103 protein-coding genes and 3 tRNA genes (2 of these 106 cut by a window edge) are annotated in these 115,343 nt (G+C 41.6%); 52 read left to right on the top strand and 54 right to left on the bottom strand.

What is annotated here, in order from left to right; translation table 11 throughout:
- Positions 1–662, bottom strand: partial view of an ABC transporter ATP-binding protein/permease gene (locus HNW13_RS20710; RefSeq protein ID WP_101085311.1) — the 5' portion only. The gene continues 1,132 nt to the left of window position 1, outside the view; 662 of the gene's 1,794 nt are visible here — the first part of the coding sequence; its start codon is at positions 660–662; the stop codon falls past the left edge of the window.
- A gap of 351 nt (positions 663–1,013) precedes the next feature.
- Here HNW13_RS20710 and HNW13_RS20705 point away from each other — a divergent pair, with 351 nt between their 5' ends.
- On the top strand, positions 1,014–1,190 hold the full coding sequence (locus tag HNW13_RS20705) for a hypothetical protein (protein ID WP_011636116.1): 177 nt from the start codon (positions 1,014–1,016) through the stop codon (positions 1,188–1,190).
- Positions 1,191–1,234: 44 nt separating this feature from the next.
- Here HNW13_RS20705 and aroG read toward each other — a convergent pair whose 3' ends face one another.
- Both aroG and HNW13_RS20695 read right to left on the bottom strand, forming a co-directional pair.
- A complete protein-coding gene (gene aroG, locus HNW13_RS20700; protein WP_182743207.1) occupies positions 1,235–2,290 on the bottom strand; it encodes a 3-deoxy-7-phosphoheptulonate synthase AroG in 1,056 nt (351 codons plus the stop codon).
- A gap of 310 nt (positions 2,291–2,600) precedes the next feature.
- Positions 2,601–3,350, bottom strand: coding sequence for an IS5 family transposase (locus HNW13_RS20695; protein WP_124011573.1), 750 nt, complete (start codon positions 3,348–3,350; stop codon positions 2,601–2,603).
- Between the two features lie 222 nt (positions 3,351–3,572).
- Between HNW13_RS20695 and HNW13_RS20690 the strand changes: the two genes are divergently transcribed.
- Entirely contained in the window at positions 3,573–4,415 is an 843-nt protein-coding gene (locus HNW13_RS20690) for a transporter substrate-binding domain-containing protein (protein WP_162023834.1), read from the top strand.
- Positions 4,416–4,420: 5 nt separating this feature from the next.
- On the opposite strand, the gene HNW13_RS20685 is transcribed toward HNW13_RS20690, so the two are convergent.
- The 5 genes from HNW13_RS20685 to nrfA form a co-directional block, all read right to left on the bottom strand.
- Entirely contained in the window at positions 4,421–5,641 is a 1,221-nt protein-coding gene (locus HNW13_RS20685) for a hypothetical protein (RefSeq protein ID WP_162023835.1), read from the bottom strand.
- Between the two features lie 97 nt (positions 5,642–5,738).
- A complete protein-coding gene (locus HNW13_RS20680) occupies positions 5,739–6,068 on the bottom strand; it encodes a hypothetical protein (RefSeq protein ID WP_101085307.1) in 330 nt (109 codons plus the stop codon).
- A gap of 155 nt (positions 6,069–6,223) precedes the next feature.
- A complete protein-coding gene (locus tag HNW13_RS20675) occupies positions 6,224–7,474 on the bottom strand; it encodes an ammonium transporter (RefSeq protein ID WP_192114232.1) in 1,251 nt (416 codons plus the stop codon).
- A 10-nt stretch (positions 7,475–7,484) separates the two neighbouring features.
- Entirely contained in the window at positions 7,485–7,823 is a 339-nt protein-coding gene (glnK, locus tag HNW13_RS20670; RefSeq protein ID WP_011636110.1) for a P-II family nitrogen regulator, read from the bottom strand.
- Between the two features lie 332 nt (positions 7,824–8,155).
- Entirely contained in the window at positions 8,156–9,547 is a 1,392-nt protein-coding gene (nrfA, locus tag HNW13_RS20665; protein WP_192114231.1) for an ammonia-forming nitrite reductase cytochrome c552 subunit, read from the bottom strand.
- Between the two features lie 283 nt (positions 9,548–9,830).
- On the opposite strand from nrfA, the gene narQ reads away from it, so the two are divergent.
- Entirely contained in the window at positions 9,831–11,546 is a 1,716-nt protein-coding gene (gene narQ / locus HNW13_RS20660; RefSeq protein WP_101085304.1) for a nitrate/nitrite two-component system sensor histidine kinase NarQ, read from the top strand.
- Positions 11,539–12,168, top strand: a complete 630-nt coding sequence (locus tag HNW13_RS20655; protein ID WP_101085303.1) for a response regulator — start codon at positions 11,539–11,541, stop codon at positions 12,166–12,168. The genes narQ and HNW13_RS20655 overlap by 8 nt, the downstream gene beginning before the upstream one ends.
- Positions 12,169–12,258: 90 nt before the next feature.
- On the opposite strand, the gene HNW13_RS20650 is transcribed toward HNW13_RS20655, so the two are convergent.
- A complete protein-coding gene (locus HNW13_RS20650) occupies positions 12,259–12,630 on the bottom strand; it encodes a YacL family protein (protein ID WP_101085302.1) in 372 nt (123 codons plus the stop codon).
- A 185-nt stretch (positions 12,631–12,815) separates the two neighbouring features.
- Between HNW13_RS20650 and HNW13_RS20645 the strand changes: the two genes are divergently transcribed.
- The gene (locus tag HNW13_RS20645) at positions 12,816–13,796 is read left to right on the top strand and encodes a zinc transporter ZntB (RefSeq protein ID WP_101085301.1); all 981 of its coding nucleotides are present in this window, start codon (positions 12,816–12,818) and stop codon (positions 13,794–13,796) included.
- 277 nt (positions 13,797–14,073) lie between these two features.
- Here HNW13_RS20645 and fkpA read toward each other — a convergent pair whose 3' ends face one another.
- The gene (fkpA, locus tag HNW13_RS20640; RefSeq protein WP_101085300.1) at positions 14,074–14,826 is read right to left on the bottom strand and encodes an FKBP-type peptidyl-prolyl cis-trans isomerase; all 753 of its coding nucleotides are present in this window, start codon (positions 14,824–14,826) and stop codon (positions 14,074–14,076) included.
- A 168-nt stretch (positions 14,827–14,994) separates the two neighbouring features.
- On the opposite strand from fkpA, the gene HNW13_RS20635 reads away from it, so the two are divergent.
- The 6 genes from HNW13_RS20635 (at position 14,995) to pepN (ending at position 21,704) form a co-directional block, all read left to right on the top strand.
- Positions 14,995–15,963, top strand: a complete 969-nt coding sequence (locus HNW13_RS20635) for a hypothetical protein (protein WP_192114230.1) — start codon at positions 14,995–14,997, stop codon at positions 15,961–15,963.
- 35 nt (positions 15,964–15,998) lie between these two features.
- Positions 15,999–16,211, top strand: coding sequence for a SlyX family protein (locus HNW13_RS20630; protein WP_011638679.1), 213 nt, complete (start codon positions 15,999–16,001; stop codon positions 16,209–16,211).
- A 233-nt stretch (positions 16,212–16,444) separates the two neighbouring features.
- The gene (def, locus tag HNW13_RS20625) at positions 16,445–16,957 is read left to right on the top strand and encodes a peptide deformylase (RefSeq protein ID WP_192114229.1); all 513 of its coding nucleotides are present in this window, start codon (positions 16,445–16,447) and stop codon (positions 16,955–16,957) included.
- Positions 16,951–18,321 (top strand): hypothetical protein, encoded by a 1,371-nt coding sequence (locus HNW13_RS20620; RefSeq protein WP_192114228.1) that lies wholly within the window; start codon positions 16,951–16,953, stop codon positions 18,319–18,321. The genes def and HNW13_RS20620 overlap by 7 nt, the downstream gene beginning before the upstream one ends.
- A 49-nt stretch (positions 18,322–18,370) precedes the next feature.
- Positions 18,371–18,964: a penicillin-binding protein activator LpoB gene (gene lpoB / locus HNW13_RS20615; protein ID WP_174839654.1), complete on the top strand. Its 594-nt coding sequence runs from the start codon at positions 18,371–18,373 to the stop codon at positions 18,962–18,964.
- Between the two features lie 76 nt (positions 18,965–19,040).
- The gene (gene pepN / locus HNW13_RS20610) at positions 19,041–21,704 is read left to right on the top strand and encodes an aminopeptidase N (RefSeq protein ID WP_192114227.1); all 2,664 of its coding nucleotides are present in this window, start codon (positions 19,041–19,043) and stop codon (positions 21,702–21,704) included.
- 159 nt (positions 21,705–21,863) lie between these two features.
- Here the strand turns inward: pepN and HNW13_RS20605 are convergent, their stop codons facing one another.
- Positions 21,864–22,997, bottom strand: coding sequence for an endonuclease/exonuclease/phosphatase family protein (locus HNW13_RS20605; protein WP_192114226.1), 1,134 nt, complete (start codon positions 22,995–22,997; stop codon positions 21,864–21,866).
- A gap of 354 nt (positions 22,998–23,351) precedes the next feature.
- On the opposite strand from HNW13_RS20605, the gene HNW13_RS20600 reads away from it, so the two are divergent.
- From HNW13_RS20600 to HNW13_RS20590, 3 genes are read left to right on the top strand one after another with little or no spacing between them, the layout of a single operon-like run.
- On the top strand, positions 23,352–23,960 hold the full coding sequence (locus tag HNW13_RS20600) for a CIA30 family protein (protein WP_208062949.1): 609 nt from the start codon (positions 23,352–23,354) through the stop codon (positions 23,958–23,960).
- A gap of 25 nt (positions 23,961–23,985) precedes the next feature.
- Positions 23,986–24,591, top strand: a complete 606-nt coding sequence (locus HNW13_RS20595; RefSeq protein WP_162023844.1) for an HAD family hydrolase — start codon at positions 23,986–23,988, stop codon at positions 24,589–24,591.
- A gap of 44 nt (positions 24,592–24,635) precedes the next feature.
- A complete protein-coding gene (locus HNW13_RS20590; protein WP_162024394.1) occupies positions 24,636–24,851 on the top strand; it encodes a TIGR02450 family Trp-rich protein in 216 nt (71 codons plus the stop codon).
- 258 nt (positions 24,852–25,109) lie between these two features.
- On the opposite strand, the gene HNW13_RS20585 is transcribed toward HNW13_RS20590, so the two are convergent.
- The 4 genes from HNW13_RS20585 to slyA form a co-directional block, all read right to left on the bottom strand.
- Positions 25,110–25,997, bottom strand: a complete 888-nt coding sequence (locus tag HNW13_RS20585) for a tetratricopeptide repeat protein (protein WP_192114225.1) — start codon at positions 25,995–25,997, stop codon at positions 25,110–25,112.
- Positions 25,998–26,247: 250 nt separating this feature from the next.
- Positions 26,248–27,273 carry a DUF2955 domain-containing protein gene (locus tag HNW13_RS20580; protein ID WP_192114224.1) on the bottom strand — a complete coding sequence of 342 codons (1,026 nt, stop codon included), beginning with the start codon at positions 27,271–27,273 and terminating at the stop codon, positions 26,248–26,250.
- A gap of 120 nt (positions 27,274–27,393) precedes the next feature.
- Positions 27,394–28,452, bottom strand: coding sequence for an HlyD family secretion protein (locus HNW13_RS20575; protein WP_192114223.1), 1,059 nt, complete (start codon positions 28,450–28,452; stop codon positions 27,394–27,396).
- 8 nt (positions 28,453–28,460) lie between these two features.
- Positions 28,461–28,946, bottom strand: a complete 486-nt coding sequence (slyA, locus tag HNW13_RS20570) for a transcriptional regulator SlyA (protein ID WP_101085289.1) — start codon at positions 28,944–28,946, stop codon at positions 28,461–28,463.
- Between the two features lie 426 nt (positions 28,947–29,372).
- Here slyA and HNW13_RS20565 point away from each other — a divergent pair, with 426 nt between their 5' ends.
- The 3 genes from HNW13_RS20565 (at position 29,373) to HNW13_RS20555 (ending at position 34,442) form a co-directional block, all read left to right on the top strand.
- Positions 29,373–31,661 (top strand): nitric-oxide reductase large subunit, encoded by a 2,289-nt coding sequence (locus HNW13_RS20565; RefSeq protein ID WP_192114222.1) that lies wholly within the window; start codon positions 29,373–29,375, stop codon positions 31,659–31,661.
- Positions 31,662–31,803: 142 nt separating this feature from the next.
- Positions 31,804–33,360: a nitric oxide reductase transcriptional regulator NorR gene (gene norR, locus HNW13_RS20560; protein ID WP_192114221.1), complete on the top strand. Its 1,557-nt coding sequence runs from the start codon at positions 31,804–31,806 to the stop codon at positions 33,358–33,360.
- A gap of 167 nt (positions 33,361–33,527) precedes the next feature.
- Entirely contained in the window at positions 33,528–34,442 is a 915-nt protein-coding gene (locus HNW13_RS20555; protein WP_162024395.1) for a L,D-transpeptidase family protein, read from the top strand.
- Between the two features lie 141 nt (positions 34,443–34,583).
- Here the strand turns inward: HNW13_RS20555 and HNW13_RS20550 are convergent, their stop codons facing one another.
- Both HNW13_RS20550 and HNW13_RS20545 read right to left on the bottom strand, forming a co-directional pair.
- Positions 34,584–35,381: a polymer-forming cytoskeletal protein gene (locus HNW13_RS20550; protein WP_192114220.1), complete on the bottom strand. Its 798-nt coding sequence runs from the start codon at positions 35,379–35,381 to the stop codon at positions 34,584–34,586.
- A 158-nt stretch (positions 35,382–35,539) separates the two neighbouring features.
- Positions 35,540–36,571, bottom strand: coding sequence for an IS630 family transposase (locus HNW13_RS20545; RefSeq protein ID WP_124013279.1), 1,032 nt, complete (start codon positions 36,569–36,571; stop codon positions 35,540–35,542).
- A gap of 89 nt (positions 36,572–36,660) precedes the next feature.
- On the opposite strand from HNW13_RS20545, the gene zapE reads away from it, so the two are divergent.
- On the top strand, positions 36,661–37,830 hold the full coding sequence (zapE, locus tag HNW13_RS20540) for a cell division protein ZapE (RefSeq protein WP_192114219.1): 1,170 nt from the start codon (positions 36,661–36,663) through the stop codon (positions 37,828–37,830).
- A 53-nt stretch (positions 37,831–37,883) separates the two neighbouring features.
- Here zapE and HNW13_RS20535 read toward each other — a convergent pair whose 3' ends face one another.
- Positions 37,884–38,168, bottom strand: a complete 285-nt coding sequence (locus tag HNW13_RS20535; protein ID WP_101085284.1) for a DUF3081 domain-containing protein — start codon at positions 38,166–38,168, stop codon at positions 37,884–37,886.
- A 250-nt stretch (positions 38,169–38,418) separates the two neighbouring features.
- Here HNW13_RS20535 and HNW13_RS20530 point away from each other — a divergent pair, with 250 nt between their 5' ends.
- A complete protein-coding gene (locus HNW13_RS20530; RefSeq protein WP_101085283.1) occupies positions 38,419–39,372 on the top strand; it encodes a sodium-dependent bicarbonate transport family permease in 954 nt (317 codons plus the stop codon).
- 222 nt (positions 39,373–39,594) lie between these two features.
- Here the strand turns inward: HNW13_RS20530 and HNW13_RS20525 are convergent, their stop codons facing one another.
- Both HNW13_RS20525 and glnE read right to left on the bottom strand, forming a co-directional pair.
- A complete protein-coding gene (locus HNW13_RS20525; protein WP_182743187.1) occupies positions 39,595–40,578 on the bottom strand; it encodes a sensor domain-containing diguanylate cyclase in 984 nt (327 codons plus the stop codon).
- 86 nt (positions 40,579–40,664) lie between these two features.
- On the bottom strand, positions 40,665–43,514 hold the full coding sequence (glnE, locus tag HNW13_RS20520) for a bifunctional [glutamate--ammonia ligase]-adenylyl-L-tyrosine phosphorylase/[glutamate--ammonia-ligase] adenylyltransferase (protein WP_194956035.1): 2,850 nt from the start codon (positions 43,512–43,514) through the stop codon (positions 40,665–40,667).
- 163 nt (positions 43,515–43,677) lie between these two features.
- On the opposite strand from glnE, the gene HNW13_RS20515 reads away from it, so the two are divergent.
- The 8 genes from HNW13_RS20515 to HNW13_RS20480 all read left to right on the top strand — a co-directional run bounded on the left by HNW13_RS20515 (position 43,678) and on the right by HNW13_RS20480 (position 50,468).
- Positions 43,678–44,640, top strand: coding sequence for a hypothetical protein (locus HNW13_RS20515; protein ID WP_101085280.1), 963 nt, complete (start codon positions 43,678–43,680; stop codon positions 44,638–44,640).
- A 13-nt stretch (positions 44,641–44,653) separates the two neighbouring features.
- Positions 44,654–45,553, top strand: coding sequence for a DUF350 domain-containing protein (locus tag HNW13_RS20510; protein WP_101085279.1), 900 nt, complete (start codon positions 44,654–44,656; stop codon positions 45,551–45,553).
- Between the two features lie 3 nt (positions 45,554–45,556).
- Positions 45,557–47,317 carry a polyamine aminopropyltransferase gene (locus tag HNW13_RS20505; protein ID WP_243756355.1) on the top strand — a complete coding sequence of 587 codons (1,761 nt, stop codon included), beginning with the start codon at positions 45,557–45,559 and terminating at the stop codon, positions 47,315–47,317.
- A 79-nt stretch (positions 47,318–47,396) separates the two neighbouring features.
- Entirely contained in the window at positions 47,397–47,810 is a 414-nt protein-coding gene (locus HNW13_RS20500; RefSeq protein WP_101085277.1) for a DUF2170 family protein, read from the top strand.
- A 10-nt stretch (positions 47,811–47,820) separates the two neighbouring features.
- Complete coding sequence (locus HNW13_RS20495; RefSeq protein ID WP_192114218.1) at positions 47,821–48,510, top strand: PspA/IM30 family protein; 690 nt, start codon at positions 47,821–47,823, stop codon at positions 48,508–48,510.
- Positions 48,511–48,516: 6 nt separating this feature from the next.
- Entirely contained in the window at positions 48,517–49,170 is a 654-nt protein-coding gene (locus tag HNW13_RS20490; RefSeq protein WP_162023855.1) for a hypothetical protein, read from the top strand.
- A 23-nt stretch (positions 49,171–49,193) separates the two neighbouring features.
- Positions 49,194–49,529 carry a hypothetical protein gene (locus HNW13_RS20485; protein WP_101085274.1) on the top strand — a complete coding sequence of 112 codons (336 nt, stop codon included), beginning with the start codon at positions 49,194–49,196 and terminating at the stop codon, positions 49,527–49,529.
- Between the two features lie 129 nt (positions 49,530–49,658).
- On the top strand, positions 49,659–50,468 hold the full coding sequence (locus HNW13_RS20480) for an ion transporter (protein ID WP_162023856.1): 810 nt from the start codon (positions 49,659–49,661) through the stop codon (positions 50,466–50,468).
- Between the two features lie 142 nt (positions 50,469–50,610).
- On the opposite strand, the gene mrcB is transcribed toward HNW13_RS20480, so the two are convergent.
- From mrcB to HNW13_RS20465, 3 genes are all read right to left on the bottom strand, one after another.
- Positions 50,611–52,911, bottom strand: coding sequence for a penicillin-binding protein 1B (mrcB, locus tag HNW13_RS20475; RefSeq protein ID WP_192114217.1), 2,301 nt, complete (start codon positions 52,909–52,911; stop codon positions 50,611–50,613).
- Between the two features lie 68 nt (positions 52,912–52,979).
- The gene (gene hrpB, locus HNW13_RS20470) at positions 52,980–55,526 is read right to left on the bottom strand and encodes an ATP-dependent helicase HrpB (RefSeq protein WP_192114242.1); all 2,547 of its coding nucleotides are present in this window, start codon (positions 55,524–55,526) and stop codon (positions 52,980–52,982) included.
- Positions 55,527–55,710: 184 nt separating this feature from the next.
- Positions 55,711–57,972, bottom strand: a complete 2,262-nt coding sequence (locus HNW13_RS20465) for an EAL domain-containing protein (RefSeq protein ID WP_192114216.1) — start codon at positions 57,970–57,972, stop codon at positions 55,711–55,713.
- Positions 57,973–58,206: 234 nt separating this feature from the next.
- On the opposite strand from HNW13_RS20465, the gene thpR reads away from it, so the two are divergent.
- Positions 58,207–58,752, top strand: coding sequence for an RNA 2',3'-cyclic phosphodiesterase (gene thpR, locus HNW13_RS20460; protein ID WP_157822766.1), 546 nt, complete (start codon positions 58,207–58,209; stop codon positions 58,750–58,752).
- A gap of 53 nt (positions 58,753–58,805) precedes the next feature.
- Here thpR and pepB read toward each other — a convergent pair whose 3' ends face one another.
- A complete protein-coding gene (gene pepB, locus HNW13_RS20455) occupies positions 58,806–60,080 on the bottom strand; it encodes an aminopeptidase PepB (protein ID WP_011638713.1) in 1,275 nt (424 codons plus the stop codon).
- Positions 60,081–60,224: 144 nt separating this feature from the next.
- Here pepB and sfsA point away from each other — a divergent pair, with 144 nt between their 5' ends.
- The 8 genes from sfsA (at position 60,225) to HNW13_RS20415 (ending at position 67,514) form a co-directional block, all read left to right on the top strand.
- Positions 60,225–60,929: a DNA/RNA nuclease SfsA gene (gene sfsA / locus HNW13_RS20450; protein ID WP_101085268.1), complete on the top strand. Its 705-nt coding sequence runs from the start codon at positions 60,225–60,227 to the stop codon at positions 60,927–60,929.
- A gap of 118 nt (positions 60,930–61,047) precedes the next feature.
- The gene (gene dksA / locus HNW13_RS20445) at positions 61,048–61,488 is read left to right on the top strand and encodes an RNA polymerase-binding protein DksA (RefSeq protein ID WP_192114215.1); all 441 of its coding nucleotides are present in this window, start codon (positions 61,048–61,050) and stop codon (positions 61,486–61,488) included.
- Positions 61,489–61,627: 139 nt separating this feature from the next.
- Positions 61,628–62,509 (top strand): tRNA glutamyl-Q(34) synthetase GluQRS, encoded by an 882-nt coding sequence (gluQRS, locus tag HNW13_RS20440; RefSeq protein ID WP_101085267.1) that lies wholly within the window; start codon positions 61,628–61,630, stop codon positions 62,507–62,509.
- 241 nt (positions 62,510–62,750) lie between these two features.
- Positions 62,751–64,052 carry a polynucleotide adenylyltransferase PcnB gene (gene pcnB, locus HNW13_RS20435; RefSeq protein ID WP_162024398.1) on the top strand — a complete coding sequence of 434 codons (1,302 nt, stop codon included), beginning with the start codon at positions 62,751–62,753 and terminating at the stop codon, positions 64,050–64,052.
- 5 nt (positions 64,053–64,057) lie between these two features.
- Positions 64,058–64,543 carry a 2-amino-4-hydroxy-6-hydroxymethyldihydropteridine diphosphokinase gene (gene folK / locus HNW13_RS20430; RefSeq protein WP_101085265.1) on the top strand — a complete coding sequence of 162 codons (486 nt, stop codon included), beginning with the start codon at positions 64,058–64,060 and terminating at the stop codon, positions 64,541–64,543.
- Positions 64,544–64,611: 68 nt separating this feature from the next.
- Positions 64,612–65,406 (top strand): 3-methyl-2-oxobutanoate hydroxymethyltransferase, encoded by a 795-nt coding sequence (panB, locus tag HNW13_RS20425; RefSeq protein ID WP_101085264.1) that lies wholly within the window; start codon positions 64,612–64,614, stop codon positions 65,404–65,406.
- A gap of 243 nt (positions 65,407–65,649) precedes the next feature.
- Entirely contained in the window at positions 65,650–66,504 is an 855-nt protein-coding gene (gene panC / locus HNW13_RS20420; RefSeq protein WP_192114214.1) for a pantoate--beta-alanine ligase, read from the top strand.
- A gap of 491 nt (positions 66,505–66,995) precedes the next feature.
- Positions 66,996–67,514, top strand: coding sequence for a DUF4124 domain-containing protein (locus tag HNW13_RS20415; RefSeq protein ID WP_192114213.1), 519 nt, complete (start codon positions 66,996–66,998; stop codon positions 67,512–67,514).
- 36 nt (positions 67,515–67,550) lie between these two features.
- Here the strand turns inward: HNW13_RS20415 and HNW13_RS20410 are convergent, their stop codons facing one another.
- Positions 67,551–67,748 carry a YheV family putative zinc ribbon protein gene (locus HNW13_RS20410; protein ID WP_162023862.1) on the bottom strand — a complete coding sequence of 66 codons (198 nt, stop codon included), beginning with the start codon at positions 67,746–67,748 and terminating at the stop codon, positions 67,551–67,553.
- A 176-nt stretch (positions 67,749–67,924) separates the two neighbouring features.
- Between HNW13_RS20410 and HNW13_RS20405 the strand changes: the two genes are divergently transcribed.
- Complete coding sequence (locus HNW13_RS20405; protein ID WP_192114212.1) at positions 67,925–69,835, top strand: ABC transporter ATP-binding protein; 1,911 nt, start codon at positions 67,925–67,927, stop codon at positions 69,833–69,835.
- Positions 69,836–69,907: 72 nt separating this feature from the next.
- On the top strand, positions 69,908–70,399 hold the full coding sequence (locus tag HNW13_RS20400) for a TIGR02444 family protein (RefSeq protein ID WP_192114211.1): 492 nt from the start codon (positions 69,908–69,910) through the stop codon (positions 70,397–70,399).
- A 70-nt stretch (positions 70,400–70,469) separates the two neighbouring features.
- On the opposite strand, the gene HNW13_RS20395 is transcribed toward HNW13_RS20400, so the two are convergent.
- Both HNW13_RS20395 and HNW13_RS20390 read right to left on the bottom strand, forming a co-directional pair.
- Complete coding sequence (locus HNW13_RS20395; RefSeq protein WP_101085258.1) at positions 70,470–72,059, bottom strand: GMC family oxidoreductase; 1,590 nt, start codon at positions 72,057–72,059, stop codon at positions 70,470–70,472.
- 23 nt (positions 72,060–72,082) lie between these two features.
- Positions 72,083–72,595: a TAT leader-containing periplasmic protein gene (locus HNW13_RS20390; protein WP_101085257.1), complete on the bottom strand. Its 513-nt coding sequence runs from the start codon at positions 72,593–72,595 to the stop codon at positions 72,083–72,085.
- Positions 72,596–72,707: 112 nt separating this feature from the next.
- Here HNW13_RS20390 and HNW13_RS20385 point away from each other — a divergent pair, with 112 nt between their 5' ends.
- The 3 genes from HNW13_RS20385 to HNW13_RS20375 all read left to right on the top strand — a co-directional run bounded on the left by HNW13_RS20385 (position 72,708) and on the right by HNW13_RS20375 (position 75,013).
- On the top strand, positions 72,708–73,721 hold the full coding sequence (locus tag HNW13_RS20385; RefSeq protein ID WP_192114210.1) for a hydrolase: 1,014 nt from the start codon (positions 72,708–72,710) through the stop codon (positions 73,719–73,721).
- Between the two features lie 13 nt (positions 73,722–73,734).
- Positions 73,735–73,983, top strand: a complete 249-nt coding sequence (locus HNW13_RS20380) for a YheU family protein (RefSeq protein ID WP_192114209.1) — start codon at positions 73,735–73,737, stop codon at positions 73,981–73,983.
- Between the two features lie 133 nt (positions 73,984–74,116).
- On the top strand, positions 74,117–75,013 hold the full coding sequence (locus HNW13_RS20375; RefSeq protein WP_059744602.1) for a phosphoribulokinase: 897 nt from the start codon (positions 74,117–74,119) through the stop codon (positions 75,011–75,013).
- A 240-nt stretch (positions 75,014–75,253) separates the two neighbouring features.
- Here HNW13_RS20375 and HNW13_RS20370 read toward each other — a convergent pair whose 3' ends face one another.
- On the bottom strand, positions 75,254–75,952 hold the full coding sequence (locus tag HNW13_RS20370; protein WP_254439941.1) for a sel1 repeat family protein: 699 nt from the start codon (positions 75,950–75,952) through the stop codon (positions 75,254–75,256).
- Positions 75,953–76,330: 378 nt separating this feature from the next.
- Here HNW13_RS20370 and crp point away from each other — a divergent pair, with 378 nt between their 5' ends.
- The 4 genes from crp to HNW13_RS20350 all read left to right on the top strand — a co-directional run bounded on the left by crp (position 76,331) and on the right by HNW13_RS20350 (position 79,434).
- Positions 76,331–76,966, top strand: a complete 636-nt coding sequence (gene crp, locus HNW13_RS20365) for a cAMP-activated global transcriptional regulator CRP (protein WP_101085253.1) — start codon at positions 76,331–76,333, stop codon at positions 76,964–76,966.
- 131 nt (positions 76,967–77,097) lie between these two features.
- Positions 77,098–77,448: a hypothetical protein gene (locus HNW13_RS20360; RefSeq protein WP_242445083.1), complete on the top strand. Its 351-nt coding sequence runs from the start codon at positions 77,098–77,100 to the stop codon at positions 77,446–77,448.
- On the top strand, positions 77,429–78,103 hold the full coding sequence (locus HNW13_RS20355; protein ID WP_101085252.1) for a response regulator transcription factor: 675 nt from the start codon (positions 77,429–77,431) through the stop codon (positions 78,101–78,103). Before HNW13_RS20360 ends, HNW13_RS20355 begins: the two co-directional genes overlap by 20 nt.
- Positions 78,100–79,434 (top strand): ATP-binding protein, encoded by a 1,335-nt coding sequence (locus HNW13_RS20350; protein WP_192114208.1) that lies wholly within the window; start codon positions 78,100–78,102, stop codon positions 79,432–79,434. Before HNW13_RS20355 ends, HNW13_RS20350 begins: the two co-directional genes overlap by 4 nt.
- Before the next feature lie 78 nt (positions 79,435–79,512).
- Here HNW13_RS20350 and HNW13_RS20345 read toward each other — a convergent pair whose 3' ends face one another.
- The 25 genes from HNW13_RS20345 to orn form a co-directional block, all read right to left on the bottom strand.
- A complete protein-coding gene (locus HNW13_RS20345; protein ID WP_162023868.1) occupies positions 79,513–80,313 on the bottom strand; it encodes a DUF1338 domain-containing protein in 801 nt (266 codons plus the stop codon).
- Positions 80,314–80,382: 69 nt separating this feature from the next.
- The gene (gene astD, locus HNW13_RS20340) at positions 80,383–81,843 is read right to left on the bottom strand and encodes a succinylglutamate-semialdehyde dehydrogenase (RefSeq protein ID WP_192114207.1); all 1,461 of its coding nucleotides are present in this window, start codon (positions 81,841–81,843) and stop codon (positions 80,383–80,385) included.
- A gap of 9 nt (positions 81,844–81,852) precedes the next feature.
- Positions 81,853–82,872, bottom strand: a complete 1,020-nt coding sequence (gene astA, locus HNW13_RS20335) for an arginine N-succinyltransferase (protein ID WP_101085248.1) — start codon at positions 82,870–82,872, stop codon at positions 81,853–81,855.
- 116 nt (positions 82,873–82,988) lie between these two features.
- On the bottom strand, positions 82,989–84,206 hold the full coding sequence (locus HNW13_RS20330; RefSeq protein ID WP_101085247.1) for an aspartate aminotransferase family protein: 1,218 nt from the start codon (positions 84,204–84,206) through the stop codon (positions 82,989–82,991).
- Positions 84,207–84,543: 337 nt separating this feature from the next.
- A complete protein-coding gene (locus HNW13_RS20325) occupies positions 84,544–85,686 on the bottom strand; it encodes an HDOD domain-containing protein (RefSeq protein WP_101085246.1) in 1,143 nt (380 codons plus the stop codon).
- A gap of 102 nt (positions 85,687–85,788) precedes the next feature.
- Positions 85,789–88,278, bottom strand: coding sequence for a prolyl oligopeptidase family serine peptidase (locus HNW13_RS20320; protein WP_192114206.1), 2,490 nt, complete (start codon positions 88,276–88,278; stop codon positions 85,789–85,791).
- Positions 88,279–88,406: 128 nt separating this feature from the next.
- Complete coding sequence (locus HNW13_RS20315) at positions 88,407–88,976, bottom strand: aminodeoxychorismate/anthranilate synthase component II (protein ID WP_101085244.1); 570 nt, start codon at positions 88,974–88,976, stop codon at positions 88,407–88,409.
- A gap of 97 nt (positions 88,977–89,073) precedes the next feature.
- Entirely contained in the window at positions 89,074–89,544 is a 471-nt protein-coding gene (locus HNW13_RS20310) for a ClpXP protease specificity-enhancing factor (RefSeq protein WP_101085243.1), read from the bottom strand.
- The gene (gene sspA / locus HNW13_RS20305; RefSeq protein ID WP_011638743.1) at positions 89,544–90,173 is read right to left on the bottom strand and encodes a stringent starvation protein SspA; all 630 of its coding nucleotides are present in this window, start codon (positions 90,171–90,173) and stop codon (positions 89,544–89,546) included. Before sspA ends, HNW13_RS20310 begins: the two co-directional genes overlap by 1 nt.
- Positions 90,174–90,267: 94 nt before the next feature.
- The gene (locus HNW13_RS20300; RefSeq protein ID WP_101085242.1) at positions 90,268–91,002 is read right to left on the bottom strand and encodes a cytochrome c1; all 735 of its coding nucleotides are present in this window, start codon (positions 91,000–91,002) and stop codon (positions 90,268–90,270) included.
- The gene (locus tag HNW13_RS20295; protein WP_101085241.1) at positions 91,002–92,216 is read right to left on the bottom strand and encodes a cytochrome bc complex cytochrome b subunit; all 1,215 of its coding nucleotides are present in this window, start codon (positions 92,214–92,216) and stop codon (positions 91,002–91,004) included. Before HNW13_RS20295 ends, HNW13_RS20300 begins: the two co-directional genes overlap by 1 nt.
- On the bottom strand, positions 92,216–92,806 hold the full coding sequence (petA, locus tag HNW13_RS20290; RefSeq protein WP_101085240.1) for a ubiquinol-cytochrome c reductase iron-sulfur subunit: 591 nt from the start codon (positions 92,804–92,806) through the stop codon (positions 92,216–92,218). The genes HNW13_RS20295 and petA overlap by 1 nt, the downstream gene beginning before the upstream one ends.
- Positions 92,807–93,510: 704 nt before the next feature.
- Positions 93,511–94,389 (bottom strand): protease modulator HflC, encoded by an 879-nt coding sequence (gene hflC / locus HNW13_RS20285; protein ID WP_101085239.1) that lies wholly within the window; start codon positions 94,387–94,389, stop codon positions 93,511–93,513.
- A 2-nt stretch (positions 94,390–94,391) separates the two neighbouring features.
- Positions 94,392–95,552: an FtsH protease activity modulator HflK gene (hflK, locus tag HNW13_RS20280; protein ID WP_101085238.1), complete on the bottom strand. Its 1,161-nt coding sequence runs from the start codon at positions 95,550–95,552 to the stop codon at positions 94,392–94,394.
- A 33-nt stretch (positions 95,553–95,585) separates the two neighbouring features.
- Positions 95,586–96,893, bottom strand: coding sequence for a ribosome rescue GTPase HflX (gene hflX, locus HNW13_RS20275; RefSeq protein ID WP_101085237.1), 1,308 nt, complete (start codon positions 96,891–96,893; stop codon positions 95,586–95,588).
- 20 nt (positions 96,894–96,913) lie between these two features.
- Entirely contained in the window at positions 96,914–97,171 is a 258-nt protein-coding gene (gene hfq / locus HNW13_RS20270; protein ID WP_011638750.1) for an RNA chaperone Hfq, read from the bottom strand.
- Between the two features lie 83 nt (positions 97,172–97,254).
- Positions 97,255–98,181 carry a tRNA (adenosine(37)-N6)-dimethylallyltransferase MiaA gene (gene miaA, locus HNW13_RS20265; protein ID WP_101085236.1) on the bottom strand — a complete coding sequence of 309 codons (927 nt, stop codon included), beginning with the start codon at positions 98,179–98,181 and terminating at the stop codon, positions 97,255–97,257.
- A gap of 1 nt (position 98,182) precedes the next feature.
- The gene (gene mutL / locus HNW13_RS20260) at positions 98,183–100,045 is read right to left on the bottom strand and encodes a DNA mismatch repair endonuclease MutL (protein ID WP_162023871.1); all 1,863 of its coding nucleotides are present in this window, start codon (positions 100,043–100,045) and stop codon (positions 98,183–98,185) included.
- Position 100,046: 1 nt separating this feature from the next.
- The gene (locus tag HNW13_RS20255) at positions 100,047–101,351 is read right to left on the bottom strand and encodes an N-acetylmuramoyl-L-alanine amidase (RefSeq protein WP_242445088.1); all 1,305 of its coding nucleotides are present in this window, start codon (positions 101,349–101,351) and stop codon (positions 100,047–100,049) included.
- A 41-nt stretch (positions 101,352–101,392) separates the two neighbouring features.
- Positions 101,393–101,851, bottom strand: coding sequence for a tRNA (adenosine(37)-N6)-threonylcarbamoyltransferase complex ATPase subunit type 1 TsaE (tsaE, locus tag HNW13_RS20250; protein WP_101085233.1), 459 nt, complete (start codon positions 101,849–101,851; stop codon positions 101,393–101,395).
- Positions 101,852–102,023: 172 nt separating this feature from the next.
- Positions 102,024–102,479, bottom strand: coding sequence for a hypothetical protein (locus HNW13_RS20245; protein ID WP_101085232.1), 456 nt, complete (start codon positions 102,477–102,479; stop codon positions 102,024–102,026).
- Positions 102,480–103,497: 1,018 nt separating this feature from the next.
- Positions 103,498–103,573, bottom strand: a tRNA-Gly gene (locus HNW13_RS20240).
- A 93-nt stretch (positions 103,574–103,666) separates the two neighbouring features.
- Positions 103,667–103,742: transfer RNA gene (locus HNW13_RS20235), tRNA-Gly, on the bottom strand.
- A gap of 36 nt (positions 103,743–103,778) precedes the next feature.
- Positions 103,779–103,854: transfer RNA gene (locus tag HNW13_RS20230), tRNA-Gly, on the bottom strand.
- Positions 103,855–104,051: 197 nt separating this feature from the next.
- Complete coding sequence (orn, locus tag HNW13_RS20225; protein ID WP_011638756.1) at positions 104,052–104,597, bottom strand: oligoribonuclease; 546 nt, start codon at positions 104,595–104,597, stop codon at positions 104,052–104,054.
- 112 nt (positions 104,598–104,709) lie between these two features.
- Between orn and rsgA the strand changes: the two genes are divergently transcribed.
- The 7 genes from rsgA to HNW13_RS20190 all read left to right on the top strand — a co-directional run bounded on the left by rsgA (position 104,710) and on the right by HNW13_RS20190 (position 113,118).
- A complete protein-coding gene (rsgA, locus tag HNW13_RS20220; RefSeq protein WP_101085231.1) occupies positions 104,710–105,771 on the top strand; it encodes a small ribosomal subunit biogenesis GTPase RsgA in 1,062 nt (353 codons plus the stop codon).
- Positions 105,772–105,826: 55 nt separating this feature from the next.
- Entirely contained in the window at positions 105,827–106,693 is an 867-nt protein-coding gene (gene asd / locus HNW13_RS20215) for an archaetidylserine decarboxylase (protein ID WP_192114205.1), read from the top strand.
- A gap of 5 nt (positions 106,694–106,698) precedes the next feature.
- A complete protein-coding gene (locus tag HNW13_RS20210) occupies positions 106,699–107,571 on the top strand; it encodes a DMT family transporter (RefSeq protein ID WP_192114204.1) in 873 nt (290 codons plus the stop codon).
- Positions 107,572–107,619: 48 nt separating this feature from the next.
- Complete coding sequence (locus HNW13_RS20205) at positions 107,620–110,826, top strand: mechanosensitive ion channel domain-containing protein (RefSeq protein ID WP_192114241.1); 3,207 nt, start codon at positions 107,620–107,622, stop codon at positions 110,824–110,826.
- A gap of 24 nt (positions 110,827–110,850) precedes the next feature.
- Positions 110,851–111,585 (top strand): glycerophosphodiester phosphodiesterase, encoded by a 735-nt coding sequence (locus tag HNW13_RS20200; protein ID WP_101085227.1) that lies wholly within the window; start codon positions 110,851–110,853, stop codon positions 111,583–111,585.
- 33 nt (positions 111,586–111,618) lie between these two features.
- The gene (locus tag HNW13_RS20195; protein WP_192114203.1) at positions 111,619–112,572 is read left to right on the top strand and encodes a D-2-hydroxyacid dehydrogenase; all 954 of its coding nucleotides are present in this window, start codon (positions 111,619–111,621) and stop codon (positions 112,570–112,572) included.
- A 354-nt stretch (positions 112,573–112,926) separates the two neighbouring features.
- Positions 112,927–113,118 (top strand): bacterioferritin-associated ferredoxin, encoded by a 192-nt coding sequence (locus tag HNW13_RS20190; RefSeq protein ID WP_011638763.1) that lies wholly within the window; start codon positions 112,927–112,929, stop codon positions 113,116–113,118.
- Between the two features lie 93 nt (positions 113,119–113,211).
- Here HNW13_RS20190 and parC read toward each other — a convergent pair whose 3' ends face one another.
- Positions 113,212–115,343, bottom strand: partial view of a DNA topoisomerase IV subunit A gene (parC, locus tag HNW13_RS20185; RefSeq protein ID WP_192114202.1) — the 3' portion only. 172 nt of this gene lie beyond the right edge of the window; 2,132 of the gene's 2,304 nt are visible here — the last part of the coding sequence; its start codon lies off the right edge, out of view; its stop codon occupies positions 113,212–113,214.

Here is a 115,343-nt window from a genome sequence, read left to right as displayed (position 1 = left end):
AAGCTATCGATTGAACGCGTATTAGCCAGCGAGTCAGCTCTCGCAGCATCGCGCACATAACCGGTGCGCCACTCTGTCGCCACAATTGAATAACCAATATAGGCCACCACAGAAAATAAAGTGATCAGTGCAAAACTGGCGCCATAGTTATAAAAGAAAATACCGATCACTAAGGCAATCTCAAGCAGGGTTGGCACAATATTAAATACCATAAAGCGCATTAAAAAACTGACGCCACTTGTGCCGCGTTCAATATCACGAGACAGGCCGCCAGTACGGCGATCTAAATGAAAATCAAGATCGAGCCGATGTAAATGTTCAAAAACGGCTCTTCCAAGGCGGCGAATAGCGCGTTCGGTAACACGGCCAAATAACGTATCTCGTATCTCGCCAATTATAACATTCAGCAAACGTACCATGCCGTAAGCTAGCACCAATCCAACAGGAACTGCGATGAGCTGGGCTGAAGATTGCTTATCAAGCGTATCGACTAATTCTTTCAGAATAAATGGCAGTGCAACACTCGCAATTTTAGCAACGATTAAGCAAATCATTGCTAACAACACTCGTGCTTTAAATTCTAATAAATATGGCCATAATAATCTTAAAACATGCCAATTTAACTTCCCTACTGGGCCTTCGAAATACGCAGAAGGTCTCATTTATGCTCCAATTAATTACCACTGCTATAGGCAGTTCGCCACGACCTAATATTGATTGTCTTATTATATGTCATTTTCTAATCAGACATCGGTCACATTACTATGGATTAAGTCCACACTCATGTTTATCATAAAAGGGCTATTTGAGCGTCAGGTAAATAGTACTTTAGAACTATCAATGAATGAAATCACACAGACTAAAATACTACTTTTTAAATTTTTTTAGTCATTTTATGCTTTTTTAAGCTAAATAGAGTTATTTCTGTCAGCAGAATTTGTTACTCTTCAAGAACAGATAAACGCCTGTTTGATAATAAACAAACAACGATTTACTAGTTTAAAGGATGCTTTATGTTGGATAGCTCGAAAATTCAATACCCACCATTACAACTAATACAAACATGGGTATGGATGATGATTGAATCAGGTAACCCTGAACTGCAAGATAAAGGGCGTGATAATCTTATTTCAGCGTTTGGCAGTTTAGCTAAGGCCAATGAATACTTAGTACAACATATAAAAAAATAAGGCGCATTGTGCGCCTTATTTTTTTAGGTGTAACTAATCAAATATCAAGCTTTACGACGGTCAAGTACACTCTTATTTAGTGTTGCTAAAAGTGACTCTGTATCATCCCAGCCGATACAAGCATCTGTTACGCTCTGTCCATAACACAATGCATTACCTTCAATAAGGTCTTGGCGTCCTTCAACTAAATGACTTTCAACCATCACACCAAAAATAGCATGATTACCTTGAGATATTTGCCCTGCAACATCATCGGCAACCATCATCTGCTTCTTGTAATCTTTACTACTATTAGCATGGCTAAAATCGATCATAATATTATCTGTCAAACCAGATTTAGCCAGCTGCTTGGCAATGTCGGACACGTGTTCGGCACTATAATTAGGCGCCCGACCTCCACGTAAAATAATATGACAATCTGGATTCCCTTTGGTTGACACTATGGCTGAATGACCAAACTTAGTGACCGACAAGAAATGATGTGGAGCACTCGCAGCTCCAATGGCATCAATAGCCACTTTAATGGTTCCATCGGTACCATTTTTAAATCCTACTGGACAAGATAGCCCCGATGATAGTTCACGGTGTACTTGAGATTCGGTAGTACGTGCACCAATAGCGCCCCAACACATCATGTCAGCAACATATTGAGGCGTGATCATATCTAAAAACTCACCTGCTGTTGGTATACCAGAGTCATTTAAATCAACGAGTAATTTACGAGCGGTCCGTAAACCATCATTTAATTGAAAACTGTTATCCATATACGGATCATTAATTAACCCTTTCCAACCTACTGTCGTTCTCGGCTTTTCAAAATACACTCGCATGACAATTTCAAGCTGATTTTTATACTGTTCCCGCAATTTAACTAAGCGTTGACCATACTCTAAGGCGGCAACAGGATCATGAATTGAACAAGGGCCAATCACCACTAATAAGCGATCATCTTTACGGGCTAGAATTTGATGAATACTGTTACGCGCATTGAAAACAGTTGATGATGCATGTTCGGTTGCCGGAAATCGTTCTAGAATCGCAATGGGTGGAAGCAATTCTTTTATTTCATCGATACGAATATCGTCATTTTGATAATGCATAGTGGTTACAACTCCGGCAAAACGTCTTATGAGTCTGATTCAATAAATAAATCAGCTGATACGATTCATTAAAAATGATAAAAAACCATCGAAAAAATGAACATGAATCATCAATTTAACCAGTATCTATCGACAAATCAATCAAGTATTATTCATCAGTGCCGATAGTAGTGACTATCAGTATGTGATTGGGAATACGTAATAGGAAGCAATAGCAACTGAGCTCACTTGGCTACCCCGTAAACCGAGTATGAAATACACTTATACATTGATTTTTTAGCACCAAATATCACTAGGGGCTGTTGATCTTTCACATTGGCAGCCAAATTATAGAGCAAGCTAGAGCCAGCAGGCTTTCAAAATTAATTTTCAATTTATCATAGCGGGTAGCTATCGCTCTAAAATGCTTGAGCCGAGCAAAAGCATTTTCAACTAAATGCCGATATTTGTATAAACACCAATCGATATCGCCATTTCCTTGCTTCGAATTTTGTCTTCTAGGGATCACTGGCTTTGAACCACATTCACGCACTTTATCTCTAATCGCTTCACTGTCGTAGCCTTTGTCTGCAATAATAAAATGACTTTGTGGCAATAATTCAATAAGGGCATTAGCTGCTTTGCTATCATGAACTTCTCCACCTGTAACAATGAATTCTATCGGTAAACCATAGCTATCTACCGCGAGATGGATTTTGCTTGTATTACCACCACGACTTAACCCAATTGCTTGATTTTCATCAGATGATGCACCTGAACTGTGTTGATGGGCTTTTACATAACTTCCATCAATAAATTCCCATTCAGTATCACTATTAGTCGATAATGTTTTGAACAGCCTAAGTAAAATACCTTTTCTTGACCACAGTAAAAATCGACGGTAAATGGTATTCCATAAGCCAAAATATTCAGGTAAATCTCGCCAAGGGCAGCCAACACGCAATCGGTAAAGGATACCTTCCATCGTAAATCGATGCTCTTGCTTGTTATAAACTCTATCATCAAGCAGAATAGCTTTTAGCTTCGACCACATCTCATCAGTGAGCATTAATCGGGGCATGGTAATCTCGTTGTATTTGTTTTTGGCGAAGTGAATTATACGAGATTACCTTCTTCGCACAAAATTCAAACAAAGATCAACAGCCCCTAACATAAACTGTCTCATAAAAAAGACACTCTGATGATATTAATATGCTTTACTTTAATGATTAACATCATTAATTCAACACAAGGAAGATGAGCAACTTAATACTTGGCAAGCTATCCAGAGGAGGATAACAGATTGAAATATTTTAATATTTATTTATTAGGTTCATTGTTAACTCTTTGCAATCCTGCGATTGCCACGTCAGTAGATCCCATCGATGATACGCACGAATTAGTCGAACTCCACTCGCAAAATTACCATACAACGTTGATTCCGATCATTAATAGCATCAGTTTCTCTACCAGTAACAGTATTGCACCCTACTTCTTTACCGATGAAAACACTGGTGTGCAGTATGACCTTCTGAAGGCTGCTCTGGACAGTGAAAATATAGACATAAAAGAGATTGTGCATGCGCCTAATTTGCGTGCGCAGCGCCTAGTCAAAACCAATAAAATAGACTGCATGATCAATGCACCCGATAACGTGGCAGGACTATTTTATACACAGAGCTTGCTTGAATATCAAAATAGCGTGTTTTACTTATCTAGAAATAACCTTAAGATTGAACAAATTACCGATCTTAGCGCATTGTCTATTTTAGGATTCCAAAATTCAAAACAATACTTAGGTGATGAGTTTAAAGACATCGCGAATGCCAACCCTAACTACAGTGAAATCACCAATCAGAAAAGCCAAGTGGTGATGTTATTTAATGGATATGTGGAGGTCATTGTTTTAGAAAGACGAATATTTGAATATTATCGTCATTTACTCAAATCAAAACTCGATACCAGCATACCAGTAACAGAAGTGGCACTCTTTGACCCTGCTCAACGTAAAATTGCCTGTTATGATCAAAAAACGACTAACCGAGTAGATAGTGCCATTACTACACTCAAACAGTCATATCGCTACCAAGAGATACTCGATCTAGCTGAACAAAACAATTATCAACCGCAGTATCAAATACCTTAAAGGTACTAATTTTGTTTAAACGCTTGCAGCTTAATTTGGTAACGTTGCTTATTATTGCTATCACTTAAGGCTAACGCACGTTTAAGGTTTTTCTCAGCCAGACGCTCTTCACCTGTTGCCCAATAAGCCCTAGACAACCCAAAATAAAATTCATGACGATAATCCGCTTTATCAACTGCTCGTTTATACCATATGAGTGCATCTTGATATTGCTTATCAAAATACGCTTGTTGAGCCATGTCAAAATAGTAAAACGGATTATTTATTCTCGCGAGTTCAAGCACTTTATGTATTTGCGCCCATTCATCTAAACGCCCTTGTTCACCTAAAATCAACGCCAAATTGTATAATGTGGTTAAATCTTGCGAGTCAATTTGTAACGCTAAACGATATGCATATTCAGCCTCAACTTCGTAGCCCTTATGTCGATAAATAACCGCTAGAGTATTGATGGCCGCCACATATTGCGGATCCAATTGAATGCTTTTTTTAACCAGTGCATAAGCCGCATCAAAATCAGTTTTAATTAACGCTTCTGCTGCAATATTATTATAAAACATCGCGGTTAGCTGGCGCTTATTAACTGTTTTTTTATGATACGCACGCACAGAGCGTTCAGGCAAAAAGTCCACTAGAACATCAGTACCTCTAAATAACACAGTGTTATTAGCCCTTGGAGGTAACAAACGTAAATTAACGTGACCATTAACTAAATAAAAACCACCTCGCCTATCCCAAACGGGTTCTACATCTATGTCATTAAACTCCACGGGCACATTTAACGCATCAGCCAACGCCGCCGATAACACAACCAAAGACATACAATTACCTTGACGATTAAGCACCGTTTCACTGGCTGAGCGGGTAACATTATCACGATACTCAAAACCACCATCTTGTGCGCCTATATATTGAGCCAACCATTCATTAGCCAGAATATTTTGACTGCGAAGAGTACTATCTGCTTGAAACTGTCGCCTAAATTGTGCGACAAACTTATCAGGTAAACGATAAATATCATCAATAGCCACAGTCTCAACAGGCATGAACATTTCATCATGAAATAGGTCAGTAATCTTGATTGCTTTGTTTTGGGGCTGAGTTGATTGACAAGCGCTCATGCTGAAAAGTAAAACAATAAGCAGTAGATGGGTCCATTGAAGTCGTAAGTGGTCATCCTTGGCAAAGGAATTAACCTCTGTCTTTTTTGGGTGATGAGTAAACATTATTCAGCCCTCAGATAGGAATACGCTATCTAAAAGCATAGTCAATAGATGCCCATTAGGCCAAAACAACCACTACAAGTTTGTAATGGCTTATTAGCTACTGAGGAGGATTTACACTAACAGGAGGATCTATTTGGATAAAAAGTTGTGTGTCTTGATATTCGTAGGGACGATAAAATTGATTGCCACAGCTAAAATAATGAAATGGTGACGTCACGGCTAAACAACCAATAGGCAGTGATTGCAAAATCATTATCTGCTGTTGCTGTCTTAACAACTCTTGCCATTCGTGCTGTTGTAATACACTGTCGCGAACAGCAAAAGCATCAAAAGGCGTTGATGACTGGCGCACCACAACGGTGCCAGCATAGCTTGCTGCGCTTAATAACAAAGATCCCATTAATAAATTTATCAGTATTGGTTTCATCATCAACTCATCACAGATTTCATCATCTAATAGTGTATACGTTAAGCTGGCACATGGCCCTTTATTTACCTCAATTGAGTCAGTAATAACGTTATTAATCTACAAAAAAAAACAGAACCCTAAGGTTCTGTTTTCTATGTTAACTAATTAACTCATTAGCCAGCGGTTTTCACACTCACAAACTCAGGGTAAGCATCTACTCCACAGTCAGAAGCATCCATACCGTTGTACTCTTCTTCTTCTGTCACACGGATACCCATAGTCATTTTTAATACAAACCATACCAGTAACGATGTGGTAAATACCCAAATGAAGATAACCGCAGCACCGTATAGCTGACTGCCAAAACTAGCATCGGCATTTGATAATGGTACTAACATTAGTCCAAGGAATCCCGCAACACCGTGCACCGAAATGGCACCGACTGGATCATCAATTTTAATTCGGTCAAATGCAATCACTGAGAAGATAACAACTGCACCAGCAACCAAACCAATTACACCAGCCATTAACAACGAAGGTGATAAAGGATCAGCAGTAATTGCCACTAAACCCGCTAACGCACCGTTTAAAATCATGGTTAAATCAGCTTTACCCCAAACAACTTTACACACAATAAGAGCTGAGATTGCACCAAATGCGGCGGCAGAGTTAGTGTTTACAAAGATTTTAGCGACAGCACTGGCGTTTTCAGCATCTGAAACCAACAGCTGTGAACCACCGTTGAAACCAAACCAACCCATCCATAAAATGAACATACCTAAAGTAGCCATTGGTAAGTTAGAGCCTGGAATAGGATGAACTTGGCCATTTTCACTATATTTACCTTTACGAGCACCAAGAAGCAGCACACCAGATACTGCAGCTGCAGCACCAGCCATGTGCACAATGCCACTACCAGCAAAGTCAACAAAACCAGCTTCAGAGAGGAATCCACCACCCCATGTCCAGTAACCTTCAATAGGGTAAATAACAGCGGTCATGACGACCGAAAAAGCTAAGAAAGACCATAACTTCATCCGTTCAGCCACAGCACCAGATACTATCGACATTGCCGTAGCAACAAACACGACTTGGAAGAAAAAGTCTGATTCTAAAGCATGGTCTGCACCATCGGCTTGCGAACCGATTAACGAACCAAAAGAAGGAATGAAACCACCTTCTACATTGTCGACATACATGATGTTGTATCCGACGAATAAAAACATCACACATGCAATTGAATATAAACACACGTTTTTAGTTAATATTTCAGTGGTGTTTTTTGAGCGAACTAAGCCGGCTTCTAACATGGCAAAACCCGCTGCCATCCACATAACTAACGCACCTGAAATGAGGAAATAGAACGTGTCTAATGCAAAACGTAGTTCAGTTACCGTCAGGCCTAATTGAGTTAATTCTTCCATAGCAGCCTCCTTATAATGCTTCGTTATCAAGTTCACCCGTACGAATACGGATCGCTTGTTCTAAATCAGTCACAAAAATTTTTCCATCACCTATTTTGCCGGTATGTGCAGCACTGGTAATGGCTTCAATAAGCATGTCCAAATTTTCATCTTTGGTGGCAATTTCTAATTTTACTTTAGGAAGAAAGTCCACTTGATACTCTGCCCCACGATAAAGTTCAGTGTGACCTTTTTGGCGTCCAAAGCCTTTTACTTCAGTAACAGTCATACCTTCAATGCCCATGCCTGCAATGGCTTCACGGACATCATCCAATTTAAATGGCTTGATGATAGCGCTGACGAGTTTCATCTCGACCTCCAAAAGTGTGAAAAAATGTAATTGTTATTAATTTGTTGGATGAGTTAATTCAATCATTAGGCCACTTTTTCAAAATACTGTTATATATAGCTTTTATTTTATTTACTCTTTTATTTATTAACATTAAGGCACCAATCAAGTGCACAAGAAACATCGACGCATCGTTTTGGTGCAGCAAATCATCCACCTTTCATGCTACCTAGCAGCAAGAAACCGGTGAACTATCTCTACATAACACAGATAAAAAAACAGCCCTCAAATGAGGGCTGTTTGTTAGATTTTTCAGGCTTACACCTGAGGAGATTTTTTATGCTAAGTACAACTTATTTATAAGTCGCTTCGCGCTTTTTAGCTTCTTCTTTCCACTTAGGCACCAGTGTTTTCTTAAACTCAGCTTTTTCAGCATTCATGGTTTTCATGTCCATGCCTAATGCTGCTTGTGCTTTTGCTTTCGTTGAAGTGTCAGGGTAAGCAATTGGTTGCTTAACACCTTTTGCACCGAGTAACTGAGCAAGTTTAACGCGAGCATCAGCCGCTTTATCCAATGAAGTACCTAGAATACGTAATACTTCAGCAGGAGCATGTGATGATGCACCATGAGATGCAGTCGCAAAATCCCAACGCCACTGTGAATGACGAATATCCATTAGGATTGGCTTCATTTCAACTTCAGTTGCACCAGCATCCCACGCAGCTTTAGCTTCAAAGTGAGCTTTAACCAATTGAGTTTCAACACGTGCTTTTAAGTCTTGTGCTTTCTGTTTGCTTTCATTAACTTGCTTAACCATAAACTCTTTGCTTTGACTGTGACAAGTTGCACATGTTTCTTCAAAGCGATCAAATGGGTTACCCACTTTATGGTCTGTAAATTTGCGGCCTTTGTCATTAGTCACTTTAGGCATATGACAATCAACACAACTCACGTTATTTTGACCGTGAACACCCATTTTCCAAGTTTCATAACCAGGGTGTTGTGCTTTTAGCATAGGAGTTTTAGACACAGCATGAGTCCAATCAGAGAACTCCATGTTGTCGTAATACACTTCCATTTGCTCAACAGTGGTACCCATATCCCAAGGGAATTTAACGAAACCAGGACGTTCAGCCGTTTTCTCGAAATAATATTCTACGTGACATTGAGCACACACCATTGACTGCTTGTCTTTACGAGAAGCTTTATCAAATGGAGTATTCAATGTTGTCATTGCGCGTTCTGCAAACGGACGAGACATACGTAACTTAGATGAGCCTTTTTCATGACAATCGCCACAACCAAGAACATTGACAATTTCTGGACCGCCTTTAGCCCACTTGCCACTGAAATAGCCATCTTCGCCCTGCTCTTCAATCACACGAGGCACATCAGGACTTTTACAGCTCCAACACGCCATTGGCATTGGACCATCTTCAGCATTTTTTGGCGCACCGGTACGCAATGAATTCGTTACGTCAGTAACCGCATACATATGACCTCGTGGTGCATTGTAATCTTTAGCAAAGCCGTAGCCTGCCCACAATACGACTAGACTAGGTACTTTTTCCAACATATCGACAACTTCTTTGCTTTCATCAGTTGCATGCCAGCTGTCATATTGCTTAGAAAATTTATCTTTATAAACCTCATTTCGAGGCTCCGTTTTATCACTCGCCATTGCGCCAGCAGCTAAAAAACTGGCTGCCATCACTGCACTCAGTGCAATTGATTTCATATTCATCTTCATCACCCTTTATCTCCGTGTTACATTATATTTAATTTAATAATCACGACATCTCCAAAGTCAAAGTTAGCGATTTAACACCGCTTTAAATATACCCCTTATGGGGTATAGCGATGAAAGTTTGCGCCAGATCAACATGTAAACAGGATGTATTTCACAGTTTTGTAAACTTGTTAATGTTATCAACCCATACCTAATGTAGAACACACTATTGGACATCATATAAAACAGTACTTTTGACTTATTTTTAATCACTAATCGCTATCAACAGCAGGATTTTATGTTTACTCGTGGCAGCCTTACTTCCACCATTTTAAGTTTAATGCTCATTTTAATTTTGTTGTCATCAAGCTTAGCGGTGTTTTCTATCGTCAATTTAACCTTCAGCTTAGGCGATGCCAAAGGCATCAACGCCTCAGGCTCACTGCGAATGCAAAGTTATAGGCTGTTGTTGTATACCAATGCCGGCAGTAGTAATACCGATGAAAAAATTACTGCATTCGAAAATACACTTAGTTCAGAAGCACTTAAACGCTCTCTTCAATGGTATAGCCCCAAAGAGCTGCGAGACCAATATTTATTGGTTATCGATAAATGGCAAGTGATGAGAGTGTATATTGAAGAAGGGAATACGCGACTTTACTCAGCCTCATTAACCGACTTTGTCGACACCATTGATACCTTGGTATTAAAGATGGAATTGTTCGCGGCCTTTAAATTAAAGTTATTGGTTATTGGGCAGATTATCGGCTTATTTATTTTACTTGTTATCGCTTTCTTTGCCGTAGTATTCACACGTAAACGGGTTGTTAAACCATTGCAATTGTTGATGGATAGCGCAGCAACTATTTCGAAAGGTAACTTCAAAGTTGAGATGCCTAAAACGGGTTATATAGAACTGACGGCTCTAGGTAATGCACTGCAAAAGACGGCAGCGGAATTAGCCCATTTATATGAAGATTTAGAAAACCAAGTGAACGAAAAAACCTTGGCATTAACCCGAGCAAACAATGAGCTAAAGTTTTTATACGACAATCTACTCATGTTACATGCTGATAAACTCGACTATAAAGCATTACAATCTGCAATCAATCAGCTGAAATATTATGAAGACTTAACCTTTCTTCGCTTAGTCGTTGAGCATGATGATGGCTCTAAAGACGTTATTAAAGCTGAAGGCGGCTGGCCTGATGAGTTAGCCACTGAATCGGTACAGTTTCCGCTATTAATAGAAAAGACCCAAATGGGCTATTTAGATGTAATATCTAATAAGCCATTGAATAAATTATTGTTTGAAAACTTCGCCATGATGTTAACCCGTTCAATTACTATCCATAATGCTACTGAACAACGGCAGCAACTGGCGCTACTGGAAGAACGTGCGGTCATCGCTAGAGAATTACATGATTCAATTGGGCAATTATTATCTTTTCTGAAAATCCAGGTGAGTTTATTACGTAAAAGTCTTGCTCACAGTTGTCGTAGCCCTGAAGTAGAAGGTCAATTGACAGAGATTAATGAAGGTGTCAGTACTGCTTATGTACAATTACGTGAACTGTTATCAACCTTTAGATTAACCATTAAAGAGCCTAATTTAAGTCAAGCTATTGAAGTTATGTTGGATCAATTACGTCATCAAACGAATATCAATATCCAATTGAATTACAAGATATCAGCACATTTACTTGAAGCTAAACAACACATTCATATTTTACAATTAATTCGCGAAGCGACATTAAATGCAATTAAACACGCTAACCCTGCTCATATAGTGGTAGATTGTCAGTTAACAAATAATGGCATGATTACTATTACAATATGTGATGATGGCATTGGCGTGACACATTTAGCTGAACGAGATCAGCATTTTGGTATTGGCATCATGCATGAACGCGCCAACAAACTGAATGGTATCGTTTCGTTCAATAGTAACCAGCTCGGCGGTACTACTGTTACGCTGAGTTTTCCACCTCAACAGGAGCCTTTAAATGGGTAAGCCGTATTCCGTACTTGTTGTCGATGATCATCCATTATTACGCCGTGGTATTTGCCAATTAATCACCTCCGACGGTGACTTTTCGCTTTTTGGTGAAACGGGCACGGGACTAGAAGCTCTTACCGCCGTAGCCGAAGATGAACCCGATATTATTTTGCTCGATTTGAATATGAAAGGCATGTCTGGGCTTGATACTCTCAATGCTATGCGTCAAGAAGGTGTAACAGCAAGAATTGTGATTTTAACCGTCTCAGACGCTAAACAAGATGTCATTAGACTACTGCGAGCGGGTGCTGACGGCTATTTACTCAAAGACACTGAGCCTGATTTACTGTTAGAGCAACTCAAAAAAGCCATGCTGGGTCACCGAGTCATTAGTGATGAAGTAGAAGCTTATCTTTATGAGTTGAAAAATACGATTGACGACAACAGCTGGATAGAGAATTTAACCCCGCGTGAATTACAAATATTGCAGGAGCTGGCGGAAGGTAAAAGTAATCGAATGATCGCCGAAGACTTACACATCAGCGAAGGCACTGTTAAAGTTCATGTGAAGAATTTACTGCGTAAAGCAAATGCTAAATCTCGCACTGAAATGGCGGTACGCTACCTTAACAATTAGCCCCACGCAAAAGTTCAAACCACACTTAACAACAAGGCCACATAAACGTGGTTTTGTTGTTATTTAACTCCCGCTAGAAATAAGAAATGGCTATTTATCGTTAATAAATGCTAACCAGCTTTGCAGCACCGACTCAAAGTCTTCCAGACCACAATAACACTCAGATTCCGCATTATACAGGTTCATGGAGTCTTCTAATAAGTGCTCTTCCTCAAAATCAATCACACTGGCAAACACTCTCACTTGCTCAGAGTCAATGTCGATAGTTAACTCTCCACCAACATCTAGCAAATGGCCAAGCGCCCCAGATTTGATTAACACTATCTGGGTGAGAATATGATTAGCTTTGCTCTTGTCGTCACCAAGCTCTTCAGCAAACCATCTGCCTAACACTTCATGACCCATGCTAAATTCAGCAAAGACCGTGCCTTCTAGGCGATTTCGACGAAATTGATATTCCATACTAGTACTCTTTTATTAGCATTTTTTCTATTTTAACCGATGAACGGCCACTCTGCTGCTCGTTAGTTCAGCAAATATTGCGCTTGATGGTTAAATGCACGATAAATAAAGGATTTCATTTTATAAGGTGGTTTTAAACTTGGGCTAGATAAAAAAATAGCGTAAATTATTGCGATAGTGATCACATGGAATCTCTAATAATGAATAATGGTTTTATATACAGTTTATTGCTTACCGGCCCCAATGTTGGCCAGTCACTTACCGCGGAACAAATAGCACAATGGCAGCCTGCTGATGGGCTGTTGTGGTTACATCTGCGATATCGTGAACCTAAAGCTCGTAAATGGATCCTCAACTCCGGCTTACAGAGGGTTGAGATGGATACTCTGTTGGCCACTGATACTCGTCCACGAGTATTAAGTTCCGACAAAGGAATTTTACTGGCGTTACGAGGAGTTAATTTAAACCCAAACTCCGATCCAGAAGACATGGTCGCAGTGCGGATCTACGCTGAAGAGCACAAGATCATCTCAACCTGCGAGCGCCAGTTACAATCGGTGATTGATGTTGCCGATGCGATAACACAAGGCAAAGGTCCGGTTGATAGTGCAGCGTTTATCATGGCCATTTGTGAGCGTCTGACGCAACGTAAAGTGGAGTTTATTGGCAAACTGGAAGAGCAGCTCGATGAATTAGAAGAACGCGTTGTCACTCAAGTAAACAAAACCTTACGTACTGACATTGCCGAGCTGCGCAGACAAACCGTGGTATTGCGTCGCTACCTCGCGCCCCAACGAGAAGCATTTTCTCGTATGCTACAAGAAGCCAGCGAACTATTTGACGACAATGATAAAGTCCGCTTACGTGAAATACACGAAACCCTTATTCGAGTAATAGAAGATCTTGATGCAATACGCGATCGAGCCAGCGTTACGCAGGAAGAGCTTCAATCACAACAGTCAGAACAAGTGAATCAGAGACTGTATTTCTTATCATTGATTTCGGCGGTATTTTTACCATTAGGTTTTTTAACAGGCTTATTGGGCGTCAATATTGGCGGAATACCTGGCGCTGAATCAAATTGGGCTTTTGCCGCATTCTGTGGCGGATTGTTTGCGCTGATAGGTTTGCAAATGTACTTATTCTACCGTTTGAAATGGCTATAATCCGTCTCTAATATACATGATGGACATTGATCTGCTGAGGGTTAACTACTCGTCAGGAGCGGCTAATTTGCACGTAATGATTAGCGGAGTTAACTTGGTATTACCTAACGTTAAACGACTAACGAGATACGACTAACGTTGAGCAATATAAAGCGACGGAGTTAATCACTTATCCAAGGCCATTCTAAGCAAATTTAACTGTAAACAAAAAAGGACACCGAAGCGTCCTTTTTAATTTATATTTATCAGTCTTTTAACGACTGAAACAATGTTGATATTACTTAGTTTCTACTGCAGCAGGTGTTTTCTCTACTGACATTAATTCAACTTCAAAAACCAATGTTGAGTTAGCAGGAATAGTGCCAGTATCACGTTCGCCATAAGCTAATTCTGATGGGATAACAAACTTATACTTAGCGCCTACAGGCATTAACTGTACGCCTTCAGTCCAACCAGGAATAACACGGTTTAGTGGGAACTTAGCCGTTTCACCACGAGCATATGAACTGTCAAATTCGGTGCCATCAATTAACGTGCCACGGTAATGAACTTCAACAGTATCTTCAGCAGCAGGCTTTTCACCACTACCGGCCTCTAATACTTCGTACTGCAAACCAGACTCAGTCGTGGTTACGCCTTCTTTGGCTTTATTGTCTTCTAAGAATTTTTTGCCATCTGCAATTGATTTAGCAGCTAACGTTTCAGCTTGCTCTAAGCGCTTGTCGTTTAGTTTTTTATCTAGGTTTTGTAATACAGTCTGCATTTCTTCTTCAGTTAACTGCATTTCTTCGCCTAAGCCATCGCTAAAGCCTTTAATCACCATAGCGCGGTCAACAGCAAAGCCTAATTCTTCTTGCTCTTTAATGTGACCAGACATGTACTTACCAATTGAACCACCAACACTATATGCTTCTTTTTGAACGTCAGTTGTCAATTCAACTTTCTTTTGAGCAACGTCTTGTTCCTGATTACACGCAGTAAGGCCAACAACGGCTAATGCAACTAACGATAATTTGTAAATAGATTTCATTAAAGCTTCCTCAGCATCCTATAGTGGTTACAATAACCTCAATACATTCAATCAATGAGATGTTTAATTGGTCATGTTCTCTTGCCACTTTATACTAGTTAAAACGGTTATACCATTGGGTAAACCTTATATGACAAGGTTTAGGACAATAATTCAAGGAGCAAGTTCATGATACGCGTTCCAATGCTGTTTTTTTGGCCAACTCTAGTCTTAGTAAGCCTATTATCTGCATGCCAACCAACAGCGACGAAAGTTAAGGTCATCACTACTGATGCCAGTTATAGTGCAAGTTTGTCAAATGATGCAACCATCGCCTTGGTTAGCACGGCTCATAATGGCGTACAGGTATGGGATCTTACTGACTCAACGTTGTCTTACCAGTGGCTCCAAGGCCAACAACAAAATACCAGTAACGTCATTGATACTGCGATATCAGCAAATAGCCTTTATGCTGCAACAATTAGCAGCCACTCACTTGCAATATGGCGATTAACCGATGGTTCATCTGTCGGATGGTGGTCTTTGCCTTCTTATGCGCAAAGTGTCGCCATCGCTAATACAGGGCAAACCCTTGTGGGTTTAGTCGATGGCTCTGTGATGTCATTGTCACCTGAAAAATCACGCTTAATTCAATTTTTGGGCCATCAAGAAAAAGTGAATAGCGTGTCTATTAGTGCCGATGGCAATACAGCATTAAGCGGCGGGAATGATGGTAAAGTATTACTTTGGCAAGCCCAAACGGGTCAACCATTACAACAATGGCAGTTAACATCCCGCATCACTAAAGTGGCGATTAACGATTCAGCGACTCTCAGCTTTGCAAGCGATATCACCGGTAATGCCACCCTGTGGCAGTCGGATACCGGTAAACCAATAAGTCATCTCGATATTAATCGACGCCAAATGAATTTTTCAAGTGCTCGCTTTGTTAATAATGACCAGCAATTACTCACAGGTACGCCATCAAGAGAAATCTTTTTATGGCAAATAGACTCAGGTAAACGACTTTCTCGCTGGCAATTTCAATTGAGTAAAAACACCCAAAACAAAGGCGCTGTAGTATACTCTGCCGCAATGGTAGCACCTGGCTCGATAGTCAGTATTAGCAGCCAAGGTTTAGTTGAATATTGGCAGTAATAACTAATGTAATAATTCAGTAATAAGAGGTCGACATGGAAAGCGTTTTACAAAAGATTGATGATCTTGAAATGAAATTATCATTTCAAGATATCTCCATTGAAGAGTTAAACCAAGAAGTGATAAAACTCAATGCATTAGTTGCCAGACAGCAACAGCAAATGCTATTAATGGTTAATAAACTGCATTCTATTGAGCCTAGTAACATGGCGTCTTCTGCCGAAGAGACTCCACCACCACATTACTAAAGCCTTGCGACCATACAAGATATTTTAGGATACTTTGACTGCTATCATAGTCAGCTTATAGTCAGCTGATATTCAGCAAATATGATATAGACTGTATTGAAATCGAGTGAATGGTCAGTACCATAGAATGAGACTATGCAAGTAATAACCTTGCTTACTCATAACAATTTAAACCATAAATAAGATTAACCTAGGTCGTCATCTAACGCGAATAACAAGGACAGCCGTCACCTATGCAGCTAAAGCCACTACTCAGCATTGCTACCACAGGCGAACAGATACTGACTCAAATTGCTGAGCCAGTGACGGTGTTTGACGACGCATTACATACCTTATCTGATAACATGCTCAGCACTATGCTGAATGCAAATGGCGTCGGTATTGCGGCAACGCAAGTGTTCAGCAACGTAGCAATGTTTATCATGGCGTCAAATCCTAACGAACGTTATCCCCATGCGCCATCAATGCGTCCAACGGTAGTCATAAACCCACAGATTCTATCGGCATCTGCCGCAACAGAAACAGATGTAGAAGGTTGCTTATCCATTCCAGGTCAGCGGCTATCTATTGCGCGACACAGTGAAATAGAAGTTCAGTATCAGTCGCTTGATGGCCAGTTACATCAACAAACATTAACGGGATTTGTTGCGCGTATTTTTCAACATGAATATGACCACCTGCAGGGTATTACTTTACTTGAACGGGTCAACCTCATGACACCTCAGATACTGGTGCCACAATGTTAAGAACATTCTGTATTGGGTTGAGTCTCATTATTGGCCTATCCGGTTGTGCCTTTAATAGTGTATTTGTTAACTATCCATCGCAAATAGCGCCATACAAGCAACAACTCAATAGCGATTCACCAACAGCAAGAATCACTGATTTGGCCGACAATATTAGCGGCAATGATGGCTTACTTTACGCCCAAGAGTCTGGGCGTATTATGCAAATTGCGGGTGACTTTAGCGGCAGTAAAACCTATTACCAACAAGCCATTGACGATTATCAAGTTTTTGATGATAAAGCCATCGTGAGTGCCAGTAAATTAGGTGCAGGGGCGAGCAGTCTTTTACTCAATGATAATGCCATTCCTTATCGAGGTCCGGGTTATGAGCGTATTATGTTGCATCAATATCAGGCACTTAATTATTTATTTAGTGGCGACGCTCAAGGGGCGTTAGTAGAAGTTCGCCGCAGTAATGAATTGCAAAGTATGGAACAAGCACGCTATCAGAAATCACAAAAATCAGTGCAAGACATGGCCAATGGCACCATTGACGCGCAAGTAGCCCAATTAAGCAAAGAAGCGGGCAATGTCACCAGCTCGTTTCTAAACGCTTACAGCTATTACACTACTGGCTTGTTGCACGAGCTCGCCAACGAGCCTAATGATGCGTTTATTGATTATCGCAAAGCAGCACAAATTACCCCAGACAATGTGTATTTACAGCAAGATTTAGTTCGTTTAGCTAAACAACTGGGGATGCCTCAATACGACGAATTTAAACGTCGCTGGGGAGAGGCGGTAATGCCTACACCCGACCAAGGCCAAGTTGTGTTTATTATTGAACGTGATTTTGTACCAGAAAAACAGAGTATTACGGTACCTTTTCCACTTAACGGTAATATCCAATCCGCGTCATTAGCGACCTATCAACCACAACGTCAGTTAGTCAATAACAGCCAAATCCAAGGGTTAGACGCGCCACTCACAGCACAAACTATTGCTAACATTGATGCGTTAGCCATTAATGCCTTAAAAGAAGATTTACCCGCTGCGTTGTTTCGACAAGCCGCAAGAGTTTATGCTAAATACCAAATGAATCGCAGTGTACAAAACAGTAGTCAACGAGCCAATAATCAAGTTGATGCTGCTGCGATGGTAATGCAAATATTTAATGTTATCACCGAGCAAGCCGACCGTAGAAGTTGGTTAACCCTGCCACGTCAGGCTCAAATTGCTCGACAATTTATCGATGCCGGCAGCTATAATGTTCGCTTAAATAGCAGCCAAAATGTAAATATTGACGTAAAACCAAACCGTACAACATTAATTTGGGCAATAGAGACTGGAAATCGTACCCGTTTTTATTCGATAATCATCTGATAGACGATAATTGCTTATCAACTGTCACTCATCACCAATGGAATTTACTATGAAAAATTTGAAACTAATATTTGTATTAGCTGCAGTAATGGGGCTGAGCGCCTGTCAATCTAAAGTAGAGTATGGTGACGCGACGGAAGTCGAAACCGTTAACGAAAACTTCGGTTCAACTGATCTGCAAGTCATCGCAGCAAAAATGGTCGACAGCATGATGGCATTCCCACCTGTTGTGGTAATGACACAGAGCAACCGCCCGATTGTATTTGTGGATAAAATTAAAAATAAAACTTCTGAACATATCGATACAGAATCAGTGACCGACACCATTAGCAATAAACTATTACGCTCTGGTAAGTTCCGTTTTATTGATATGACTAAGGTTGATACTGTACGCAAACAACTTGATTATCAAAACAATGCTGGCATGGTAGACCCATCTACGGCAATTAAATTTGGCCGTCAAATTGGCGCGCAATATATGCTTTATGGCAACTTATCAAGCATCGTTAAACAAGATGGCAGCACCAAAGATGTTTACTACAAAATGACCATGCGGTTAATGGATCTTGAAACGGGCTTAATTGAATGGTCAGATGAAAAAGAAATCCGTAAAATGAAATCAAAGTCTTTTTTAGGCTTATAAATCACTACTCATAGCACTAAAGCCGACATTGTTGTCGGCTTTTTCATACATCAAATAAAAAGTTAGGAACACTAACGTGAAATTGTTATCCACTGAATTGTTTAGTCCTCGGGTCATCAAAACCAGTCTCATCGCATTATGTTGTGCTAGCCTTGTCAGCTGCAGCAGCTCACTTTCAACATCATCCTTGCAACGGGATGGCTCTGCCTACATAAGCCAAGTACAAGCACAAGCAAGATCCAACGTGGTATCAAATGCACAATATGAGCTAACTTTCTTTTTAAGTGAGCACAGCCAATTCAGTGCAAAATCGATTGTTCACTTTGACTTAAGCAGCGTGCCAAAATCACTGACGCTTGATCTTAACAAAGCCAATATTAAGCAATTTATTGTTAACGGAACCAAGGTATATCCTAATTACAATGGCGCTTATATTGTGTTAAATCAAAGTCTATTAGTTGATGGTCACAACACTGTAGAGGTTGAATTTACTCGAGAACACAGTACCAATGGCGAAGGCTTACATCGTTTTGTCGACCCAGTAGACAGTAAAGTTTATTTGTATTCACATTTTGAACCTGCAGCCGCCCAGCAAATGTTTGCAGTATTTGATCAACCGGATCTTAAAGCCAGTTATCAGATTAACGTCCATGCACCCAAAGATTGGCAAGTGATCAGTGCCATGCGTGAAACCAATGTGGTTGACCAAGGCGATACTAACTTATGGACCTTCCCTGCTACCCCAAAATTAAGCCCATATAACTTTTCTATGCACGCAGGTCCGTACCATGTTTGGGAAGATAATTCAGGCCGTTATCCGATGCGTTTATTTTCGCGTCAGTCTGTGGCCAACCAAGTTACCCCTCAAGATTGGTTCACTTATACCAAGCAAGGTTTAGACTTTTTTGATAGCTACTTTGGTATTGCTTATCCGTTTAAAAAATACGACCAAGTATTAGTGCCTGACTTTCTTTATGGCGCAATGGAAAACGCAGGAGCGATCACTTTTTCTGAAGACCGTTTCTTATTTAATGCCAAGATGACTGCCGAACAAAAAGAACGTTTAGCAGGCGTTATCATGCACGAAATGGCGCACCAATGGTTTGGCGACTTAGTCACCATGAAGTGGTGGAATGGCTTATGGTTAAATGAAAGCTTTGCCTCATTTATGGGCACCCTTGCTACCAGTGAAGCCACTGAATTTAGTCATGCATGGCGCACTTTTTATGCCTCTGGTAAACAAGCTGCTTACCATCAAGACAGTTTAGTCACGACTCACCCAATTGAAGTGCCCGTGGCCACCAGCCAAAATGCCTTTGATAATATCGACGCCATTACTTATCAAAAAGGCGCATCGACCATCAAGCAATTACGTCATTTACTCGGTGAAGAAACCTTCCGCCGTGGAGTGAGCCAATATTTACAACAATACAGTTATCAAAATGCTGAGCTTAATGACTTTATCAACAGTCTAGCCAAGGCCAGTGGTCGTGATTTGTCTTTGTGGACTAAAGAATGGTTGTACGCGGCGGGTGTAAATACCATCAAAGCTCAGTACACTTGTCAGCGAGGTCAAATTGACTCGTTTGGGTTAGTGCAAACATCTGATGATGAACAACATCCAACGCTACGTGAACAACGAGTACAACTAGGGTTGTTCAACAAAACTCGATATGGCCTAGAAAAACAACAAGTGATTGCAGTGACATACAAAGGCGCTTATACCGAAGTTGATCAGTTAATTGGCGAGGTTTGTCCTGATTTAGTGTACCCAAACTATGATGACTGGGGATTTGTGAAAGTAACGCTAGACTCTAGCTCATTTAACACCGCCAAACAGTCTCTAGGTCAAGTAACCGATCCGCTATTACGCTCTATGCTGTGGCAAAGCATGTGGGACAGTGTGATTGATGGTAATACATCATTGGATCAGTTTTTAAATATCGCGTTAATTAATGCGCCACTCGAAAAAGACTACACCATTCTAGGCCAAGTACTTGGTAATCTGCAGCGTGCTAAGAACTATCTTGATTTAATGGCGCCAGCTAATGCGGCTTACAACAGTAAAATATCTAAGGCACTTAGCCAAATGAGCCTGCGGATGAGTATGGAAAGCTACCGGAATAGTGATTTTCAACGCCGTTGGTTCGATGCTTATATTAGTTTATCTAGCCATGGCGATGCGTTAAAACATATCCAATCATTACTGCAAAGTAAGAGCCATATTAAAGGGTTAAGCATAGATCAAGATTTACGCTGGGCGATGATCCGCCAATTAAACCGTTATGATTACGGTGATGCTCAGGCGCTACTCGCCCAAGAAAAACACCTTGATCAATCTGACTCTGGTGAAAAAGCCGCGATTGCAGCCGAGGTTATCCGCCCACAGTCATCGCTTAAGCGTCAGTGGTTAAATACCATTGAAAACAATGACAGCATGGCGTTCTCAAAAATTCGCGTCGCAATGTACAATATTTATCCGGCTGAACAAAAACTGTTAAGTGCCGCAACGGCAGAACAACGCTTTGCCAACTTGCCGCTAATGGACGATAAAGGTCCGGTATTTATGCGCAGTTTTGCGGCGCAATTAATTCCGACCGATTGTAGTGCAACAAACATAGATGCTATTAGCCATGTTTTAGATACACAAACGGGTTTATCACCATTGGTGAGACGCGCCCTACTCGAAACCCGTCAACAAGAACAACGCTGCGTAAAAATCAAACAAACATTACAGTAAGCTTACCCATTACAACGGTAAATCAATTACGTTAAATCTAAAAAAGCGCTGATATTTATCAGCGCTTTTTATTATCTTGACCAAATGGAGCCGACACTTAGCAAGTTATGTGGCGATCACTTTCAATAGTCCATCTATAAACATCATCATTGCCACTCACTAAGTGCGCACGCAAAAGCTCATCATCACTGGTGCATGATCGGTACTGTCGCTGTCGCGTTCATAGTCAGGCCGAACTAGATGACGATCAAACGTTTTATAATCAATTATATGAGCGAGGTTTTGCTGCTGAGTCGGATTAAACTCACTTGAGACTAATATGTAATCAAGTACTGAGCCACTGTTGCCATAGTAATGTGTCGGCTGCCTAGCAGGATGCGGTTGCTCATCCACTAGTGAGCTTGACTCAAATTCATCCAGGGCCAATGTCGCGTTACACTTAGTCGCGGCGATAAACAGCTCATAGCTGTCAAACAAACTACTTTGCTGTAACTCTGCCATTAATGAGGTTTCACCTAGTTTAGCCAGCCCAGGGTCTTCAATATCACTGCGATACACGCGTAATTGATTATTAAATGCCGCTAAGAGTTCACTGCCCATGGTGTCATTAAAGTCACCCATCAACATAAAGGGCTGCTGAGTTTGCTGTCTTCTCATCAGCATTTGATGGCACAATAGAGCTGATTCACTGCCGCGCTGTAAACTGGATGCCCAACGCCCAAGCACTTGCCGTGCAACAAAATCAGCACCGCCATGTAAGCCACTTTCACTGATATCGTCACGACTCACGCCACTGCGTTTAGACTTAAGGTGAATGACATAACAATCACATGGACCAAATACTGGTAACTGTATCGTAGCCCGTAACGGTTTACGGCTAAAACTAAATGACTCCGCTAAACCTAACTGGCTGACCCATTGCGGATCTGGGCTGACATTAGCTGAATCAATAATAGGATACTTTGATGCTATCGCGACCACAGGGCTGCGGTACACATAATCACTTACTACCTCGGGTAAATCTAGCGCCACAAAATATTCATAACCCAACGACTCAGTCAACTTAGCTAAGGCATCAGGACTAAACACTTCCTGAAAAGCAATAATGTCAGGTTGATTGTGGCTAATAAACTCACCTAACCATGCACATTTTTTTTGCCATTGCTTATCACTATAGATGTTTTCAAAGTCATAGTAGGCGTGAGGCGGTTCAATAAAGTTAAATAAATTAATGCTTACGACACTAAATGTAAGCTCGGGTGATGGAGCGGTTGATACATCGTTTACGTCCAAAATATTTTGCTCTCTGTAAAACTTATATTAAGGGTACTGACAACATTGTTATTTGTCGAATTTAACTCCCCTCAACCAGGAATAATGCAACATAAACAAAATAACCTAAAAAAACCTAAAAAAACTGAACCTACATTCACAAATACGCGTAATGCATAATAGTTAGACGTTAAGTGATATCTGATTGACTATCCCCCGATACAGCTGATCCGATAAAGTAACACCCGATGTTCTAAGACAATCATCCTCCGTAAGACCCTTTATGGCTTATCCCTCACCCTGATAAGCCATTTTTTTACGGCATTGTTTCTATAGCACATGTGCTTATCGAACTAAAATGAATAGGAGTATATGATGGGATCACTCAATGCAAATAATCGGCATGTCTGCCAAACAATACAAATAGGCATTGCTACTGCCGTTGGGGTTTTATTATTAATTGGCCAACCCGTCTGGAGTGCCAGTGAGGACAACATGCTATTTCACTTTACTGACCCAAGCCACTTCACAGCGTGGAACATCAATAATGACACTGTGATGGGCGGTATTTCGCAAAGCCAAATTAAGCTTAATGAGCAACAAGCGTTATTATTCTCTGGACAGGTTTCCTTGGCAAATAATGGCGGATTTGCATCGACAGAATCCAGCTTTATCCATCAAATTGCCGATGCATCATTACTCACTATCACGGCCAAAGGTGACGGAAAAATATATCAAATCCGCCTAAAAACACCGAATTTATCTTATGGTGAAGCCTATGTGGCTAACGTTAATACTCAAGCTGATACACTCACTCAACATACTTTTACCCCGGCAGATTTTACTGTCAGCTTTAGAGGGCGAGCGGTCACGAATGCCCCTACATTAAACTTTGAAGATATTGATCGTGTTGGTTTTCTCGTGGCACAAAAACAACAAGGTCCATTTATAATTGAGTTACACTCAATACAGTTTGACCGATAAATATGTTAATACATAAGGGTATTCATTGAATTTACCAATACACATAAAAGGCATTATTTTTGATTTAGACGGCACCTTAGTTGAGTCCAGTTTAGATTTTGACTTAATTCGCCAACAAATTGGTTGCCCTAATGGCGTAGACCTTCTTAAATACGTCGACGAGTTAAGTTGCAAAGCCACTCAAGCCAACGCAAACAAAATTATTCTTGAGCATGAATATCAAGATGCTATGAGTGCCAAACCAATCAAAGGCATGACCGAACTGATTAACGCTATTGAAGCGGCCAAATTACCCACAGCCATAGTGACTCGTAATAGCCTTGCAGCCAGTGCCATGAAGGTAACACAAAATAATATCGCCATAGACCATGTGTTAACCCGAGAGCACTTCCCTGCAAAGCCGGCACCCGATGCGTTACTGGCCATTGCAACACAATGGCAAATACATCCACAGCATATTATCTATGTTGGTGATTACTTATACGATATTCAAGCAGCTAATAACGCGGGAATGATAGCCTGTTTAATTAATCATGGCATCGAACGTGATTATCAACATTTAGCCGATATTGTTATCGAAGAGTTGAGTCAACTCCAGCAATTAATAATCAATAACTCACCGAGCGATTAACGCCAGTACTAACGTTAATAATAAATAAGAACTACCACATGAATATGAATCAAATTCACCCAAAAAAATTACTGAATAGTAAATGGACCAAAGTTAACGTGGTTCAAAAGTTGAAGCATTTTACAGTGACTAAAGTTGAGTATGACGAGCAACAAAACGTGGTTGAATGTCTTATCCGTGCAGAAATGAATGCAGAAGAATGCTCTATTAATTGGCGCGTTCTTAAGGATCCGCAACAGTGGAAAATTGGTTGGCAATAATCTACTGCAAAACACATTTATTATGCCGTTTGATAATAAAAAAAGTGACTCTTGTTTAAATACAATGAGTCACTTTTTTATACTAGCATTAGCATAACCTTAGCTAACGAGTTTCAAGATAATAAACGGTTATCAAACTGCTTGTTGATCTGTTTACTATTGCATTGACTACAACAACTGACTATAGCTTCGTTATTAGCCTTGCAACAAAAATAACCAGTTTGTCATTGAAACCCATTATTCTATTTAACTCGGCTATTATTTTATGATAAATATTGAACCTTCGAGCCTAAATTGAAGGGTTTCTAAACCCCAATCAGATAACATGACGTCCTGGATACGTTGGCCATCACCTTCACTACTACATCCCCACATTTTTGCACATGTTTGTCCCGCTATATTGGATCCAGTGCCTTTTGAAGTGTCAGGGATCATGTGGTTCAATTGGGTAATATGCGAGCCAAACATGTCTTCAAATGTATCCATTTGTACGTCAATGGTTTCCATTTCACCTTGAGGAAAATTGATCGCTGCAGTTTGCTGGTTTGAAACAGTTTTCTCAGGGATTAACGTGACAACATCTTTTGAAATTAAAGCGTAAAGTTTGCTCAGCGGTAAATCTTTAGTTGATTCATGTAAGTAAAGTATTTGCCCATAATTTCTGGCTGCAAAATTATTTTCTTCATAAGCTATAGCAAGGTATTGATCTGCAAGTGCCAAATCTTGTTCTACCATGCCACCACCTAAATACATTTTACCCAATAAATACGATGACTGAGAGTGGCCCATTTTTGATGCGAACTGTAAAAACTCAACACCTTCGTCGACATCTTTCAGAGGAGTATCTTGTAAATACAAAACACCCGCTTTATATTTTGCATCCAGTACACCATATTTACCTGCACGTCGGTACCATTTTAACGCCATGTCTAAATCTTTATCGGTGCCATACCCGGTGTAATAGAATTCAGCTAACATGGCCATTGCTGAGGAGTGGCCTCGTTTCGTTAAAATGCGATAGGCTTTAAAGTATTCAATACATTCAGACGTGTTGCACTCAGGCAATTGGTTTGCTTGGCTTTTAAATGGAGCGAAAGCGAGAAAGCTTAATATTAAGCTCAAAATAATAGCATTTTGTTTCATCATGTTAAGTCCTTTTTATATACGATTCATTACTATTAGCATTTATATGCAAAATGTCTATAGTAATTATGTCTATAAAACTAACCGTACGTTATATCTAATATTATCAATCGATTACCTAATTATTCTTCAAAAGTAATCTAATACTCTAACAATAGCCACTTCCCTACTGCCATTAAAATCAATCCACAACTGACGAATATTAGTAAACTCATATACTCCAATGAGATTTATTTACCGCACACACCAATGTTCAACCAAATCGAGTAGCTTCAAATCGATTCAATATCCGATGCACCACATAACACAGTAATAATGTTGCCACGATAGCGACTAATATACTGCTTATTCGGTACAAAGCACTAAAAACTAAGTCATTATCTGGGGTTAAGTATTGACCGAATAATATCCCTAAGGTGGTCATAGCACCGAATCCCACTCCAGAGCCACTCGCTTCTCTCACGTGTACTTGGCTAAACAACATTAAGCCTATCCACAATAGTGGTATCACAAAAATCAATAATCCAGACCAATCATAGAGTAACCCTTGTCCCACCAAGCCGAAAGTCACGCCAAACAAGGTACCGATAGCTCGTTTGCGGGCATAACCGAGCGCACCATTCCAATGCATTGGGAATAACAATAACAAGGTGGTGGCTTGAGCAGACATAGAATCACGTAAGTTAAATACCTGAAAAACCACAAATGATGCAGTTGCAATAGATGCACCGAGTAACGCTTCGTGTCGCATGCGGTTAGGCACTTTAACCACGGCAGCAACTGGCGCTCTTGGTTCAACATCGGGCCATAAAGCAGTCATAGCATAAGCGATTACAACAGAGGCCGCTGTCGCCCAAAAATTACTGAAAATGAGATTATTAATATCGACACTCGGATAACTGGCAAAGTGCAGCATAATGCTTAAGCTGATAACCCCGTTAGCGCCAAATAAAAACAAACTACCGCGTGACATTGCCGCAAAACGATACAAAAATAGCACAAACACGATGGGTAATATTACCCCAGCGTGAGAGCCAAATAAGCCACCTAAAATACCTACTTCAATCCCAGACATTACAGATGATGCCAACAATTGCCTCATCGCATGGGCATTCATCACAGGGACTAAACCGAGCAATAACATTGGAGTGACGGTAAAAAACACACCATAACTGAGATCGAAAAACTTGCATATCGCAAACCCTAGCGTGGCGCCTGTTGCAATGCGTAAACATTGGCGTAAATCGTTTTGAGTCAAAGGACTATGGCGTAATAACATATGAACAACCTACGACATTGATACAAGATACTGCACGCAAATAAATTAACCTGCAGCATTGCCTTGAGTGTGAATTGGTGTAATGAGTATTAACAATCAATATTGGGCTTAACTGCGGCGTTAATAGATATAATGCAGCGTGCTGATAACCTTAATTTGAACCTTGGCTAGAAAGCCAAGTAAACCGCTATTAGGTAATAATTGCACCGTTGCACGTGCTCCAGCGGGTAATGCATTAACGCCTTGGTGGTCAAGTTCAAGGTGTAATCGTAAGCGTTGAGCATCACGTACCCAACGTACCGATTCTTGCGGATCAGCTAAACGGCCATTGGCATCAAATTGCCCGGCACTCACTCCGGCATCTACGGTACTCACTTTGGCATGATATAAACGTCCAGGTTGACCATCAAATGCAATAAGCGCAGTTGATTGTGGCTCAATACCGCGTAAACTTTTTTCTCTAAAATCAGCAATAATATCGACGTTTTCTGACACTACAGCTAATAGCGGCTGTCCAACAGTGGCAAAGCTGCCGACTTCTAACTGTAAGTTAGTCACCACGCCATTTTGGTCTGCGCGAATTTGAGTGTATGACAGGTTTAATTCTGCTTGAGCTAAACGATTTTGAGCTTGACGGACTTTTAAATTATCTTCGCCATTGCGTCCACGACTTACCACTAGCTTAGTTAAGCGAGCTTTAGCGGCAAGTAAATTGGCCTGCGCCGTGACGGCCTCACTTTGAGCTTGATCAGTTAACTGCTGCGATACACCTCGGGAGGCATACAGAGCATCAAGGCGTTTTGCTTCACTATTTCTCTGCTGTGCACTACTTTGATTTGCCTGAACATCTGCTTTGGCTGCTAGTATCGATGCATCAAGTTCAGCGTTATCTTGTTTTGCTTGCTCTAACGCCAATGTAGCTTGCTCAGCCGCTAACTCGTAAGGGGCTGAGTCGATGCTAAATAACACATCACCTTTAGCCACAAGTTGGTTATTTTCGACGGCAATAGATGCAATTTTACCACTGACTTGTGGCGTCACTTTAGTGACCATTCGTGTGGCCATGGCTTGCGGCGTCATAGGCATTACTGCATCGGCAAACATAAAGTAACCAAACACCATTACAAACATAAAAATAGCGATTTTAACGAGTCGAGCAAATTGTTGATCTGGGGTCATGTTATTTCTCATTCAGGAATTTTGTTGTCTTGTTCAGTGTTCTTATGCAGCGCAGCAAGAGCATTATCACTAATAAGACTAATGACACGTTCAAATTCACTTAATTCTTGGCTGCTAATACCTGCAAGTAAATCGCGACGAACCAACATAATGCGGCTTTCCATCTGCTTAAGCATGTCGATGCCTTCAGGAGTTAAGCTGACTATTCGTGCTCGCTTATCGTTCTCGCAGCAGCGGCGCTGTATATATCCTTGCTGTTCTAACTGGCTCAAAGTGCGCATTAAAGAGGGCAATTCTATCTCTAAAGCATCGGCAAGCACCTTTTGGCTCACGTTATCGCCCAAGCGCAGTAACTTCCACAGCGCAGTCCAGCGAGGGTGAGTTAACCCTAATGGTACGAGCTCCGCGTCTGCAGCGGTGCGCCATAAACGATGTAATCGCCCTAAGTGCTCAGCAAGTGAAAGTTCTTTTAATCGCTCTAATTCTTTATACATAATAAATTGCCATTTAGTTAGCGTGCTAAGCATTATAACAACTTAGCATGCTAAGTAAATGACTGATGTTAATTAATCCATAAAACCTCTATAGCGTTGAAACTAATTTATTGATAACTGTGACTAAAAATGACTAGCGTTGATTACACGAACAAGAAAGATTAGGCCTTTAGTCACATGACATTACCTGGAAAAGAGAACATGAGTGTTATTTAGACAAAGATGATCAGTATCACCAAAAAAAAGTGTCACTTTGACATTAACAGTCTTTTTGACACTCATTAAATATGTCACTTTGACAACATATTAACGACAGGTAAAAACAAAATTCATTAATAACAGTAACTTAATAACAATAAAAAGTTGGCACGACTTGTGTAATGCTCTGGTCATCTGTATCAAAATGACTTTGCGCTAAGAGGACTTATGAGCAAAAATAAACTCACCGGCATTGCACTGCTAATCGTGCTAGTGGCTTCCTTCACGGTATTACTCAGTTTAGGCAGCGGCATATATCGAGAAAAACCGCCGATTCCAACGGCTTTCACTGACACCAGTGGCCAACCCATATTTACCAAAAATGATATTGAGCAAGGCCAACTTGTATGGCGTTCAATGGGCGGGCATCAGTTAGGATCAATTTGGGGCCATGGTTCTTATGTGGCACCAGATTGGACTGCAGATTGGTTACATCGTGAAGCCCAAGCTTGGTTGTCTATCACCGCAAACGAGCGCTATAACCGCGATTTCACTGAACTCGATTCAGAACAGCAAGCCGGTTTAGAAAAAGGCTTAAGAGATGATATTCGCCATAACACAGTGATCAAAGGTACTGGGGGTGAAACTCACGTCGCGCTGTCAAATACCCGAATTGCGGCAATTAATGAAGTGACTAAGCACTATTTATCGTTATTTGGTGATGATCCTGCATTAAGTTCATTACGTGAACAATATGCCATGAAAGAAGGCACTATCACTGATGCTGAACATCGTGAATTGTTAAATGCCTTCCTCTTTTGGGGAGCGTGGGCTGCGGTAACTGAGCGCCCTGGTTATGATTATACTTATACCAATAACTGGCCATACGATCCACAAATTGGCAACGTCCCCACTTCAGACAACATTGTTTGGTCAGTACTAAGCTTAGTGACATTGCTTCTTGGTATTGGCATGCTGGCTTGGCATCACGCCACCTGCAAAGAGGAACCATTGCCAGAACCAGCCAAAGGTGATCCATTATTTTTTACTAAACCTACTCCATCGCAAAAAGCCGTCGGAAAGTATTTTGTTACTGCTATTGGACTGTTTTTACTGCAAATATTAGTTGGCGGAATTACCGCGCATTACGCAGTTGAAGGCCAAGAATTTTATGGTTTCCCAATATCTGAAATTCTGCCTTATTCTGTTACCCGTACTTGGCATACTCAACTCGCAGTATTTTGGATTGCCACTGCATGGTTAGGCACAGGGCTATATATTGCCCCTGCACTATCAGGATACGAGCCGAAGTATCAACGCTTAGGGGTAAACGTTCTTTGGGTCGCGTTGGTCGTTATCGTATTGGGATCTATGGCTGGTGAATGGATTGGCGTACAACAATACTTTGACCTAGACATGAACTATTTATTCGGACATCAAGGATATGAGTACATTGATTTAGGACGCGTATGGCAAATATTATTGTTTGTGGGCTTATTAATTTGGACCGTGTTAATCACTGCAGCTATGCGCCCTGCATTAAAAGTTGACAGCGACATACTGCCGGCAATTTGGATTCTATACGCCTCTTGTGTCGCCATCGGTTTGTTTTATGGTGCCGGCCTGTTTATGGGCAAACACTCAAACCTTGCCATCGCTGAATACTGGCGTTGGTGGGTGGTCCACTTATGGGTAGAAGGCTTCTTTGAAACATTTGCAACAGCCGTTATCGCATTAATGTTAGTTCGCTTAGGCCTTATCCGTGCACGCAGTGCCAACGGTGCGGTATTATTCACAACAGTGGTGTTTTTAACTGGCGGCTTAATCGGCACCTTACATCATTTATACTTTACCGGTACCCAAACCTCAGTCATTGCTTGGGGAGCCATATTCTCGGCACTTGAAGTGGTGCCGTTAGCATTAATTGGTTTTGAAGCTATGGGAACCTATCGTTTACGTAAAGCGAGCCCTTGGATGGAACGTTATCACTGGGTCATTATGTTCTTTGTCGCCACCTCATTTTGGAACTTAATTGGTGCCGGTGTATTAGGTTTCTTAATTAATCCACCAATATCGCTTTATTTTATCCAAGGTTTAAATACTACTGCGACACATTCTCATGGTGCATTTATGGGCGTGTACGGTATGTTAGGTATAGGGCTAATGCTATTCTGTTTACGCGGATTAACAGGCGATATGCAATGGAACCAAAAATACCTTAAAGGGGCATTCTGGACATTAAATATCGGCTTAGCAGCAATGCTGTTTATGTCATTATTGCCTGTCGGAATTGTGCAGTTCTTTGCGGTCATTGACCACGGCTATTGGTATGCTCGTTCACCCGCTGTGATCCACAGCGATTTAGTGGAAAGCCTTGTATGGACACGAATGTTTGGTGACATTATCTTCAGTATTGGTGGATTATTGATGGCGGCGTTCTTATTTGACATCATCAAGAAAGCCATTGCTAGCAAAGGCGTTAAAGCGAAACAAGCTAGTCCATTAACGATTAACTAAGTATGCATTAATAAACACGCTTTGATAACCATCATCAGGGGCCTTTGTGGCCCCTTTAGTTTCAACAATTTGGGCTTTACCCTTGTTGTTATATTCACACTTGTCATAATGACACTTATTATGTTCCTTTCTGGAGTTTAGCATGGCATTGAGACAAGCTGACTTAACCCGTATCGCACTTGATATCACGTCCAATTTATCTAAACGTGATCGATTCTCTCGTTTATTAACCACAGTAAGAGAAACCCTCGATTGTGATGCTGCTGCACTGTTATCGTTCCACGGGCATCAATTCAAGCCATTAGCGATTGATGGACTGAGTGCGGATGTATTAGGACGGCGCTTTATTTTAAGTGAGCATCCGCGACTTGAAACCATTGCCCGAGCGGGTGATATTGTCCGTTTCCCTTCCAATAGCGAATTACCCGACCCTTACGATGGCTTAATCCCCAATGTAGATGGTGACTTAAAAGTGCATGCCTGCATCGGTTTACCATTATTCGCTAACGAGCAACTCATTGGCGCATTAACTATTGATGCATTAGATCCCAATAAGTTTGATCAATTCAGTAATAATGAACTGCGCAGCTTTAGCGCAATTGCAGCGGCTTCATTAAACAACGCATTGCTGATTGATAAACTTGAAAAACAAGCGTCAACGTTTACCATCCCCCATACCCAACCCTCTAGGCTATTAGACACAGAAACAGAAACCGAAATAATTGGTCAGGCCGATAATCTATTATCGCTGCTTAATGAAGTGAATGTGGTGGCAGAAACTGAACTCAACGTGTTGGTTTTAGGAGAAACGGGTACCGGTAAAGAACTGATAGCCAAGCAGATCCATCAACAATCAGCACGAGCCAATAAACCACTGGAGTATTTAAACTGTGCTGCACTTGCTGAATCCGTTGCCGAAAGCGAACTCTTTGGTCATGTAAAAGGCGCGTTTACTGGCGCTATTAGCCATCGTAGCGGCAAATTTCAAGTAGCCGATAAAGGCACATTATTTTTAGATGAAATTGGTGAACTACCTCTTAACTTACAAGCAAAACTTCTGCGAGTACTGCAATTTGGCGACGTGCAAAAGGTCGGTGATGATCGTAGCTTAAAAGTCGATGTTCGTATTATTGCCGCAACCAATAAAGACCTAAAAAGCGAAGTATTGGCCGGACGATTTAGAGCAGATTTATACCATCGTTTAAGCGTGTTCCCGGTTATGGTTCCACCACTAAGAGAACGTCAACAAGATATCCATTTATTAGCGGGCTACTTTATCGAGCGCTATAGACAGCAATTACACTTGGCCCATTTAAGATTAGAGCCTTCATCATTGCAATTACTGGAGCAATATGACTGGCCTGGCAACATACGTGAACTTGAGCATTCCATTCATCGAGCCGCTGTTTTAGCTAAATCACAAAGCCAAAAAGATGGTTTATGCATCATTAACAACAGCCATTTTGAATTTGCACAGTCATCGCCTGTTGCTATCCATTCAAACAAAAACCTGACGCTTAAACAGTCGGCAACATCTTTACCACAAACAAGCTTACGAGATGCAACAGATCAGTTTCAAAATCAATTTATCCACCAAATATATACTCAGCAAGGGAGTAATTGGGCTGCAACCGCACGCCAATTGCAAATAGATTCAGGTAACTTACACAGGCTGGCTAAACGCTTAGGATTAAAATAAAAAAAGTAAAAAATTTCAGTTGAAATATTAGCCGTAATAAGTAACGATGCGCCCTAACCATCTGTACAAATGACCTGTACTAATTATTTGTACTAAATAGTCAAACTTGGCAAAATATTGTAGTCTGACTAATATAACGTCTGTTTTGGAATGATATAACCCTTATGATAAATTCGTTACGTTCTACTTTAATTGCAGCGACTGCCATTGTATTAAGTTTTTCGAGTGCTGCTGTTGAATATCGTCTACCGGCTGAAGGCAGTAATTTAGTAGGTGAAAATCAATATTATGTTGTTCCTGAGGGGAAACTAACCTTAGAGCAAATTGCTTCACAATTTCAGCTAGGGTTGACTAATTTATTAGAAGCTAATCCAGGTGTTGACCCATTTTTACCTAAACCGGGTAGCACATTACTGATCCCGCATCAGCTAATTCTACCTAACGCTAAAAGAGAAGGTGTGGTCATTAACTCTGCCGAGATGCGTTTGTATTATTATCCGAAGGGTAAAAATACCGTCGAAGTATTGCCTATTGGTATTGGTCAAATTGGTAAAGATACCCCTGAAAATTGGGTAACAACAGTACAACGTAAACGCGCTAATCCAACTTGGACACCTACGGTTAATATTCGTAAATCATACGCGGCTAAAGGGATAACATTACCGGCTGTATGGCCAGCAGGCGCTGACAACCCAATGGGTTTATTCGCCCTTTATGTCGGTAACTTGTATGCGGTTCACGGTACTAACGCCACGTTTGGTATTGGTTTACGGGTAAGTTCTGGCTGTGTTCGTTTACGCGATGAAGACATTGAACATTTATATAATAGCGTACCAGTTGGCACACGTGTTGAGTTTATTAACCAACCGATTAAAGCCACTGAAGAACCTGATGGTAACCGCTATTTAGAAGTTCATGAGCCACTGTCACGAACTCAAGCTGAATTTGATTCGTTAGAACCAGTAGCACTATCATTCGATAAAGCCATGACTCGCTTTGTTGCTCACCCAGACACTGACTCATTTACATTAAAACGATTACTTGAGCAACGTACTGGAATGCCAACTCGGATTAATCCTTAAGCATTAACCGATAAGCATAAAATGTTTGGATTTCTGCAAACATAACAAAATGGCTTTGTTAACTCAGTAAACACTGTGATTAACAAAGCCATTTTTTATATCAGCTTGATAGTTACTCCCAACTCAGGATAAGAAATGAAGTTACTTATCAGGTGTGCTTATCGTCGACCCATTCTGATCAACATTATCACTGTCACTCACATTCTGACTATCACCCAGCGCTTCACTGGTTTGTGCTAATGCATGTAAATCTTCCATCGCCACATTAATGTCACTTTGACCGGCATTAATTAACTCTTCGGTTTGCTCGGCAAATGAAGTCTGTTGATCCATTTCTTGTAGAAGCGCGGCAGCATTTTCTTCTGTTATATTTAATGCTGATTGTGGGTATTGCTGAGCATTTGCTTGATTATTATCAGCTGACGGTGCTTGACCGCGATTTAGCATGGAGTTAATTGTCGGTTGCATAACCATAGCGGTAATAATCACGATTGCGGCGACAGCAACCAAACTAAGCTTACCCATAGAAATTGGCGTTTTCTTATCCGGCATTGAAGGAGTTTGATTGAGTTCGGAAAAACGTTCGCTATCAACCTGGGGTAACCCAGACGATTCAGGCCCTTTAGTGCGCATGCCGATAAATTGACCGCCATCATAAATTTCCATTTGATAGCTGGATACTTCACCCTCGACAATACCCGAACTGACAATTATGAGTTTATTACAATGTAACGTGCCTTTGAATAAGCCAGACACTCGCAGCTCTTGACAAAAAACCTCACCTTCAACCACACCACTAGGTTCTATTTTTATTTGATCGGTTGAACTGATTTTACCCTTAGTTTGGCCCGCGATTATTGCTGGACCTTGAATATGCATATCACCTTCCAACGCCATATCGACACCAATATAGGTCATGCCCTTATTTTTATTATTCATTTTGGGTCCTTGTTAGGATTATTACTCTTGGTTATTACTCTTGGTTATTACTCTGGGTTAATCGTCTTTGTTGATAGATTGTTATTTTTATCACAAGAGCTTAAAGGAAATACACTTCATAATAAAGTAAGTCGTTAATGGTATATACTCAAGTGAATTCAAACTGCAGGTTTTAATTTCTGAAAGTTATCATTAATTGTATCACCGAGTGTATCGGCAATATCGGGGAGGGTGATGCTAAAAAAGTCAGTGATTTTTCGTCGGAATTCTTTTGTCGTTGCGAAGTATTGCCCATTCCTCGCATGCTTATTCATTACCTTCCACAATCGTTCTATTGGGTTTAAATTTGGACTATAAGGCGGCAGGTAATGCAATGTTATATTCAGATTTTTAGCCTCTTTAACTACTAAGGCATTTCGATGGTATCCAGCGCCATCAAGCACCAAATGGATAACACCACTTGTTGAGTAACGCGCTCTAATTTGGTTTAAAAAATCGATGATGGATGCACCGTTAACCGTTTTGCTATATTGCTCAATGACCGCTTCTGTTAAGTGACCAAGTCGGATTGCACCAACCACGTTAATACGGGTTCGGCTTCCCGTCGTTTCTATCGGTTTATCAACGCCTTTTTTTATCCAGCCTGCGGTGATTTTTGTGGCTTGGGTCGGATGAACCGCATCCATAAATAATAACGGTTCATCAGGGGTTAACGAGGATTTTAGTTGCTCATAATATTCAATGAAAGCCGTTTGTTTGTCTTCATCAAATTTGTGAGGAACCCCTTTAGGGTTTTTATAGCTGAACTGATGTTTATGCAGCCATTTATTGAGGCCTGACACTGTGTACTTAATCTGAAATTGTTCTGAGATATAAGCGACTATTTGATGGCTATGCAAGTAGGTCACCTCACACAGGTGTGCAATCAATAGTTCAGTTTGCTCTTGACTCAGATAACTTAAGGAGCCGCCACTATTACACGTGAGTTTTTGGTCGTGAGCATAGGCATCAATGTATCGAACTACGGTCGTTTCGTGAATACGTAACGCTTGGGCAATCATTGGCGTTGGCCAATTTTCATCGCGTAGTAAAATGGCTTTAATGCGATCACACTCACGCCTATCACTCGAGCTTTTATGTCGAGTTTCCAATGCTACTTTTTGTTCTGGCGAGAGTGTAATTTGTTTCATGGGGCTATGATGATCCCATTTGGGACAAAATCAAGCATTTTCAATGATCACGGGTATAATACCCAGATCAACAATTTACCCTAAGTGCTATGTCGCCATTACAAGCTTACCAACAACGTCTTCAGCAAAATATTGTTGATGATCCTGCACAGCAGCAAGCAATACTCGCGCTTGATTTGCTTTATCAACAATGCCTCTGTGTTAATACAAACAGCCGAGGCTTATATTTATGGGGCGATGTGGGCCGAGGAAAAACCTTTTTGATGGACATGTTCTATCAAAGCCTTTGTGATCAGATTCAGTGCAACCAGAGCATGTATAGCTCACAACATAAAACGGATAAAACCGTATTACGCCTGCACTTTCACCGTTTTATGGCCATGGTCCACCAGCAATTAAATCAAACTTCGGGGATACGTGATCCATTAACTCACATAGGCAAGCAGATTGCGGAGAAATATTCTGTTATTTGTTTTGATGAGTTTTTTGTCGCTGATATCGGTGATGCCATTTTACTCGGTCGATTATTTGAAACATTATTTCAGTCAGGCGTCATCTTAGTTGCAACCTCAAATGTACCAATAATCGACTTGTATAAAAATGGTTTACAACGCGATCGTTTTTTACCCACAATCGATCTGCTCCTACAATATACCCAATCGATCCACTTAGACGGTCAAATCGATCATCGCTTACATTCTAGCGCCGTAACGCCTACAACATCAGCCCGCTGGTTAACATTGCCGTCGGCAATAACGCCTCAAGCGGTGTTTACACTTTTGTGTCAACAATACCCACAAGCTAATGTCAGCATAATAAATACACCTGACTCAATCGATATTTGTCAGCGCACTATTGCCATTGAGGCTCAATATGGACAACTTGCTTGGTTTGAATTTTCAGCTTTGTGCCAAGGCCCACGTTCGGCATTGGATTACATTGAATTAGCTGGCCGATTTAGCCATATATTGCTCAGTAATGTGCCTACATTAGGCGGTGAAGTACGTAGTTGGATTAAAGCTCGCGGCACCGAAGATGGCGCATTAGCTACCACCACAGGCGAACGACAACTGGCGTATGCCAGTGAAGACGATCCGACTCGACGCTTTATTAGTTTAGTGGACGAATTGTATGATCAAAAAGTGATGTTAATCCTCAATAGCGACTGCAACTTAGAAGATTTATATATCGACGGGGCATTACAATTTGAATTTAGACGCACTTATAGCCGCCTGATTGAAATGCAACAATGGGTGTAAATAAGCCTGCAGCACTGAAATGAACCGCTTAACAGGCGAGTCTATGCAGTAGATTATGAAGCTTGATAGTTTTCAACATCATTAAAACGAAGTAAAAAGTTGTCAAGAGCATCATTGGTCGGGTAATCGAACTGATATTTATTGTGAAAAAATACTGTCAAGCTAACCTGAGCATCGGCTAAAGTAATGGTATAACCATCATGATCCGTTTGCGCACTGATTCCACACAACCAATAATCATGACCATTATGACCGTCTTCAAGCGCCCGCTTCTCACCATATTGCGTGACTTTGTTAAACACTTTCAACGCGCGGTGAATATCAATTTCATTTTTCATATCATGCTCTGCTATTAATGTTTTGCATTATCATTTAAGCATACTATACGCCATTTGCACTTAATAGATCAGCGAAGAAAAACATGATAGATCAACAAAGAACAACATGATAAACCAGCAAAGTACAACACGACTGATCAGCCTTAAATGGATAAGTTTACTATAGCAGTATTTTTTCGCTGAAAAGATTTCCCTTTGTTAACACAACAAGGCAGAATCGCGATACTTTATAACAGACAGAACCTATACCATGCCTGATATTGTGATTGCCTTTTTTGCCCTCGGTTTGCTTGCCGGGTTGATAAAGTCTGATTTAAAAGTCCCTAAAGCAACCTACGAAACCCTATCTATCTTACTTATGCTTACGCTAGGACTAAAAGGTGGCATGGCACTGCATGGAGAAACTGCCAATTTAGCGATCACCGAATTACTGTCTGTTATTGCACTTGGATTCATAATCCCACTTAGCCTTTATCCTCTACTGCGAAAATTAATTCAATTACCGCAAAAAGAAGCCATAAGTATTGCTGCTCATTACGGCTCTGTGAGTGCGGGAACATTTGCCGTGGTGATGACCATGGTCGATCAATCTCAGTGGCCTTTACGACCTGAAACAACGTTGTATCTAGTGCTACTCGAATTGCCTGCAATTATTATCATGCTTTGGCTACACCGCTACTTACAAGCAAAAGTAGCAGGCGATAGCCAACACTCTTCGGCAGGCAGCGTATTACATGAAGCGCTGACAAGCCGCGGAGTCGTATTACTCTGTGGAGGGGTGATCATAGGCTGGATATATGGCACTAGTGGCATGGCACCACTTACACCAATGTTATTGGGTGGTTTTAAAACGTTATTAGCACTGTTCTTATTAGAAATGGGGATTAGTACCGCCAAAGTATGCTTCCCTATTCCTTACAAACAATGGCGTTTATTGGTATTTGCTGCGGTAATTCCATTTATTTTAGCTTGGGCGGGTATCGGCTTAGGCGTGTTACTTGATTTACCTTCTGGCAGCATATTAGTACTTGCAGGCTTAAGTGCAAGTGCGTCTTATATTGCTGCGCCGGCCGCAATTAAGGCAGCAATACCAGACGCTAATATTGGTTTAGCGATGTTGGCATCACTCGGAATAACGTTCCCAATAAACGTATTAATTGGTTTACCTATCTATAAAATGTGGATAGAACAGATACTAAGCTGAGCATTGATACACTCATAACCGTGCTGGTAAATCGATGTTAACGGCTGTTGTTAACGGCTCTTGTCTACAATGGTTGTTAGCGTTGATTTAATCCGTGACGGATGTGCAAATGAATAATGGTTGCGCCAAGTGTATTATCTGCAGCAGCTTAGCGTTCTTATCGCTTATCGAGTAATTTTCATATGAATGATAAGCAAACCAATATCATCAGCCGAATCATCGCTATTTCACATCAATTTGAGTTCTCTGGTGATGTATTGCTTTATCGACAAACATGGCTTTATCGACCTTAACCAAATAATCATTTAACGATAATGACTGCCTAGCTTGTCGATGTGCCACGCCCTTACTGTACTTTAATTGGTATGGTTTACCACTGTGCAGATTATGTTGATTAACGCACTGTTGAAAACGTTGTAATACATTATTAACACTAATTTCATCGCTTTGGCTCAGCATTACCACAAATTCATCACCAGCAAAGCGGGCAATAATATCCGATTCGCGGAAGCTGTCGATCAATAAGCCAGCAAAAGTCCTCAAGGCAGTATCACCTTCTTCATGGCCAAAATTGTCGTTAATTGCTTTAAAGTAATCTAAATCAAAGAAAATTAAGCACGTTGCAAAATCAAGCCTATCACCATAAGCAAGCGTCTTATTAGCGAGTAATTCAAAACCACGACGATTAGAAATACCGGTTAGCGCATCTAAGGTATTTTGCTGAATCGACAGCAGTTCTTCTGCGACAATTTTGCCAAGGTCTTCCAAGGCATCTTCATCATCTTTAGAGAAAGATCTCGGCTTGTCATCGATAATACACAAGGTACCTACCCTCACACCATTAGGCATAGTCAACGGATAGCCGGCATAAAATCGAATCTTAGGTGCCGCCAATACAAGCGGATTGTCGGCAAAACGTTCATCTTTTAGTGTGTCTGGCACAACTAAAACATGTTGTTGATTAATAGTATGACCACAAAATGAAATATCACGCCGGGTTTCGCATACATCCAACCCCTGCACAGACTTGAACCATTGGCGATCGGAGTCGATTAAACTCACCACACTAATTGACACTGAAAACAATCGCTTAGCCAACCGAGTGATACGATCAAAACGTTCTTCAGCGATCGTATCGAGCACGTTCAGCCCTCGAAGCGTTTCGAGTCGAGTGTATTCATTGTCAGGTATCGGTGCCAGCAGCATTAAACAACCTATTCAATCAAAATAATAGTTCTATAATCAAAGCAGTTAAGTGACTAAATATCAACCTAATCTACTTTGATTAATGTTTAAACCGATAGAATTTCATTATAAATTTCAATTACACTGTCGATTTTTTGTTGCACACTTTGTATGGGTAATTTACCGGGCAACTGTTGTAATGTCAGTTCATGATTCTCGTCACGCAGCCAGCAATAGGTTTGGGTTAAATGTTGGGCTTGCATGATGGGTAATAACTCCAACTCCGCCAACACTTCAAAGATACGCACATTATCAGACCAAATGGTTAATTCCTGATATTGATGAGCATTCGCTAACACTAAGTACTGAGCGATAAACTCTATGTCTGCAATACCACCAGCACTCTGTTTTAGATCAAATTGCCCTGGTTCAACTTGCAACAAGTGCTCACGCATTTTTATGCGCATGTCTTTGACCGCTTTGGCTAATACCTCTTTATCACGCTCTATTTTCAATATTTTCGCACGTAAATCACTAAAACGACCGGCAAGCGAATAATCACCAAATACAAAACGAGATCGCACTAATGCTTGATGCTCCCAAGTCCACGCTTCTTGTTGTAAATAGGTACCAAAATGCTCAATCTCACTCACCAACAAACCAGAAGCACCTGACGGACGTAAGCGCATATCCACTTCATATAACTCACCAGACGTTGTCCGGGTAGCAAATAAATGCACAATACGTTGGGCAAGCTTGAGGTAGAAATGGCCGATATCAATAGGACGCTTACCATCAGTTGTGCCAGCACCTGTGTGGCCGTGTAGAAACACCAAATCTAAATCAGAACCATAACCCAGCTCAATCCCACCTAACTTACCGTAACCAATGACGGCAAAACCCATGTTACTTGGGCTGGTTCCTGCAGGTATGCCATGGCGAGATGCCACCTGATGCCAAGCTTGTAGTACAACTTGCTCGATAATGGCTTCAGCTAAAAAGGTTAAATGATCGCTAACCTGCATGACAGGTAATACCCCAGTAACATCTGCGGCCGCAATCTTAAGCTGCTGAGACAATTTAAACTGCCGCAACGCTTCCATTTGCTGTTCCATGTCATCTTCAGGTACACGTAATAAATACTGGCGTAATTCACTAGGATAATCATCAATCGAAGTAATGTCATACAGCTGCGACGGATCAATTAACTCATCGAGCAGCATTGGGAAATTCGCCAGTTCGCGGGCAATCCAAGGGCTTGCACAACACAAACTCACTAATTGCTGTCTAGCGCCTGGGTTTTCACATAAAAGCTCTAGATAGGTAGTACGGGTTAAAATTTTATCCAGCACTTTAGCTACTGGTTTAAACGCCTGGCTCGGTTTAGTTTGAGTCACTAACTCTTCAAGCAACTTAGGCATTAATTTGTCTAGCGTTTCACGTCCTCGAGGTCCGATAGAACGTTTCGACACCGTTTGATGCCACTCATTTAATAGTGGCCATAATTCGGCATCATCGATTTGTTGCTCTTGCAACAAGGCGTTAGCGTGTTCATCTTGCTGCACATTCCAAAATAAAGCAGTCCAATGATCATTGTGTTCATGGCTGTCAGTACCACCCACAGTGGCATTAAAATGGCCATGAATGGTAACCATTGCTTGATTAATTTTTTGACGAAGTTCGGCTTCATCGGCCATGTCTAGCGGATAACATAAACGTTGCCAATCGAGCTCATTATTAGGCAGGGTTTGCGTTTGCTTATCGTCAATGGCTTGCAACAAGTTTTCCACTCGACGCAATATAATATAACTGTGTTTAAGCTCATCAACCGCTAAGTATTCCAATTGCCCTAAGCTGTACAAGGTATCAATGGCGCCAAATAAACTTTGCTGACGCAATGCAGGCTCGCGGCCACCACGGATCAACTGAAAACTTTGCACCACGAATTCAACTTCGCGGATCCCGCCGGCGCCAAGCTTAATATTATCGGTTAACTGACGACGCCTAACTTCTTGGGCGATTAATTGCTTCATTTTACGCAGTGATTCAATCGCAGAAAAATCAATATAGCGGCGATAAACAAATGGTCGTAGTAGGTCATGCAACTCATCGCAATAGCCAGACCAAGGTCCAAGTACGCGCGCTTTGACCATGGCATAACGCTCCCAATCACGACCTTGCTCTTGGTAATAGTCTTCTAAACCGCTAAAACTGACCACCAAAGGACCACTTTCACCATAAGGTCGTAGACGCATGTCGACACGGAAAACGAATCCATCCACGGTGACTTGGTCGAGTAAATTCACCAAGCGTTGTCCCATGCGGATAAAAAATTGCTGATTTGCCTGAGTCCGTCGACCGCCAACGGTTTCACCATGTTCTGGAAAGGTAAAAATTAAGTCGATGTCTGATGAAAAGTTAAGTTCACGACCACCCAGTTTACCCATGCCTAAAATCAATAAGGGTTGTGGCTTACCTTCAGCACTTGTTGGTGTGCCGTATTGTTGACACATCTCTTGATATAACCAATCACGTCCAGCAATTACCAATGCCTCTGCTAATGCAGATAAATCGAGTAATGACTCTTCAACTGGGGTGTAATTTAAAAAATCACGCCACGCTAAGCGCACCATTTGCAGATTACGATAACGACGTAAGGCAGACTTAACTTGCTCTTCTTGAGTTAACTCAGCTAATAGCGAATGTAACTGCGCATCAAACTCACTGCGCACAACATCACTTAATAAGCCATCAAATAACTGCACAATCCATTCTGGATGACGACAAAGTTGCTCACCCATATAGTCACTTAAGCCAAATACGGCCTTTAACTCTTGCTGTTGCATGGCTGTCAGTGCTGTTTTAGCTTCTGGCCAAACGTCGCAGAGTCTTAACCAGTAACGATCTGCGCTGTCTAGCATCGCTGCAGATAATACCTTGTTACTTTGGTTTTGCATGGCAATAATGATCCCTAAAGAAAATGAACGTTGGACATATTATGTCGTGAATGGTATATCTATCAGCCAGTCAAATGATCAGATTAATATCATTGACACTAAGATTACTATAACCTGTGTCATATTGAATTAGCACATGAAAAATCTACATTTTGGAGAAAACATGGTAGGTCACCTCCCACGTGTACTCACATTGATAACGGTATTGTTTGTTGCCTTAACCCTTGGCGGTTGCGGTGACGATAGACCGGAACAAATTGCTAAGTACCAGCAACTGACCCAACAACGACTTGATCTGTTGGCCAGTTCGCTCGATAACAATCAGTTACGCAATGCGACGTTACTCAAACAATACACTCGAGTTCTCGCTCAGCGTCAATCCGACTTAACCCCATTACTAGAAGAATTGGCTAAAGATGCCAGCACTGAAGGGCCAATGTTTAAGTCATTAACGCGTCGTTACAAAGACTTAAACGACAGCGCTAATTTTATTGATTTAGACCAACAGTTAGCTGAAGCACAGAATATTTATCAAGCCGCTGACACCAGTTTGTATAACGATATGCTGTCTGATCCAGTCAATGTTGTTGCCGATATGTCTAAAGGGCAACTCGCTCGAGTTAATGCTATTAGCCGTGAGGCTGAAGCCCTAGCAAATGGCACCGAAGGCAGTGGTGCAGGCAGCCAACTTGTGGGTAATCCTGCATATGGTAGCTGGCAAAATAATTCAAGCGGCACCTCCATTTGGGCTTGGTATGGCATGTATGCGATGTTTTCTAACTTCTCCCGCCCAATAGGCTACGGTAGTTGGTCGGGTAACCGTGGTTACAGCTATTATAATGATGTGGGACGTTATCGTTACACTTCACCAAAACAAGCAACTTCGCAAACCAAAACCTTTGAACAAACCAAGAAACGTTTTAACAGCCAAGGGAAACGATTCGACAGCCCTTATGCAAAAGCTCGAACAGGCTCTACTAGCTTGTCACGTCAAAGTACCAGTGCACCCAAAGCTAATAGCACCACTCAGAGCGCGAGTAGAAAATTTCGTTCGAGCTACTCAAAAGACAGCAGTTTCCGTAACTCAAGCAGCCGCACTAGTCGCGGTGTTAGCCGTGGAAAATAGGTAAGGACTCACCATGACATTTTTTCAAGAATATGGCTTAACTCAACATTTGGCGATTATTTTAGCCATTGATTTAACCATCGCTATCATTTTGCTGACGCTAATGCGTTATTTGCAGGGGTGGAGCGTTAAAGTCAACAGCAGTGCAGAGTTAGCCGAGCGCGACAACTTTGCCTTTGGGATCAGTACCGCTGGTGCTGTGGCGGCTTTAGGTATTGTGCTAACTGGCGCTATCACAGGCGAAGCGGCTCCGTCTTATTTAACTGAAGCGATTGGCATGTCGGCATACGGCTTGTTTGGCTTAATACTGATTAAATTAGGCCGTTTTTTACATGATAAAATCGCCTTAAATGAATTTGCTAAAAACGATGAGATTCTTAAAGGTAATATTTCTGTTGCTGTGGTTGATGCTGCTGCAGCCATAGCCACTGCCATTATTATCCGCGCGGTATTAATGTGGGCTGAAGATATTACTCTAGATACCTTTATCGCTATTTTTAGTGCCTTTTTAATCTCACAACTGATGTTAGTCATACTCACCCGACTACGTGAAAAGCGTTATGCCAAACGTAATCAAGGCGCGTCAATGCAACAAGCGTTAACTCAGGGCCAAACGGCATTAGCACTTCGTCACAGCGGCTACATGATTGCCATGGCACTAAGCTTTAATGCGGCGAGTCATTTTATTGCTTATGACCCAACAGCCCATGTAAGCAACATTATTGGTTGGTGCGCATTCTCATTGATCATGCTGGTAGTATTATCGTTATTAATAACCATAGTGAAAAAAATGGTGTTAGCCGGTATCAATCTTGCTGAAGAAGTTGAGAAACAACAAAACATCGGTATTGCAGCCGTTGAAATGGCAATTAGTATTGCCGTTGCCCTTATTCTCACGGCGTTAATGGCTTAATCTATGACAACACCTTTGCTCGATGATCTTCCCGCTAACACTACACAGGGGGACTCGCAGCAAAGTTCCCCTCCATCCCGTCAAGTATCATGGTTTGATGATGCCTTATTACTCGGCATTATGGCCTCGTTGGCGGGATGCGGTCTTATTTATGAATACTTATTATCACACTATGCAGGTCGCATTCTCGGCGCATTAGAAGCCGCCATTTACACCATGATTGGTCTAATGATTGTGTCTATGGGTGTGGGCGCTTTTGCCGCACGTAAAATAAAATGCGCTTTTACTGGCTTTGCCATGCTTGAATTAACCGTAGCACTGTGTGGCTCTTTTGCCATTATCATTACCGCAGCGGTCATCGGATTCGGTCAACAACTGCCGTTAACCATCGCCAATACACTCGGCCTACCGCCAGATCATTTACCCAATGGTGGCTTTATTGCCAGTTTGCAAACTCTCAGTGCATATTTACCGTATGTTTGGGGTGTATTACTCGGGTTAATGATTGGCATGGAAATTCCACTTATTGCCCGCGTTCGACAATCATTGTCTGAAGCGCACTTACTGCATAATGCCGGCACCATATATGGTGCCGATTACATTGGCGCTGGAATAGGCGCCGCAATCTGGGTCGGTTTTATGCTGGCCATTGATATTCAATTAGCTGCCGCGCTTACAGCGAGCGTTAACCTATTCGCTGGACTGGTGTTTATTTGGCGTTTTTGGTCAAAAATAAATCATGTAAAATTGCTGCTTATCGGCCATATTATTGCCAGTGTGGTGATTGGCATATTAGCCGTTAAAGGCCCGAGCTGGGAACAGCATTTTAATAATCTTTTGTATAAAGATCATGTGGTTTATGCCAAAGCGACCCGCTTTCAGCAGCTCAATTTTACTGAGCGTTTGCGCGGTGATGGTTTACCTCCCGTTTATAATTTATACATCAATGGTCGGTTACAATTTTCAAGCAGCGACGAGCACATCTATCATAGCTTTTTGGTTCATCCAACATTGGCTGCCAGCGCACGGCACGATAACGTGCTCATTATTGGTGGTGGTGATGGCTTAGGACTAAAGCAAGTACTCAAATGGCAACCTAAAGCGGTTACCTTAATGGATTTAGATAAAGACTTACTGGCACTGTTTAAATCGCCACCAGCAGATATGCCACAACGCTTACAGGATGCATTACTGGCGTTAAACGGCGATGCGTTAAACGATCCACGCTTAACATTAATGGTCGACGATGCATTTAACGGGGTTGATAAGCTAATTCAAAATGGCAAAATGTTTGATGCCATTATTGTTGACTTACCCGACCCAAGTCATCCTGATTTAAACAAACTGTATTCAGACTTATTTTATCGTAAGCTTAATGAATTACTTAGCGCCGATGGCGTAATAACGGTGCAATCAACCTCACCTTATCATGCGCCAAAAGCGTTTATATCGGTTGGTAAAACACTGACTGCTGCAGGGTTTAATGTAAAACAGTATCACCATAATGTCCCTAGCTTTGGTGAATGGGGTTGGAGCATTGGCAGTAAAATGGGTAAAAACCCACAACAACGTCTTGCTGCACTAACAGATATACCGGTACCAGAAGAATGGCTAACCCCAGGACTTATTCACGCTTCATTTGAATTCCCAAAGAATTTCTATGCCGATATAGACAACATCAAAGTAAACGAAATTGGTTCATTACAGCTGTATTACTACCACTTAGCGGCTTGGTCAGAAAATGAAGTAATTAATCTTTTTTAATTGGATCAGATAGCGCTTGACATATTATGTCTAGATGCTATCTTTACTCACAGACATAATATGTCAATTAAGGACGAATATGAACATCCATACCATTGCAGGTCACCTAAACGGACTATGCGATCACAGCAAAACCGGTTTTCAGTTTGATTGTTATCCGATTGACGGTGATGTTGAAGTGTTACAAGTCAATATTGTCGGCCGAGAAGAAATTCCGGTGTTTGTATCAGTAACTGACAACCAAATATTGTGTATCAGTTACTTGTGGGGCGAAAACGAAGTAAACCAAGCTCGCCGCGCTGAAATGTTCGAGACCATGTTAGAGCTCAACATTCCAATGCCATTATCATCGTTTGCTAAAATTGATGATAAATATGTGGTTTACGGGGCATTATCTGTGCAATCAAGCATGGAAGAAATTGAACAAGAATTAGCAGTACTGTCAGACAACTGTCTGGAAGTCATCGACGAACTCGTCGAATTTTTAATCTAAGGAGCCAATTATGGGCATTCTAAACAAGATTCTTACAGCGTTTCGTGGTGGTGCAACTGAAGTTGGCCAAAATATCGTTGACTCAAACTCAACCCGAATTTTTGAACAAGAGATTCGTGATGCAGAAAAGCATTTAACTCGCGCTAAACGTGAATTAACTGATGTTATGGCTAAAGAAATGCAAGCCAGTCGTGAAATTGATCGCCTAAAGCGTAGTATTGTTGAGCACGAAGGTTATGTCACCCAAGCGCTAGACAAAGGCAACGAAGCTTTGGCAATTGAAATAGCTGAAAAGATTGCTCAGCTAGACGAAGAATTAGCTGAACAACAAACAGCCAATGATAGCTTTAGCTCACATGCAGTGCGTTTAAAAGATTTAGTGAAGAAGACTGAGCGTCAGTTAAATGATTATCAACGTCAACTTACTATGGTTAAAACCACTGAAAGCGTGCAAAAAGCCACTGCAACTATCACTGACTCATTTGCGTCAAGTAATTCAAAACTGCTTAACGCTAAAGATTCACTAGAGCGCATCAAAGCACGTCAACAACAGTTCGATGACCGCTTAAAAGCGTCAGAAACATTAGCTGAAGAGAATAGCGATAAGTCATTACATGCCAAGCTAGCTGAAGCAGGTATTGGTGAGCAAAAGTCGAATGCTAATGCTGTGCTAGATCGCATTAAAGCACGTAAAGGTTAAGCTATTATGGGATTTCTTAGTGGCCTATTCGGCAAAAAAGAAGCCCCGAAGCGTAAGCTTGACCATCCAAATAAACTGCTCAAGGGTGATATGATCACCTTTGATGACAGTTTTGCTTTGCCTACGCAATTGCGCGGGCAACAGCTTAAGGTTGAAGCTATTCATACTTATGAATACCAACGCTCGCAGCTTTGTGAATTCTTATTACGTGGCCATAGCGGCACCGCAATCTATTTATCCTACGTGCAAGAAGACGAATCTTACTTAAGTATTTCAATCAAAATCAACCGCGCTGTGGTTGAACAATTATTTGAACTTGACGCATTTGCTGAAATATTTGAAGAACCAGGCAAAGCAACGCTGACATTGCAGGCACTTCCTGCCGAGTTAGCCGCTGAGTTCGATAAATGGCTCAGTGATGAATATCATCAAGTTGAATTTGCCGGTTTTGGTTACTTCCATCGTCAAGATTATCGCGACCTAAAGCCTCCTCAAAATGACGATGATGCTCGCGGTGAAGGTTTTGAAGGTTACAGTTTGGCTAATGCTGATGACTCTCACGCGGTTGATATTGAAGTTTACGAAAGTGGAGACACTGAAGTGATGTTGACTTTATATCGCCCACTGACCGATATTAGAGAGTATTGGCCAGCAAGCTGATACAGGTAGGAGACGATTTTCTAATGAGTTCAGGCAAACCGTTACCAGAGAAATGGCTTAAAAACCAACAAGCTGCAAAAGCAACCCAAGTGGCTTTTGATCTGGATGAGAAGTTTCAATACTCAATCCGAAAAGAAGCCTTAGATAAAGGCGTCAGTCCTTCAGACCAAATCAGGACCATACTTGGACTCTCTGTATCCAAACGTCCAAAGCGTCCTCGTTTAACTGTGTCATTAAATGCTGAAGATTATGTGATTTTAGCGCAAAAATACGGCTTAGAATCTGAGTCGCAGCTGGAAATCAAAAAGCGCGTATTAGATGATTTGGTTCACTTCGTTGATACTAAATCGTCAAAATAAACACCGTTATCAGCACAGTACATTAACTAAAAACAACGCACCAGACACTTGTCTTGTGCGTTTTTTGTTATGATAAACTCAACATCTTAACAAAGCCTCACGGCGAACGAATGCAAACGGACTTATTATATGCTCGAATCTAAACGTTGGTCGGTCAAAAATGTCGATGGCCCAAGTCCATTCGAACTCGCAATGATGGTGTTATCACTGATCTCTGTGGTGATAGTACTCACGATTACCTTTGGTAAGTTAGACGCTGAAACCAACAAAGTACTGCTGTATATAGACACTACAATCTGCATGATTTTTATGACCAAGTTTTTCCATGGTTTGTTCAAAGCACGTAATAAAGCCTTTTACTTTAGGCACCATTGGATAGACTTTGTTGCCAGCATTCCAGCCATTGAAGCACTGCGTATCGCACGTATATTCCAAATATTAAGAGTTATTCGTTTAATCCGCATGAGCCGGTCATTATTAATCCCATTATTGCGTCAGCGAAAACAATCTACATTGGCCAGTTTACTGGTGGCGATGGTATTAATTTTAGCCACTGCATCTGTACTTATTTTACTAGTAGAAAGCACTGAACCTAACGCCAATATACAAACTGCAGAGCAAGCTATTTGGTGGGCATTAGTGACCATATCAACCGTCGGTTACGGTGACTTCTATCCCGTCAGTACGGTAGGCCATATCATCGGTGGATTAGTGATCATTAGTGGTGTCAGCTTTTTCGGAGTGATATCCGGTTATATGGCATCTGTTTTCGTCGCACCAGATGAGCAAGAACGTAACGAAGCGCAAGAGGCTCAAGCAGCGCATAAAGCAGAAATCAATACCAAGCTAGAACAAGCGCTAGAGCGCATGGAGCACAATCAGCAGCAAATGATCGAAGAAATTGCCACCTTACGTAATCAACTCGGACAAGGTAAATAGCTTCTGCTCTGCAATATCGTCAGCAGGAAAAAAGATTGCTTAAAAATGTTTATTATCTTGCGCGAGACAAAAAAAATAAGCCCAAAGTAATCTCTTACTTTGGGCTTATTGTTGGCAACGACATAATGGCTAAGCTAACGCGTTACTCTCCCACCAACTTCTGCCACCAAGATAATGACTCGCCACAATTGGCAACCGGATGATAGCTAGCGTCTAATGCAGGTAGACCGATAATATTGTCACAATTACCTTTCTTAGCCACACCCGTTGTACGATCAAAATAACCATTAATAACCCCATTAACGGGCATCATTCGTAAACTAAGCGGTGGACGTTCATGTAAAAAGGCCTGATACACGGCCATTGCGCCACTACTACCATACAAGCCCGTTTTACTGTTATCGTCTTGGCCGACCCAAATAGCCGCTACGTTACGTTCATCAAATCCAGCAAACCACGAGTCACGACTATCATTACTGGTGCCGGTTTTACCCGCTAAACGAACCCCAGGAAATGCAGCGCCTAAACGCTTAGCCGTACCATTTCGCACTACCTGGTTCATTGCATATTGAACTAAGTAATCGGTTGCCGGATCAATCGCCATCGACGATGGAACACGAGTGACTTCCAACGCTTGGTTTTGACTGTCTAATACCGCTGTAATCGATGATAACTTACGATAGCGACCTTCATCAGCAATGGTTTGATAAACTTGAGCCACCATTAATGGTGAGCCATTCACCGCACCCAACAACATCGATGGATAAGGGGATATATCATCCTCCCAACCCGATTTTTGCAATGTAGCAGCAACCTTTTCAACACCAACAGCCAAACCAACGTTAACCGTTGGAACGTTCATTGAATCTTTAAATGCGTTTAATAAAGGCACTTGACCACTGAACTTTTTATCGACGTTTTTAGGTGACCACGTTTTACCTTGCTCATTTTTAAGGGTGATGGGTTTGTCTTCTACGGGAGTGGCTAAAGTAAATTTATCTGCTTGGCGTAATGCACTGGCATACACGAATGGTTTTATTAACGACCCAATTGGACGTCTAATTTCAACCGCGCGATTAAACCCTTCATAACTCGGTTGTTTATCACCCACCATTGCTGCTATGCCGCCAGTATATTTGTCGGTGACAACCATGCCGACTTGAACGTTTTTAGCCCGTTTATCCAGTGATGCCATGGTAGACAACACGGCTTTTTCTGCGGCTTCTTGGGCCATAGGATCGAGCGTGGTATACACTTTTACGCCCGACTGCTTCAGTAACGAATCACCATAACGGTCGCGTAACTCTTGTTTAACCACAGCAAAAAACGCTGGTAACTTCTGATGTACCGATTTTTTAGCACTGCGTAGACCGATTGGCGACTCTGCTGCAGCTTTATATTGGGCAACGGTTAATTTATCGTTTTCCATAAGCAAACGTAACACTAAATCACGGCGCTCTTGGGCTCGTTCAGGGTAACGCCACGGGTTGTAATAAGAAGGTCCTTTAATGACCGCAACTAAAAATGCTTGCTGCGACACGGTTAATTCACCAATGGGGCGACCAAAATAGAATTGTGAGGCTAATCCCATACCATGCACACCACGGGCCTTGTCTTGGCCCATGTACACTTCATTGAGATAAGCTTCTAAAATTTCATCTTTGCTATAACGAAAATCGATAATCAATGCCATTATGGCTTCACGCACTTTACGCACAATTGAGCGTTCGCTGCTTAAAAAGAAGTTTTTGGCTAACTGCTGAGTTAAGGTTGAACCCCCTTGCACCGTACGACCGGCAGTAATATTGACCACCGCAGCGCGTGCAATCGCCAATGGGTTTACCCCAAAGTGATCATAAAAACTGCGGTCCTCAACCAAAATAAGCGCATCGATAATCATTGAAGGCATCTCTGGCGTTCGCACAAATAAACGGTCTTCGCCATCGCCGGCAATAATACGGTCAAGTAATACCGGTTCTAAATGAAATACCGCTAATTCACGTTTGTCAGACATCCGCTTAACTGAGCTAACGCCTTCAGAGTCAAAGCTTATCATCACTCGCTGCTCGGCTTGGTTGCCTTCGGGATGCAAAAACGGCCGACGCCATAATTCGATACGAGTACTTGAAGCAGAAAACTCGCCAACTTGCCGCGGATTGGACACTTTACGGTAACCCAACAAATTAAGCTCAGCCATTAATTGCGGATGGTTTATCGCAGCACCTGGGTACAATGCCATTGAACGACTAAAAACTTGGGCCGGTAAATGCCACTTTTGGCCTTCAAATTTCTGCGCAATAATTTGATCTAAATAAATAGCGTAAAAGCTCACAACAGCAATACCAACGATTGATAATTTCCATGTGAGCGACCACAGTTTTTGCCACCAAGATGAGCCACTTTTTTTTGTGTTGGCTGAAGACTTTTTGGGTTTTTTACTCATAAATAATGGTTTCGTTTTCCATATAACGCTGAAATAATTGCATGTTATTAATAAGCTAGATGACTTATTTACACGCCTGGAGTTTTCTTTTTAGTAAATTTTGTTGCCACTGTATTCACTGGGTCATCAGGCCATAAATGCCTAGGATAACGACCACGCATTTCTTTTTTTACATCAATATATGGGCCTTGCCAGAAGCTGGCTAAATCTGCCGTGGCGGCTAATGGTCGTTGTGCTGGCGACAACAACTCCATAGTAACCGTCATTTTGCCGTGCAATATTGTCGGGCTTTGCGCCATCCCTAATGCTTCTTGTAAACGTACACTAAGCAACGCACGGCCTTGTTGGTCATTGTTATGATAAAAATGTCCGTCAGTATCAAGCGGCATCTGGTAACGGATGGGGGCACGAGTGCCAGTTGCCATCGGCCAATGTGTTGGCACCAGTTGCTCTAATAGCTGCTGCTGTTGCCAATTGAGTAAATTTTTCACCAATCCATACGCGGCTACTTTAGCCAATGCGGCCAATGAACGAATGTTATCCAAATGTGGCCCAAGCCAATCTTCTAACGTCGCCAGTAAGTACTCATCGCTTAAACAAGGCCAATCATGCTCTGGCGCAAAGTATCGAGCTAATTCAACCCGATATTGTAACTGGATTAACAGCTCGTCACGATTAAGGATTGTTAACCCTTTTATACGGATCTGTTCTAATAATGCTGCGGTAATTTGTGCCCGTTCAGGCGTAATACCGGTGTCGATTTTAATGATAACCTCACCGATTTTGGTATGTTTTTCAGCAAAAAAACGCCCTTTTGCTTCATCCCAACCACCGTGAACATGAGTAGTTACTAACGAGGCAAGTTCGGCAGTAAACAAGCGTTCATCTAACCTTGCTGCAAGGTAAATTTGGCCAGCATTACGACCTTGAGTCTCTTGAAAGTCAGCAACCACTAACCAAGGTTCATGAGCCAAACTGTCTTCGGCATTGATCACCACACCCGTACCATTACTTAATAAAAAGCCTTCATGGCCTCGAGCTTTGGCAATACGATCAGGGTAAGCAAGTGCTAACAAATAGCTTATATCACGAGTCGATGCATTACGTATTGCCTCATTGACCTGACCCGATATCGCCAAAGATTGTTGCCATTGCCTAACTTGCTGTTTAATTTGCCCCTGCAAAGCCTCGGTCAAATAATGATGAATATCAGCGCCTTTTTTCGGTAGTACACGGGCTTCAATAATGCCTGCTAATACGCAAGCCAGCAGGCAAAGTTGCGGCTGATTGTCGTGCAAGGCAAGTTGCTTAGCTTTGAGCAGCATATGCGCTAAGCGCGGATGACAACCTAATGCATAAGCCTCTCGGCCAAGTGACGTTAATTTACGTTGTGGGTCAATTAATTCAAGTTGAATAAGTAATCGCCATGCGACTTGTTCATGGATCGGCGGCGGTGGTGTGAGCAATGATAATTCAGCAAATGATTTAGCGCCCCAACAGGCACAATCAAGTGCCATAGAAGTCAGTTCTGCTTGCGTGATTTCTGGCTCATCGACTTTGCGCATGCGCCCTTGTTCTTCTTGGCTCCATAACCGCACGCAATAACCCGCAGCTAAGCGCCCTGCTCGGCCACTACGTTGAATAGCCGATGCCTGGCTAATGCGCTTAAGCCCTAAGCGTGTCACGCCGGTTTTAGGGTTAAAACTCGCTTCACGTCGATAACCGCTGTCTATAACAAGGGTGATGCCTTCAATCGTTAAACTCGATTCAGCCACATTAGTCGCGAGAACGATTTTACGTTTACCCGGTTCTGCTGCACGAATGGCTTGATCTTGCTCCGCTGACGACAAGTCGCCATACATAGGACAAATAAGCCATGATGCATCTAAACGCTCACGCAATAATCCAGCTAATTTACGAATTTCACCTTTACCGGGTAAAAACGCCAAAACGCTGCCCTGTTGATATTGCGCTAGATTGGGATCTGAAATGGTATCGATAACCACGCGGGACATGTGTGTTAGCCACAACTGTTGCCCAGGGCAAGGCTGATAAGCAATCTCAACCTCAAAACTGCGACCATCACTGTGTATTTGCGCAGCATCGGGCATTAACGTGTCTAGCGGTAAGCCAGACAAGGTGGCAGACATAGCAATAATGTGTAAATCGTCACGTAATGATTGCTGCACTTCCAGTGCTAAAGCCAAGCCTAAATCAGTCGTAAGATGACGCTCATGTATTTCATCGAAAATAATCACATCAATCCCACTAAGCTCTGGGTCTTGTTGGATCATGCGGGTCAGAATACCTTCGGTGACAATTTCTAATCGAGTATCTGCGCTGACTTTTGATTCGCCACGGACACGATAACCCACTTGCTGGCCAACATTTTGGCCCAATTGTTGGGCAATAAACTTAGCGACATTGCGGGCCGCAACTCGACGGGGTTCTAACATCAGAATTTTGCCATGAATTTCAGGCCAGGCTAACATCGCTAATGGTAATGCTGTGGATTTACCTGCACCGGTTGGCGCTTCGATAATAATGTGTGAATGGGCCGAAAACTGCACACGCAACGAGTCGAGTACCGCGTGAATCGGCAATGTCGTGGGCATCAATGATGGGTGCTGCTGCAATACTTGTTTTGAGGTCAACGCGATTAACTTTTACGGCTATTTTCTACGGTTCATTTTACCCACATTGTATCAAGGTGTCATTAATTGCCTATTTAAAAGCCTATTTGGCTACCTTTTTAACAAAGCAATTAACCGCTCTCAGTTATTGAGTCATTTTACTCATTTAGATTAACCAAGGAGTCCGTAAACCGTGTTGTAGTTCAGCTAATCGTGTCGGTTTATTAATAGCATAGCCTTGCGCATAATCGACACCAATATTTTTAAGATATACGCCAATATCAGTGTTTTCAACAAACTCTGCGATAACTTCAAACCCCATGTCTTTTCCGAGCTGACAAATAGCCGAAACAATGGCTTTATCACTGCGGTTTTCGCATAAATTCACTACAAATTGGCCGTCAATTTTAACGTAATCGACATCAAGACATTTCAAATATGCAAAGCTAGAAAAACCAGAACCAAAATCATCTAATGCAATCTTACAACCAAATGGTCGTAACAACTCAATTAATCCGGTAGCTTGGTCTAATTGGCTTACCGCTGCAGTTTCGGTTATTTCAAAACATAATTTACTCACCAGCTCAGGTTCAACCATTAAACGCATTTCGAGCCAAGTCATGAACTTTTGGTCAGCAAGTGACATCGCAGACAAATTCACCGACACCATAGAAAGCTGTTCCCATGTAGCTAAATTATTGCCGCCCCACGTCAATAAATTATCGATAACCCAACGGTCTACTCGAGGCGCTAAGTTATAACGCTCAGCAGCAGGTAAAAACACCCCCGGCGATACATATTGGCCATCACTCTGCACCATGCGAAGTAGAATTTCCATGTGGATGCCAGTGTCGGGTTTATCGAGCGGCTCAATTAATTGATAGAATAGCTCAAACTGATTTAATGCCAGTGCGCCTGTAATATCCACAGATGCCAGCATTTGGTTATACATCATGTGCATTTGTGGGTCGTCAGGATTATAAAAATGCCAACGGTTACGGCCTTCTTCTTTGGCCAAGCGGCAAGCGGCATCAGCTTTGCTCATCACACCGTAAATATCGGAGTCAACATAATCGACTTTGGCAATGCCAATGCTGGCACTAATGTTGTGTTTGATACCTTTCCAAGTAAATTCATGATCAAACAACTGTTGGCAAATTCGTTTTGCCACTTGTTGCGCCGATGCGGTATCAGAATAATGCATCAATAAGCCAAACTCATCGCCGCCTAAACGCGCAACCACATCGTCTTTACGTAATAATTGTTTTAAGCGAGTCGCCACTTGTTGCAGCAACACATCACCCGCTTGATGACCACTAAGGTCATTTACCACTTGAAATTGATCGAGATCGAGAAAGGCAATACAAGCCGGAGCATGTTCGTCGTCTTTTAATAACTCTTCAAGCATGTTTTCGAACTGTAATCGATTTGGTAATCCGGTTAGCACATCATAATTGGAATGAAACGATAACTCATCGGCAAGTCGATAACGTTCGGTGACATCTTCAATCATTAATAATAACTGTTGCTGTTTATTAAGTGCATGGCAAAAGCTAAACTTATACCAGTATATTTGAACCCCATTTCGTAACGGCACTTCACACCAGGCTTGGCGTAAAATACCTTCTCGAACGATATGCAAGGTATCGAGTAATAGTGGGTGATCATCTTCTCGTAGCAACGTAAATAAACTCTGCCCGACTGTAATGGGTAAATTTTGTTTACTCGCATCATTTTGCAATACAACATTATTGTGTAAATCAATCAACGCACATGGCATCGGCAGTAACTGAAATAGCTCTTGATACTGTTTATCTTTACTGTCTAAAAGCACGGATAAACGACGAAGTTCAAGTGAAGAGGCTAATTGATATGCAGTATCATCGAGTAACTTTTGCACAAACGCACAAGGATCATCTTGCTGACTCACTACTGTGTTAGCATCGGATGCACACATAGTGCCTAAAACAACTTTAACATTGCCAACATGCAAAACAGGACTCAGAGCAAGATGCTTACAATCAATATCGAGTTGATTAAAGATGCCTAAAAGCGGTGTAAGGAGTCGATTTTCGTCAGAGGTAAATGATTGCTCTGGGGAATGAGGATAAATGATTGCTTGATAGCTGTTAAATAATGATTCGCACAGTGACAAATTATCTTGTAAATGCTGGTTAAACAGCGCTTCTGATGCTGGTGAAGCACCAAAATGACTGACACATTGTTGCTCTGAAGTGTCGATAATATCAGTATCGACGGCAAATAATTTATCATATTGACTCGTCAACACAAATGCAGCGCTGCATTCTAGCCTTTGACAGACTAACTGTAATGCTTGATTAAGCAGTGATAACACCGAAGTATTACTACCCTCAATAGGTCCATTTGTAAAAACACTTTTCAATAGTTGCTGGGTGCTATCGGCCATTCATCAACTCATTCAAGGTTAGCAATTCAATTTGCTTGGGAATAAAATCAGTTATCTTGTGGATGCCATATCGCTAACTATAAGCGCTAACTATAAGCGCTAACTATAAGCGCTAACTATAAGCACTATATTGATTAGGTAGTTAACTGAAACCACGATATGTTTTTAAAATCAGTAGTATTGTTAATCTATCAACGTTTATGTTTCAGCTCAATAAATAATAGGGCCAACCGGATGCAAACACCTTCGTCAGCAAGATTATTTGTCGGCTTTAGCGTAGACAAACCACAAATAGATAAAATATTACATCTACAACAAACACTTATAACTAAAATAAATACAAATTCAGTAGCCACTTTAGCACACAACTTACACATAACATTAGGCTTTTTCGGTCAAATAGATCCGACCACTTGTTCAAAAATCCATGAAGCAATAAATCAGATGCCTAAAACAACTTTCAGTCAAGTTATCGACACCTTCGCTTGGTGGCAAACAGCACAATTAATCTGTTTAAAAGGACAAGCGAGTACATCATTAAACACTATGGCGAATGACATTAAGAACATTGCAAAAACTCACCATCTAGCCATCAGTCAATACGATTATGTTCCGCACATTAGTCTATTTCGTGGGGTGACAACAGCTTCTTTACCAGCCGTGGTAAAGGACACTCAGCTCATCATCGCACCAAGCCATTTACATTTATATCAATCGACTGGCCACCGCCATAACGTTAACTACACGATATTAGAAAGTTGGCCGTTACGGCAAAAATAAAAACCGTCACCACAGAATGTGAGCGACGGTTTAATGATGATTACAATTGATGACTAGTCTTTTAATAACTCAGCAATGGTCAATACGCCATGCGTTGTCGCACCAGCGGCCCATAGCGCCGACGCTGATGATTCAAAAGCACCTGCGAGATCAACGTGTAACCAATTCGCTTTTGGTGACACAAAACGCCATAAGAAACCGGCCGCGTTTGATGCGCCACCTGCACCGCCACCTTTAACTGGGCGACTGTTTGCAGTATCAGCATAAGCTGATGGACACATATCTTTATGCCAAGCATCTAACGGCAATGGCCATACGTTTTCAGAAACGGCTTCAGCACATTGCTGTGCAAGCTGTAATGTCGCCTTTTGTGGTGAAAAAATGGCGTTATAATTTGAGCCCACAGCCATCACAGCAGCGCCGGTTAACGTTGCAGCATCAATAATTAAGCCTGCGCCCGTTTCTGATGCAGCTTGTAAACCATCGGCTAGCACTAAACGTCCTTCAGCATCAGTATTAACAATTTCAACCGTAGTGCCGTTTTTGTAGGTTAGAACATCACCCAGCTTAAAAGCATTACCGCTAACTAAGTTTTCTGCACAACACAAAAATAGCTTAACGCGTTTGTTCAAACCAGCCTTCATGGCTAATCCCAATGCAGCAGTAACAGTGGCTGCACCGCCCATGTCACACTTCATCGCTAACATACCTTCTGACGACTTCAAGCTATAGCCGCCTGAGTCAAACGTAATACCTTTACCCACTAAGGCAACAGAGACTGGAGCATCTGCGCCTAACGGATTAAAATCAAGCTCTAACAATGCAGGAGGACGTTCACTACCACGACCCACAGCATGAATACCGACCCATTTTTTTTCTAATAATTCATGGCCTTCAATAATGTTAAAACTGACATGGTCACCACCAATATTTTTTAGCCAAGACGCCGCTTGATTAGCTAACGATAAAGGCGATAAATCTTCTGGAGTATCATTGATCAATTTGCGAGCAAACTGGGCCGCTACGGCACGTTGATTCAACGTTTCTTTATCGGCGTCACTACCACACCAGTCCACTTGGTATCCTGCTTTAGCCGTGGCAAAACCTTGTGCAAATGCCCACTGTGAATTCAGGGTCCATAAGCCACCGTCTAGCTGCACATAATTAATGCCTTGATTGCGGATTTTTCTTGCGGCCATCTGCACTTGACGCAGTTCATCGCTACCCGATAGATGGATTGTTGCCTTAGTACCTTGGTAAGTCACATCAGCTTTACCCCAATGTTCTGCAGGGGCTTCGGTGGTGAGCGTAACGGTCATAATATTCATAATAATCCCTTGTAGTAAGCCAAATAACACCAATGCTCGAGCTTAATCACGAGCTAATGGCAGTAGTGTAGACAAAACATAATCGATAAACCAAGCTAAAGTTTGTTAGCATTGTTGTAAATCAACTCATTAGATGAGTCATCGATGAAATTTACTCCCGAATTAGAATCCGGTGTATTAATTAAACGATACAAACGCTTTCTTGCCGATATCATGCTACCTAACGGGCAAGAAATCACGATTCATTGCCCAAATACTGGTTCAATGAAAAATTGCTTATTCCCTGGTGAAAAGGTGTGGTTTTCCAGCTCCGACAATCCAAAACGAAAATATGCCCACACATGGGAATTAATGCAGACAGATCAGCAGCATTATATCGGGATTAATACCGGGCGAGCCAATGCTCTTGCAGAAGAAGCGATTAATCGGCAAGTGATTACCGAACTATTAGGTTACGAGCATTTAAAACGCGAAGTAAAGTATGGCAGTGAAAATAGCCGCATCGATATCTTGCTCACTAGCCAAAACCGGCCAGAGTGCTATATTGAAGTGAAGAGTTGTACTTTACTAGAGGATAAAATGGGTTACTTCCCTGATGCCGTAACCACTCGTGGACAAAAGCATCTGCGAGAACTCATCCACATGGTGGAATTAGGCCATCGTGCTGTTTTATTATTTGTGGTGCAGCACAGTGGCATCACGAGTGTTAAACCCGCGCGACATATAGATCCACAATATGCAGACTTACTTGAACAAGCCGTAGCAAATGGCGTTGAAGTGCTAGCTTATAAAACAGCGCTTTCGCCACAGGGAAGCCTGATCACTTCAGCTTGTAAAGTCATGCTGTAGATCAAAATAAAAATTAAATAACAAGTAAAAAATTTGCCACGCTATAGAGTTTCTGGTATAGATAGCGGCCATAAATTTAAGACGTCCTTAAAACGCAAATGATTACAGGAGATGCGTTATGCCTCAAGGCACGAAAAAACTTGGCGTACTCGCTATCGCTGGAGTAGATCCTTACCAGGAATCGGCTGGTGAAGAGTATATGAATACCAAGCAACGTGGTCACTTTACATTGATCCTCGAAGCATGGCGTAACCAATTGCGTGAAGAAGTCGACCGTACGTTAACTCACATGCAAGATGAAGCTGCAAACTTTCCTGATCCTGTCGACCGTGCAGCACAAGAAGAATTCAGCTTAGAATTACGCGCTCGTGACAGAGAACGTAAATTGATCAAAAAGATTGAAAAGACTTTACAGTTGATCAAAGAAGACGATTTTGGTTTCTGCTTCTCATGTGGCGTAGAAATTGGTATCCGTCGACTTGAAGCTCGCCCTACAGCCGATCAATGTATCGATTGTAAAACGCTAGCTGAAATAAAAGAAAAACAAATGGCGGGTTAACCCGTTATTGATTAGGGCGAGATTATCTCGCCCTTTTTATTGACTTTATTTACCCACTAACAAATTAACAAGGCTATTGTGTTGTCGCATTAACTGACGATAATAACAATACGATGTTAACGAAAAACAACGCTATAACATGATTCCCCCATCCTATATCGGACGTTTTGCGCCCTCACCATCAGGTTCACTGCATTTTGGCTCACTCATTGCTGCATTAGGCAGTTATCTTCGCGCGCACAGTCAGCAAGGCCAATGGCTTGTCCGCATAGAAGATATCGACCCGCCACGCGAAGTCCCCGGTGCAAGCGATAACATCCTTAGAACACTCGATGCCTACGGCTTACATTGGCATGGAACCGTACTATTTCAACAGCAACGATATCAGGCTTATCAAGATCAAATTGAAGCGTTTATCGCCAGTGATCTTGCTTATTATTGCCAATGCACACGTAAAATAATTCAAACCAGCGGCGGAGTGTATGATGGCCGTTGTGGCCGACTTCAGCCTAGACTGACACACGGCGCAATTCGAATTCGTAATCACGTTAAAATTGATCATTTTGTTGATAAACTTCAAGGCTCGGTGATGGTTGATAAAGCTTTCGCCGAAGAAGACTTTATTATTAAACGCAGTGATGGTTTGTATGCTTACCAACTCGCCGTTGTACTCGACGATGCATATCAAGGCATAACTGAAGTGGTCAGAGGTTGTGATTTACTTGAAGCCAGTTGCCGACAAATAAGTTTGTTTACCCAATTGGAATTTACGCCACCTGATTGGCTACATTTGCCGTTAGTTTGTGCCGAGAAAGGCTTTAAATTATCCAAGCAGAATTATGCTCCAGCCATAGATGTCATTCACCCTCAAGCCAGTATTAATGCGGCACTGACCTTTTTAGGCCAAAAAGCTGTCGATGTAGATTCGGTAGAAGTGATGCTTAAACAGGCTGTTGAACAATTTGACCTAAGCACGATTCCTGCACAAAAAGAAATTGTCTTATCGACAATAAACAACTAGGTATCGTCATTAACTGACATAAGTTATTGCATTAAGCCCTTTTTAGCGCAACTGTACGTATACTCATTCGGTCACATTTAATGTATTATACCCGCCAGATTTTTAATCAAATTATTATAGCATTTCGAGGTGTATTATTTTTCGCCGTATTAGCCAATTCTGTAAACAGCTATTTGAAAACAACAAAGTAGCTCCAGTCCTTGAAGAACCCATTCAAGAAGATGGCTTACGTCTGGATATTATCTCCAGAGATGGTCACTCAATTTCACGTCGTCAAATTAGTGAAAATGCACTAAAAGTACTTTATCGTCTTAATAAATCTGGCTACAAAGCTTATTTAGTGGGCGGTGGAGTACGTGACATTCTATTAGGTCTTGAACCGAAAGATTTTGACGTCGTCACTAATGCCACCCCAGATGACATTAAAAAGTTATTCCGCAATTGTCGCTTAGTTGGCCGTCGCTTTAGACTGGCGCATATCGTTTTTGGTCGTGATGTCATTGAGGTTGCCACTTTCCGCGGTCACCACAGTGAAAGCAATGATAAAGTATCAAAATCCAACGCTGAAGGCCGTTTGTTACGCGATAACGTCTACGGTGAGATCGATGAAGATGCTGAGCGCCGTGACTTCACCATTAACGCGCTCTACTATGATATTAGTGATTATTCTATTCGCAGCTATGGTGGTGGAATAAACGATCTCAATGCTAGAACGATTAAGCTTATTGGCGATCCAGACACGCGATACCGCGAAGACCCGGTGCGTATGCTTCGTGCTGTTCGTTTTGCGACTAAACTTGATATGCAAATCGATGCAGTAACAGCGGATCCCATCAAAGCCCTTGCTCCATTGCTAGCCGATATTCCTGCTGCGCGCATGTATGAAGAAGTATTGAAACTGTTTTTTGCCGGTAAAGCAGAAGCTAATTACCACATGATGCAACGTTTTGGTTTATTCGCGCCCTTGTTCCCACAAGTCGGTGCATTAATTGAAGAGTCGCCTAAAGGGTATGCCGCTAAAATGCTCCAAGTCGTTATGCGTAATACCGATATCCGTGTTAGCGAAGATAAAACCGTGACTCCGGCATTTTTCTTTGCGGCAATCTTGTGGTATCCCGTTAAGCAACGAGCTGATGATATTGCCATTGAAAGCGGCTTAACTCATTACGATGCATATGTTGCTGCAATGGGTGATGTGCTTGAAAAACAGTGTCTAACAATTAGCTTACCTCGCCGATTTAGCACTCCAGCACGCGACATTTGGCAATTGCAGTTACGATTAGAACGCGGTCAAGGCACTCGAGCATTTAAACTACTAGAGCACCCTAAATTCAGAGCAGCTTATGATTTACTGCTACTGCGCGGTGAAGTTGAAATGGGTAATATTGCCAAGATAGCTGAGTGGTGGAAAGCGTTTGTAGAAGCTGATGAAACTGACCGTAGCGACATAGCTAAAAGCATCAAAGGCAGCAATAATCGTAACAGAAATGCACCACAGCGTAAGCGTCGCCGTAAACCAGCAGCCAAACCAGCGGAAGAATAACAATCATGGCGGTTCAAGTTTATGTCGCCATAGGCGCTAATTTAGCAGAGCCAATACAACAACTCGATGTTGCAGTATTGGCGCTAAAGGCATTGGCAATAAACAACACTTTTACGGTGTCAGCATATTATGGTTCCAAGCCCATGGGTGATGTTATTCAGCCAGATTATGTCAATGCTGTCGCGGGGTTTCAAACCTCGCTATTGCCCATTGAGTTACTCGATACCTTACAAGAAATCGAGCAACAACAAGGGCGTGTACGACTTGAACACTGGGGACCTCGTACCTTAGATTTAGATTTGTTACTCTATGGTCAACAACACATCAACGAACCTCGACTTTGTGTGCCTCATTACGGCATGAAGCAACGCAGTTTTGTGTTAGTTCCATTAGCAGACATTGCACCAGCGCTAACATTGCCTTGTAATACAAGCCTTGAAAGCCTTATTAGTGTGGCAATGCGTGATGAATTACAAAAGCTTATCGATTAAAGTTGATCTTAACAGACAGAAGATTAAGCTCAGCTTTTAGTATTTCAATATTGTTTTAAGAGTCTACTATGTCAAAAGTCACCAGTTCGACCCTAATCAAGTTCAAACAAGAAGGTAAAAAGTTCACCGCATTAACGGCTTATGACGCTAGCTTTGCCGGCGCATTTGACAGTGAAGGTGTTGATGTACTTCTAGTGGGTGATTCACTCGGTATGGTGCTTCAAGGCCATAACGATACCTTACCAGTAACTATTGCCGATATTGCTTACCATACCGCTTGTGTCAAACGTGGTGTTTCGCGCGCATTACTCATCGCAGACATGCCGTTTATGAGCTATAGCACCCCAGAACAGACCATGACTAACGCTGCAATATTAATGCAGGCAGGTGCCAGCATGGTTAAATTAGAAGGCGGACATTGGTTACTTGAAAGCGTAAAAATGTTAACCGAACGTGGTATTCCAGTTTGTGCTCACCTAGGATTAACGCCACAGTCGGTGAACGTTTTTGGCGGATTTAAAGTGCAAGGTCGCGACGCTGATAACGCGCAACGCATTCTAGATGAAGCTAAAGCATTGCAAGCTGCTGGTGCGCAATTATTAGTGGTTGAGTGTATTCCAGCCTCCCTGGCTAAAGCCATTACTGAAGCACTAACCATTCCAGTTATCGGTATCGGCGCTGGAGCTGACACCGATGGCCAAATTCTTGTTATGCACGATGTTTTAGGCATTTCGAGTGGCTACATTCCCCGTTTTTCAAAAAACTATCTCAAACAAACCGGCGAAATCCGTTCGGCTATCAGAGCTTATATTGATGAAGTTGCTAACGGCACATTCCCAGCGGAAGAACATACCTTTAATTAATATAACATCTTGATAATATAAATTTATTATCATTTTTGCTCTGCTATCTACGTTGCATTGACTTACAATAGATCGACAGTTGATGAGTCAATGCACCTTCGTTAGCAACACAAACGGCAAGTTTGATTTGCAGATGCGAAATAAACCCGTTGTTATCGATTACCCTAGCTCTTATTCGGCTTGAGGCTAATCATTAAATCTACATCAATGACTACATTGTTTTTATTAAGGTTCGAACAGAAAATGATAACCACTTCCGCTATCTCAACCATTCGCGAACATGTTAAGACTTGGCGCAGCAAAGGCGAAACGGTTGCTTTTGTGCCTACTATGGGTAACTTACACCAAGGTCACATTACCTTAGTGAATGAAGCTAAAAAGCGCGCAGACCATGTGGTGGTATCTATCTTTGTTAATCCGATGCAATTTAGTGCCAATGAAGACTTAGATGGTTACCCACGCACACTCGCACAAGATAGCGAAAAGCTAATGCTTGCCGGAACAGAACTACTCTTCACTCCAACACCTGAGATTATTTATCCCAAAGGATTGGCACAGCAAACATTTATTGAAGTACCAGAAATTGGTGATGAATTATGCGGTGCAAGCCGCCCAGGTCATTTTCGTGGTGTGGCCACTATAGTTTCCAAACTGTTTAATATTGTTCAACCTGATATCGCCTTATTCGGCCGTAAAGATTTTCAACAATTGATGATTATCAAAACCATGGTTGAAGATTTATCGATGCCAATCGATGTAATTGGAGTGGAAACTATCCGAGAAGCGTCGGGTCTTGCGATGAGCTCTCGTAATGGCTATTTAACCACTGAAGAAAAACACTCAGCAGCAACATTAAAACAAGCATTAGACAGTATTGTTAACGCGATTCAACGCGGTGAAGCAATACAACAAGCTATCTCAATTGCCAAAAAACGACTTATAACAGTTGGTTTTACTCCTGATTATCTCGAAGTGAGAAATGCCAATACATTACGCCAAGTAACGGCAGCTGACAGTGAGCTAGTGGTTATTGTGGCGGCGTATCTCGGCAAAGCGCGCTTGATAGACAACGTGTCATTTTCTCGTCATTCAAGTTAGTCACATAGCACGCTTCGCTAAAAAAACATTATTTTTTGGCTTAACTCAATAAAATAAAAAACAAAGATTTTTTATTTTATTGAGATTTCCATTGTCAAAAAACTGGTTTTATCGATAAAATTGAACCATATTTAAGCGTTAGAATAGTATTATCGACGTGATTATAGTTATATAGTTAGCAAAGTATGATTGCCGAGTATTCAATATCCGGTAACGAGTATGGGTAATGTCTTACTTGCGTAGCGTTAAAAAATGCTAATCTGTTTAAGTACATAAGCTCATCAAAACACTAGTTAAATAAGTGAGTTGGCGAGATACAGTAAAAAACAATACCTTTAGCCAAAATACGTAACCGGTGATTGCTTACCATTAGCAGCTAGACATGGTTGTCAACTGTGAGGCTGAATGCATCATGGACAAGGCCTAGTGTCGAAAACGTAAACATGTGATATAAAAATCGTAATAGTGATGACAAAAGGATGTGTGGCCGCATGGCAAAAAGACTGTTATTCATCGTACTCGCCATGAGCACTTTTACTGCTCAAGCCAATACTATTTACAAATGCATGATGGATGAAAAAGTCGTTTTCAGCCAAACAGCTTGCCCTCAGGAATATAGCCAACATAAAATTGAATACCAATTGGGTATAACCACTGAGGTTGACTCGGACAAGCGCGAGCTCAAACAAGATCCCTTAGAAGCAATACTCAATAAACAAACCATTTCTAAAGAGAAATTACTGCAGCTACTTGATGGTGAAATTTATCGCTTAAATCAAGAAAACAGCTATTTTGAAATTTTACGGGCTAGCGAAATACAAAAATTGGATCGTAAGCGTTACTGGCAAACTAAACCTAGAGACGACCCAAGTTACGGCCTAGAATTACAAGAAATTACTACACGCTTCAACGACCTCATTAAAAATAATACTAATGTTATCCAGATATTAACTAAACATAAAATGAAGATATCTGCTGAAACACAACCAGATGAATATATGAGTAACTAACTCAACTCTTCATCTGCGTTGAGATGCCACGCCACGTTAATCAGGTTTGAATACCCCGATCATGCTACCACTGGTTTTTTGAGGCACTTTAATATCCGTTTGTTGCTCACGATAATCACAGTCAGTACATTCAACCGTTTCAATTCCATTTTCTTTAAACAATAAAATACTGTCTTTAGCACTGCATTTAGGGCATTTAGCCCCTGCAACAAAACGCTTTTTAATTTTGGTCATGATTTACTCAACTTAGTGTTTACTGAATGAGCGGTTAACTCAATAAGGTCTTTACCTGATTTATACGCCTATTTTGCCATGATTAGCCCACATGAGTCCCGTGATTGTGGGAAATAAATCGTAGATGCGATATTATCTGCACCATTATTCTATTCTTAAGTATCAAGTTGTAATTAATGATCAACATAAGCCAAGCTCAGTTAATTCGCGGCAGTAAAACCTTACTCGATGAAACCTCACTGACGATATATCCCGGACACAAGGTTGGCCTTGTCGGCGCCAACGGTACAGGTAAATCATCATTGCTTGCCTTGATTTTGGGTCATTTACATCTAGATAAGGGTGAATTTAGTTTCCCCTCAGGCTGGCAAGTTGCCTCTGTTGCGCAGGAAACTCCGGCATTAGATGTGTCGGCTCTAGAGTATGTCCTCGACGGTGACACTGAATACCGTGATTTAGAAGCCCAACTAGAGAAAGCCCAAACCGACAATAACGGTAATGCCATTGCGCTTATTCACGGCAAAATTGATGCTATTGGCGGCTATGCCATCAAAGCTCGAGCAGGCGCGCTATTAGCAGGCTTAGGGTTTAAAGATGCAGACCAAAGTAACCCGGTAAAAAGCTTCTCTGGTGGTTGGCGTATGCGCCTCAACTTAGCCCAAGCACTATTATGTCGTTCAGACTTATTGTTACTCGATGAGCCAACCAACCACTTAGACTTAGATACCATGTATTGGTTAGAAGGTTGGATAAAATCTTATCAAGGGACACTCATTTTGATCAGTCACGATCGTGACTTTATCGATGGCATTGTTGGTGAAATTGTTCATGTTGAAAATCACAAACTAAATTACTATAAAGGTAATTACTCTTCTTTTGAACGAGTACGCGCCGAACACATGGCCCAGCAACAAGTCGCCTTTGAGCGTCAACAAAAAGAACGCTCACATATGCAGTCATTTGTTGATCGTTTCCGCTATAAAGCCAGTAAAGCTAAACAAGCACAAAGCCGCTTAAAAGCCCTCGAACGCATGGCCGATTTGTTGCCCTCGCAAGTAGACAATCCATTTCAAATGGCCTTTAGAGAACCAGAAGCGCTACCTAACCCATTAGTGGTAATGGAAAATGTCTCTATTGGTTATGAAGATAACACCATCCTGAAACAGGTTGAGTTAAACCTAGTCCCTGGTGCGCGTATTGGTTTGTTAGGTAGAAATGGTGCCGGTAAATCGACGCTGATCAAACTGTTATCAGGGCAATTACAAGCTAAAACGGGTAAATACCAACCTAACCCAGGATTGAATATTGGTTATTTTGCTCAGCATCAAGTTGAATTTTTAACGCTTGATGACTCTCCAATGCAACACTTAGTAAGACTTGCACCAGCAAGTGTTCGCGAACAAGAATTACGCAACTTTTTAGGCGGGTTTGGCTTTAATGGTGATATGGCCTTATCGCCAGTACGGCCGTTTTCTGGCGGCGAAAAAGCCCGCCTAGTATTAGCATTAGTGGTTTGGCAGCGTCCAAATTTACTATTACTCGATGAACCGACCAACCATTTAGATTTAGAGATGCGTCACGCACTCACCATGGCATTGCAAACCTTTGAGGGTGCAATGGTCATCGTGTCACACGATCGTCACCTATTACGCTTAAGTTGTAGTGATTATTACTTAGTTGACCAAGGTGTTGTAACACCTTTTGACGGTGACTTAGATGACTATCATCAATGGTTGCTCGATGCCGCTAAACTAGCACAAGCCAACAACAAAACAGATGTTGGCACTGGCGGTGATGCAGTTGATAAAAAACAGCAAAAAAGAATGGAAGCTGAATTACGTCAGAAAGTATCGCCGCTGAAAAAACAACAAGTAAAGTTAGAAACTCAACAGCAAAAAATTAATGCCAGATTAGCCGAATTAGAAATTGAGTTAGCCGATGGCAGCTTATACGAAGCCGAGAACAAAGCTAAAATGACCAATGTTCTCAACGAACGGACTACGCTGACTCAAGCTATGGATGAAAGTGAAATGCATTGGTTAGACATTCAAGAGCAGATAGAGCTTTTCGAGCAAGATTTTCAATAAACAGTTAGTTTTATTTTATTCAAGCCTTAAGTGGTGTTAACTCACACCACTTAAGGCTGTAAGGGATACTGTATGTCGCGGCCTTCTCACCAGCAAACATTTAGCTATTTAATTTGGCATGATTGCGAACAAAATTACTCAACTAATCCCAATTTTTACATAAACTTACAAGACACTTACCAAGTAAATGTGAATATTTTATTATTGGCTCAATACCTTGATCAACAGCATTATGTGTTGACGCCACAACTGTGGGAATTATTGACGGGTATTGTAGATCAATGGGAAGCAAATGTGTTGCAACCTTATCGACGATTACGGCGGATTGCTAAAGCATACTTAGACGGTGAAGAATATCAAAAAATGCTCGATGTTGAGCTCATTATGGAACGTAAATCTCAGTACATGTTATTGCACAAATTGAACTTACTGCAGGGAAAAACGTTAGATACTGAACCTGATAATACTGAGCCGAGCAATATACAACACTACCTTAGCTTATTTGGCTTAGATGAAAGCATTATGACTGAGTTGACCACCCAAACAGGCCTTACTCACTCATAACGCATCATCTGGTTTAGCGACTTGCCGTACGTTGATATACCGCCATGCTACGGCATACCAAGCCGTTCAGCTAGCTAGTTTGAGTCAATTTTTGTGCTAATGCCGTTGCATTTCGAGCCACTAGACCATAAATAGACAACTGCGGATTCGCGCCTAAACTTGTTGGAAATACCGAACCATCCATCACCGATAAATTTTCAAGGTAATGCGAATAACCAAAAGTATCGACCATTGATAGGGTTTTATCTTCACCCATTGCACAACCGCCCATCACATGGGCCGACGCGACAATGGTTTTTAATAAACCTAAATCGGCATTATTGATAGCCTGCTTTGCTTCACTCCACGAATTAAGAAATGACAAGCCATCATGCATCGGCAACACCTTTTTGGCTCCTGCAGCAAATTGTAATTCGGCCATCGACAAAAATGCCCGACGAGCACCATCCCAAAAGCCTTTATCTAAAGGATAATCTAACGCCAAACTCGTATCGGTTAATCTTACCTGACCACCAGGACATTGCTGATTAAAACCATCACGAATAAGCGCAATAGTCACCTGCATTTGGTTAAAGTTAGCCATTAATTGTGCGTGGCTTACACCATAACCAATGGTTTTAGATGCAATCAACACGGGATGTACAGGCGCAACTTCAAGCTTATAACCTAAATCGCCAGTCGCGCCATCACGCCAAACAAATTCATCTGAATAGATAGATTGCGGCGCACCACTGTGACCATTAATTTGTTCTGCAAAAATACCGCCCGATAACAATGACGGATGTAAAAACGTTTTGCCTAATTGCTTATGTGGATCTGGGGTATTAGAACGCATTAATATCGTTGGTGTATGAACTGCACCCGCACTTAAAATATAATGCTTAGCACTAAAAGTAATGTTAACCGATGTCGGCATTAACCCTTCGGTTAATGCCTGCGCCGTTAAACCAACAACTTGATCGCCTTTGTGTTCAAGTTTGATGACCTTGGCGCGAGAAATCAACGTCGCGCCTTTGTCCAAAGCCGCTGGAATAGTAGTCACTAACATAGATTGTTTGGCATTAACGGGACAACCCATGCCACAGTAACCGGTATTCCAGCAACCTTTAACATTACGTTTAATGACGGTGTAATCCCAACCCAGCTTTTCACAACCTTCGCGCAGTGCACCATTGTTTCTATTGGGCTCAAACTGCCATTGTTCAATATTGAGCCGCTGCTCCATCAATTCAAACCAAGGCAGTAAATCTTGCGAGGACAAACCTTTTACCGATTTTTCTTGCTCCCAAAAGGCCAAGGTTTGTTCTGGAGTTCTAATTGAGGTTGTCCAATTGACCGTGGTTGAACCGCCTACCGTTCGACCTTGAAATATACCAATACCTTTATCTGCAGTTTTCATTGCGGCTGCTTGTTGATACAAATTCGGATAAGCGTGGCGCTCTTCCATATCAAAGTGAGTTGATGATTTTAGCGATCCGCCTTCAATCATAATCACTTTTAATCCAGCTTCAGTGAGTATTTCTGCTGCGGTGCCGCCGCCAGCTCCGGTGCCAACAATAACAACATCAGCGTCAAAGTGGCGATCCATTTCTAAGGTACTAGCATCGATATGATGCCAGCCTGAACTTAATCCGGTAATAATAGGATCAATAATGGCCAAGGGAGAGCTCCTTACATGAGGGATTAATGCGCGTTATGCACCAAGAAAGTAGGCTTTACATAACGTAAATTGCCCCAATGTTCCGGACAGGCGTAATAACTTGCCATTATCAATTCACGTAATCCGTTATAAGCGGTCGTTAACATGTCCAAATAGTTGTGTCGCCAAAACTCTAACATGTCAATCAATTGCTTTGGTTCACGCATTAACAACGGTGTCATACTGCCACTGAGCAACAATAAGCCGAAGCGTCCTTCAAGCAACTCCAACAATTCCATTAACTCTTGTTGTTGTTCTACAGGCAAATGAGTAATTGATTGTGAAATCGCATCCAATGTGCGATTTATCGCGATTTCTCTATGGCTTGGAACCTCGGGCAATGCACCGTCTAAGAACACTGGCAGCAACACACTGAACAACACTCGATGATGAATATCATCGGTAGAGGTCGTGATGCTAGGTGAATATAAATTAACGCCGAGTGCTATTGCCGCAGTTCCAGCAAAAGCACCAGTAAGAAAGGCACGCCGCTTCATTTACTTCCCCTTGAGTTTATTGTTGTCTCTATTTTTTATGTGGTAGAGTGGCATGAGTAACATTTAAACATACGTTTAAATTTTCACAAACAATTACAGAAATATTCCTTCTATGAAAACCTTGTTCACTCCGCCTTGGTGGGCTGCTAGCCCGCATGTACAAACGATTCTACCATTCATTTTTAAAGTGGCCAGACCAATAACATTTAGGCAACGACAAGAGTTACCCGACGGCGACTTTATCGATTTAGATTGGCTAGGCCAAGCGCAAAATGGCGCGCCTATTTTAGTGATTATCCATGGTCTTGAAGGTAACACAGAATCGCATTATGCACGCAGAATGCTCATCGAAGCAAAAAAAGCCAAAATGTCTGCTGTCGTTCATCATCATCGAGGTTGTTCGGGTGAACCTAACCGCTTAGCTCGCAGTTATCATAGCGGCGATGTAAACGACTTAGCCTACACCTTAGAACAACTAAAACACTACTATCCAGACTCGCCATTGTATGCTGTTGGCTACAGTTTAGGCGGTAATGTATTGGCAAAATACCAAGGCAGCAAACAACAGCATAGCTTACTCGAACGCGCTGTGGTTGTGTCGGCGCCTCTCACGTTAAGCGCATGTGCAAAACGCTTAGAAAATGGTTTTTCAACTCTGTATCAACGCTTTTTAATTAAACGCTTACAAGATAAAATGCTCGAAAAAATTAACACTGCAGAGTTAACCGAGCAAATGCCGATCACTAAAGAACAGCTCAAAATGCTCAATACCTTTTATTTATTTGACGATAAAGTCACTGCACCTTTGCATGGTTTTATTGACGTTAATGATTATTATCAACAATCTAGCGGCCTAGGCTATTTGCAACATATTACCAAGCCCACATTAGTCATCCACGCCAAAGATGACCCCTTCATGACTGATGAAGTGATCCCAAACCAAGCTCAATTGTCGCCTATGGTTGAATACGAGTTGCATCAGTTTGGCGGACATGTAGGTTTTGTTGAAGGTGGCTGGCCTTGGAAACCGCGCTTTTACCTCGAACGTCGCATCATCGAGTTTATACTAACGGCGAGTGATACAGTAACCGAACACGATGCCCACGCTTCTTTAGTCAGTCATTAATAGGAAATACACCATGCTTGTGCCTTATGAAGCGTTACTTTCATTACCTCAAGAAGTACTTCAACGTATGATAAAAGAATATCTGTTATCACAACTTGAAGATGGCAGTTTTAGTGACGCAGACGAGCAACAATTAAGTCGTGCAATGGACCAATGTAAGCTAGCACTAAAAAAAGGCGACTTAGTTGTCGAGTATAGTGAGGATGATGAGTCTATCGCCATTAGACAACGCGAGCATATTTCACGTTCATCTTTCAATTAGTTGTAAAACAAAACAATGGTTTTACCACAAAATGATCACATTGTTACCCGCGAAGAATTGACCCACGGGTGATGATTACCGTATAACTAGTGACTCGATTTTTCGCGTCCACAACTTTACCTAGGCAAATAACATGTCAGCAAAACATCCTATTATTGCTGTAACCGGTTCATCTGGTGCTGGCACAACGACAACCACGACGGCCTTCATTCATATTTTTAGACAGCTGGGTATTAATGCTGCATTCGTTGAAGGTGATAGTTTCCATAATTTCACCCGCGCAGAAATGGAAGTGTTAATTCGAAAATCACAGGCTGAAAATCGAAATCTAAGCTATTTTGGCCCCGAAGCCAATAATTTCAAAAAACTCGAAGAGTGTTTTACCAGCTATGGTGATACAGGCAATGGCCAAACCCGCAGCTACTTGCACACCTTCGATGAAGCGGTGCCATTTAACCAAATGCCTGGTACATTCACGCAATGGCGTGATTTGCCAGCCAATACCGATATGTTGTATTACGAAGGGCTACACGGTGGTGTGGTGACGGAAGATGCCGATGTCGCTAAGCATGTTGATCTATTGATAGGCATGGTGCCGATTGTCAATTTAGAGTGGATTCAGAAAATTATTCGCGACACAAACGATAGGGGTCATAGTCGTGAAAAAGTAATGGGCTCGATAGTCCGTAGTATGGACGATTACATCAAGCACATGACGCCGCAATTTTCACGGACACACATTAATTTTCAACGAGTGCCGACCGTAGACACCTCAAATCCCTTTAGCGCAAAAGACATACCTAGCCTAGATGAAAGCTTTTTAGTGATTCGCTTTCGCGGCATTAACAATGTTGATTTCCCTTATTACCTCAACATGATCCAAGGCTCATTTATGTCACGCGTTAATACACTGGTTGTTCCCGGTGGAAAAATGTCATTAGCAATGGAATTAATTTTAACGCCATTAGTTAAAGACTTAATGGATAAGCGTATAGAGTTGCAAAACCTTGATGATATCAAACCCGATTAAGTTTGATTTAAGTCAGAACAATTAAGATAGCTGCATCGTGATTTCAAGCGAAATAACGGCAGTTGATGTGCTTGAAGTGCTAATTCCCCCTTTTTGATCTGTTAGTGCATTAAGCACATCAACGAAACCCAAAAAAGTCGATGTTCCAGCACCCACATCAACTTTTATCTCTTCTGATAAACAAGTGAATACACTGACTGATTGATAATAGTAAATGACTCACATTGCTCACTCAGAGCATTACATCAGTGGGATAACTTCTCGATAAGCTTGATTATTCTGATACTGCTTCAAACGTAAAATAAATTCATCGCTGCGCACAATCTCAGGGTTATCTTTCAATGCATCAATCGCTTTTTTCTGGGTATCTATCGCCGCAGTAAAGTCACCCTGTTCTGCATACGCGGCCGCAAGATTATCTAATACCGTCGGATCATTCTGATTATGCTCAAGTAACTTTAACGACATCGATACTGCACGTGAACCATCGCGATATTCCGCTTCAGGGCATGTAGCTAATATCCACGCAATATTGCCCATTGAAACAGCATCTCCCGCAGCACTAAACTGCTCCATTGCTTTACCACAATTACGCACTACGCCATCACCACCAGCAGAATAAATAAACCCTAAACGAAAATGAGCCCACTTATCCCCCTGTGCAACCATTTGCAAATACCATTTCTCGGCAAGTGCTAAATCCCGCGGAATTAATTTGCCGTCAAAAGCTAGGTCAGCTAATGTTTGTTGCGCCTTAATATTTTGCTGTTGCGCAGCAAGATTAACCCAGCTTAATCCTTGCTTGGTATCTTGAGTAACAAATCGTCCGGAAAGGTTCATTAAGCCCAATAGAAATTGTGCGTCTGCATTACCTTGTTTGGCTTTAATCTGAATATGAACCAGTTTACTCGCCGCTTGAGACTCAATAGAGGGCGGGATAACAAATGCTTTTACAGATGAACTAAGTCCACTTAATAAAACAACACAAACAATAACCCCAATTTGACTCAGTTTTTTCACGCATACCTCGACAACTATTTATGAAGCTGATTAAATAACATTAGCTAACTCATGGATCCAATACAATAGACAAATAACATTGGCAACAATTCAATCGTAGTGATGATTAAGACAAATTCACAAAAAAAGTCGACCGCCATCACAAACGAGATAAATTTAATCTAAAATTTAACAAGTTAATATACACTACGCACACTTCTAAATACGATCTCTATCAAAGTTTTCACCGTTTCAATAGCGTAGAATGCTTAATTAGACATTACTTACTTTCATTTTTAATCAATCGAGGAATATCATATGGCTCTGATTGGTAAGCCAAAACCTGACCCAACATTAGAATGGTTTCTTTCACATTGTCACATTCATAAGTACCCAGCAAAGAGTACTTTAATTCACGCAGGTGAAGAGTCTGATACTTTATATTACATCGTCAAAGGTTCCGTCGCTGTATTGATCAAAGATGAAGAAGGTAAAGAAATGATCCTTTCTTATCTAAATCAAGGCGATTTTATCGGTGAACTAGGGCTGTTTGAAGAGCAATCTGAACGTACTGCATGGGTTCGTGCTAAACAAGCATGTGAAATTGCAGAAATTTCTTATAAGAAATTTAAGCAATTGATTCAGGTAAATCCTGAAATCTTGATGAAACTTTCGGCGCAAATGGCCTATCGTTTACAAAGTACTAGTCAAAAAGTAGGCGACTTAGCCTTCCTTGACGTTGCTGGTCGTATTGCACAAACGCTATTACATCTTGCAAAACAACCCGATGCTATGACACATCCTGACGGCATGCAGATTAAGATAACCCGTCAAGAGATTGGTCAAATTGTTGGTTGTTCACGTGAAACTGTTGGTCGTATTTTAAAAATGCTTGAAGAACAAAACTTGATCCAAGCACACGGTAAAACGATCGTAGTTTACGGTACACGCTAAATGACAAAAGGCTAACGACGAATCAAGCAAAATGTTTATGTTTAATCATATAAGCTTCAGCTTGATTTAAGCCAAGATACTTAAAGTGGTGTTCATACTCTGAACGCCACTTTTTTATTTTTGGAGCGCCCATGAATAGCTTGTTCTTTACAGCAATAAGCAGCTTAATGGCCATCACCATTAATCAACAAGATATTCCCGCAAAAGAACTCCCTCTGGATCATGACTACGTCCAAAAATTGGTATCTTCTGGTAATATACGTTCATTAGATGATTACTTAACTTGGCTATCGCAGTATTGTGATGGTCACTTAATCGACGCCCAGCTTTATCAACATCAAGATAAGTGGCGCTATGATTTACAATTTAAGCTAAAACAAGGGCATGTTGTTAATCTGCAATTAGATGCAGCTAACGGTATGCAGGACTCATTGACTCAATTACCGAGCGAATGTACTAAACATGAAACTGTTACTCGTTGAAGATAGCCCATTACTGGTTGCTGAACTTGAAAAACAACTCAAGCAAGCTGGTTATATTACGGATGTTACAGACAAAGCTATTGAAGCCGATTATTTGATGAAAGAAACAGATTATGACTGTGTCATTTTAGATATCGGCTTACCCGATGGCAATGGCTTGTCATTAGTGACTCAATGGCGTGAACGTGGCATCAGTACCCCTGTCATTATGCTAACGGCTCGCAGTCAGTGGCACGAAAAAGTTGAAGGTTTTAATGCTGGTGCTGATGATTACTTAGGCAAACCTTTTCATACTCAAGAGCTCCTCGCCCGTATTCAGGCACTTATCCATCGTGCCCATGGGCGGGTTAATTCGTCGTCGAAGCAACTATGTTATGCCGGGGTTAATTTAGACGAAAATGAGCAAAAAGTGACGGTAGGCGGACACGTATACGAACTGACGTCGATGGAATTTAGGTTATTGAAAATTTTCTTAATGTCACCAAAGAAGCTTCTTTCGAAACAGCAGCTTACAGATAAGCTTTATCAATTTGATGATGAAAAAGAAAGTAATGTCGTGGAAGTTTACGTAACACACTTACGTAAAAAACTCGGTAAAACCGCTATTGAAACCCGCCGTGGTCAGGGTTATATCTTCCATGGCATTATTGAATGATTTCAATTCGGTTTAAATTAAGCTTATGGCTCAGTGGCTTAATCATTATTGCCACGCTCATAGGTTTATTTTTATTTGAGTCGATGTTGCGAGATGCCTTTCATGACTCCATTATTAATCGTCTTGAAGAAGATTTAGAACACATCATTATCGCCACCAGACTCGATGATGGTGAGATAGTTATCGACCAAAGCCAACTATCCAGTTTTTATAAACCTGCCTATTCAGGGCGTTATTTCCAATTAAATTTGCCCGACCGTACAATTCGCTCCCGTTCACTGTGGGATGCGGAATTACAGATTGAACAGTTACAAGCGCAGCAGAAAAGAGTTTGGCAGGCTAAAGGGCCAAAAAACAATGATATGCAGCTGTTATCTATCGGCATCGGCGCGCCAAACAGCCACAACACAGCAACCTTGACTGTCGCCCAAGATCTCAGTATTGGACGGCGTGTTTTTAGCGAAGTATTTGGCACTAAACTGGCAATTAATATCGGCATGTTATTAGCGATGATTGCCGGTATTTTTATCATTTTACGCCAATCATTTAAACCGGTGAATCAAATCCAAGGGGCGCTGGCTAAATTGCGCGAAGGGGAAATAGCCTCGTTAGCCATTTCACAAATTCCAGCAGAGATCCGCCCGTTAGCCGAAACCTATAATGAGTTATTAGACTACACAGCCAAACAGATTGAACGTAGTCGCAATAACTTGGGTAATTTAAGCCATGGCTTAAAAACCCCATTAGCGGTCATGCAGCAACAAGTTGAAGCGCTCGGGCTCACCCATCCGGATGCCGCTATAGCCATGCAGCAGCAATTAGATTTAGTTCATAAAATGATTGAACGTAAATTGGCTGCAGCGAGGATAACCGGAGACATGCTACCCGCAGCACAACTGGCGGTACCAAAAGATTTTGATAGTTTAATCCAAACGTTACATAAAGTGCATCATCAGCGGAGTATTGATGGCAGCATTGTTAACCCACAACATATTAGTCGTATTCCAATACACCGCGAAGATGGTATGGAGCTGTTTGGCAACCTGCTCGATAATGCCTTTAAATGGGCGAATTCACAGGTTAATGTCAGCGTCGAAGAATTACCTTCGGGAGAGATATTAATTCAGATCGAGGACGATGGTCGAGGCGTAAAGCAAGAGCAAATTGCATTATTAACCTCTCGTGGCACACGACTAGATGAAGCCACTATTGGCCACGGATTGGGCTTATCGATTGTTAAAGAGATATGCGACCAATATGGTTTTGTATTGCAATTTAGTCGTAGTAAAGCATTACAAGGACTTAATGTCAGTATATTGATGAGCACCTAAGCTTTTTTGCCTAAAATAACCAATAAAAAAGACCTAATTGATCACTCAATTAGGTCTTTTTTTGTCCATGCATAAACGTTACATCATTGCATTGGTACTTTCGAAAATCTTGTCAGCTGATGCCGCAACAAAGCCAGTATAAAGCTGACCATTATCCATTGGATAACGGCGGGCAAATTCATAGAAACAACTTGGGATTTCCACATCGCCATCAGTAAAGTTAACCACCACTTTATCCGCCATGGTAGAAGATTGCTCTAACAAGACTTCTGGCGATCCTTTAATTTCACCGCCAGAGCTATTTAACACAAACCCAGCCAGCTTTAAGGCTTGGTTTACATCTTCAATACGCTCAAACTCAGGCAGATCGTTAATTGAAACCGTAAAGTGATTGGCACGATATCCCAATGCAGCAACCCAAGCAGCATATTCGCTTTCAGCAAGTAAGGCTTGGTATGTTGCTTTATCTACATCCCAATGACGACCAGAATAAATAAAATTATCTGCAGTGGTTGCCGTTTCATCAACCTGATCGATTAAACCATGGATGCTCTTTTGCAACTCAGGGCTAAATTCTTCTACTAATAGCTCAGAAATAAAAACCTTCGGCTGCTTTGGATCCGGATGTTCAAAGTGCTTGGCAATCAGTTTTTTCTGCACAAACTGATAATCGCCACTGTCGACATAACCGATAGAGGTAAAGTGTTTAGCCAATACGCTTAAATTCACCTTGGCGATATTAAAGGTGCGCAAAGCGATATGGTCATTGATGATTGGCGCGCCATGGCCTAATAGCTGATGAATTTTCGCCGCTGAAGGCGTCATCTTAATGTAGTCTTGCCATAAGGCAGCAAATAAAGCATTAACGTCAGTATGCATGGTTAAATCCTTCTAAAATAAGGCTGGTGAACAAAGTCACCAGCACGGATCATGCGATGAATTTATCAGTTAAATTGATAAACCAGGGCTTAAAGTAGCAGGTAAGCTTACTGAGTCAGCTTCCATTGAAGCGACAGGGTAAGCACAGTAATCAGCCGCATAAAATGCACTTGCACGATGATTACCTGATGCGCCAACGCCACCAAACGGTGCTGCACCTGATGCGCCTGTAATCTGCTTATTCCAATTAACAATCCCAGCACGAATACGCGCTAAAAAGTAATCGTAATCTTCACGGCTATCGGCTAATAAACCGGCAGATAAACCATAACGAGTCGCATTAGCCAAATGAATCGCTTGGTCAAAATCGCTGTAACGCACTAATTGCAATAATGGACCAAAGTATTCTTCATCAGGTAACTCAGCGACTTTAGTGACATCTATTAAGCCTGGAGTGACTAAACCAGTACCAGCTTCAACTTGCACTAACTCAACTAATGAAACACCACCTAATGACTGAAGTGTTGCTTGTGCGGCAACCATGCCACGTGCAGCGGTTTCAGAAATCATCGAGCCCATAAAAGGTTGTGGTTGAACGTTCCAAGCACCCACTTTAATTTGTTTAATAGCCTTTACTAGCTCTGCGATTAACGCATCACCTTGTGCGCCCTCTTCAATATATAAACGACGGGCACAGGTACAACGTTGGCCAGACGAAATATAAGCAGACTGAATAATGTCATGTACCGCAGCTTTGGTATCGGTAACACCTTTAACGATAAGCGGATTATTACCGCCCATTTCTAAGGCTAAAATCTTACCAGGCAGGCCAGCATATTGTTCATGTAAAATATGCCCAGTACGTGAACTACCGGTAAAGAATAAACCGTCAATTTGTGGATGTGACGCTAACGCTTTACCGGTTTCAACTTCACCCTGCACTAAGTTAACCACACCTTGTGGTAAACCGGCTTTGTCCCAACACTTCAGCATTAGCTCAGCCACTTTAGGCGTTAATTCTGATGGCTTAAATACCACGGTGTTACCGGCCAATAATGCTGGCACTATGTGACCGTTTGGCAAATGCCCAGGGAAATTATAAGGGCCAAATACCGCTACAACACCATGAGGTTTGTGACGTAATACGGCACGTCCTGCTGGTAAATCGTTAGTTTCAGTACCAGTACGTTTGTCATGAGCTTTTGCTGACAATGCGATCTTGCCAATCATAGCGCCCACTTCAGTAGCCGTTTCCCACTGTGGCTTACCGGTTTCTTGAGCGATGGTTTCTGCGATCTCGGCTTTATTAGCTTCTAACTGTGCACGATACGCTTCTACTATCGCTAAGCGAGCTTCATACCCCAGCATAAACCAATCAAACTGCGCCGTACGAGCGGCATCTACAGCTGCATTAACTTGAGTAGCAGTAGCCGTGTTACCTTGCCAAATTACGTCACCGTTGGCAGGGTTTTTTGAATTAATCTCATGACCTTCGCCAGCTAACCACTGACCTTGAATATATTGTGTCATTTCTTGCTCCTACATTGCTAAAACACGAATTTGCTCACCATCGCTCACCAGTAAACCAGCTGCGATTTCAGGGCTGAGCACAACATTATCGTGTTCATCAGAGACCAACAATTTAGCTGCTGACGCACGATAATCAGCAAGCGAGGTGTTGGAGATAATAAAATGATGATCGGCATGTGGCATCTTGCCAACTGAAACGGTCAATAAACGGCTCTTTTTCACTGAGCGGATCTCAGCTAGTGCACATTCAACCGTTGGGCCGCCATCAAAAATATCGACATAATTACGGAACTTAAAACCCTCAGCTTGTAATAAACGTAATGCTGGCTTAGTGTTTTTATGCACTTCACCAATCACTTTTTGGGCTTTTTTAGGCAACATGCAAACATAAACGGGGTTTCGCGGCATCATTTCGGCCATAAAGGCTTTTTTGCCTAAACCAGACAAGTAGTCTGCTTCAACAAAATCGATACCTAAAAAGTGATTTTGTAGCCATTCATAAAACGGTGAGTCGCCATGTTCATCACTGACACCACGCATTTCAGCAATAACCGTTTCGCCAAAGCGTTCAGGATGCTGTGCTAATAATAAAAAGCGCGAGCGTGATAACATGCGGCCGTTATTGCCTTTGCGATATCCGTCTTTTAAAAACAGAGTGCACACTTCTGCTGCGCCAGTGTAGTCGTGGCATAATGTGAGGGTTTCAACTTCATTGCGAACAGAAATTTGCTGAGAATGATAGACCTCAGTACCTAAACGGTAATGATAAAAAGCATCTTGCATGCCGACAGCGGCTTCAATACCACAGGTGCCGACAACTTCATTGGTCTTTGTATCTTCAAGTACCATTAAATAACCTTCGTCAAAAGGTTTATCAATTTGCTTGATAAAAGATGCCTCTGCCCTAGCAATCTTCGAACGCAGTAACTCTTCGTTAACTGGTAAAGATGTAAAACCGTGGCCTGACTCAACTGCGATACCATAAAGTGCATCGTAATCACTTGCACGGATAGGACGTATGATTAACATCTTAATCTCCTCATTGCGCCATAAGCGAATCGCGCTGAAATACATTGCAACGCGTATTCACCCAACAGGCGTACCCAAACACATCAGTGCAAGCTAGGCCCGCACTGATTTGTTAATTAACCTGCAACCACTTTTGCTACTGCGCGTTCAAAACGCAATAAGCCTTCTGCGATGTCAGCTTCTGGGATCACTAATGAAGGAGCAAAACGCACAACGTTTGCACCAGCCATCAAACTCATAAGGCCTTCAGCAACAGAAGCAACCAAGAAGTCACGGCTACGACCTTCATACTGTTCATTTAATACCGCACCAATTAACAAACCTTTACCGCGCACTTCACTGAATACGTTGTATTTGGCGTTAATAGCCGCTAAACCATCACGGAATAACTGTTCGCGATGTTTAACTCCGTCGAGTACTTCTTTGGTATTCACTACGTCCATTACCGCATTACCAACAGCACAAGCCAATGGATTGCCGCCATAAGTAGAACCATGAGTACCAATTTTTAAATGAGCGGCAATTTTTGCCGTGGTTAGCATTGCAGCAATAGGGAAGCCACCGCCTAGTGCTTTGGCGCTGGTTAAAATATCTGGCACGATGTCAGTACCCATGTAAGCAAATAACTCACCAGTACGGCCTACACCAGTTTGTACTTCATCAAAAATCACTAATGCGTCGTGCTTGTCTGCTAAACGACGTACTGCTTTTAAGAACTCAGGATCACCATTGATAATCCCGCCTTCACCTTGAAGAGGTTCAAGCATGATGGCGCAAGTCTTGTCTGAAATTACCGCTTCAAGTGCAGCGATATCATTAAATGGCACGTGGGTAATACTTTGTGGCTTAGGACCAAAACCGTCTGAATAAGCAGCTTGTCCGCCAACCGTTACAGTAAAGAATGTACGGCCATGGAACGCTTTATCGAATGCGATGATTTGGTCTTTATCTGCACCATGGTTATCTAATGCATAACGACGAGCTAATTTTAATGCAGCTTCGTTCGCTTCAGCACCTGAGTTAGCAAAATAGACGCGCTCAGCAAATGTGGCATTAACTAACTTTGTCGCTAATTCAAGCGCGGGCTCGTTGGTCATTACGTTTGATAAATGCCATAATTTTTCGCCTTGCTCTTTTAATGCTGACACTAAAGCTGGATGACAATGACCTAAACAATTTACTGCAATACCACCGGCAAAATCGATGAATTCATTACCTTCTTGATCCCATACTCGGCTACCCGCTCCACGAACAGGAATAACAGCGGCAGGCGCATAATTAGGCACCATAACTTCATCGAATTGGGCACGGGTTAGATTCATTTCTACACTCATTGCATTTCATCCTTCAGGTTGTAAGCGGCTTGAAAGCCGCTGTTTCCGCTGTCTGCTTTATATTCTGTAAGTGCATTAGCGGAAGTTTGTGTTATTTATGCGACATTATTAGCGAAAATGTGATCAAAATACCAGTTCAGTACAATTAACTTCTGCAGGCCTGATTGGCATTCTGCATAAAGATTGAGAAATATGACTAAACAACGCGTTTATTGGGGGGTTATGAAGCATAAATAGTCATAAAAAAAGTTATTTGACTCGAATTTGTGTAGCTATTCATCAAAAGTGAATAATTACACAGATTTAACATTTACGCTTTTGATAGAAAAAGGGCTATTTACAGTAAATCAAGCTTACGAAAATTTTGCCCTTTAAGCCGAATCAGTTCTTGCGCCGAAAACTGATAATAATCAAACATAATGCGTTTCTCTTGTGGATCGATTTGTTGTTGCTCTTCTAACAAAAGCACTTTGGCATAACAACTCGCCTTAGCCACAATGGCGGCATCGACAGACAACTCTGTAAAATGGTAATCGTGGTCGAGCTCTTTTAATACTTGTGTGATCGGTGAATCATCAAATTTAAGTAAACTCAACAGTTGCCAATTCAATCGATGGCTATGGAGTAATACTTGCCCCAATACAGCTTCAGCAGGAAAATCCGTTGCCATAATGGCATCGTAAACTTGTTTTTCTCGACTATGGCTTGCCTCTCGTAACCAAGTCCCCCAAGTGTTATCAAATATACGTCCACTTTGGCTCAGTATAATCGAGGTAGAAAATTGGTACATTAACGCGCAGCTATAAGCCAAACCAGGCTTTTCATTATGCAATTCTGCTAAGGTTTGCGCCGCAATGGCACTGACCATGCTGTAACGCCAAAGCTTGCGGGTTATCCACAATAAATTAGCATTGCCTGAAGGTAACCAGTTACGTAAACAAAAATAAGGGATCAGCAAACGTAAATTTTCAATACCAATGTAGTTAAGCACCAGCTTTATGTCGGTCACTTGAACATCGCCATGTTTAGGCCGTCGGTGACGAGATGCTGGACTATTAATTAAATTGATTAAATCACGTGATAACCAGCTAATACTTTCGATAATCGGTCGAAGTCGATTAATATTCAGGTCAGGATGTAATAATAGGTCGAGCAGTAAAATTTGATTTTCACAAATTGCCGATGCTTCTAATATCATTTGAGGATGAGCTAATTGATGCTCTATCGCATTATTAACCGTATTAGTTAACAGCGCGGACACCTCTAAATACACATTTTTCTCTTTTGCTTGCTTATCAAGGCGCACTTTCAATGCTTTGCGCTCAATATCAAGCTTATTGGCACTCTCTTCTAACTCTTCGTTCAACTCATCAGGCATTGCATTGGCTTTATGCTTACCCACAATAAGTTGTTTATAGAGTCGGCGCTCAATCTCAATGACTTTTCCGGGCCGAACGCCACCTGCTATTGATATTGCCACTCACATTACCTTTTACTGTTTTCATCACTTAATCATAAAAATTAAGGCTTCACAAAGGAAGCCTTAATAGATATTTATTTGTTTTTTTGAACTCAGAGCCGATTACTTCAACTCTTGTTCAAACAGTTTATAAATACGACGATACTGATCTAACCAACTAGAAGGTTGCTTAAATCCATGCGGCTCGACAGGATAGATTGCGGTTTCAAACATCGGCTTTTCTAATTCAATAAGCCGTTGCACCATGCGCACACTGTCTTGGAAAAACACGTTGTCATCTAACACACCACTCATGATCAGTAATGGTTTTTGTAAACCTTGAGCATGCTCTATCGGAGAACTACGCTCATAAGCGATAGGATCAACGTCAGGCGTATTTAAAATATTAGAGGTATATGGCGCATTATAATGAGCCCAATCAGCTACAGGGCGCAATGCGGCCCCTGCTTGGAATAACTCAGGTTCATTAAACAACGCCATAAAAGTAAGGAATCCGCCGTATGAACCGCCATAAGTCCCTACTCGCTGGGGATCTACATTAACATTGCTTGCCATCCAAGCCACACCATCTTTCAAATCTTCAACTTCTGGATGGCCCATATTACGATAAACGGACGTACGCCAATCACGTCCATAGCCTTTCGAGCCTCGATAATCCATGTCCATTACCACGTAACCTTGTTGTGTGAGTAAGTTATTGAACATAAATTCACGGAAGTAACCCGAAAATCCATAATGGGCATTTTGTAAATAACCCGCACCATGGTTAAACATCACTGCTGGATATTTTTCAGCTTGCTTAGCATCATAACCTTGCGGCAAATAAACTCGTGCATAAATTGGCTCAGCGCCATGAGTTGAAGCTAGCGCGACAACTTGTGGTACTTGCCATGGATATTGTTTAAATGCTGTGCTGGTATAATCGGTTAATTGGCTTATGTCGCCGCCAATAGGTTGAATATATAACTCATCTGGATGAATCGCAGACGAAGCGGTTAATAATAGTGATTGTCCATCAGGGCTTAAACTGTAATCCAATGTACCTAACCACTGGGTCAATTGCTCTGACTTACCACTGGCAATCTCAACACGGTAAACATTATAGCTACCTGGGTGGTCTTTATTGGCACGATAATAAAGATGTTTTGCATCGGGTGATAAAGTCACATTATCAACCACAAATTTGCCATTGGTTAATGCCGATACCTTACCTGCTGCGGTTTTAATATATAACTGTGAAAACCCTGTTTCTTCAGATAAGTAGTACATGCTATCTGTACCTGGTATCCAGCCAAATTGATTAAAATTATAATTTACCCAAGCATCATCATGTAATCTGTGTTCGGTTATCAGCTTACCTTTTTGAAGATCAACACTGGCGATCCAGCGATCTTTGTTGTCAACAGCTTCCAACATCACCAATAATTTATCGTCAGACTCATGCCACTGAATTGCGCTCTGACTCCATTCCCAATCTTGCATTAACTGCACTAAACGCGGGGCTTTTTCGCTGTTATAGGTTTTACCTTTCGCTTGAGCATTTTCAGCTTTAACGCTCGCCAGTACATCCTCATCAAAACCCGTTAAGCCTTCAATGGTAATGTCTTTTTTACTGTGGTCAACAAGGTCGAGTAACACTAAACGTTGACCAGGAAAGACATCTTCGGCAACCCGAGAGCGGGCTGGTACAGGGTCAACATAACCCTCTTGGCCCAAATAATTAGGCATAATGTCGTGTTCTGCACGCCAATCATAATTTTTATCGGTTAACGCTAATACTACGTAGCGTCCATCTGGCGACAAACTCATTTCTGATACCACTTCAGCGTCACCTAAATACCAAGGTTTAGCAGAAAAAGTGGGATCGGCTTTAGCCAATGAGTCGCGGTATTGATCACGCGTCAGGCTGTTATCATGTTCCATGGCAACATATTGAATAAGTCTATGCTGTTGCTTAGCAATAAAGCTACTTGGCTCTTGCGTCGCTTTTGGTTCGTTTTCCATTTGGATCGCGGCAATTTGTTCTACTAGGCCGCTAGACTGGTGCACACGAAAAATATTATTACCTTGCCAGAATGCAAGGTCGCCACCCTTTAAAAAACGTACGCCATTAATTGCATCGTTTTGACGGGTAAGTTGCTTTATTTCACCGTTTGATAAATCTTTTACAAATACGTTACCTTGATAAATATAGGCTTTTTGAGTCTTTGCCTGATCGAAGACACCATTACGTTGATCGGCAAGGTGTAGCTGATTGAGTGCTAGTTTATTTGCTTCAGACTGTCCAATAGCTTGTTGATAAAAATCACGGACCGGAGATTGATGTGCTTGGCGACTGAAATATACCGACTGACTGTCATCGCTCCAATAAGCTCCTTGAGCAAATATGCCCATCCAATCTGGATTAGCCATAATTTGATTAAGTGTCAACGGTTGCTGGGCTTTTGGAGGCTGTGCAAATGGCACGGTCAATGTCGTTGCACTCGGCGTTGTGATAACCATTGTATCGTCAGGTTTAGCCGTGGCAGCACAGCCACTTATCATTGCCAAAGAAAGTGCGCTAACCGCAAAGTTTCGCATAAAGCTTGTCATGGTTATCCCTTTTATTATTTTAAGCGCTATTTATAGCACAAATAGACGCGAGAATTTAGCCAGATTAGTTGCAGAAGTTGTAACAGAATACGTGATAATGAACCCGAAGATATAAATTCAAAAATGCTTTATAAATGCAAAAAGTTATCCAAAAGTTCATGGCCTTGCTGAGTTAAAATAGATTCAGGATGAAACTGGACGCTGTAAATACGTAACGCGTCATGGCTCATCGCCATAATTTCACGGCCATAAATTGGGTCATCAAACCACGCATCCAGACTAAAACCATGAGGTACATGGTTAATCAACAATGAATGATAACGAGTAACCTGCAGAGGTAATGCTAATTGACGAAATAATCCCTGTTGATTATGTTCAATCAAACTGGTTTTACCGTGCATAACACGCTTGGCACGCACAACATCAACGCCAAACACTTGTGCGATAGCTTGATGTCCTAAACACACACCAAGAATAGGAATTTTACCGGCAAAATGTTTAATAGCTGCAAGTGAAATACCCGCTTCATTAGGAGTGCATGGACCGGGAGAGATTATCAAATGTGTAGGTGCTAAAGCTTCAATTTGTTCAATGCTGATTTCATCGTTACGTTTAACCAGTATCTCTTGCCCAAGAGCTTGGAAGTACTGAACTAAGTTAAACGTAAAAGAATCATAATTATCAATCATCAACAACATTATGGGTTCCAGTTGCGCTATAAATGTTTGTAGCACATCAATTTTAGCTTAAAAAAAACCAGCCTTGCGACTGGTTTTATGTAATGTTAACTAACCGCTACTTCACCACAGTTAAATGGTTTTTACGCTTAGTTTTATCATCAGGCTTTGCCGATTTAGACGATGGTGGCAATGTCGAAGTGTCATCAACAGATTTCATTGATGGCGGTACAGATGATAACTCATCATGTTCACCTTCGATCATATATGCATCTTCCATATCAAACACCGTGCCAGCACCGTTTTCACGAGCGTAAATGGCCACGATCGATGCCATAGGCAAAAACACATTCTGTGGTACACCACCAAAACGTGCATTAAACTCTACTGCATCATTAGACATGTGAAGATTAGCCACCGCTCCGGTTGCAATATTCAAGACGATTTGACCGTCTTTGACAAATTGCTGCGGAACCTGCGTACCGTTAACAAATGCATCCACGACTACGTGTGGCGTCAAATGGTTATCCATCAACCACTCATAGTAAGCACGCAACAAATATGGACGATTAGCTGTTATTGGTTTCATTACATGCCCATGCGCATTTCGCGCTCAGCCTCAGTTAGCGATGCCTTAAATGATTCACGTTCAAAAATACGTGTCATGTAAGCACTGATATCTTTCGATGTACGCGGATCTAAGTGAATACCTAATACTGGTAGACGCCACAATAATGGGCCTAAGTAGCAATCAGATAAACCAAACTCTTCGCTCATGAAGTATGGCATTTCAGCAAATACTGGCGCTAAAGCAATTAAGCTTTCCATTAACTCTTTACGCGCTGCATCAGCCTTTTCACCTTTACGGATACGCTCTACAAGCGCATACCAATCGGTGTCGATTCTGTGCATCATTAAACGGCTTTGGCCGCGAGATACTGGGTATACAGGCATTAATGGAGGATGTGGAAAACGCTCATCCAAATATTCCATAATAATGCGTGATTCGTACAACACGAGTTCACGATCAACTAAAGTCGGTACAGAGTTGTATGGATTTACTTCAAGTAAATCTTCAGGCATCTCACTTGGGTCTACCTGTAAAACATCAACGGTAACCCCTTTTTCAGCCAATACGATACGTACTTGGTGACTATATAAATCATCGGCACCAGAAAAAAGTGTCATGATAGAGCGCTTGTTGGCAGCAACAGCCATTGATACCCTCCAGAATCTAGAAAAACAAAACAAACGAGGGGCTAAGCCCCCCGTTTACAAAATGCGGATAATGTATATTAACCGTTATTGATGGCTAGTGCACATCTTTCCAGTATTCTTTCTTCAACAAATACGCAATTATGAAGAAAATAAACAAGAATCCAAGTACCCACCAACCTAAAGCTTCACGCTCTAGCTGAACTGGTTCGGCAGAATAAACTAAGAAACCCGTGATATCACGAACGACTTGGTCGTATTCTTCTGCCGTCAATTTGCCACCCGTGGTAACAATATTACCATCTTTATCTTTTACAAGAGATACATTACCAGCTTCATCTTTCGTAACAGTAGCAAGACCTTGTAAGTCTTGTAATACGTGTGGCATACCCACTGCTGGGAACACTATATTGTTCACACCAAATGGACGAGTCTCATCTGCGTAGAAACCTTTTAGGTATGAAAATACCCAATCAGCACCACGAACACGAGCAACCAACGTTAAATCAGGAGGCGCAGCACCAAACCATTTAGCGGCATCTGGAGTAGGAATAGCGTTTTCCATTAAATCACCGATTTTTGCACCGGTGAACATGTACTTGTTACGCATATCATCGTTAGAGATGCCTAAATCAGTTGCAACACGCTCGTAGCGTTGGTATTGAGTGCTGTGACAACCAGAGCAGTAATGTTGGAATGAATCCAAACCACGCTCTAATGACGCTTTATCATGCAAATCAACGTTAGCACTTTCTAAGTGAACACTATGTCCACTGGCGGCCATTGCGAGAGATGGCAGCAATGTAACTAATGCAATTAATAACTTTTTCATTAGTGTGTCACCCTCGTTGGGACTTCTTTTGTTTTCTCATTCTTACTGTAAACCCATAAGGCTACGAAGAAAGCAAAGTAAGTGAAAGTGAATACACGTGCCGCAATAGTTAACTCAGGAGTTGCAGGAACAACACCTAAATATCCTAAAATAATGAACGACACTGTAAATTGTGCAATGTTGATCTTGTGGATCATGCTGCGATAGCGAATAGACTTCACTTTACAACGGTCAAGCCAAGGCAGTAGGAATAACACTGCAATAGACAGACCCATACCGATAACGCCTACCAATTTATCAGGGATAGCACGTAAAATGGCATAGAAAGGTGTGAAGTACCAAACTGGCGCAATGTGTTCCGGTGTTTTCATTGGATTAGCCGCTTCAAAGTTTGGCTTTTCTAGGAAATATCCACCGCCTTCAGGCATGAAGAACAACACATAACAGAACACGATTAAGAACCCAGCGACACCCATAATATCTTTTACAGTGTAGTAAGGGTGGAATGGAATACCATCAATAGGCCATCCGTTCTCATCTTTGTTCTTTTTAATCTCAACACCATCAGGGTTATTTGAGCCCACTTCATGCAAGGCGATTAGGTGTAAGAACACCAACACAACCAATACAAGTGGTAGCGCAATAACGTGCAGGGCGAAGAAACGGTTTAGTGTTGCACCTGAAATAACGTAATCACCACGGATCCACAATGTTAGGTCATCACCAATAATAGGGATGGCACCAAACAAAGAGATAATTACCTGCGCACCCCAGTAAGACATTTGTCCCCAAGGTAGTAAGTAACCCATAAATGCTTCAGCCATTAACACAAGGAAAATCAACATACCAAACAGCCATAATAGCTCTCTTGGTTTTTGATAAGACCCGTATATTAATCCACGGAACATGTGCATATAGATGACAAAGAAAAATGCCGATGCACCTGTAGAGTGCATATAACGTAGCAACCAACCGTAATCAACATCACGCATGATGTATTCAACAGAAGCAAATGCGCCTTCTGCTGTCGGTACGTAATTCATGGTCAGCCAAATACCTGTCAGCAATTGGTTAACCAAAACTAATAGCGCTAATGAACCAAAGAAATACCAAAAGTTAAAGTTCTTTGGTGTCGCATACTGCCCCACATGACGGTTATATGTAGCCGTCATTGGGATGCGAGCATCAATCCAATCAATAATATTCTTAACCATTACGCCGCTCCTGTATCTACACCGATGATAACGTTAGCATCATCAACATATTTGTGCGGTGGGATCACTAAGTTTAGTGGTGCTGGAACACCCTGGAATACACGACCGGCCATGTCAAATTTAGAACCATGACAAGGACAGAAGAAACCAGAAGTTACACCTTCAACCTGCTCACCGAATGAATCAGGCAGATAAGTTGGTGAACAACCTAAGTGAGTACAGATACCGACTGCAATAAAAAATTCAGGCTTAATAGAACGCGCAGGGTTAGTTGCATATTCTGGTTGCTGCATTTCTTCTGAAGCAGGATCGCGTAATTGACTGTCTAATGTTTTAAGATTATTTAGCACAGCTTCTGTACGACGAACGACCCAAACCGGTTTTCCGCGCCATTCGACACGAATTAACTGACCTGGTTCTACTTTACTAATATTTACTTCGACCGGCGCACCTGCAGCTTTCGCTTTGGCGCTCGGATTCCATGACTTGATGAAAGGAACCGCTACAGCGACGGCACCAGCACCACCTACTACGGCGGTTGCAGCTGTCAGGAATCTGCGACGTCCGGTATCGACTGGCGCATTGCTCATCCACTTATCTCCCAGAGGGTGTTGGAATTTTTATATTTCAATACTTTAGCGACCCAAAATGGTGAAACGCTAAAATCATAGTTTGAGGCGGTGCTCATTATAGCGAAAAATTAGAACCAGATCATAGTGAAAACACACATCTAAGATGAGGATATTAACATTTTTTTTAAAATCGCTTATAAATTAGCCATTTTATAACAATTAGTTGCCACTTAATTAGCAATAAAAAGCTTGAGAAATGCATTTAAAACAATAAATTATTAATGATAAATAATAAAAGACATCAGAAATATCTACTGTTGTGATTGATGACCGCTTTTGGGAAAACTGAATTCATAGCAAAAAAATTAGGGGTGGTTGATCTTTCAAGGTTATTTTTACAGCGAACTTTTGGTCATTACTTAAACAAGAGCTACAAGGCAGAGGCTTTGTGGCGTAGTTATTCTACATGAAAAGCTGATAACGCAGTAGAAATGACTCACAAACACTGCACAAGGGTTCGGCTAAAAACGTTTTACTCTTTGTTGAGTGCATCTTCTCGACGTGATGGTTACTTAGATTAATAGGCTGTAATCTACTCGCCTCGGTTAACACATTTTTATCTCGAACAAAATTCAACCAGTAAAGATCTACAGACCTAGATAATAGGCACAAAAAAGCTCGGTAAAAACCGAGCTTTTTAATGCAAAAAACATACGCGGGTATTATTTAACGCTAGATGATTTCATGTACTTGAAGAAATCACCTTCAGGTTCTAACACCATAATGTCATTTTTACCGGCAAAACTTTCTTTGTATGCTTCTAGGCTACGTAAAAAACTATAAAACTCAGCATCTTTACTGTAGGTATCAGCATAAATTTTTGCCGCTAATGCATCACCTTCACCACGAATAGTAAGGGCTTTACGTTCAGCTTCAGCAATCTTTACTGTCACATTGGCATCAATAGTCGCACGGATAATTTCAGCTTGTTCTTTACCTTGTGCACGGTGCTCTTTCGCCACAGCTTGACGTTCAGCACGCATACGTTGGTAAATACTAATACTGACATTAGCAGGTAAATTAATTTGCTTTACGCGCACATCAACTACTTCAATACCGAGATTTTGTGCACTTTCAGAAGCATTTTCTAATGCGTCGGTTTGCAATTCATCACGCTTACCTGAAACAATTTCCTTGATTGTGCGACGACCAAATTCAGTACGTAAATCGTTGCTAATTTTGGCTTGTAATAAGCTTTCTGCATTGGCTTTAATACCGCCATTGGTAGAAAGATAGTACTTTTCAAAATCACGAATACGCCACTTAACATAAGAGTCGACCATTAAGTCTTTCTTTTCAGAAGTAACAAAACGATCTGCTGCGCCGTCCAATGTCTGGATACGAGCATCCAGATAGCGAACTTTATCGACTAAAGGTAATTTAAAGTGAAGGCCAGGAGCAAAAACGGTTGTTACGTCTCCATCTTTAAGCACCTTACCGAAACGTGCAACAATCGCGCGCTCACCTTCGCTTACCACCATCAAAGAGGAAAAACTCACCCCTAAAATGATCACTAGAATGATCAGAGCTAATCTACCCATTGTTAGTTCCTCCCTTGGCGAATACGATCTTCGCGGCTGAGACGACCATCAGTCGGCATGCTAGTAATAGGTGTATCTACACCACTACTAGAAACAGAATTGATGTGACGTTCTACCTCAGGTTCTACTTGATTGCGCAGACTCTTAGAAGAATCCATCAGCTTATCCAAAGGTAAATACATCAGATTACCGCTACTCTTAGTGTCGATAAGAACTTTATTTGTATCAGCCAACACAGATTGCATCGCATCTATGTATAAACGATTTCGGGTTACACCTGGAGCAGCTTTATACTCAGGTAATAACTTCTCAAATCGAGCGACTTTACCTCTAGCTTCAAGAACTTCACGCTCTTTATAAGCACTAGCTTGTTGTGCCATACGCTCTACTTGACCACGCGCTTTGGGTTCGATTTCACGAGCATAAGCTTCAGCTTCGCGAATAAAGCGCTGTTCATCTTCCTGAGCAGAGATAGCATCATCAAATGCATCTTTTACTTCTTCTGGAGGACGAGCGGGTAAAAAGTTAACATCACGAATTTCCAAGCCTAATTTATACGGCTCAATAATACGCTCTAACTCAGTCCAAGTATCACGACGAATAGCATCACGTCCAGTGGTTAAAATGTCATCCATACGATTATGCCCAATGACATAGCGCAACGCACTATCAGTCGCTTCACGTAAACTCGAATTGGCATCGACTGCACTGTACAAGTATGAATAAGCATCTGATACGCTATATTGAACCACAAGTTCAACATTCACGATATTTTCATCAGATGTCAGCATTCTGCCAGACGCTGGAATCGAACGGAACGTTTCCACATCAACCATTGTCACATCGTCAATAAAAGTGGCTTTCCAATGTAAACCGGAACTCACTTCACCGATGTGCTGACCAAAACGGAGTAACACTCCACGCTCAGCTTCTTTAACCGTGTATAAGCCAGACAATGCCCAAATAATTAAGGCAATCACTGCTATTATAATCAGTAAAGATGAATTAAATGGCTGACCAGTGGCGCTACCGCCTCCCTTGCCACCAAAGCGTTTTGATAGGTTACGAAATACTTCGTCAAGATCTGGTGGCCCTTTATCGTTACCACCTTTATTTCCCCAAGGGTCTTTGTTCCCCTTGTTACCGGGCTCATTCCAAGCCATTTAGCACTCCATAATTGGATGAAATAAATGAGATTAACAAGTGGCGTCTACTTCTGAAGGTTCAAAAATAAATGCCTCTAATTCCCCTTGACTCTGTTTAGCTAATCGGCGCCAATTGGCGTCCGATAAACGAACAGATAAAATACAGTTCCCCAGATTGTCATACTCTTTCTGCTGTATTGCATCCAGTCGATAAAACTGGCCAAGATAATGTCCTGCTGATGCAGGTATTTTCAATGTAAGCTCGCAAATCACTTCACCGATTAATTCGGTTATCGCTTTCAGCAGCAAATCAAATCCAATGCGTTTTTGCGCAGAGACCCAAACCCTCTCAGGTTTACCATCTTCATCGTAATCGATACGAGGCGCGAAATCTTCAAGTAAATCAATCTTATTGCATACAATCAATTGAGTGATTTCATCTGCATCAATTTCTTCCAATACTCTTTGTACTTGGTCAAAATTTTCAGTCATATTGTCATCAGCACAATCAACGACATGTAAAAGAATTTCAGCTTGTCGAGTTTCTTGTAATGTGGCTTTAAATGCTGCGACGAGATCATGAGGTAAATGACGAATAAAGCCAACAGTATCCGCTAAAATCACCGCACCATCAGGTAACGATAATTTACGCAGTGTCGGATCTAATGTTGCGAATAACTGATCGGCTGCATAAACATCCGATGACGTTAGCGCATTAAATAATGTCGATTTACCCGCATTTGTATAGCCTACTAAAGACACAGTCGCTAAATCACTGCGCTTACGAGCTCGTCGGCTTTGCTCACGTTGTTTATCTACTTTATCGAGGCGTCGATTAATATTCTTAATCCGGCCTCGTAATAAACGTCGGTCTGTTTCGAGCTGGGTCTCACCCGGCCCTCGCATCCCGATACCACCTTTTTGTCGCTCTAAATGAGTCCAACCACGAATTAGGCGTGTCGACATGTGGCGCAATTGCGCTAGCTCCACTTGCATCTTACCTTCATGAGTTCTCGCTCGTTGAGCAAAAATATCAAGGATCAACGTAGTTCGATCTAAGACTCGACACTGACACACCACTTCAAGATTACGCTCTTGAGCTGGACTCAATGCATGATTAAAAATCACTACATTGGCTTCAGTAGCAGCGACCATAGCAGCAAGTTCTTCTGCTTTACCGGAACCAATAAAAAACTTTCGGTCCGGCGAGCGTCTGCTGCCAGTAATCACTCCAACAGAGCGAGCACCAGCAGATTCAACTAACAACTGTAATTCAATTAGATCTTCTCGACGCTCTTCGTCTGAAAAGTCTATATGAACCAATACAGCTGTTTCACCCGCTTCATAACGATCAAACAAAAATTATATTCCTTTTCAAATTATTCAGCATCGCTTTCTTCACCATGGGCAGTACCCTGGTGAGCAGAAACATTAAATGGGCGTGCTGGTACGACTGTTGAAATAGCGTGTTTGTAAACCATTTGGCTTACAGTATTTTTCAACAAGATAACAAATTGATCGAATGACTCAACTTGGCCTTGTAATTTAATACCATTCACTAAATAGATAGAGACTGGTACACGCTCTCGACGCAATGCGTTCAAAAATGGGTCTTGTAAAGATTGCCCCTTAGCCATTTTCAATTTCCTTTTTTATTTTAAAATATGTTGAATTAAGTTTTATTGTTTAGTTTTAGTATTATACAGCAACAGCTAATAAGCTAGCGGCTTTGTCGCATAAGCGTAACTAAATTCCCTTCTACACCACTTTCAAGCCACTGTAAATCTGGCCAGCTCCTCAACCATGTTAATTGACGTTTAGCCAATTGCCTAGTGGCTGCGGTAGCTTTTTCGACCATTGTCGCATGATCAAATTCATTATCTAGGTACTGCCAGCACTGTCTGTAACCAACGCAACGCATAGATGGTAGCTCTAAATGCAAATCATCACGCGCTTTCAAACGCGCAACTTCTTCGATAAAACCTTGCTCTAACATGATATTAAAACGCTTTGCGATTAACTCATGTAATACTTTTCGATCGTTTGGTGCAATAGCAAATTGCACTACATCATACGGCAAAGCGGCTGACTTAGTTTGTGTCAATTCAGTCATTGTTTTGCCACTGATCCGATAAACCTCTAAAGCCCGCGACAATCGTTGTGGATCGTTAGGATGAATTCTTTCTCCAGCAACAGGGTCAATATTACACAATTCTTGATGCAGCGCATCCCAACCCTCGGTTTGCGCTTGCGCTAATATTTGTTGCCTAATAGCTTCATCAGCACTGGGTAAAGGTGATAAGCCTTCTAACAATGCCTTAAAATACATCATGGTGCCACCCACGAGTAAAGGGGTCTTACCACGGCTAATAATGTCTTCGATAGCCAATAATGCATCACGGCGAAAATCTGCCGCGGAATAACTTTCGCTAGGGTCAAGAATATCAATTAATTTATGCGGAGCCATTTCCAGCTCTTCAGCACTGGGTTTAGCAGACCCTATATTCATATCACGATAGATCAACGCAGAATCTACTGAGATAATTTCACAATTATATTGAGTTGCCATATCAATGGCTAATGCCGTTTTGCCTGAGGCGGTAGGCCCCATTAAAAAAATCACTTTCGGCTTATCGACACTATTCACGTTAATTATCTTTCATCCAATTTTGCCAAGGCATTATGCGCTCTTGGTCATAACAAGTTTGTTGCGTTTCATCGTCAAGTGAACAAAATTGCAGCCATAAAGCTTGAGCTGGCTCAAATTGCGATAAACTTTGTTGTGCCAACCAACCTACGATAGCGCTTTCTGTAGGTTGCTCTAATTGTATCCATTGCAGTAACTCTGGGATCACAATAGCAAGTTGGCATTCCCTCAAATATGGGGGCACTTTTTTAATAATCAACTGTTGGAAGCGAATTGTTAATTCAATACCCATTTGACGCAGTAATTGATCACGAGCGGCTAAGGTTTCTATCCAGTCCAAATCTGCGGCTAAAGACACAGGCATTAATAAAGGTTGCGACACTAAACCGTTAGCTAATTTGGTTGCTATGTCTTTCTTTCTTACTGCCAATAACACGGTTTTTATCGACAGTAATGACAGCTTATCATCTTTACAGATAACCCAATGCTCACCCGCTAATAACGGCGGCATGGCAACTTGATGTACAGCCTCGTTAACATAGGATACCGCGCTATTCATCGGGGTATGCAACAACTGCCCATAATTAGCAATAGCGGTTTTCGTCTGGGCAGATGAAGATGCACCAGAAGGCTTTGTACCATAACTAGGCTTAATTGCAGCTGAATAGCCACCAGATGAGCCATTTGTCTTACCAGGTACATGCATCGAACCAAATTGACTAACGCTGTTAATCGTCTTACTCGAACCATGATTAAGTGTAAAAATGTCTTCTGTGGTATCGGCCACTTTCGCATCATGCATCATGTTTGATTCGGTGTGCATTGTTACAACAGTATCATGATGTTCTAATTCATCTGATAAAGGTAACAAAGGCATTTCGACTAATGCCGATTGCACCGCTTGTAAAATAAAGTCATGTACATAACGAGATTGATGAAACCGCACTTCATGCTTAGCAGGATGAACATTGACATCTACTTGATGTGGGTCAAGTGATAACATCAACACATAGCCCGGCTGATGTTCAATACCATATTCAGCAAATGCTTGTTTTACGGCATGGTTAACCAATCGGTCTCTAATTAAGCGTCCGTTGACATAAAAAAAGTTGGTATCGGTGATAACAGTGTCTTGTGGCGACTGCAGATAACCCGTTAATAATAAATCATCGTGTTCACAAGCAATGCTCAATGCCTGTTCAGCAAAAGCTCTGCCACAAATTTGCGCCAAACGTTGTTGAGTTTGAATGTCAGTATTAGCAGGACGATACTGACGTACTAACTTACCATTGTGTGTCAGGGTAAAGTGAATATCGCTACGAACAATGGCTATGCGCTTTAACCACTCATCTATATGAGTAAATTCAGTTTTATCACTTTTTAAAAAACGGCGTCTGGCGGGAGTATTAAAAAATAAATCGACCACATCAATAGTCGAGCCTTGAGGATGCGCAGCAGGAGTCACTTTCACGTCCATTTGCGAGCCTTCAGCATAGGCCTGCCAAGCTTCAGATTGCTCTGCAGTTTTCGACGTTAATGTTAATCGCGACACCGAACTAATACTGGCCAAGGCCTCGCCCCGAAAACCAAAGCTTAAAATAGCTTCGAGGTCATCGAGCGTATGTACTTTTGAGGTTGCGTGACGCGATAACGCCAATGCCAACTCATCTTTAGGAATACCCGCACCATTATCGCGAATACGAATAAGCTTGCTGCCGCCTTTGTCGATATCAATATCAACTCTAGTCGCACCAGCATCTAAACTGTTTTCAACCAGTTCTTTGACCACCGAAGCCGGACGTTCCACTACTTCACCGGCTGCGATTTGGTTTGCAAGTTGAGGTGGTAGCAGCTGAATAGCCATATTAAGCCCTTGGGATCACAAGATGTTGACCAACACGAACCACGTCTGACTTCAAGTTATTAGCCTGCTTTAAACGTGAAATAGAAACGCGGTATCGCTGAGCGATAACAGACAATGACTCACCACGTTGTACTTTATGCTTTTGTGTTTGCGAGCTGTCAGAGCGTGTTTTAGCAATCAAAGTATCACTGGGCGCATTACTAGCAAAATAACGTTGCACTCCCGAATGGATGGCGCGGGCTATCTTTTCTTGATGCGCTGGGTTTCTTAGTAAACGCTCTTCTTGTGGATTAGAAATAAAACCTGTTTCCACCAGAATTGAAGGTATATCCGGCGATTTAAGTACCGCCAAACTAGCAGCTTCTGGTTTATGCTTATGTAATTTGGTGACACTGTTGAGATCTTTTAATACATCGCCAGCAATAGAATTACTTATCGCCATAGAACTATTCATCGACATATCTAAAAGGGTCATGGCTAAATATTGTTCGCTATCAGAGTTTTGAATAATTTCTCCAGCACCCCCTAATAACTCAGAGTGCTTCTCTTTTTGCTCAAGCCAACGACCAATTTCAGTATTTGCACGGCGCATAGATAATACCCAAACCGATGCGCCCTGAGGCTGAGGAGAAGTAAATGCATCTGCATGAATTGAAATCAATAAATCTGCTTTAATATTACGAGCCAGCTCAGAGCGTTTATTTGGATGAATATAATAATCACCACGTCTCGTCATCACAGCACGCATTCCTGCTGTTTGATTAATTTTGCTGGCTAAACGCGTTGCAATTTCCATCACCACACGCTTTTCGTAAGTCCCAGAGGGGCCAATTGAGCCAGGATCTTCACCACCGTGTCCAGCATCAATGGCGATCACAATATCTCTAGATGACTGATTAGCAGAACGACTGACCGTATTCACCGTTGGCGACTCGCCGTTAGAATCTTCTAAATCGACGACAAGGCGGTTGCCATAAGGAGCGGTTGGAGGCAATGTAAATAGACTGGACTTTACCGGTTTAGTTAAATCCATAACCAGACGCAATACACCTTTTTTAGGTGGAGAACTAAAGCGTATCTTTTTGATAATTTTACTATTGTTAGCTATTTTATCTAAATTAATCTTGGCGCCAGTATCTTGAATGTCGACCACTAAACGATGAGGACCGGTTAAGGTAAAGCTGTCATAATTAGGTGATTGAGTTAAATCGAACACCACTCGCGTCGATTCTGGGGCAGCCCAAATGCGCACGCTATCAAGTTGGTTGGCAGCCCAAACCACATTAGACTGCAAAAACAACAGCATGAATACTACAGAGGTAAAAAACGTATTTTTTAAAGTCATTATTATTTTATTTTATTTATAATTGCCTGCCCAGCAGGGGATAAGCCTTGTAATTCAATTTGTCTTTGAGATTCTTTATAACGCAAATGCAAATGGATGTCAGCCTCAGGGAGTAATCCATGACCATTATTAGGCCATTCAACTAGACACACACTTCTGTCAGTAAAATAATCACGGATACCCATATACTCGAGTTCTTCTGGGTCAGCTAATCGATATAGGTCAAAATGAAATACATCCATATCATTAAATTCATAGGGCTCGACCAAGGTGTATGTCGGACTTTTCACCGCGCCTTGATGACCTAAACTTTGAATAATGCCTCGACTAAACGTTGTTTTACCCGCCCCTAAATCCCCCGTAAGATAAATAGTGAGTGGCGGCTTTATCCACTGTGCAATTTGTTGTCCAAGGGCAACAGTAGCTTGTTCATTTTCAAGGGTTTTAAACAGCGATGTCATGTGTAAAGTCAGCTTCCATAAAAAAGAGATACAAGAATGCTAAATATACCAGAAGTTACCGGGGAACTCCCACTGTTATAGTGGTTATTTTTTGTTAATAAAAAAACCAGCTACTGGGAATAGCTGGCAAAATCACACTTCAGGAAGTTATATTAAATTTTCAACGCCTCGTTTAAATGTCATCCATACGGATGGTGCTATGAACTAAACGTTTTTGTTGTGTTTGTGCAACACGGACTAAGTCCATTAATGCACTTTTAATTTCATCAGTTGGGCTACTAATAGCTGTTTTTTCTAGTAACGCGATTAAGCGGTTTTCTAGGTCTAAATGCAATTCAAGCACTTCGTCTTCTTTCATATTGGCAGGGAGTGACGTTTCATTGCAACGCTTGCTAAAATCTTCAAAAGTAATGTCTTTATACCAAGTATTTAATATTCTTGATGGTGCATCTTCAATATAGCTTTCTAACGTTTCGTAAATATGTCTTTGGTGTTGTTGAAAATAAGTCAACATCATCTTAACTCGAGAGGAATCTGCATTACGATCTAAGCGCTTATATAATTTCTCCATATCGAGATGGCAATTAGCAACGTAATCAAGTAGCTCACTTAGTTGTTGGATCCGCATAAAACTCACCTCGTTTAAAGCCCTAACTTCTTAGGAAAATCTATCTTGAGTTGATTATCAAAGATTACAACAGTAAATGATTTGAAGCAGATCATGTTTTACTTCACCAATATGCGCTTACTTTAGAGATCCATGAAGAAGTGAGTACTAGATCACTTATTTGTTGATTGCAAAAAGATTTGCTCAAACACAAATGATGCAAATTTATTAAAATAATAAGGTTCAGACTGAATTAGACTCGGATTGATGGCTATTAAAAAATGTAGATCGAGCTATACGTTTCTCAATAATGGTTCGAACGGATGATCGCTTTATGACGTCTAGCTTGGCAATCAAAAGGTAGCGCATAGTCTAAAAGCGCAACTGAGCTAATGTCGCTGTAGTTATTCGTAAGATTTAGAACAAAGAAGATTTGGAGCAAATAGGATTAAGAAGGAAGTGATTTGGAGCGACGTTTCTTTATAAATAAAGAGGGGTTCGAACTGATGACCGCTTTATGACGTCTAGCTTGGCAAACAAAAAGGTAGCGTATTTTCTAAAAGCGCAACTGAGCTAATGTCGCATTTCAAACTAGGGATTTCAAACTAGGGAAGTGATTTGGAGCGACGTTTCTTTATAAATAAAAAGTGGTTCGAACTGATGACCGCTTTATGACGTCTAGCTTGGCAAACAAAAAGGTATCGCATTTTCTAAGGGCGCAACTGAGCTAATGTCGCATTTCAAACTAGGGAAGTGATTCGGAGCGACGTTTCTTTATAAATAAAGAGTGGTTCGAACTGATGACCGCTTTATGACGTCTAGCTTGGCAAACAAAAAGGTATCGCATTTTCTAAAAGCGCAACTGAGCTAATGTTGTATTTTAAACTAGGGAAGTGATTTGGAGCGACGTTTCTTTATAAATAAAGAGTGGTTCGAACTGATGACCGCTTTATGACGTCTAGCTTGGCAAACAAAAAGGTATCGCATTTTCTAAAAGCGCAACTGAGCTAATGTTGTATTTTAAACTAGGGAAGTGATTTGGAGCGACATATCAGGTTCGAACTGATGACCTATACCTTGGCAAGGTATCGCTCTACCAACTGAGCTAATGTCGCGTACTGTTTGCTTCATTGTAACAATCAACAAGGTATCGTCTTTCAACCTATGCCAACTGAGCTAATGTCGCATTACAAAATCATGTAGAAAATTGGAGCGACATATCAGGTTCGAACTGATGACCTATACCTTGGCAAGGTATCGCTCTACCAACTGAGCTAATGTCGCACATATTTCACTTTCTTTTAAAATCATATAGAAATTTGGAGCGACATATCAGGTTCGAACTGATGACCTATACCTTGGCAAGGTATCGCTCTACCAACTGAGCTAATGTCGCGTACTGTTTGCTTCATTGTTACAATCAACAAGGTATCGTCTTTCAACCTATGCCAACTGAGCTAATGTCGCGTACTTTCAAATTTCATTACAACTTTCTATGACTCAGAGTTTGGCGCTCTGTAGAAAGTTGAGGCCGCATTATAGGTAAATTTTACTATGCTGCAACCCCCTTTTTAAAAAAAATTGTTCGATTGGTTAAATTTTAAATACTTCTTTGCGATAAAACTGCATTTCAGCAATAGATTCCTTAATATCTTCTAATGCTTGGTGAGTATTTTTCTTGCTGAAGCCATTCATTGTTTCAGGACTCCAACGACGAACCAATTCTTTAACTGTGCTGACATCAATGTTGCGATAATGAAAGAACTCTTCAAGTTCCAACATGTACTTATTCAAGAAGCGACGATCTTGACCAATACTATTACCGCACATTGGCGATGCGCCTTTAGGCACGTACTGAGCTAAAAAATCAATCGTTTGTGCTATCGCATCTTGTTCAGAACATTTACTGGCACGCACACGGTCAACTAATCCAGACTCTCCGTGATGTTTTTGGTTCCAATCATCCATGCCTGCTAGTACTTCATCGGTCTGATAAATGGCTAGAACAGGGCCTTGAGCAATGATATTGAGTTCTTGGTCGGTCACTAAGGTTGCAATTTCAATGACTCGATCGACATCTGGTTCTAAGCCTGTCATTTCCAAATCAACCCAAATTAGATTATTCGCATCAACAGCCATTTATGCCGCCTTATGTTATCTGTCGCCTAAATTCAGGCATTTTTATAAAAGAGTGTGTATCATACTGTTTTTTTGACACACAAAAAAACACCTATTTAATGAAGATAAGCCAGTGAGTAAAAAGAAACCCCTAAGCCAAGGCCAATTACGCCGAATGCGAGCGAATCAAACCAAGCGATTAAAGCGCGGTGACGATGACACTCAACAAGCTGAGTTACAGGATAATCTCTTAGGCCCTGAGCAAGCTGGAGTGGTTATTTCGCGCTTTGGTCAGCATGCCGACATCGAAACGGCTGACGGTACTGTATCGCGGTGTAATATTCGCCGCGCAGTAACCAGTTTAGTTACTGGTGATAAAGTGGTGGTCCGATTAGCGACAGAAGTCCAATCTGGCTCCAGTATCGGTGGCATTGTTATCGCCGTTCACCCTCGAAAATCTTCTTTAACTCGACCAGATTTATACGACGGCGTAAAAATTATTGCCGCCAACATTGATCAAATCTTAATTGTGTCATCGGTATTGCCCAGCTTTACCACTCAAATTATTGACCGATACTTAGTGGCTTCAGAAGATACAGATATCACACCGATCATCATTCTCAATAAAATTGATTTATTGGATGACACTAATCGTGATGAAATCGAAACGGCATTAACGCGTTACCAAAATATTGGTTATCAGGTTTTCCGCGTCAGTAGTCACACCGGTGAAGGCGTTGAAGACCTTAAAGAATTACTCAATAACAGCGTCAGTGTTTTTGCTGGTCAGTCTGGTGTTGGCAAGTCTTCTTTAATCAATGCATTAATGCCTGATGCTGAATTGTTGATCGGAGATGTCTCTGGCAACTCAGGTTTAGGACAGCACACTACAACCACAGCCAAATTACTGCACTTTGTCAGCGGCGGTGATTTAATCGACTCACCTGGTGTTCGCGAATTTGCCTTGTGGCATTTGGATGCCATCAGAGTGGGCTGGTGTTTTGTTGAGTTTAGAGACTTTTTAGGATCGTGTAAGTTCCGCGATTGTAAACATGGCGACGACCCAGGTTGTGCTTTACAGCAGGCTTTAGCTGATGGAAAGATAACTCAAGACCGCTTTAGTAATTACCAACGTATTATTGCCAGTTTAGACGAGCAACGTCATGCACGACATTTTCGTGCTATTGATGAATAATACTCAATAGAATAATATTTTATGGTTCAACCAGATTAGAGAAAAGGAAAATACATTGGACTCAATTAAAATTGCTTTGCAATACATGCTACCAAAACATTTTCTGTCGCGTTTAGTGGGTAAGTTTGCTGCTGCGGAAGCAGGCGCTATCACCACGGCAGGAATTAAATGGTTTATCAAACAATACAAAATTGATATGTCTGAAGCACAGCAACCTGAGCCCGAAGCCTATAAAACGTTTAATGCATTTTTTACCCGTGCATTAAAGCCTGAACTCAGACCTATCTGCACAGAAAGTAATATGATGGCGCACCCTGTTGACGGTGCGGTAAGCCAATGTGGACCGATTGAAGCGGGCAATATTTTCCAGGCTAAAGGCCACACTTATACCTCTGAAGCATTGTTAGGTGGCAATAAGGCCGATGCTGCACGCTTTGATGGTGGGGATTTTGCCACCATTTATTTGGCCCCAAAAGATTACCATCGCCTGCATATGCCTATTACAGGTACATTATCAAAAATGACTTACGTGCCAGGTGATTTATTCTCGGTTAATCCACTTGCCGCTCAAAACGTGCCAGGACTGTTTGCCCGTAATGAACGTGTTGTAGCTATATTTGAAACCGAAGTAGGTCCACTAGCAATGGTACTAGTTGGTGCAACCATTGTTGCCAGTATTGAAACCATATGGTCTGGCACGGTAACACCGCCAGGCGGTAAGCAAGTATTTAGCTGGGACTATCCAACCACGGGTCCAGAAGCGGTCACCTTAGAAAAAGGCGCTGAAATGGGCCGCTTTAAACTAGGCAGTACTGTGGTGATGTTATTTGCCCAAGATGCTATTGAAACATTTGCAGATGGTGTTGAACCAGGTGCAACAACTCTTATGGGTCAGCCGTTCGCTAAACTCACACAGCAGTAACCAACATGACAACAACTAAACCACACTCTGGCTTAGTTGAGTTACATATAGCCGTACTGCTCTTTGGTGGTACGGCTTTATTTTCTAAACTCATTCCCCTTAGCGCACTTAACATTACCTTTTTGCGCTGTATTATCGCCGCAATAGTACTCGCTGCAATGATTAAAACGACCAAACGCCCACTTAGATTACAACGCCAACAAGATTATTGGGCGGCCTTAGCGCTAGGCACTTTAGTGTGTCTGCATTGGGTAACCTATTTTGCAGCTATGCAGTTGTCATCTGTCGCCATTGGCATGATTGCATTTTTTACTTATCCCGTCATGACGGTATTAATCGAACCATTAATCAATAAAACGCAGCTCAAACTTGTCGATGTAATATCCGGTATCGCGGTATTAGCAGGCGTAATAATGCTGATCCCTGAGGCAAATCTGAATAACGACACCACCATAGGCATTATCGTTGGCGTTATTTCAGCAGCTTTATTTACCTGCAGAAATTTGCTTCATAAACGTGTATTTTCGCAATATAGCGGTCCGCATGCTATGTTTTATCAAACACTGATAACGTTAATTCTATTGAGTCCTTGGCAAGATGTCCCTGCACAGCACATTAGCCAAACCACTTGGGGATTGATTCTGTTACTTGGCATAGTGTTCACCGCCTTACCTCATGCGTTATTTACTACAGCACTGCGTTTTTTAAGCGCTAAAACAGTGGGGTTAGTGTCGTGTTTACAACCGTTTTATGGTGCAGTGCTCGCATTATTGGTTTTAGACGAACAACTCACAACACCAACCCTTATCGGCGGAACCATTATTGTGGCAACGGCTTTATTTGAAACCCAACAAAGTCATCAAAAAAGTAGAGCATAATCATGCAAATTTGCTACCATGGCCATACTCCAACCTGAGCAAAGTATTATGTTACGTTTAGCGTGTTTATTCTTGTGTTTCCTTATAGTTAATACACTGTCGGTTTCTGTATTTGCCAATACTCCCCTAACCCTAGATAAGCGCTTGGGGCTCAATAGCCAAGCCGAAAATCAGCCGCTTGATATCACATCTCAAATTGCAGAACTGCAAAGCAGCATTGAAAAGCTGCAAATAGAACAGCAAACCTATACCAATATTGAACAATCTAACAACGAAACCAAACTATCACTAGTAGGGCAATTACGCGAAGCGCAAATAGCATTGACTCTAGATGCGGATATCGATCTTGATCAGCAAGCCTCAATGGCCTATTTTCACTTATCGGAATTAAAAGAGACTGAGTCCAGCCTTAATGATAAGTTGCGCCTAATTTCGCAACGTCAGACACTATTACCAGACTTAATAGTACAGGCACAAAATGCATTAACTCAGCATAATAAAACCCTCCAAGTCCCAATTGAGACTCCGTTAGGCCAACGTAACAAACTTCAAGCTGAACTGCTGGCGCAGCATATTGCGACCTTGCAGTCGGAACGTTTAGCTAACCCTAAGCAATTAGAGATTACCCAATTACAACAACAGCTCAATCGCTTATCGTTAAGCCAACAAGAAACCTTTATCGAGCTTATCAACAAACATAATATTGAGTATCGTCAGCAGCAAACCGCAGACACCATAGCCAACAACTTAATTGATGCTCAAGAACTGGCCGATCCATTATCTCAAGATTTAAGTAAGTTAAATCAGCACTATGCAGAGCAATTACAAAAACTTACTAGCAATATAAAATCTGCGATAGAGAAACAGCAACGCATTGAAAAACGCTATCAATCTCAAAATGCACAGCTATCAAACGTACTTGAGCAAATTACCTGGGTTAAAACTAATTCTGCATTCGGCGATCGTTTCTTGCAAATGCTGCAATCATTGCCTAAACCGCCCAATCTCGACAAATTGCAAACAGAGTTAGCTGACACACGGCTAGAGCGCTACCAATTAGAACAACAACAAGCGCTAAATAGTCAGCAACTCGATGACAGCGAAATGTTTAATGAAACCCAAGTCAAATTATTGCAATCACAGCAAGTATTGATAGAGCAGCTACTGCAAAGCTATGATCGATATTTAGCTGAATTTGCAAAATTGCGCATTGGGTATGAACAGTTAAATCAACTGCATAACACATTAAAAAACACTCTTAATGAGCATTTGTTTTGGGTACCTAACGCCCCTAGCATTGGCGCGCTATGGCTAATTGATTTGAGCCACAGTAGCGTTTGGTTGCTGCAACCGAGTCAGTGGCAGTCATTACAACAAGCGTGGTCCGAACAAAGTAATTATTGGGCTTGGTGGGGGATTTTATTATTGTGCTGTTTAATGGCACAAGACATGCTGACACCTAAGTTCAATAAAGCGATTGGGCGCTATGCCATCTTTGTCGGAAATGTGACTCAAGATAAATTCAAATACACCATAAAAACCCTAATCATCAGCTTAGTGTATGCCCTAATAAAACCCTTACCGGTGATCATGGCTGGGTTTATATTCTCGCGATCAGAGCAAAATATGGTGTATGCCGTTGGAGTGGGCATCTTAGCCATTGGTGTCTGTTATCTCATTTACCAATTCTTTTACTTATTAACCGTTGATAAAGGCATTTTGATCAGCCATTTCAGACGGCCCAAGAAAATTGTAAAACAAGCACAACAAACCATGGCTTCATTTGTCATGGTATCTGCACCATTAATCGGTTTAATGGGCTTTACCGAAGCATTAGATACTTCGTTAGTACGCAACAGTCTTGGCCGCGGTGCATTTATCGTTTTCTGTATTGTGTTATGCCTGCTGTATAAAGATATCATGTTACTTATTGGCCAATATCGTAAGAATAAGCCTAACGCCACTAATATGGAGTTGATTCAAAAAGCGGTATGGGCACTTCTAGTTGTCACGCCAATTTTTAGCGCTATCTTGGCGGGAATAGGTTACTACTTCACGGCTTTCCAGCTGCTATTACAGCTACAAATATCGGTACTGTTAGGCTTAGGTTTCTTACTAACCTATCAGCTCATTAAGCGTTGGATGTTAATCGAGCGTCGCCTAATTGCTTTTGACCGAGCCAAAGCAAAACGTGCAGAGCGACTTGCACAGCGTGAAAGAGGCGAAATGAATAATGAGCCGATAGAAACCTACGAAGAACCCGTGGTTGATTTAGAAACCATCTCTAGCCAATCGTTAGGCTTAGTCAGGTCGATCTTAATTTTGGCTTTTTTTGCCAGCTTATTAGGCATTTTGGCGCAAACGCATACTGCGGTATTCTCATTTTTAGATGGCATTACCTTATGGACCACCAATAGCAATGTAAATGGTATTGAGCAACAAGTGCCCATTACATTAAAATCGATTTTATTTGGCATCATGTTAGTCGGGTTCTCGGTCGTTATTGCGAAGAACCTACCTGGTTTACTTGAATTAATGCTTCTACAAAGGCTCGATTTATCGCCAGGCACAGGTTTTGCTATTACCACTGTGAGTAGCTACCTTGTGGTATTTTTTGGCATGCTGTTCGGGTTTTCAACTTTGGGCATGGAATGGTCAAAATTACAGTGGTTAGTTGCCGCATTATCAGTGGGCTTAGGTTTTGGTCTCCAGGAGATTTTTGCCAACTTTATTTCCGGTATTATCATTCTATTTGAAAAACCGATCCGTATTGGTGATACCGTCACCATTAGAGATCTCACTGGTACTGTCAGTAAAATCCAGATTCGAGCAACCACAATTGTCGATTGGGACCGTAAAGAAATTATCGTGCCTAACAAAGCCTTTATCACCGAGCAATTGGTCAACTGGTCTTTATCAGATCCAATTACCCGCGTTATCGTCACGGTATCTGTGTCTCGTGATTCAGATCCAACCAAAGTAGAAATGCTATTGCATCAAGCGGTGCGCGAATGTGATTTATCATTAACCAGCCCAGAACCCGAAGTGTGGTTTGCTGGTTTTGGTCAACACACACAAGATTATGAAGTACGTTCGTATGCTAAAGACATGTCTGATCGTTGGCCGCTGCGCCATAATTTACATAAGCGTATTAGTAAAAAATTGAAAGACAATAATGTTGAACTTGCCTACCCTCAGATGGAAGTTCATATTAATCATGCGCCTAAAGAATCCACAGGATTATACAAGGGCTAAGCTAAGTATTGATTAAGGACACCTATGCTCGTTTTTGCTCACCGCGGCGCCAGCGGTTATGCTCCTGAAAACACCTTAGCCGCAATGGACAAAGCGCTCGACTTGGGTGTTAATGCCATTGAACTGGATGTGCATTGCGTTGAAGGTGAATTAGTGGTGTTTCATGATCGCCGCTTAGAAGGTAAATCAACCGGAACAGGGCTAATCCATTTAACCACCAAGGCAGCATTGGCTCAATTTACGGTTGGCGGACAAGCAATCCCCACATTGTGGCAAGTACTCGAACGAGTCAGTGTTAGCAGCAAAGGCTCTTGTACTATTAACATCGAATTAAAAGGCATTGGCTGCGTACAACCGTTTATTGCCTTATATCCTCAAGCCTTAGAGCAACTTAGTTTCACCCCAGAACAACTGTTAATATCATCCTTTAACCATCCTTATTTGGCGCAGATAAAACAGTCTTTTCCGCACGCGGTGATCGCACCATTATTAGCAGGCATTCCGCTCGATCTAGCTACAATAATGACCACACTTAATGCCTATTCAATTAACCTTGATGTTGGTTTTATTAATCAAGCCATTGTTGATGATGCCCACCAGCGAGGCGGCAAAGTGTTTGTTTATACGGTTGATAACCCACAAGATATTCAAGCGTTAAAAGCGATGGGCGTGGACGGTATATTCAGTAATTACCCAGATAAAGCCATCGCTGCTGCAATGATGCCGATAACAACCGATTATAGCGCTTGGTTTGAATAATCTAGTTATCCAACGTTCGACAATGAGGTTAATGTGGCACATAAACTGTTATTACTCACCAGAGAAAACGATCAATATAGGCAACTATTAACAAAACTTTGCCTGCCGAACCTCGAAATTGTTGACGATCTGATGGTTGATGATTCTGGCCATTACACCGGCGGCAATATTAACGATGCCGATATTTGGTTAGCAGAACCTCATCTAGCGGCTTCATTATTGCCGCATGCAACAGCACCAAAATGGTTACAATCTACCTTTGCCGGTATCGATGCATTAATGCATCCATCGTTACCACATGATTATTTACTCACCAACATTCGCGGTGTATTTGGCCCGCTTATGAGTGAATATGTTTTTGGTTACCTGCTAAGCCATTATCGCCACCATAATGCGTACATTCAACAGCAACAACAGCAGCGTTGGTTACCGGGTAGTTATGGTACTTTGCAAGGAGTCAAACTATTAATATTAGGCACCGGCTCTATCGCACAGCACCTTGCAAAAACAGCCCATCATTTTGGTATGACTGTCAGCGGGCTTAATCGAAAAGGTGCTCCTGTTAGTGGCTTTGATAACATCGACACCATTGATAAATTAGCCGACTATTTGCCTCTAGCAGATGTGATTGTTAGCGTATTGCCCAATACACCTCAAACCAAGCACATATTAAATGCGGCTAATCTGTCGTTATTAAAAGCAGATGCCATGTTATTTAATATTGGCCGAGGTAACGCCATTGAATTAGATGCGTTACAAGCTGAATTAACCTTACAACCACAACGTCAAGCCATATTAGATGTATTCGAACAAGAGCCCTTACCTGCTGATCATCCACTATGGCATTACCATAACGTCACTATCACACCGCATATCGCTGCACCAAGCTTCCCTGAACAAGTAACACAAATTTTCAGCCACAACTATCAACTATGGCAACAATCTAAACCATTACAATATGTGGTCGACGTTAAACAAGGTTACTAAAGCTGCAATCAATTTAGGATTAACAGGGAAGGCTTGCGGAGATTTTGATCACTTTGGTGTATAACATCAAGCATGTACTTAATCTAATCCAGCTAGCATCTAACATTAACCACTTTCACAGCTCTCTTCACTCATCGAACTAAATTCATTTATATCAATACGTTAATTAACAACTGGTTTATGCCGGGACTAATATCGCGGTGCTGGTTTATCGGAAAAAGGTGAGCCAGATCAAACTGTATTAAAAATGATCGCTACATAAGCAAAATAGTTATTGCCAATGATAACTGTTTTCATTTAGAATTAGATTACTTTCTAGCTCAGACCATTTTTTTGAATGAAGAGGCTTTCCCTATGTTCGTTTGTCTTTGTCATGCGATTACCGACACTCAAATCAAAGCAGCTGTTAGCTTAGGTGACAGTTCGTTAGCTGATGTAAAGAAACGTCTTGGCGTTGCAGACCAATGCGGCAAATGTGCCCGCATGGCTAGTCAAATAATTCAAACACAGCTTGAGTACGAACCTAATTTCTATGAAGTTGCCTAGTCGCATTAATATATAAGTCGACTCTGCTTCCATAAAAAAATGCTGCTCATATGACATATGAGCAGCATTTTTTTATTCTACAATCCAGCATTCTTACTCGTTTATATCCAGATTATCGTCTTGCAAGCCGTCTTCTGCCAATGGTCCCATTTCGACATCAACACTGTCTACGCGTTGTAATCCTCTCGGTAACTTAGCACCACGTCGACCTCGCTCACCACGATAGTGCTCTAAATCGCTTGGTTTCAATGTTAGCTTGCGCTTACCGGCCCACAAGGTTACTGCGGTATTATGCGGCACTACATTTAAGTGCAAAAGTAACTCTTCACGATTTTTAGCGCGATCGGTTGGAATACCAATAATCTTATTGCCTTTACCTTTTGATAGCTGTGGCAATGCATCTAAGCTAAACATCAACATACGGCCTTCAGAGGTAATGGCTAACAACGATTGCTCTGCCGTTTTATTGATTAACTTTGGCTGTAGAGCTAACGCATTGGTTGGCAGACTGAGTAGTGCCTTACCGGCTTTATTGCGGCTAACCAAATCTGGGTAAGCACAAATAAAGCCATAACCAGCATCGGTTGCCAACAAGAAGAACTGTTCATCTTCGCCCATGAGTACATGTTGCATCGTCGCGCCAGGAGCCATATTAAAGCGTGTGGTAATTGGCTCGCCTTGGCTGCGCGCCGAAGGCAACGTATGACTGTCTGTGGCAAATGCACGTCCAGTCGAATCTATAAACACCGCAGCTTGGTTACTCTTGCCCATCACGCTACAAAGATAACTGTCACCAGACTTATACGATAAGCCTTCTACATCGACATCATGGCCTTTAGCACAACGTACCCAGCCTTTATCAGACAATACAACTGTGACAGACTCAGTTGGCGTTAACTCTTGCTCAGTCAGCGCTTTGGCATCTAAACGTTCAATAATTGGCGAGCGACGATTATCACCATAAGTCTCACCATCTTGGATTAATTCTTTTTTCACTAAGGTTTTCATGCGACGTTCTGAGCTTAACAATAACTCTAATTTGTCACGTTCTGCCGCAAGCTCATCTTGCTCACCTTTAATTTTAAATTCTTCAAGCTTGGCTAAATGACGTAATTTTAACTCTAAAATTGATTCAGCTTGTTTATCTGACAAGTTAAAGCGTGCCATCAACTCAGCTTTAGGTTCGTCGTTATAACGAATAATTTCAATCACTTCATCAATGTTTAAAAACGCAACCATCAACGCTTCTAAAATATGTAACCGGGCTAATACTTTATCAAGTCGATATTGCAAGCGGCGAGTGACCGTTGTAAGGCGGAACTCCAACCACTCAGTTAACAGTTGTTTCAGACCTTTTACTTTCGGACGACCGTCCAGTCCCAACACATTTAGGTTAACTCGAAAGCTTTTTTCAAGATCTGTCGTCGCAAATAAATGGGTCATTAGCTGATCACAATCAATGCGATTTGAACGAGGTACAATCACTAATCGCACTGGGTTTTCATGATCAGACTCGTCACGTAAATCAGACACCATCGGCAGCTTTTTAGCCTGCATTTGATTGGCGATTTGCTCTAAAATTTTACCGCTACTGGCTTGATGCGGTAATGACGTAATGACAATCTCGCCCTGCTCTTCACTGTAAACTGCACGCGCTCTGATTGAGCCTTTACCAGTTTCATAAATCCGCTCAATATCAGCTCTAGGAGTAATAATTTCGGCTTCTGTTGGATAATCAGGACCAGGAACAAACTCCATTAGGCGGGCTAAATCAGCTTTAGGATTATCGATTAGCTCTATACAGGTGCCTACTAATTCACGCACGTTATGCGGCGGAATATCCGTTGCCATGCCCACTGCGATACCGGTAATACCATTCAATAATATATGCGGTAATCGTGCTGGTAAGGTTACAGGCTCTTTCATGGTGCCATCAAAGTTAGGGCTCCAATCTACGGTACCCTGCCCTAATTCCGACAATAACACTTCAGAAAACTTTGATAATCTAGCTTCGGTATAACGCATTGCAGCAAATGACTTAGGGTCATCTGGCGCACCCCAGTTACCTTGGCCGTCAACCAGCGGATATCGATAGGAAAATGGCTGCGCCATTAACACCATAGCTTCGTAACACGCACTATCACCGTGCGGGTGATATTTACCTAACACGTCGCCGACAGTACGGGCTGATTTTTTGTGTTTAGATTGCGCTGATAAGCCTAATT

Origin of the sequence: Shewanella sp. BF02_Schw (assembly GCF_014596695.2) — a bacterium.
Taxonomy (GTDB): Bacteria; Pseudomonadota; Gammaproteobacteria; order Enterobacterales; family Shewanellaceae; genus Shewanella.
This window is presented reverse-complemented; position numbering and strand designations above follow the sequence as displayed.

What these genes read in the sequence shown, in the direction of transcription:
- dksA (WP_192114215.1), top strand. Translation starts at nt 61,048, where the DNA reads ATGCCTCAAGGCACGAAAAAACTTGGCGTACTCGCTATCGCTGGAGTA.
- HNW13_RS20565 (WP_192114222.1), top strand. Translation starts at nt 29,373, where the DNA reads ATGAGCAAAAATAAACTCACCGGCATTGCACTGCTAATCGTGCTAGTG.
- hrpB (WP_192114242.1), bottom strand. Translation starts at nt 55,526, where the DNA reads ATGCCCACGACATTGCCGATTCACGCGGTACTCGACTCGTTGCGTGTG.
- HNW13_RS20245 (WP_101085232.1), bottom strand. Translation starts at nt 102,479, where the DNA reads ATGCGGATCCAACAACTAAGTGAGCTACTTGATTACGTTGCTAATTGC.
- HNW13_RS20495 (WP_192114218.1), top strand. Translation starts at nt 47,821, where the DNA reads ATGGGCATTCTAAACAAGATTCTTACAGCGTTTCGTGGTGGTGCAACT.
- gluQRS (WP_101085267.1), top strand. Translation starts at nt 61,628, where the DNA reads ATGATTCCCCCATCCTATATCGGACGTTTTGCGCCCTCACCATCAGGT.
- HNW13_RS20585 (WP_192114225.1), bottom strand. Translation starts at nt 25,997, where the DNA reads ATGATGAAACAAAATGCTATTATTTTGAGCTTAATATTAAGCTTTCTC.
- thpR (WP_157822766.1), top strand. Translation starts at nt 58,207, where the DNA reads ATGCAAACACCTTCGTCAGCAAGATTATTTGTCGGCTTTAGCGTAGAC.
- sfsA (WP_101085268.1), top strand. Translation starts at nt 60,225, where the DNA reads ATGAAATTTACTCCCGAATTAGAATCCGGTGTATTAATTAAACGATAC.
- HNW13_RS20695 (WP_124011573.1), bottom strand. Translation starts at nt 3,350, where the DNA reads ATGCCCCGATTAATGCTCACTGATGAGATGTGGTCGAAGCTAAAAGCT.
- HNW13_RS20200 (WP_101085227.1), top strand. Translation starts at nt 110,851, where the DNA reads ATGCTCGTTTTTGCTCACCGCGGCGCCAGCGGTTATGCTCCTGAAAAC.
- pepB (WP_011638713.1), bottom strand. Translation starts at nt 60,080, where the DNA reads ATGAATATTATGACCGTTACGCTCACCACCGAAGCCCCTGCAGAACAT.
- glnE (WP_194956035.1), bottom strand. Translation starts at nt 43,514, where the DNA reads ATGCAAAACCAAAGTAACAAGGTATTATCTGCAGCGATGCTAGACAGC.
- HNW13_RS20685 (WP_162023835.1), bottom strand. Translation starts at nt 5,641, where the DNA reads ATGTTTACTCATCACCCAAAAAAGACAGAGGTTAATTCCTTTGCCAAG.
- HNW13_RS20530 (WP_101085283.1), top strand. Translation starts at nt 38,419, where the DNA reads ATGCCTGATATTGTGATTGCCTTTTTTGCCCTCGGTTTGCTTGCCGGG.
- HNW13_RS20375 (WP_059744602.1), top strand. Translation starts at nt 74,117, where the DNA reads ATGTCAGCAAAACATCCTATTATTGCTGTAACCGGTTCATCTGGTGCT.
- HNW13_RS20385 (WP_192114210.1), top strand. Translation starts at nt 72,708, where the DNA reads ATGAAAACCTTGTTCACTCCGCCTTGGTGGGCTGCTAGCCCGCATGTA.
- sspA (WP_011638743.1), bottom strand. Translation starts at nt 90,173, where the DNA reads ATGGCTGTTGCTGCCAACAAGCGCTCTATCATGACACTTTTTTCTGGT.
- lpoB (WP_174839654.1), top strand. Translation starts at nt 18,371, where the DNA reads ATGAAAAATTTGAAACTAATATTTGTATTAGCTGCAGTAATGGGGCTG.
- HNW13_RS20410 (WP_162023862.1), bottom strand. Translation starts at nt 67,748, where the DNA reads ATGACCAAAATTAAAAAGCGTTTTGTTGCAGGGGCTAAATGCCCTAAA.
- HNW13_RS20205 (WP_192114241.1), top strand. Translation starts at nt 107,620, where the DNA reads ATGTTACGTTTAGCGTGTTTATTCTTGTGTTTCCTTATAGTTAATACA.
- HNW13_RS20580 (WP_192114224.1), bottom strand. Translation starts at nt 27,273, where the DNA reads ATGTTATTACGCCATAGTCCTTTGACTCAAAACGATTTACGCCAATGT.
- panB (WP_101085264.1), top strand. Translation starts at nt 64,612, where the DNA reads ATGTCAAAAGTCACCAGTTCGACCCTAATCAAGTTCAAACAAGAAGGT.
- HNW13_RS20550 (WP_192114220.1), bottom strand. Translation starts at nt 35,381, where the DNA reads ATGAATAATAAAAATAAGGGCATGACCTATATTGGTGTCGATATGGCG.
- orn (WP_011638756.1), bottom strand. Translation starts at nt 104,597, where the DNA reads ATGGCTGTTGATGCGAATAATCTAATTTGGGTTGATTTGGAAATGACA.
- HNW13_RS20355 (WP_101085252.1), top strand. Translation starts at nt 77,429, where the DNA reads ATGAAACTGTTACTCGTTGAAGATAGCCCATTACTGGTTGCTGAACTT.
- zapE (WP_192114219.1), top strand. Translation starts at nt 36,661, where the DNA reads ATGTCGCCATTACAAGCTTACCAACAACGTCTTCAGCAAAATATTGTT.
- HNW13_RS20415 (WP_192114213.1), top strand. Translation starts at nt 66,996, where the DNA reads ATGGCAAAAAGACTGTTATTCATCGTACTCGCCATGAGCACTTTTACT.
- aroG (WP_182743207.1), bottom strand. Translation starts at nt 2,290, where the DNA reads ATGCATTATCAAAATGACGATATTCGTATCGATGAAATAAAAGAATTG.
- fkpA (WP_101085300.1), bottom strand. Translation starts at nt 14,826, where the DNA reads ATGAAATCTATTTACAAATTATCGTTAGTTGCATTAGCCGTTGTTGGC.
- HNW13_RS20360 (WP_242445083.1), top strand. Translation starts at nt 77,098, where the DNA reads ATGAATAGCTTGTTCTTTACAGCAATAAGCAGCTTAATGGCCATCACC.
- HNW13_RS20510 (WP_101085279.1), top strand. Translation starts at nt 44,654, where the DNA reads ATGACATTTTTTCAAGAATATGGCTTAACTCAACATTTGGCGATTATT.
- HNW13_RS20600 (WP_208062949.1), top strand. Translation starts at nt 23,352, where the DNA reads ATGGGATCACTCAATGCAAATAATCGGCATGTCTGCCAAACAATACAA.
- HNW13_RS20190 (WP_011638763.1), top strand. Translation starts at nt 112,927, where the DNA reads ATGTTCGTTTGTCTTTGTCATGCGATTACCGACACTCAAATCAAAGCA.
- HNW13_RS20675 (WP_192114232.1), bottom strand. Translation starts at nt 7,474, where the DNA reads ATGGAAGAATTAACTCAATTAGGCCTGACGGTAACTGAACTACGTTTT.
- nrfA (WP_192114231.1), bottom strand. Translation starts at nt 9,547, where the DNA reads ATGAATATGAAATCAATTGCACTGAGTGCAGTGATGGCAGCCAGTTTT.
- HNW13_RS20480 (WP_162023856.1), top strand. Translation starts at nt 49,659, where the DNA reads ATGCTCGAATCTAAACGTTGGTCGGTCAAAAATGTCGATGGCCCAAGT.
- HNW13_RS20300 (WP_101085242.1), bottom strand. Translation starts at nt 91,002, where the DNA reads ATGAAAAAGTTATTAATTGCATTAGTTACATTGCTGCCATCTCTCGCA.
- HNW13_RS20400 (WP_192114211.1), top strand. Translation starts at nt 69,908, where the DNA reads ATGTCGCGGCCTTCTCACCAGCAAACATTTAGCTATTTAATTTGGCAT.
- HNW13_RS20310 (WP_101085243.1), bottom strand. Translation starts at nt 89,544, where the DNA reads ATGAAACCAATAACAGCTAATCGTCCATATTTGTTGCGTGCTTACTAT.
- hfq (WP_011638750.1), bottom strand. Translation starts at nt 97,171, where the DNA reads ATGGCTAAGGGGCAATCTTTACAAGACCCATTTTTGAACGCATTGCGT.
- HNW13_RS20650 (WP_101085302.1), bottom strand. Translation starts at nt 12,630, where the DNA reads ATGGAATATCAATTTCGTCGAAATCGCCTAGAAGGCACGGTCTTTGCT.
- HNW13_RS20505 (WP_243756355.1), top strand. Translation starts at nt 45,557, where the DNA reads ATGACAACACCTTTGCTCGATGATCTTCCCGCTAACACTACACAGGGG.
- HNW13_RS20680 (WP_101085307.1), bottom strand. Translation starts at nt 6,068, where the DNA reads ATGAAACCAATACTGATAAATTTATTAATGGGATCTTTGTTATTAAGC.
- HNW13_RS20330 (WP_101085247.1), bottom strand. Translation starts at nt 84,206, where the DNA reads ATGAGTGTAGAAATGAATCTAACCCGTGCCCAATTCGATGAAGTTATG.
- folK (WP_101085265.1), top strand. Translation starts at nt 64,058, where the DNA reads ATGGCGGTTCAAGTTTATGTCGCCATAGGCGCTAATTTAGCAGAGCCA.
- HNW13_RS20405 (WP_192114212.1), top strand. Translation starts at nt 67,925, where the DNA reads ATGATCAACATAAGCCAAGCTCAGTTAATTCGCGGCAGTAAAACCTTA.
- tsaE (WP_101085233.1), bottom strand. Translation starts at nt 101,851, where the DNA reads ATGACATCGCTGTTTAAAACCCTTGAAAATGAACAAGCTACTGTTGCC.
- HNW13_RS20500 (WP_101085277.1), top strand. Translation starts at nt 47,397, where the DNA reads ATGAACATCCATACCATTGCAGGTCACCTAAACGGACTATGCGATCAC.
- HNW13_RS20635 (WP_192114230.1), top strand. Translation starts at nt 14,995, where the DNA reads ATGATACGCGTTCCAATGCTGTTTTTTTGGCCAACTCTAGTCTTAGTA.
- HNW13_RS20295 (WP_101085241.1), bottom strand. Translation starts at nt 92,216, where the DNA reads ATGGTTAAGAATATTATTGATTGGATTGATGCTCGCATCCCAATGACG.
- HNW13_RS20320 (WP_192114206.1), bottom strand. Translation starts at nt 88,278, where the DNA reads ATGACAAGCTTTATGCGAAACTTTGCGGTTAGCGCACTTTCTTTGGCA.
- HNW13_RS20630 (WP_011638679.1), top strand. Translation starts at nt 15,999, where the DNA reads ATGGAAAGCGTTTTACAAAAGATTGATGATCTTGAAATGAAATTATCA.
- HNW13_RS20210 (WP_192114204.1), top strand. Translation starts at nt 106,699, where the DNA reads ATGACAACAACTAAACCACACTCTGGCTTAGTTGAGTTACATATAGCC.
- glnK (WP_011636110.1), bottom strand. Translation starts at nt 7,823, where the DNA reads ATGAAACTCGTCAGCGCTATCATCAAGCCATTTAAATTGGATGATGTC.
- HNW13_RS20255 (WP_242445088.1), bottom strand. Translation starts at nt 101,351, where the DNA reads ATGCTGTTGTTTTTGCAGTCTAATGTGGTTTGGGCTGCCAACCAACTT.
- mrcB (WP_192114217.1), bottom strand. Translation starts at nt 52,911, where the DNA reads ATGAGTAAAAAACCCAAAAAGTCTTCAGCCAACACAAAAAAAAGTGGC.
- hflK (WP_101085238.1), bottom strand. Translation starts at nt 95,552, where the DNA reads ATGGCTTGGAATGAGCCCGGTAACAAGGGGAACAAAGACCCTTGGGGA.
- HNW13_RS20485 (WP_101085274.1), top strand. Translation starts at nt 49,194, where the DNA reads ATGAGTTCAGGCAAACCGTTACCAGAGAAATGGCTTAAAAACCAACAA.
- HNW13_RS20515 (WP_101085280.1), top strand. Translation starts at nt 43,678, where the DNA reads ATGGTAGGTCACCTCCCACGTGTACTCACATTGATAACGGTATTGTTT.
- HNW13_RS20465 (WP_192114216.1), bottom strand. Translation starts at nt 57,972, where the DNA reads ATGGCCGATAGCACCCAGCAACTATTGAAAAGTGTTTTTACAAATGGA.
- slyA (WP_101085289.1), bottom strand. Translation starts at nt 28,946, where the DNA reads ATGTATAAAGAATTAGAGCGATTAAAAGAACTTTCACTTGCTGAGCAC.
- HNW13_RS20655 (WP_101085303.1), top strand. Translation starts at nt 11,539, where the DNA reads ATGGGTAAGCCGTATTCCGTACTTGTTGTCGATGATCATCCATTATTA.
- hflC (WP_101085239.1), bottom strand. Translation starts at nt 94,389, where the DNA reads ATGGGTAGATTAGCTCTGATCATTCTAGTGATCATTTTAGGGGTGAGT.
- astA (WP_101085248.1), bottom strand. Translation starts at nt 82,872, where the DNA reads ATGTTAATCATACGTCCTATCCGTGCAAGTGATTACGATGCACTTTAT.
- HNW13_RS20645 (WP_101085301.1), top strand. Translation starts at nt 12,816, where the DNA reads ATGGAATCTCTAATAATGAATAATGGTTTTATATACAGTTTATTGCTT.
- HNW13_RS20490 (WP_162023855.1), top strand. Translation starts at nt 48,517, where the DNA reads ATGGGATTTCTTAGTGGCCTATTCGGCAAAAAAGAAGCCCCGAAGCGT.
- astD (WP_192114207.1), bottom strand. Translation starts at nt 81,843, where the DNA reads ATGACACAATATATTCAAGGTCAGTGGTTAGCTGGCGAAGGTCATGAG.
- panC (WP_192114214.1), top strand. Translation starts at nt 65,650, where the DNA reads ATGATAACCACTTCCGCTATCTCAACCATTCGCGAACATGTTAAGACT.
- HNW13_RS20345 (WP_162023868.1), bottom strand. Translation starts at nt 80,313, where the DNA reads ATGCATACTGACGTTAATGCTTTATTTGCTGCCTTATGGCAAGACTAC.
- crp (WP_101085253.1), top strand. Translation starts at nt 76,331, where the DNA reads ATGGCTCTGATTGGTAAGCCAAAACCTGACCCAACATTAGAATGGTTT.
- HNW13_RS20705 (WP_011636116.1), top strand. Translation starts at nt 1,014, where the DNA reads ATGTTGGATAGCTCGAAAATTCAATACCCACCATTACAACTAATACAA.
- HNW13_RS20380 (WP_192114209.1), top strand. Translation starts at nt 73,735, where the DNA reads ATGCTTGTGCCTTATGAAGCGTTACTTTCATTACCTCAAGAAGTACTT.
- HNW13_RS20590 (WP_162024394.1), top strand. Translation starts at nt 24,636, where the DNA reads ATGAATCAAATTCACCCAAAAAAATTACTGAATAGTAAATGGACCAAA.
- HNW13_RS20390 (WP_101085257.1), bottom strand. Translation starts at nt 72,595, where the DNA reads ATGAAGCGGCGTGCCTTTCTTACTGGTGCTTTTGCTGGAACTGCGGCA.
- HNW13_RS20545 (WP_124013279.1), bottom strand. Translation starts at nt 36,571, where the DNA reads ATGAAACAAATTACACTCTCGCCAGAACAAAAAGTAGCATTGGAAACT.
- norR (WP_192114221.1), top strand. Translation starts at nt 31,804, where the DNA reads ATGGCATTGAGACAAGCTGACTTAACCCGTATCGCACTTGATATCACG.
- HNW13_RS20535 (WP_101085284.1), bottom strand. Translation starts at nt 38,168, where the DNA reads ATGAAAAATGAAATTGATATTCACCGCGCGTTGAAAGTGTTTAACAAA.
- HNW13_RS20620 (WP_192114228.1), top strand. Translation starts at nt 16,951, where the DNA reads ATGTTAAGAACATTCTGTATTGGGTTGAGTCTCATTATTGGCCTATCC.
- HNW13_RS20350 (WP_192114208.1), top strand. Translation starts at nt 78,100, where the DNA reads ATGATTTCAATTCGGTTTAAATTAAGCTTATGGCTCAGTGGCTTAATC.
- HNW13_RS20575 (WP_192114223.1), bottom strand. Translation starts at nt 28,452, where the DNA reads ATGACCCCAGATCAACAATTTGCTCGACTCGTTAAAATCGCTATTTTT.
- mutL (WP_162023871.1), bottom strand. Translation starts at nt 100,045, where the DNA reads ATGGCTATTCAGCTGCTACCACCTCAACTTGCAAACCAAATCGCAGCC.
- HNW13_RS20525 (WP_182743187.1), bottom strand. Translation starts at nt 40,578, where the DNA reads ATGCTGCTGGCACCGATACCTGACAATGAATACACTCGACTCGAAACG.
- narQ (WP_101085304.1), top strand. Translation starts at nt 9,831, where the DNA reads ATGTTTACTCGTGGCAGCCTTACTTCCACCATTTTAAGTTTAATGCTC.
- def (WP_192114229.1), top strand. Translation starts at nt 16,445, where the DNA reads ATGCAGCTAAAGCCACTACTCAGCATTGCTACCACAGGCGAACAGATA.
- HNW13_RS20315 (WP_101085244.1), bottom strand. Translation starts at nt 88,976, where the DNA reads ATGTTGTTGATGATTGATAATTATGATTCTTTTACGTTTAACTTAGTT.
- petA (WP_101085240.1), bottom strand. Translation starts at nt 92,806, where the DNA reads ATGAGCAATGCGCCAGTCGATACCGGACGTCGCAGATTCCTGACAGCT.